Annotated in this window: 102 protein-coding genes, 3 tRNA genes, 1 pseudogene and 1 riboswitch (2 of these 107 only partly in view); of the genes and pseudogenes, 46 read left to right on the top strand and 60 right to left on the bottom strand. The window is 60.4% G+C overall.

Annotated features, from left to right (window positions below):
- From AC3YUO_RS01305 to AC3YUO_RS01280, 6 genes are all read right to left on the bottom strand, one after another.
- Nucleotides 1–186, bottom strand: partial view of a hypothetical protein gene (locus AC3YUO_RS01305; RefSeq protein ID WP_489961237.1) — the 5' portion only. It extends 87 nt beyond the left edge of the window; 186 of the gene's 273 nt are visible here — the first part of the coding sequence; it begins with the start codon at nt 184–186; its stop codon lies off the left edge, out of view.
- Nucleotides 183–1,370: a hypothetical protein gene (locus AC3YUO_RS01300; RefSeq protein ID WP_489961236.1), complete on the bottom strand. Its 1,188-nt coding sequence runs from the start codon at nt 1,368–1,370 to the stop codon at nt 183–185. The genes AC3YUO_RS01305 and AC3YUO_RS01300 overlap by 4 nt, the downstream gene beginning before the upstream one ends.
- 210 nt (nt 1,371–1,580) lie before the next feature.
- Entirely contained in the window at nt 1,581–2,756 is a 1,176-nt protein-coding gene (locus AC3YUO_RS01295) for a hypothetical protein (protein ID WP_489961235.1), read from the bottom strand.
- A 19-nt stretch (nt 2,757–2,775) separates the two neighbouring features.
- Nucleotides 2,776–3,597 carry a hypothetical protein gene (locus AC3YUO_RS01290; RefSeq protein WP_489961234.1) on the bottom strand — a complete coding sequence of 274 codons (822 nt, stop codon included), beginning with the start codon at nt 3,595–3,597 and terminating at the stop codon, nt 2,776–2,778.
- Between the two features lie 588 nt (nt 3,598–4,185).
- Nucleotides 4,186–5,286, bottom strand: coding sequence for a toprim domain-containing protein (locus tag AC3YUO_RS01285; RefSeq protein ID WP_489961233.1), 1,101 nt, complete (start codon nt 5,284–5,286; stop codon nt 4,186–4,188).
- Between the two features lie 236 nt (nt 5,287–5,522).
- Nucleotides 5,523–5,879 (bottom strand): helix-turn-helix domain-containing protein, encoded by a 357-nt coding sequence (locus AC3YUO_RS01280; protein WP_489961232.1) that lies wholly within the window; start codon nt 5,877–5,879, stop codon nt 5,523–5,525.
- Between the two features lie 146 nt (nt 5,880–6,025).
- Here AC3YUO_RS01280 and AC3YUO_RS01275 point away from each other — a divergent pair, with 146 nt between their 5' ends.
- Entirely contained in the window at nt 6,026–7,375 is a 1,350-nt protein-coding gene (locus AC3YUO_RS01275; protein ID WP_489961231.1) for an S-layer homology domain-containing protein, read from the top strand.
- 197 nt (nt 7,376–7,572) lie between these two features.
- On the opposite strand, the gene AC3YUO_RS01270 is transcribed toward AC3YUO_RS01275, so the two are convergent.
- On the bottom strand, nt 7,573–8,658 hold the full coding sequence (locus tag AC3YUO_RS01270) for an RNA-guided endonuclease InsQ/TnpB family protein (protein ID WP_489961230.1): 1,086 nt from the start codon (nt 8,656–8,658) through the stop codon (nt 7,573–7,575).
- Between the two features lie 326 nt (nt 8,659–8,984).
- Here AC3YUO_RS01270 and AC3YUO_RS01265 point away from each other — a divergent pair, with 326 nt between their 5' ends.
- Nucleotides 8,985–9,926 carry a hypothetical protein gene (locus AC3YUO_RS01265; protein WP_489961229.1) on the top strand — a complete coding sequence of 314 codons (942 nt, stop codon included), beginning with the start codon at nt 8,985–8,987 and terminating at the stop codon, nt 9,924–9,926.
- 127 nt (nt 9,927–10,053) lie between these two features.
- Here AC3YUO_RS01265 and AC3YUO_RS01260 read toward each other — a convergent pair.
- Nucleotides 10,054–10,167 (bottom strand): annotated as a pseudogene (locus tag AC3YUO_RS01260) (sporulation transcriptional regulator SpoIIID); the annotation flags it as partial.
- A 123-nt stretch (nt 10,168–10,290) separates the two neighbouring features.
- On the opposite strand from AC3YUO_RS01260, the gene AC3YUO_RS01255 reads away from it, so the two are divergent.
- A complete protein-coding gene (locus AC3YUO_RS01255; protein ID WP_489961228.1) occupies nt 10,291–10,920 on the top strand; it encodes a sugar O-acetyltransferase in 630 nt (209 codons plus the stop codon).
- 52 nt (nt 10,921–10,972) lie between these two features.
- On the opposite strand, the gene AC3YUO_RS01250 is transcribed toward AC3YUO_RS01255, so the two are convergent.
- Nucleotides 10,973–11,782, bottom strand: a complete 810-nt coding sequence (locus AC3YUO_RS01250; protein WP_489961227.1) for an HAD-IIB family hydrolase — start codon at nt 11,780–11,782, stop codon at nt 10,973–10,975.
- A gap of 33 nt (nt 11,783–11,815) precedes the next feature.
- Nucleotides 11,816–12,427, bottom strand: a complete 612-nt coding sequence (locus AC3YUO_RS01245) for an energy-coupled thiamine transporter ThiT (protein ID WP_489961226.1) — start codon at nt 12,425–12,427, stop codon at nt 11,816–11,818.
- A gap of 77 nt (nt 12,428–12,504) precedes the next feature.
- Nucleotides 12,505–12,624, bottom strand: a riboswitch (TPP riboswitch).
- A gap of 278 nt (nt 12,625–12,902) precedes the next feature.
- On the opposite strand from AC3YUO_RS01245, the gene AC3YUO_RS01240 reads away from it, so the two are divergent.
- Complete coding sequence (locus AC3YUO_RS01240; RefSeq protein ID WP_489961489.1) at nt 12,903–14,222, top strand: MATE family efflux transporter; 1,320 nt, start codon at nt 12,903–12,905, stop codon at nt 14,220–14,222.
- A 52-nt stretch (nt 14,223–14,274) separates the two neighbouring features.
- Here the strand turns inward: AC3YUO_RS01240 and ilvD are convergent, their stop codons facing one another.
- Complete coding sequence (gene ilvD / locus AC3YUO_RS01235; RefSeq protein WP_489961225.1) at nt 14,275–15,936, bottom strand: dihydroxy-acid dehydratase; 1,662 nt, start codon at nt 15,934–15,936, stop codon at nt 14,275–14,277.
- A 152-nt stretch (nt 15,937–16,088) separates the two neighbouring features.
- On the opposite strand from ilvD, the gene AC3YUO_RS01230 reads away from it, so the two are divergent.
- Nucleotides 16,089–16,760 carry a FadR/GntR family transcriptional regulator gene (locus tag AC3YUO_RS01230; protein WP_489961224.1) on the top strand — a complete coding sequence of 224 codons (672 nt, stop codon included), beginning with the start codon at nt 16,089–16,091 and terminating at the stop codon, nt 16,758–16,760.
- A gap of 76 nt (nt 16,761–16,836) precedes the next feature.
- Here AC3YUO_RS01230 and AC3YUO_RS01225 read toward each other — a convergent pair whose 3' ends face one another.
- From AC3YUO_RS01225 to AC3YUO_RS01170, 12 genes are all read right to left on the bottom strand, one after another.
- Nucleotides 16,837–17,205 (bottom strand): response regulator, encoded by a 369-nt coding sequence (locus AC3YUO_RS01225; RefSeq protein WP_489961223.1) that lies wholly within the window; start codon nt 17,203–17,205, stop codon nt 16,837–16,839.
- A 93-nt stretch (nt 17,206–17,298) separates the two neighbouring features.
- The gene (locus AC3YUO_RS01220) at nt 17,299–17,778 is read right to left on the bottom strand and encodes a hypothetical protein (protein WP_489961222.1); all 480 of its coding nucleotides are present in this window, start codon (nt 17,776–17,778) and stop codon (nt 17,299–17,301) included.
- A 26-nt stretch (nt 17,779–17,804) separates the two neighbouring features.
- Entirely contained in the window at nt 17,805–19,208 is a 1,404-nt protein-coding gene (locus tag AC3YUO_RS01215; RefSeq protein WP_489961221.1) for a flagellar assembly protein A, read from the bottom strand.
- Nucleotides 19,209–20,134: 926 nt separating this feature from the next.
- Nucleotides 20,135–20,210, bottom strand: a tRNA-Val gene (locus AC3YUO_RS01210).
- Between the two features lie 25 nt (nt 20,211–20,235).
- Nucleotides 20,236–20,310: transfer RNA gene (locus AC3YUO_RS01205), tRNA-Glu, on the bottom strand.
- A gap of 44 nt (nt 20,311–20,354) precedes the next feature.
- Nucleotides 20,355–20,431, bottom strand: a tRNA-Met gene (locus AC3YUO_RS01200).
- A gap of 107 nt (nt 20,432–20,538) precedes the next feature.
- The gene (locus AC3YUO_RS01195) at nt 20,539–20,769 is read right to left on the bottom strand and encodes a phage-shock protein (protein WP_489961220.1); all 231 of its coding nucleotides are present in this window, start codon (nt 20,767–20,769) and stop codon (nt 20,539–20,541) included.
- Nucleotides 20,770–20,895: 126 nt separating this feature from the next.
- A complete protein-coding gene (locus AC3YUO_RS01190; RefSeq protein ID WP_489961219.1) occupies nt 20,896–21,582 on the bottom strand; it encodes a hydrolase in 687 nt (228 codons plus the stop codon).
- 72 nt (nt 21,583–21,654) lie between these two features.
- Nucleotides 21,655–25,335 carry a phosphoribosylformylglycinamidine synthase gene (locus tag AC3YUO_RS01185; RefSeq protein WP_489961218.1) on the bottom strand — a complete coding sequence of 1,227 codons (3,681 nt, stop codon included), beginning with the start codon at nt 25,333–25,335 and terminating at the stop codon, nt 21,655–21,657.
- Nucleotides 25,336–25,409: 74 nt separating this feature from the next.
- On the bottom strand, nt 25,410–26,918 hold the full coding sequence (locus AC3YUO_RS01180) for an ABC transporter substrate-binding protein (RefSeq protein WP_489961217.1): 1,509 nt from the start codon (nt 26,916–26,918) through the stop codon (nt 25,410–25,412).
- Nucleotides 26,919–26,928: 10 nt separating this feature from the next.
- A complete protein-coding gene (gene pgeF, locus AC3YUO_RS01175; protein ID WP_489961216.1) occupies nt 26,929–27,747 on the bottom strand; it encodes a peptidoglycan editing factor PgeF in 819 nt (272 codons plus the stop codon).
- 131 nt (nt 27,748–27,878) lie between these two features.
- The gene (locus AC3YUO_RS01170) at nt 27,879–28,100 is read right to left on the bottom strand and encodes a hypothetical protein (protein ID WP_489961215.1); all 222 of its coding nucleotides are present in this window, start codon (nt 28,098–28,100) and stop codon (nt 27,879–27,881) included.
- A gap of 129 nt (nt 28,101–28,229) precedes the next feature.
- Here AC3YUO_RS01170 and AC3YUO_RS01165 point away from each other — a divergent pair, with 129 nt between their 5' ends.
- Both AC3YUO_RS01165 and AC3YUO_RS01160 read left to right on the top strand, forming a co-directional pair.
- Nucleotides 28,230–29,066, top strand: coding sequence for a DUF2238 domain-containing protein (locus tag AC3YUO_RS01165; RefSeq protein WP_489961214.1), 837 nt, complete (start codon nt 28,230–28,232; stop codon nt 29,064–29,066).
- A 54-nt stretch (nt 29,067–29,120) separates the two neighbouring features.
- The gene (locus AC3YUO_RS01160) at nt 29,121–29,297 is read left to right on the top strand and encodes a DUF1540 domain-containing protein (protein ID WP_489961213.1); all 177 of its coding nucleotides are present in this window, start codon (nt 29,121–29,123) and stop codon (nt 29,295–29,297) included.
- Between the two features lie 77 nt (nt 29,298–29,374).
- Here AC3YUO_RS01160 and AC3YUO_RS01155 read toward each other — a convergent pair whose 3' ends face one another.
- The 4 genes from AC3YUO_RS01155 to AC3YUO_RS01140 all read right to left on the bottom strand — a co-directional run bounded on the left by AC3YUO_RS01155 (nt 29,375) and on the right by AC3YUO_RS01140 (nt 33,993).
- The gene (locus tag AC3YUO_RS01155; protein WP_489961212.1) at nt 29,375–29,962 is read right to left on the bottom strand and encodes an Rnf-Nqr domain containing protein; all 588 of its coding nucleotides are present in this window, start codon (nt 29,960–29,962) and stop codon (nt 29,375–29,377) included.
- Between the two features lie 33 nt (nt 29,963–29,995).
- The gene (locus AC3YUO_RS01150; RefSeq protein ID WP_489961211.1) at nt 29,996–31,648 is read right to left on the bottom strand and encodes an RnfABCDGE type electron transport complex subunit D; all 1,653 of its coding nucleotides are present in this window, start codon (nt 31,646–31,648) and stop codon (nt 29,996–29,998) included.
- Entirely contained in the window at nt 31,648–32,967 is a 1,320-nt protein-coding gene (rsxC, locus tag AC3YUO_RS01145; RefSeq protein ID WP_489961210.1) for an electron transport complex subunit RsxC, read from the bottom strand. Before rsxC ends, AC3YUO_RS01150 begins: the two co-directional genes overlap by 1 nt.
- 219 nt (nt 32,968–33,186) lie before the next feature.
- Nucleotides 33,187–33,993, bottom strand: a complete 807-nt coding sequence (locus tag AC3YUO_RS01140) for a hypothetical protein (protein ID WP_489961209.1) — start codon at nt 33,991–33,993, stop codon at nt 33,187–33,189.
- Nucleotides 33,994–34,120: 127 nt separating this feature from the next.
- On the opposite strand from AC3YUO_RS01140, the gene AC3YUO_RS01135 reads away from it, so the two are divergent.
- The 5 genes from AC3YUO_RS01135 (at nt 34,121) to AC3YUO_RS01115 (ending at nt 37,986) form a co-directional block, all read left to right on the top strand.
- Nucleotides 34,121–34,627 (top strand): YqeG family HAD IIIA-type phosphatase, encoded by a 507-nt coding sequence (locus AC3YUO_RS01135; protein ID WP_489961208.1) that lies wholly within the window; start codon nt 34,121–34,123, stop codon nt 34,625–34,627.
- Nucleotides 34,624–35,487, top strand: a complete 864-nt coding sequence (locus AC3YUO_RS01130; RefSeq protein ID WP_489961207.1) for a TIM barrel protein — start codon at nt 34,624–34,626, stop codon at nt 35,485–35,487. Before AC3YUO_RS01135 ends, AC3YUO_RS01130 begins: the two co-directional genes overlap by 4 nt.
- Nucleotides 35,488–35,752: 265 nt before the next feature.
- Nucleotides 35,753–36,817: a M24 family metallopeptidase gene (locus AC3YUO_RS01125; RefSeq protein WP_489961206.1), complete on the top strand. Its 1,065-nt coding sequence runs from the start codon at nt 35,753–35,755 to the stop codon at nt 36,815–36,817.
- A gap of 138 nt (nt 36,818–36,955) precedes the next feature.
- Nucleotides 36,956–37,519 (top strand): elongation factor P, encoded by a 564-nt coding sequence (gene efp / locus AC3YUO_RS01120; RefSeq protein WP_489961488.1) that lies wholly within the window; start codon nt 36,956–36,958, stop codon nt 37,517–37,519.
- Between the two features lie 50 nt (nt 37,520–37,569).
- Entirely contained in the window at nt 37,570–37,986 is a 417-nt protein-coding gene (locus AC3YUO_RS01115; protein ID WP_489961205.1) for a CD1247 N-terminal domain-containing protein, read from the top strand.
- Between the two features lie 89 nt (nt 37,987–38,075).
- Here the strand turns inward: AC3YUO_RS01115 and AC3YUO_RS01110 are convergent, their stop codons facing one another.
- The 12 genes from AC3YUO_RS01110 to AC3YUO_RS01055 form a co-directional block, all read right to left on the bottom strand.
- Nucleotides 38,076–38,657, bottom strand: coding sequence for an ATP-binding cassette domain-containing protein (locus tag AC3YUO_RS01110; RefSeq protein ID WP_489961204.1), 582 nt, complete (start codon nt 38,655–38,657; stop codon nt 38,076–38,078).
- Nucleotides 38,650–39,435 (bottom strand): ABC transporter permease, encoded by a 786-nt coding sequence (locus tag AC3YUO_RS01105; RefSeq protein WP_489961203.1) that lies wholly within the window; start codon nt 39,433–39,435, stop codon nt 38,650–38,652. The genes AC3YUO_RS01110 and AC3YUO_RS01105 overlap by 8 nt, the downstream gene beginning before the upstream one ends.
- Complete coding sequence (locus AC3YUO_RS01100; RefSeq protein WP_489961202.1) at nt 39,422–40,477, bottom strand: ABC transporter substrate-binding protein; 1,056 nt, start codon at nt 40,475–40,477, stop codon at nt 39,422–39,424. The genes AC3YUO_RS01105 and AC3YUO_RS01100 overlap by 14 nt, the downstream gene beginning before the upstream one ends.
- Before the next feature lie 29 nt (nt 40,478–40,506).
- Nucleotides 40,507–41,154, bottom strand: a complete 648-nt coding sequence (locus tag AC3YUO_RS01095) for a Crp/Fnr family transcriptional regulator (protein WP_489961201.1) — start codon at nt 41,152–41,154, stop codon at nt 40,507–40,509.
- 135 nt (nt 41,155–41,289) lie between these two features.
- Nucleotides 41,290–41,847 carry a Fe-S-containing hydro-lyase gene (locus AC3YUO_RS01090; protein ID WP_489961200.1) on the bottom strand — a complete coding sequence of 186 codons (558 nt, stop codon included), beginning with the start codon at nt 41,845–41,847 and terminating at the stop codon, nt 41,290–41,292.
- Nucleotides 41,848–41,860: 13 nt separating this feature from the next.
- On the bottom strand, nt 41,861–42,700 hold the full coding sequence (locus AC3YUO_RS01085) for a fumarate hydratase (protein WP_489961199.1): 840 nt from the start codon (nt 42,698–42,700) through the stop codon (nt 41,861–41,863).
- A gap of 225 nt (nt 42,701–42,925) precedes the next feature.
- A complete protein-coding gene (locus AC3YUO_RS01080; protein ID WP_489961198.1) occupies nt 42,926–43,459 on the bottom strand; it encodes a hypothetical protein in 534 nt (177 codons plus the stop codon).
- 8 nt (nt 43,460–43,467) lie between these two features.
- Complete coding sequence (locus AC3YUO_RS01075; protein ID WP_489961197.1) at nt 43,468–45,084, bottom strand: sodium/proline symporter; 1,617 nt, start codon at nt 45,082–45,084, stop codon at nt 43,468–43,470.
- A gap of 195 nt (nt 45,085–45,279) precedes the next feature.
- Nucleotides 45,280–46,269 (bottom strand): zinc-dependent alcohol dehydrogenase, encoded by a 990-nt coding sequence (locus AC3YUO_RS01070; RefSeq protein WP_489961196.1) that lies wholly within the window; start codon nt 46,267–46,269, stop codon nt 45,280–45,282.
- A 38-nt stretch (nt 46,270–46,307) separates the two neighbouring features.
- The gene (locus tag AC3YUO_RS01065; RefSeq protein ID WP_489961195.1) at nt 46,308–47,084 is read right to left on the bottom strand and encodes an SDR family NAD(P)-dependent oxidoreductase; all 777 of its coding nucleotides are present in this window, start codon (nt 47,082–47,084) and stop codon (nt 46,308–46,310) included.
- A 2-nt stretch (nt 47,085–47,086) separates the two neighbouring features.
- Nucleotides 47,087–48,352 carry a histidinol dehydrogenase gene (gene hisD / locus AC3YUO_RS01060; protein WP_489961194.1) on the bottom strand — a complete coding sequence of 422 codons (1,266 nt, stop codon included), beginning with the start codon at nt 48,350–48,352 and terminating at the stop codon, nt 47,087–47,089.
- A 359-nt stretch (nt 48,353–48,711) separates the two neighbouring features.
- Complete coding sequence (locus AC3YUO_RS01055) at nt 48,712–49,578, bottom strand: MerR family transcriptional regulator (protein ID WP_489961193.1); 867 nt, start codon at nt 49,576–49,578, stop codon at nt 48,712–48,714.
- A 379-nt stretch (nt 49,579–49,957) separates the two neighbouring features.
- Between AC3YUO_RS01055 and AC3YUO_RS01050 the strand changes: the two genes are divergently transcribed.
- The 6 genes from AC3YUO_RS01050 (at nt 49,958) to AC3YUO_RS01025 (ending at nt 54,930) form a co-directional block, all read left to right on the top strand.
- A complete protein-coding gene (locus tag AC3YUO_RS01050; RefSeq protein ID WP_489961192.1) occupies nt 49,958–50,689 on the top strand; it encodes a DUF554 domain-containing protein in 732 nt (243 codons plus the stop codon).
- Nucleotides 50,690–50,816: 127 nt separating this feature from the next.
- Nucleotides 50,817–51,338 (top strand): RNA polymerase sigma factor, encoded by a 522-nt coding sequence (locus AC3YUO_RS01045; RefSeq protein WP_489961191.1) that lies wholly within the window; start codon nt 50,817–50,819, stop codon nt 51,336–51,338.
- The gene (locus AC3YUO_RS01040) at nt 51,335–52,963 is read left to right on the top strand and encodes a hypothetical protein (RefSeq protein ID WP_489961190.1); all 1,629 of its coding nucleotides are present in this window, start codon (nt 51,335–51,337) and stop codon (nt 52,961–52,963) included. The genes AC3YUO_RS01045 and AC3YUO_RS01040 overlap by 4 nt, the downstream gene beginning before the upstream one ends.
- Nucleotides 52,964–53,067: 104 nt before the next feature.
- Nucleotides 53,068–53,844, top strand: a complete 777-nt coding sequence (locus AC3YUO_RS01035) for a TatD family hydrolase (RefSeq protein ID WP_489961189.1) — start codon at nt 53,068–53,070, stop codon at nt 53,842–53,844.
- A gap of 5 nt (nt 53,845–53,849) precedes the next feature.
- On the top strand, nt 53,850–54,470 hold the full coding sequence (locus AC3YUO_RS01030) for a TatD family nuclease-associated radical SAM protein (protein WP_489961188.1): 621 nt from the start codon (nt 53,850–53,852) through the stop codon (nt 54,468–54,470).
- 298 nt (nt 54,471–54,768) lie between these two features.
- Nucleotides 54,769–54,930 (top strand): hypothetical protein, encoded by a 162-nt coding sequence (locus AC3YUO_RS01025; protein ID WP_489961187.1) that lies wholly within the window; start codon nt 54,769–54,771, stop codon nt 54,928–54,930.
- 54 nt (nt 54,931–54,984) lie between these two features.
- Here AC3YUO_RS01025 and AC3YUO_RS01020 read toward each other — a convergent pair whose 3' ends face one another.
- From AC3YUO_RS01020 to mnmA, 8 genes are all read right to left on the bottom strand, one after another.
- The gene (locus tag AC3YUO_RS01020) at nt 54,985–56,322 is read right to left on the bottom strand and encodes a butyryl-CoA:acetate CoA-transferase (RefSeq protein WP_489961186.1); all 1,338 of its coding nucleotides are present in this window, start codon (nt 56,320–56,322) and stop codon (nt 54,985–54,987) included.
- 66 nt (nt 56,323–56,388) lie between these two features.
- On the bottom strand, nt 56,389–58,299 hold the full coding sequence (locus AC3YUO_RS01015; protein ID WP_489961185.1) for a DEAD/DEAH box helicase: 1,911 nt from the start codon (nt 58,297–58,299) through the stop codon (nt 56,389–56,391).
- A gap of 73 nt (nt 58,300–58,372) precedes the next feature.
- The gene (locus AC3YUO_RS01010) at nt 58,373–58,888 is read right to left on the bottom strand and encodes a shikimate kinase (protein ID WP_489961184.1); all 516 of its coding nucleotides are present in this window, start codon (nt 58,886–58,888) and stop codon (nt 58,373–58,375) included.
- 127 nt (nt 58,889–59,015) lie between these two features.
- The gene (locus AC3YUO_RS01005; RefSeq protein ID WP_489961183.1) at nt 59,016–59,342 is read right to left on the bottom strand and encodes an MGMT family protein; all 327 of its coding nucleotides are present in this window, start codon (nt 59,340–59,342) and stop codon (nt 59,016–59,018) included.
- A gap of 58 nt (nt 59,343–59,400) precedes the next feature.
- Nucleotides 59,401–61,371 carry a methionine--tRNA ligase gene (gene metG / locus AC3YUO_RS01000; RefSeq protein WP_489961182.1) on the bottom strand — a complete coding sequence of 657 codons (1,971 nt, stop codon included), beginning with the start codon at nt 61,369–61,371 and terminating at the stop codon, nt 59,401–59,403.
- 4 nt (nt 61,372–61,375) lie between these two features.
- On the bottom strand, nt 61,376–62,272 hold the full coding sequence (locus tag AC3YUO_RS00995; protein ID WP_489961181.1) for a hypothetical protein: 897 nt from the start codon (nt 62,270–62,272) through the stop codon (nt 61,376–61,378).
- Between the two features lie 72 nt (nt 62,273–62,344).
- On the bottom strand, nt 62,345–62,653 hold the full coding sequence (locus AC3YUO_RS00990) for a hypothetical protein (protein ID WP_489961180.1): 309 nt from the start codon (nt 62,651–62,653) through the stop codon (nt 62,345–62,347).
- Nucleotides 62,650–63,705 carry a tRNA 2-thiouridine(34) synthase MnmA gene (gene mnmA, locus AC3YUO_RS00985; RefSeq protein ID WP_489961179.1) on the bottom strand — a complete coding sequence of 352 codons (1,056 nt, stop codon included), beginning with the start codon at nt 63,703–63,705 and terminating at the stop codon, nt 62,650–62,652. Before mnmA ends, AC3YUO_RS00990 begins: the two co-directional genes overlap by 4 nt.
- A 304-nt stretch (nt 63,706–64,009) precedes the next feature.
- On the opposite strand from mnmA, the gene nrdD reads away from it, so the two are divergent.
- Together nrdD and nrdG are read left to right on the top strand one after the other, a co-directional pair.
- On the top strand, nt 64,010–66,136 hold the full coding sequence (gene nrdD / locus AC3YUO_RS00980; RefSeq protein ID WP_489961487.1) for an anaerobic ribonucleoside-triphosphate reductase: 2,127 nt from the start codon (nt 64,010–64,012) through the stop codon (nt 66,134–66,136).
- A gap of 79 nt (nt 66,137–66,215) precedes the next feature.
- Nucleotides 66,216–66,734, top strand: coding sequence for an anaerobic ribonucleoside-triphosphate reductase activating protein (gene nrdG, locus AC3YUO_RS00975; protein WP_489961178.1), 519 nt, complete (start codon nt 66,216–66,218; stop codon nt 66,732–66,734).
- 56 nt (nt 66,735–66,790) lie between these two features.
- Here nrdG and prmA read toward each other — a convergent pair whose 3' ends face one another.
- The 4 genes from prmA to AC3YUO_RS00955 all read right to left on the bottom strand — a co-directional run bounded on the left by prmA (nt 66,791) and on the right by AC3YUO_RS00955 (nt 70,226).
- Entirely contained in the window at nt 66,791–67,738 is a 948-nt protein-coding gene (gene prmA / locus AC3YUO_RS00970; protein ID WP_489961177.1) for a 50S ribosomal protein L11 methyltransferase, read from the bottom strand.
- A gap of 32 nt (nt 67,739–67,770) precedes the next feature.
- Nucleotides 67,771–68,643 (bottom strand): DegV family protein, encoded by an 873-nt coding sequence (locus tag AC3YUO_RS00965; protein WP_489961176.1) that lies wholly within the window; start codon nt 68,641–68,643, stop codon nt 67,771–67,773.
- Nucleotides 68,644–68,716: 73 nt separating this feature from the next.
- Nucleotides 68,717–69,250: a DUF1836 domain-containing protein gene (locus tag AC3YUO_RS00960; protein WP_489961175.1), complete on the bottom strand. Its 534-nt coding sequence runs from the start codon at nt 69,248–69,250 to the stop codon at nt 68,717–68,719.
- 67 nt (nt 69,251–69,317) lie between these two features.
- On the bottom strand, nt 69,318–70,226 hold the full coding sequence (locus tag AC3YUO_RS00955) for a putative ABC transporter permease (protein ID WP_489961174.1): 909 nt from the start codon (nt 70,224–70,226) through the stop codon (nt 69,318–69,320).
- Between the two features lie 211 nt (nt 70,227–70,437).
- Between AC3YUO_RS00955 and AC3YUO_RS00950 the strand changes: the two genes are divergently transcribed.
- From AC3YUO_RS00950 to nagB, 4 genes are all read left to right on the top strand, one after another.
- Entirely contained in the window at nt 70,438–73,083 is a 2,646-nt protein-coding gene (locus AC3YUO_RS00950; protein ID WP_489961173.1) for an NYN domain-containing protein, read from the top strand.
- Nucleotides 73,080–73,985 (top strand): DNA adenine methylase, encoded by a 906-nt coding sequence (locus AC3YUO_RS00945; RefSeq protein ID WP_489961172.1) that lies wholly within the window; start codon nt 73,080–73,082, stop codon nt 73,983–73,985. Before AC3YUO_RS00950 ends, AC3YUO_RS00945 begins: the two co-directional genes overlap by 4 nt.
- Nucleotides 73,986–74,284: 299 nt before the next feature.
- Nucleotides 74,285–75,400 (top strand): N-acetylglucosamine-6-phosphate deacetylase, encoded by a 1,116-nt coding sequence (gene nagA / locus AC3YUO_RS00940; protein WP_489961171.1) that lies wholly within the window; start codon nt 74,285–74,287, stop codon nt 75,398–75,400.
- A 50-nt stretch (nt 75,401–75,450) separates the two neighbouring features.
- The gene (gene nagB / locus AC3YUO_RS00935) at nt 75,451–76,170 is read left to right on the top strand and encodes a glucosamine-6-phosphate deaminase (RefSeq protein ID WP_118644214.1); all 720 of its coding nucleotides are present in this window, start codon (nt 75,451–75,453) and stop codon (nt 76,168–76,170) included.
- A gap of 127 nt (nt 76,171–76,297) precedes the next feature.
- Here nagB and AC3YUO_RS00930 read toward each other — a convergent pair whose 3' ends face one another.
- The 3 genes from AC3YUO_RS00930 to AC3YUO_RS00920 all read right to left on the bottom strand — a co-directional run bounded on the left by AC3YUO_RS00930 (nt 76,298) and on the right by AC3YUO_RS00920 (nt 79,289).
- Nucleotides 76,298–76,648 carry a cupin domain-containing protein gene (locus tag AC3YUO_RS00930; RefSeq protein WP_489961170.1) on the bottom strand — a complete coding sequence of 117 codons (351 nt, stop codon included), beginning with the start codon at nt 76,646–76,648 and terminating at the stop codon, nt 76,298–76,300.
- Between the two features lie 34 nt (nt 76,649–76,682).
- The gene (gene lsrK, locus AC3YUO_RS00925) at nt 76,683–78,245 is read right to left on the bottom strand and encodes an autoinducer-2 kinase (RefSeq protein WP_489961169.1); all 1,563 of its coding nucleotides are present in this window, start codon (nt 78,243–78,245) and stop codon (nt 76,683–76,685) included.
- 117 nt (nt 78,246–78,362) lie between these two features.
- Entirely contained in the window at nt 78,363–79,289 is a 927-nt protein-coding gene (locus tag AC3YUO_RS00920; protein WP_489961168.1) for a sugar-binding transcriptional regulator, read from the bottom strand.
- A 416-nt stretch (nt 79,290–79,705) separates the two neighbouring features.
- Here AC3YUO_RS00920 and AC3YUO_RS00915 point away from each other — a divergent pair, with 416 nt between their 5' ends.
- The 7 genes from AC3YUO_RS00915 to AC3YUO_RS00885 all read left to right on the top strand — a co-directional run bounded on the left by AC3YUO_RS00915 (nt 79,706) and on the right by AC3YUO_RS00885 (nt 87,554).
- Entirely contained in the window at nt 79,706–81,220 is a 1,515-nt protein-coding gene (locus AC3YUO_RS00915; protein ID WP_489961485.1) for a sugar ABC transporter ATP-binding protein, read from the top strand.
- Nucleotides 81,217–82,230, top strand: coding sequence for an ABC transporter permease (locus AC3YUO_RS00910; RefSeq protein ID WP_489961167.1), 1,014 nt, complete (start codon nt 81,217–81,219; stop codon nt 82,228–82,230). The genes AC3YUO_RS00915 and AC3YUO_RS00910 overlap by 4 nt, the downstream gene beginning before the upstream one ends.
- Complete coding sequence (locus AC3YUO_RS00905; protein WP_489961166.1) at nt 82,227–83,279, top strand: ABC transporter permease; 1,053 nt, start codon at nt 82,227–82,229, stop codon at nt 83,277–83,279. The genes AC3YUO_RS00910 and AC3YUO_RS00905 overlap by 4 nt, the downstream gene beginning before the upstream one ends.
- 56 nt (nt 83,280–83,335) lie before the next feature.
- On the top strand, nt 83,336–84,481 hold the full coding sequence (locus AC3YUO_RS00900; RefSeq protein WP_489961165.1) for a substrate-binding domain-containing protein: 1,146 nt from the start codon (nt 83,336–83,338) through the stop codon (nt 84,479–84,481).
- Nucleotides 84,482–84,663: 182 nt separating this feature from the next.
- Entirely contained in the window at nt 84,664–85,545 is an 882-nt protein-coding gene (gene lsrF, locus AC3YUO_RS00895; RefSeq protein WP_489961164.1) for a 3-hydroxy-5-phosphonooxypentane-2,4-dione thiolase, read from the top strand.
- Nucleotides 85,546–85,619: 74 nt separating this feature from the next.
- A complete protein-coding gene (locus AC3YUO_RS00890) occupies nt 85,620–86,546 on the top strand; it encodes an AEC family transporter (RefSeq protein ID WP_489961163.1) in 927 nt (308 codons plus the stop codon).
- Nucleotides 86,547–86,573: 27 nt separating this feature from the next.
- On the top strand, nt 86,574–87,554 hold the full coding sequence (locus AC3YUO_RS00885; protein ID WP_489961162.1) for a hypothetical protein: 981 nt from the start codon (nt 86,574–86,576) through the stop codon (nt 87,552–87,554).
- Nucleotides 87,555–87,631: 77 nt separating this feature from the next.
- On the opposite strand, the gene AC3YUO_RS00880 is transcribed toward AC3YUO_RS00885, so the two are convergent.
- Nucleotides 87,632–90,271 carry an Eco57I restriction-modification methylase domain-containing protein gene (locus AC3YUO_RS00880; RefSeq protein WP_489961161.1) on the bottom strand — a complete coding sequence of 880 codons (2,640 nt, stop codon included), beginning with the start codon at nt 90,269–90,271 and terminating at the stop codon, nt 87,632–87,634.
- 116 nt (nt 90,272–90,387) lie between these two features.
- Between AC3YUO_RS00880 and AC3YUO_RS00875 the strand changes: the two genes are divergently transcribed.
- Nucleotides 90,388–91,545 carry a hypothetical protein gene (locus AC3YUO_RS00875; RefSeq protein WP_489961160.1) on the top strand — a complete coding sequence of 386 codons (1,158 nt, stop codon included), beginning with the start codon at nt 90,388–90,390 and terminating at the stop codon, nt 91,543–91,545.
- A gap of 139 nt (nt 91,546–91,684) precedes the next feature.
- On the opposite strand, the gene murC is transcribed toward AC3YUO_RS00875, so the two are convergent.
- On the bottom strand, nt 91,685–93,058 hold the full coding sequence (gene murC / locus AC3YUO_RS00870) for a UDP-N-acetylmuramate--L-alanine ligase (protein ID WP_489961159.1): 1,374 nt from the start codon (nt 93,056–93,058) through the stop codon (nt 91,685–91,687).
- A gap of 165 nt (nt 93,059–93,223) precedes the next feature.
- Nucleotides 93,224–93,871, bottom strand: a complete 648-nt coding sequence (locus AC3YUO_RS00865; protein ID WP_489961158.1) for a hypothetical protein — start codon at nt 93,869–93,871, stop codon at nt 93,224–93,226.
- A 397-nt stretch (nt 93,872–94,268) separates the two neighbouring features.
- Here AC3YUO_RS00865 and AC3YUO_RS00860 point away from each other — a divergent pair, with 397 nt between their 5' ends.
- The 5 genes from AC3YUO_RS00860 to AC3YUO_RS00840 all read left to right on the top strand — a co-directional run bounded on the left by AC3YUO_RS00860 (nt 94,269) and on the right by AC3YUO_RS00840 (nt 103,146).
- Complete coding sequence (locus AC3YUO_RS00860; RefSeq protein WP_489961157.1) at nt 94,269–96,821, top strand: ATP-dependent helicase; 2,553 nt, start codon at nt 94,269–94,271, stop codon at nt 96,819–96,821.
- A 332-nt stretch (nt 96,822–97,153) separates the two neighbouring features.
- Nucleotides 97,154–98,881, top strand: coding sequence for an HlyD family efflux transporter periplasmic adaptor subunit (locus AC3YUO_RS00855; RefSeq protein WP_489961156.1), 1,728 nt, complete (start codon nt 97,154–97,156; stop codon nt 98,879–98,881).
- 11 nt (nt 98,882–98,892) lie between these two features.
- Nucleotides 98,893–99,591, top strand: a complete 699-nt coding sequence (locus tag AC3YUO_RS00850; protein WP_489961155.1) for an ABC transporter ATP-binding protein — start codon at nt 98,893–98,895, stop codon at nt 99,589–99,591.
- The gene (locus AC3YUO_RS00845) at nt 99,588–100,823 is read left to right on the top strand and encodes an ABC transporter permease (RefSeq protein WP_489961154.1); all 1,236 of its coding nucleotides are present in this window, start codon (nt 99,588–99,590) and stop codon (nt 100,821–100,823) included. Before AC3YUO_RS00850 ends, AC3YUO_RS00845 begins: the two co-directional genes overlap by 4 nt.
- 22 nt (nt 100,824–100,845) lie before the next feature.
- Nucleotides 100,846–103,146: an S-layer homology domain-containing protein gene (locus AC3YUO_RS00840; protein WP_489961153.1), complete on the top strand. Its 2,301-nt coding sequence runs from the start codon at nt 100,846–100,848 to the stop codon at nt 103,144–103,146.
- Nucleotides 103,147–103,252: 106 nt separating this feature from the next.
- Here AC3YUO_RS00840 and AC3YUO_RS00835 read toward each other — a convergent pair whose 3' ends face one another.
- On the bottom strand, nt 103,253–103,918 hold the full coding sequence (locus AC3YUO_RS00835) for an HAD family hydrolase (RefSeq protein ID WP_489961152.1): 666 nt from the start codon (nt 103,916–103,918) through the stop codon (nt 103,253–103,255).
- Nucleotide 103,919: 1 nt separating this feature from the next.
- Complete coding sequence (locus AC3YUO_RS00830) at nt 103,920–104,516, bottom strand: DNA-3-methyladenine glycosylase (protein ID WP_489961151.1); 597 nt, start codon at nt 104,514–104,516, stop codon at nt 103,920–103,922.
- Between the two features lie 93 nt (nt 104,517–104,609).
- On the opposite strand from AC3YUO_RS00830, the gene AC3YUO_RS00825 reads away from it, so the two are divergent.
- From AC3YUO_RS00825 to AC3YUO_RS00810, 4 genes are all read left to right on the top strand, one after another.
- Nucleotides 104,610–105,521: a DMT family transporter gene (locus tag AC3YUO_RS00825; RefSeq protein ID WP_489961150.1), complete on the top strand. Its 912-nt coding sequence runs from the start codon at nt 104,610–104,612 to the stop codon at nt 105,519–105,521.
- Between the two features lie 138 nt (nt 105,522–105,659).
- Nucleotides 105,660–105,965, top strand: a complete 306-nt coding sequence (locus AC3YUO_RS00820; RefSeq protein ID WP_118640725.1) for a DUF2089 family protein — start codon at nt 105,660–105,662, stop codon at nt 105,963–105,965.
- A gap of 18 nt (nt 105,966–105,983) precedes the next feature.
- Nucleotides 105,984–106,424 carry a hypothetical protein gene (locus tag AC3YUO_RS00815; RefSeq protein WP_489961149.1) on the top strand — a complete coding sequence of 147 codons (441 nt, stop codon included), beginning with the start codon at nt 105,984–105,986 and terminating at the stop codon, nt 106,422–106,424.
- Nucleotides 106,425–106,442: 18 nt separating this feature from the next.
- Nucleotides 106,443–106,748 carry a hypothetical protein gene (locus AC3YUO_RS00810; protein WP_489961148.1) on the top strand — a complete coding sequence of 102 codons (306 nt, stop codon included), beginning with the start codon at nt 106,443–106,445 and terminating at the stop codon, nt 106,746–106,748.
- Nucleotides 106,749–106,990: 242 nt separating this feature from the next.
- Here the strand turns inward: AC3YUO_RS00810 and AC3YUO_RS00805 are convergent, their stop codons facing one another.
- A complete protein-coding gene (locus AC3YUO_RS00805) occupies nt 106,991–107,488 on the bottom strand; it encodes a hypothetical protein (protein ID WP_489961147.1) in 498 nt (165 codons plus the stop codon).
- 215 nt (nt 107,489–107,703) lie between these two features.
- On the opposite strand from AC3YUO_RS00805, the gene smc reads away from it, so the two are divergent.
- The 5 genes from smc to rph all read left to right on the top strand — a co-directional run.
- Nucleotides 107,704–111,285: a chromosome segregation protein SMC gene (gene smc, locus AC3YUO_RS00800; protein WP_489961146.1), complete on the top strand. Its 3,582-nt coding sequence runs from the start codon at nt 107,704–107,706 to the stop codon at nt 111,283–111,285.
- A gap of 531 nt (nt 111,286–111,816) precedes the next feature.
- Complete coding sequence (locus tag AC3YUO_RS00795) at nt 111,817–112,116, top strand: zinc ribbon domain-containing protein (protein WP_489961145.1); 300 nt, start codon at nt 111,817–111,819, stop codon at nt 112,114–112,116.
- Nucleotides 112,117–112,129: 13 nt separating this feature from the next.
- Nucleotides 112,130–112,441, top strand: a complete 312-nt coding sequence (locus AC3YUO_RS00790; protein ID WP_489961144.1) for a hypothetical protein — start codon at nt 112,130–112,132, stop codon at nt 112,439–112,441.
- Nucleotides 112,442–112,459: 18 nt separating this feature from the next.
- Nucleotides 112,460–113,329: a signal recognition particle-docking protein FtsY gene (ftsY, locus tag AC3YUO_RS00785; RefSeq protein WP_489961143.1), complete on the top strand. Its 870-nt coding sequence runs from the start codon at nt 112,460–112,462 to the stop codon at nt 113,327–113,329.
- A 168-nt stretch (nt 113,330–113,497) separates the two neighbouring features.
- Nucleotides 113,498–114,143: the 5' portion of a ribonuclease PH gene (gene rph, locus AC3YUO_RS00780; RefSeq protein WP_489961142.1), read on the top strand. 77 nt of this gene lie beyond the right edge of the window; only the first 646 of its 723 coding nucleotides appear in the window; its start codon is at nt 113,498–113,500; the stop codon falls past the right edge of the window.

Below are 114,143 nucleotides of genomic sequence, written 5' to 3'. Positions count from 1 at the left end.
GTCATCTTCAAAGAGAAGCGTAAGTTTTCCATCATCCATCAGGTAGAACTCGGCATGAACCATCTTTCTTTTCTTGCTGGCGGTGTAGAGGGCCAACACATGGTATTCTTGGCTCTGGTGCTTGACTAAGTAGATATGTTTCTGGGCTTGCTGCATAGACAGGAAATCGCAAGTGGTATGATTCATAAAACCACCTCTTTAGTCTTTTTTATGCTGGCCAGTGTTTCATCTTGAGATGCTGGATTCTCATAAAACACAGACTTTATATTGATTTTCAGGTCAAGAGGTACTTTTCTGTTACGCATCATCCAAATAACATTGTCATATACGATACCCCGGTTTTCTGCCAGTGTATAAACCGTGATGTGGGGGGCATAGTTTAGGGCCCTTGTCAACGAGAGCGCAATCTCCATCCGCCTCACTAAGGTATCTCTTGTCAGTCCATTGATACAGTCGTCAAATACATGGATGACAAGGTCATCATCAGGCGGGAGAACACTCATGCCAACGCCATTACGCGCCAAAAGGTCATTGGACACAACTTTGGTTTGGCCGTTGATGAGAGAGATTGTGCATCTTTTTTCACAGCTTTCCAAAAAAGACTCTATTTTTTCAAGACGCTTGGTCAACTTCGGAAATTGCTTTGCCTTCATTTTGGTATTTTTGCTGCCAAGGCTGTTTCTTTGAGCAATGAGCCTCATTTTCTGGCGGATTAAATCGTCATAACTCATCATAGCTCCCAACAACGAGAGTTTGGCTTCTCTAAGAATCATCATCCTGTGTTCATCAGTGAAGGGGATGTCACCAGATTCAAAAGCCTCGGCCACCGCCGTAATAAGCGCGTCCTGTTTGACCACAGACCTGGGAAGCACATCAATGGTGGCGGTATCAGCAGCATTGACACAGTGCTGAAAAGCCTCTGGGTCAATGCTATTATCCCTCATGTAGGCATCCCTGTTTGATTTCGGAAGAGCATTCCAGGCGGCCACATAGACCTTAGCCGCCGCACTCACAATAGCGGAGGCACACAGTTCCCCCTTCATCAAATTGGTGCAGAGAGAGGAATCAATGATTTCCATGGTGCGATGAGGGTAGTGTTCCTTTTTGTAATCCAAATAGCCTTGGCTTTTTGCAGTAAGGCCATAGAATGTGCCCAGGCTCGTACTCTTTTCCACCAGATACTTTCCGTCCACCATGCGTTCAAGTAGTCTGGGTACCTGATTATCACAAACAAACGGTTTGAGAATAGTGCGGACACTTCTCTCATGAAGTGGGAAGTTCAAAATCCACATCGTTGAGCACAGCATTTGCTCCGGTGCTTCAACATTAAAAGGAAAAATTACTTCATTTTTATGGTACATCTTTTTCATTTGGAACAACTCCTTTAATTTTGTAGGAGTATCGCGATACACAAGCCGCCTTGTGGGAGCCACTCCGCAAGGCCTCATGTCCGGCTTGCACACATAGCATTCCACATAAATGGGGCAAATGTCAATAGAATGCCGTAATATCAATATTGCGAATTATATGTAAAAATGGAGCAAATCCATTGCGGCCCAACAGATTTGCTCCAACAGAAATTATTTAGATTTGAGGCTGGATATGGTGTCGTACTTGGTTGCCGGGTTTTTGGTGGAGACAGTTTTGATATCAATTTCGGGGTCATCCGGCAGCTTCTTGTTTCGCAGTATCCAAGCAATGTTTTTCTGCATGACGGTCTTGTTTTCTTCCAAGGTATGGACGGTGATACGGTGCTCGCAGCCAATCGTTTCGGCCAGGGAGAGGGCGATATCAATGCGGGAGAGCAGGGTATCTCTTCTAAGTCCGTTGACGCAGTCGTTGAACACATGGAAGGACAGCTGGGCGTTGGAGAGCGTAAGCACAATGCCGTTGTACTCCAAAATTTGAGGGGAGATGACTTTTCCGTGGCTGTTACTACCGTTGTAGGGGTAAATGGCACAGTGAGGGCTGATTCCTTCCAGGAATTGCTGGGCTATATTTAGCTGGGCAGTCAGCTCCTGGTGGCGTTTGGCCTTTTCTTCTGTATTTATCAGGCCAAGGGCCTTTCTCTGCGCGGAAAACCGCATTTTTGCGTGGTTCGCAATATCGTAACGGTTAATCGTTTCCAGGAAGGGCCACCGCTCCCAGTCATAAATCAGGTTTTTCTGGTCGTCTGTAAACGGCATTTCGCCAGCCTGGAATGCCTTGGCGATTGCTGCGGTCAGTTTGTCCTGGTCAAGAATTGACCGGGGCAGAACATCAATGGTAGAGGTGTCTGCGGCGTCCAGGCAGCACCGAAAGCCATCCGGGTCAAAGTTCTTCTCCTGGATATAGACACTTCGTTGGAGACTTGTCCAGGAGCCCCAGGCCTCCATATAGACCGTAACGGCAACCCTGACGATGGCTTCGGCGCACAGCTCTCCCTTCATCAGATTGGTGCAAAGGGTTCGGTCTGGAATTTCGGTGGTTCGGTGGGGGCAGTGTTCTTTGTTGTAGTCCAGATACCGTTTGCTTTTTGCTGCCAGGCCATAGAAAGCGCCCAGGCCGGTATCCTTCTTCACCAGATACTTTCCATCTACCATGCGTTCAAGTAGTTTGGGTACCAATTCATCACAGACAAAGGGTTTAAGGATGATACGGACACTTCTCTGGTGAAGGGGAAAGTCCCAAATCCACATGAGCTTCAAAAGCATTTGCTCCGGCTCAGTGATATCTGCCGGAAAAATATTTCTATACTTAAAAATCTTATAATTCATTAGAAAAACCTCCTGAAAATCAAATTTTTGCTGGGATATAAATGATAGGGCTGTTTTCGGTACAGTAGCTCCAATTTTCCTTGGCCTGGATATCATCCCGGCCATAGTTGTCAGTGACGATTTCAATAAACAGTGTCACAACAGGTTGGGCAGAAGAAACCAGCTGCTCCATGCGTTGAATACTCCTCTGATACAGCTCTTGTTGAAAGCGAGAGCGCGGCTGTTCCCATTCCTCCCGCTGGCGCTGGAGAAAATCACACAGCTGGTCACGGGTCAATGTAACGGCCAAATCGGGGGTAGAGCAGCGGTTTTGAAGATTGGCTGATTGAGCCAGCTTCTGTCTGGCCTGTTCCCTTTGCTCCAACAGAAAAGCACGCTGGGATTGGTTCTGGGCGGCGTCCAATGCGGCCTGGGCCTTGTAAAACGCCTGCTGATTCAGGTGAAGCAGGTGGCTGGCTCTTGCATGATAGGGGCTATGCGCATTGAGCTGTTCCAGGCGATGTTCCCATTGCAGTTCGCAACCGCTTTTTAACTGGGCCTGTGCTGGTAGTTGGCTCAGTACACGATTCACCCCGCTGGCGTGTTCAGAAGCATGACTTCCAGAAAACTTGTGGTCTGGGTCTATCTGCTGCCGGTAGGCCTGCTTGAACTGTTCGGTGATTTGATACAGTCCCTTTTCTCCGGCTGGATAAGGTTTCAGCAGGCCGGCAGTCTTGTAACGAGATAGCAGTGTCTTATTGCTGTACTTGATGAAATCGTCCCGATGGATGACGCCCTCACCATAGGCGAGAATATGAAGTATCTTCATTTCGGTGGGGTTTTTGGTATTGAATTTCCGCATACAACATAAACCTCCTTACTTTTTGGTTTTGTTGTATGTTAGGCGATACCCTCCATCTTTATCATCAGAAATGGTTCTACCCCCTGCAAATTAGCCCCCGTCCCCCGTCCCCGGCGGTCTGCCAAGGATGGAAGGGCGTGTCTTTGAAAAAGACTGTTTTCGAGCCTGCGAGAGAACAAGCCCGGTATTTTGCATGGCGTAGCCAAAATATCCAGCCGAAGCCCCGCCCGGTTTTCATTCGGAATGAAAGCCGGGGAACGGACATCCATCCCTTTGGGATGATGGGCGCGGGGTCACCGTCCAGAGAACAGACATAGCCCTTTGGGGGCTGTCTGTGAACGGCGTTGTCGGTGAGCAGACCGCCAAACCCCCGTCCTTCGTCCCTCGTTTGCTTGTTCTGGCGGGGTCTGCCGTAAGAGGCGGCAACCCCGTTCAGAACAAGCCTTTTTCTGCCCTGCACCCAAATCAGCATGACCATGCAAAGGGTTTGCAGGCAGAAAAAACGGCGTGTCTCCCCATTGGGACACGCCGTTGGGTGCGTCCGCAGACGCACAATGTTTTCCCGCCGGGGCGGAGCTGGGGGCGCGATCAGGCAGAAGCCTGACCGCGCCAGCTGCTGAGCAGCAGTTCGTTATAGTCTTTGCAGTATTCCTTGGTTTCCAAGCTGGCCGGTTTCAGGAACAGGAGGCGCAAGTCCTCCACCGTACAGCGGCCAGAGAGCTGCTGCTGGATGGACTTTGCGCCCTCCATGCCCTTGGTGTCGTTGTCCAGGCACAGATTGACCTTCTGAATGGAGGGGTAGCGTTCCAAAACCTTTTTGACAAATCCTTGGTTCCCGGCTCCGTTCAGAGAGATGTAACAGCAGTTGGGGTCATGTTCATCAAGCTGGATACGGTGCTCCTGTTTCAATGACAGGAAGGACATTAGGTCGATTGGGCTTTCAAAGATATATAGCTCCCGGTAGGAGCGGCTTTCCAATGCGTCCTTCCTGGCATAGAAGAAACCTTCGTTGTGTTCTTTTACATAGTTGGGACAGAATTTCTTGTCGGTGGTTCCTTTTTTGGAGATAGCCGTCACCTCCAGCTTGGCAAGTGGGTCGGCGTAAGCAACAAAGCACAGGTTATACTGCTTGTCCATCTTCAAAAAGCCTTGCTTTATGAAGTTGAGCACGATATCGGTTGAAATCCCTCTCCGGTTGGAAAGGTAGGCAATCGCTCTGGTGTAGGCATAATTCTTTTGGTCTGTGACCTGGCTTTGAAACAAATCTTCTGTGAGGATGGTATTCAAGTCCAGCGTTTCATTCTTCCCGGCGGCGCAGCGGTTGGAGTAGCTTAATGCGCTCCAGTTGACCAGCTGTGTGGCCAGAGGTTGTTTTTCTACTTTATAATAAAAATAGTTCAATCCATACAGGGCGTCGGCGTATCCGATACCCAGCACATCAACCAACACTTCGATTGGGGTGAAACTCCTTCCGGTATATGGGACATATCCCATGTTGGGGTACACAACGATGGTGTCTATGGTGTTCTCTTGGTTCAGAACAAAATTCCTGCCCCGCAGTTCCAGCAGGCTTTCATCATACCAGAGTAGGAACTGCTGTAAATCACAGCTGCAAATTTTGTTGATTCTGTCTTTACCGTAGTGCTTATATCTATGCTTTCGGTTCAAAATGTCTTTCCCGTTGGTCATAACGAATGCCCTCCTATTGACCATCTTTTTTTTGTGAGTATCTAACAGGGAAGGGAATTTTCCCTTTGAGAGGGGGAAAATTCTCCTCCCTGTGCCAAGATATCGGGTGTACGATATCTTGTTCTCATGTATAAGTTATACATTTCAGAAACGGAATATCAGGCTGGAATGTTTGACCCCCGGCAAAAATGTGTCTGAGCACAAAAAAAGCGCCCCCGGATTGGGAGCACTTGAAATTACAGGTCTGTTTGCAGTTCATCCTGCTGCGCAAGGAGAATGTCAATCATATCAACTATGGCTCGTAGTGTGGCCGGGTGGGCTTGTTTCAGCTGTGCTTTGATACGCCCGTCAAACTCGATTTCCGGGAGAACCATTCCAGAACCCAACAACAGGTAGTCCACCGGGACACGGTAGAGCATGGAGGCCCGAAGCAAAAATTCCAGGCTGGGCGCGGAGATGGCCCGTTCGATTTGTGACACATACCCATCACTGCAAGCAAAGGCCTCGGCCAGCTCAGCCTGGGTATAGCCGTGTTCTTCCCGTAACTCTTTCAGCCGTTTTCCAATCCGTGTATAATCCAAAGTACCTTTCATGGCTCCACCCCCGTATAGTATGAGCATATCGGATGGTAAGGATTTTTACAAAGCAGTAAAACTTTATATTGAAGTAATACTAAGTGAATGGTAAAATATTTGTACGGAAGTATAGCAATTCTAAACTCCTTGACAAGAAATGCTGTATGCCTGATAATGAAAAAAGAAAAAAATTGGGAGGAATGATACCAATGAAGCGAAAAATCGTATCTGCTGCTCTGGCCTGCGCGCTGGCGGCAAGCCTGTCGGTTCCCGCTCTGGCTGCTGACCTGACCTTCTCGGATGTACCTTCTAACCACTGGGCAGCACAGCCGATTATGGAAATGACCGAACAAGGGCTGTTCTCCGGCACCACCACCCCTGTTAATGGGGTAGGGACTTTTGCTCCTGACGCCACCATGACCCGAGGAGCCTTTATTACTGTTTTGACCCGTTGGCTGTTTGGGGATGAGCTGGATACCATGAGTGTTGTTCCCGGCGCTCCCTGGTGGCAGAACAATTACACCCTGGCCTTGCAGAATGGGCTGTTGAAGGACAAGGAGCTGGGAGGCGATTTGGACAAGGCCATGAACCGGCAGGAGATGGCTGTTGTACTGGCTCGTGCCGCCCAGGGCTTGGGGCTGGCTCCTGATACTCTGGTGAGTGAGAGCGCCATCCCCGATTGGTATTCCATCGGTGAGGGCTACCGTGAGGGCGTCCGCTTCTCCTACTCTATGGGCTTTATCGGCGGAACTGACAGCAACGGTACTTTCAATCCCAATGGCACCCTGACCCGCGCCCAGGCGGCAACTGTCGTTTACCGACTGTTGGAAAAAATAGAGGGGGGCGAACTTAGCTGGCGTCCTGGACGTATTGATATTACCTGCGACATGGATAGCATGGTTGTTATTCCTGGTAATAATGGCATTAGTACCATTGTGGACGCAAGAACTTGGTCTCCCTCCAATATGACCAAAACTATTGCTTGCATGGAATCTATTGCATCTCAATATATCGATATTAATGGAGATGCAGGAATTGTTGCCGTTGATGAAGAAAATGGCGAACTTAGACTTTATTTAAACCCAGCACAGGAGGGTTTTGGAACAGCTAAAATCACCGCCACCGTGAAGAATGTTGGAAGCGAGCTACAGTTTAATGATGTTATTATTGGCGGGCTTGATGAGAACGGAGCCTTTAAGGACGATTCCAGAACATTCCTTGATACTTTCTTGAGTGAGACCGTATCTACTGAGGCACGTCAGAAGATTATGGCTGCTTATGATATCTACCTTGACAATTATAAGCAGTATGTTGACAACGAGTGGTATAATGACGAGAAGAAAAGCGCGGTTATCGATGCTTGGGAAAACACCGTTATGAGCACCAACTATAAGGTGAATGACGATGTTGTTCTTAGTCTAACTTTTGATGGCTGGCACATTTCCGATATTGGTTATTACGAGGAAAATGGTTGGGCTCTTACCGACATCAGCGAGCTGAAGTCCATTTGGTAAGCAACCAAGACGAACCCCCCGGCTGACGATCAGCCGGGGGGTTGAAAAAAATGTGGTTCGGAGAAAAAGTGGCGGGGAGGTTCGCGAAACCTCCCCGTCTGCAATTTGATTATTGTTTTTGTGAGCCGCCCCAATCGAGGCTTTCTGCTTGCAACGGCAGACACGGCCCGCAGCTCCTGCGGTGATACTATATACTACTACCAATGAAGCCGGGTTATTCTGTTTTTGATGTTGATGGCGGCGTTATGGTCGCGTGAGACCAATTTTCCACATTTGGGGCAAGTCCAAAATCGGTCTGACAAGGTGAGGTTCCGGTTGATGTACCCACATTGGGAGCAGGTTTGAGAGGATGGGGTATAGGGGTTGAGTTTGTAGAAGTGCTTGCCCTGCGCTTTCAACTTGTAGGCCAGCATTTGCTGGAAGGTGGCATAGGCGTTGTCCAGGGTACGGATACCCAGATGGAAGGTCTGGGCAATGGCATGAATGTTCAGGGTCTCCGTGACAATGGTATCATAGCGGTCTGCCAGCCGCCGGGATTCCTTGTGAAGCCAATCCAACCGCCGGTTGCGTGTGTGCTGGTGAAGCCTTGCCAGCTTTCGGCGCAGCTTTTCATAGCTGGCACTCCCTTTTTGCTTGCGGCTCATGGCAGCGCGCATACGCTTGATTTGGGGTAGGGCTTCTTCTTGAAAATGTGGGTGGTCGGGAGAATTGCCGTCACTGTCCACATAGAACTTGGGAACGGAGAAATCCAGCCCCAGGGTCAGTTCCTGTGTGATAGGCAAAAATATGTGGTTGTTCCTTTCGGGGCAGACATAGAGGAAGGACACATAGTACTCTCCTGCCGCCGTGCGGACGATGGTAGTTTTCAACGGCTTTTGATTCGGGGCCTGACGATGTACTTTAATCTTTACGGCCCCAATACCGGGCAGGGTCAGCCGGTTTCCCTCCAGGACGGCTCCGATGGCAATATAGCTGCCTCTGGACTTGGTTTTTCGGAAACGGGGGTACTTCCCTTGGAGATAATCCGAAGCCTTGAAATCGGCTTCCAGGCGCTTCTGGATGTAAGAAAGCACGCCTGGGTCTATCTCTTTGAGAACGGGATATTGAGAAAGGTAATCGTCTGGGGGAAAGCTGATGACTTTGCCGGTGTGCTCGTATTGGTTGATTTTATCCGTCAGCATGGCGTTATACAGAAACCGGCAGGCGGAAATTGTGGTATCAATCCCACGGCGCTGAGCCTGGTTGGGATAGAGGCGGTAGCGGTATGTGATATAGCTGGGCATAAAAAACACTCTCCTTTATTGATAGATACTGTATTTTAGGAGAAAATGCAGAAAAATATGAGAATATAGTGCTTTATGAGGAATATTTCTTTGAGGTCTGCATAAGATAATAATAGGTTGAACCCCACCCCGGGGGGAAACCCGATACACTGCGCTTGAGGGTCATAAATCAAATGTATGGCAGGAAAATCGAATTAGGCAGGAACATGATACAGGCAGGAAAAGCAAACGGTAGAAACAGAACCGGCAGAAATCATAGAAAAGCGGTCTCCGATATTTCATCGGGGGCCGTTTTTGTGTTATAGTGGAAAACGAGGTGAGACCAGGTGTATCTTGATGATTTGACCCTCTTGGAATGGCAGGAGGACTTGGAATGTAAGTCTGTGCCGGAATTGGCAGACTGGATTGTGCGGCAGCGGATAAAAGCATATATTGACGGTCAACTGGACAACGGGCAGTTAGAGCGGCTCTTTCAGGAGTGGCAGTTTCTTTATGAAACGCCGCCAGAGGAGCTGCCAGAAGAACTTTCCCCTGACCTAAGCCGTATCTTTGTCCGAAATCAAAAGGTCTTGCGGGGAAAATCCGACACCCATAGAAAACGGTCTCATTACCGGAAAGCGGTACTGTTTCTGAATACCCCTATCCCCCGCTTTCAATATCGTCCCAAGGGGGATACCCATGCCATCCACATCCGTCACTGGGTCTTTAGGGAAAACCCTGCCCTTTCCATGCAGCAAATGCTGCGGCAGGTGGAACAAGATATCCAGACCTTTGACCGTATCATGGACAGGACTTATGCCAATGCTTCGGACTACCGGGGGAAGCTGCGGGAATGGATTCAGAAGCGAGAAGGACTGTGGGAAATCCCAACATACAAAGTCCCAGGGCACAGCAAAGCGGACATCCAACAGTATGAGAAAGAAATGGCCCAGAAGGGTATCTATTATGAAGAACTGGTATATGGGAGACCGTGCGCGGGCGGAATCAGAACACCGGAACAATTTGGCTTAAATCGTCCTCTGCTGCTCAGATGGATGAAGGGAGCCTGTGAGAAGAACGCCATGATTCGTCTTGCGTTCTTCCTGGGCCTCACCGAACCGGCTGCGGAACGGCTTCTGCAAAAGGAAGGGTTCTCCCTCTCGGCAAGTGTCCGGGTGGAGGATGAAATCCTTCGGAAATGCTTCCGGTTTGGCTTTCCAATCCATTACGCCAATCAGCTGTTGGTCAACCAAGGGAAAAAGCCCTTGCCTGGGGTCACCGTTTCATGAGAAGGGGAAAATTGGAAAAAAGCAAAAGCGGGCTTCTGATGTCAGAAGCCCGCTTTCCCTTGTGCCCCAATGGATTACGCGCAAAACTCAAAGCAGTAATGCCAGCTACACCGATTGGCACTACGGTGTGTACGGTGGACTTGGAGATGCCGAATTTTCGGGCGCACGCCCGGACAGTGGCGCGGTTTTCTATGATGTAAAGGGCCATTCTGCAGGCCCGGTCCTCAATGTTCCCTTTCACCCATAACACTCCCATCAAGCGGTAGTCCTATGGATGTTATATGCGCCTGGGACGGGGGATATGTCGCCCCTTGTGCCTGGGTGGGGCCGGTGGTATAATGGCGGCAAGAGGAGGGAGCGCGTTATGGATCAGAGGGAACGCATGATTGCCGGCCTGCCCTACAAGGCCTGGCTGGACGGCCTGCCCCAGCAGCGGCTGGAGGCCAAGAAGAAGCTGTATGTCTTCAACAACGCCCACCCGGAGGACCAGGAGGCCTCCATGGCCTTGCTGCGGGACCTGCTGGGCCAGGCGGGAGACAACCTGTGGGTGGAGCCTATCTTCCGCTGCGACTACGGCAGCAACATTTCTGTGGGCGACAATTTTTACGCCAATTATAACCTGACCATTCTGGACATTGCCCCGGTGACCATCGGAAACAATGTGATGATTGCACCCAACGTGTCCATCTTCACCGCCGGGCACCCCATTCACCCCCAGGCCCGGAACTCGGGCTACGAGTACGGCCGCCCCATTACCATCGGGAACAACGTGTGGATTGGGGGCGGGGCCATTCTCCTGCCCGGAGTGACCATCGGAGACAATGCGGTCATTGCCGCGGGCAGCGTGGTGGGCCGGGACGTGCCCGCCGGTGTGGTGGCTGCGGGCAACCCCTGCCGGGTGGTGCGGGAGATTACCGACGCCGACCGGGACTTCTACTGGAGAAATCTTCCCTTTGATGTGGAGGACTACCTGGACCCCAACACCACCCTGTAAGCACAGAAAACAAAACGCGCTTCGGAGCAAGCTCTCCGAAGCGCGTTTTTTCTTATTTGTACCGCTTGTCCAGAATCTCCACAATGTCGCCCATGACGCCCTCGTCACAGGAACACAGGATCTGAGCGCCCCAGTCCCGGACCTCCTGAGCGCAGTTGGAGGGGGCGAAGGGAATGGCAGACAGCTCCAGCATGGGGATGTCGTTCTGGTTGTCCCCCACGCAGTAGATGTGGGCGCGGTCAATGCCCAGCTGTTGGGCCAGCAGGGCGGTCATGCCGCCCTTGGTGCTCCCCTTGGCGGTGATCTCCAGGTAGTACCGGTTGGAGAAGATGGCCTCGTACCGGTCCCCCCAGTCGGTCAGCATCCGCTCCTGCACCTGGCGCAGCAGGGGGTGCTCCTGCTGGAGAATGGCCTTGGTCCAGGGCAGGGGCATCTCCTCCACCGGACAGATGGCGTAGTCGGTGCCCACCTTTTTCATGTGGGCGTCGGTGATGGGGTTGGGATTCCAGACGTAAATGTCCTCGCCGTGGTAGCTCTCCATGCCCAGGGAGGGGAAGGCATCAAAGAGGGCGGCAAAGTCCCGGGCGGAGCTCTCCGGCAGGAAGGTCTGTTCCAGCATCACGTCCCGCTCAAAGTCGTACAGGGCCGAGCCGTTGGACAGCACCACCGGAGCATTGACCGGGGCGAGATGGACGTAGGGGGCGAAGGTGCGGTGAGCCCGTCCGGTGGCCACGGTGAAGCGGCCGCCCTGGCTCACGAAGTAATGAAGAGCCTCCAGGTTGCGGGGCGGAATCCGGCGGTTGGCGCCGTACAGGGTGTCGTCAAAGTCGCTGACCAGCAAGACACCGTCAAATTTTCCCATAGAAGCTCCTTTTCTCCCCTCCGTGGGGAGGGGTCAAATCAAATCCTTGCCCTGGTAGTACCGCTCCAGGGGGCCATAGCTGAGGGAGGCCACCAGACCGGTGATAATAATTTCAGGGATCATGTAGCTTGCGTTGTAGGCGATGGACCAGATGGGGGCAGCCCAGCCCAGTTCATTGGGCCACAGCACCTCCCAAACCACCACGCCGGAGATATAGTGGCAGCCCAGGCGCACCAGGAAGGTGACCACAATGCCCAGCACCAGTTCCAGCCGGGGATGGCCCAGCCGTCCCTTGAACAGGGCAGCAAAGCCGATGACCGAGAAGGCGAACACGTAGTCAAAGAGAATAATCAGCACCGCCGTTCCCACACTGTCGGCGTACTGCACGTTCTGGATGCCCAGAATCATCTGGAGCACTCCGTAGACGAAGGCGGCGAAGACGTCCCACCGGCAGCCGTAGCGCCAGGAGAGAATCACCAGGGGCAGCATGGAGCACACGGTGATGCCGCCGCCCAGGGCCCAGGGGCTGGAGAAGGGGAACAGAGAGAGCACCACAGCGATGGCCAGCATCACGGCGCTCTCCACCATCCGGTGTACCCGGAGATGGGCCTGGATGGATGCGGATTGGGTTACTTGATTTGCCATAGACGTTTCCTCCTAAAATTGATGTACCGCAGCACATCCAAACGGGTGCGGTGCGGTACAACGGACGAAACGAAGGCATAAAAAACTCGTCCACTTCCTACGCCGGCATTACCCGGATCAGGTTTAAGGGACCGGAGACGGCATGGTCGTCTCTGCATCTCAGCCGGGAACAGCTCCCAGCGCCCCTGTGTTCGATTGTCTGCGGTGCAACTATTGTATGTATTTCCCCGGTATTTGTCAAGTACGAGGGCAAAAAGACTCCGGCCGGGGAGCAAATGCCTGCCCGGCCGGGAGTGAGAGGTTCAAATGATCCGTCCTTGAGGTTTTGGGTGACGGCGCCGGAGCGGCAGCCTCTTGCCCGGGCCGGGGTTTGGTGCTATACTATTTGAATATTCTCAACGAGGAGTGAATCACCGTGGCACAGTCCTCTCATAAGGATGAACAGGCCCTGGCCAATGCACCCATTGGCCCGCTGATGCTCAAGCTGGCGCTGCCTGCCGTGGCGGCCCAGGTCATCAACATGCTCTACAACATTGTGGACAGGATCTACATCGGCCACATCCCTGTGGTGGGCCAGACCGCCCTCACCGGAGTGGGCGTCACCTTCCCCATCATCATGCTCATCTCCGCCTTTGCCGCCTTTGCCGGGCAGGGCGGCGCGCCCCTGGCCTCCATCCGGCTGGGTGCCGGAGATCGGGAGGGGGCGGAGCGGATTCTGGGCAACTCTCTGACCATGCTGCTGTGTGCGGCGGTGGTGCTCACCATTTCCTTCAGCATCTTCAAAGAGCCCCTGCTCATGGCCTTCGGCGCCTCGGAGGACACCATCGGCTACGGCCTGGACTACATCGGCATCTACCTGCTGGGTACCCTGTTTGTCCAGCTGGCGCTGGGCCTCAACACCTTCATCAGCGCCCAGGGCAAGGCCACCGTGGCCATGCTCAGCGTGCTCATCGGAGCGGTTTTGAACATCGTGCTGGACCCCGTCTTCATCTTCCTCTTTGGCCTGGGGGTGCGGGGAGCCGCCATCGCCACGGTGTTTTCCCAGGCGGTAAGCGCCGCATGGGTCTTCTTTTTCCTGTGCTCCCGCCGCTCCGGCCTGCGCATCCGTAAGGAGAACCTGCGCCTGCGGGCGGAGACGGCAGGCAAAATCGCGGGGTTGGGTGTGGCGCCCTTTATCATGCAGTCCACTGAGAGTCTGGTGACCGTGGTGCTTAACACCGGCCTTCAGACCTTCGGCAACGACCTCTATGTGGGCTCCATGACCATCCTTCAGTCGGTCATGCAGATGATTACCATGCCCACCCAGGGCATCACCCAGGGCGTACAGCCCATTATGAGCTACAACTACGGAGCGGGCAACTACCGCCGGGTGCGGGACACCTTCAAGCGCCTGCTGACCGTCACCCTGACGGTGACCATCTCCGCCTTCCTCATCGTCTCCTTTTTCCCCGAGACCCTGGCCCGGCTCTTCAACAACAATACGGAGCTGGTGGAGCTGGTGGGGAAGGTCATGCCCATCTTCTTTGGCGGTATCTGGGCCTTCGGCGCCCAGATGGCCTGTCAGACCACCTTCATGGCTCTGGGCCAGGCCCGCACCAGCCTGTTTCTGGCTCTGCTGCGGAAGGTCATCCTGCTGGTGCCTCTGGCCATCATTCTGCCCCGGGTGACGGGCAGCGTCATGGGCATCTACGCCGCCGAACCCATCGCTGATTTCCTGGCCTCGGCCACCACCCTCACCCTGTTCCTCTCCCGGCGGAAGAAGCTGCTGCCTGCGCCGCCCAAGGAGAAATCCTGAGCTCAACGCAAGAAAAACCCGCCTGCCGCATTTGCGGCAGGCGGGTTTTTTGTTAATCCAGCACAGCGCCCCGGTCAGCGGAGGACACCAGCTTGGCATACCGGGCCAGATAGCCCGTCTTGATCTTGGGCTCGGGACAGACCCACTTGGCCTTCCGGGCAGCCAGCTCCTCGTCCGACACCTTCAGGGTGATGGAGTGGTTGGGGATATCGATGGCGATGGTGTCGCCCTCCTCCACCAGGCCGATGGGGCCGCCGGAGGCCGCCTCGGGGGAGACGTGGCCGATGGAGGCGCCGCGGGTGGCGCCGGAGAAGCGGCCGTCGGTGATGAGGGCCACTTCCTTGTCCAGGCCCATGCCCGCAATGGCGGAGGTGGGGTTGAGCATCTCCCGCATGCCGGGGCCGCCCTTGGGGCCCTCATAGCGGATGACCACCACGTCACCGGCCACAATCTTGCCGGCGTAGATGGCCTCGATGGCCTCCTCCTCGGAGTTGAAGACCCGGGCGGGACCCTCGTGGACCATCATCTCGGGGGCTACGGCGGACTGCTTCACCACGCAGCCGTCGGGGGCCAGGTTGCCCTTGAGAACGGCAATACCGCCGGTCTTGGAGTAGGGATTCTCAATGGGGCGGATGATCTCGGGGTTGCGGTTGACCACGCCCGCCAGGTTCTCCGCGATGGTCTTTCCGGTGCAGGTCATGAGGCTGGTGTCCAGCAGACCGGCCTTGCTGAGCTCTGCCATGACGGCGTACACGCCGCCGGCCCGCTCCAGGTCCTCCATGTAGGTGTCGCCCGCAGGGGCCAGGTGGCACAGGTTGGGGGTCTTGTCGGAAATCTCGTTTGCCATGTCGAAGGAGAGCTCAATGCCGCACTCGTGGGCGATGGCGGGCAGGTGGAGCATGGTGTTGGTGGAGCAGCCCAGAGCCATGTCGATGGTCTCGGCGTTGTGGAAGGCCGCCTCGGTCATGATGTCCCGGGGGCGGATGTTCTGCTCCACCAGCTTCATAATCTGCATGCCGGCGTGCTTGGCCAGACGCAGACGGGCGGAGTAGACGGCGGGAATGGTGCCGTTGCCCCGGAGGGCCATGCCGATGGCCTCGGTGAGGCAGTTCATGGAGTTGGCGGTATACATGCCGGAGCAGGAGCCGCAGGTGGGGCAGGCGTTCTGCTCGTACTCCTCCACGCCCTCCTCGTCCAGCTTGCCGGCGTAGTAGGCGCCCACCGCCTCGAACATGTGGGAGAGGCAGGTGCGCCGGCCGCTGTTCAGGGTGCCCGCCAGCATGGGGCCGCCGGAGACGAAGATGGTGGGGATGTTCACCCGGGCGGCGGCCATGAGAAGGCCGGGGACGTTCTTGTCGCAGTTGGGGATCATCACAAGGCCGTCGAACTGGTGGGCCATGGCCATGGCTTCGGTGGAGTCGGCAATGAGGTCCCGGGTGACCAGGGAGTACTTCATGCCCACATGGCCCATGGCAATGCCGTCACACACGGCGATGGCGGGGAACTCCACCGGAGTGCCGCCGGCGGCCCGGATGCCGGCCTTCACTGCCTCGGCAATCTTGTCCAGGTTCATGTGGCCGGGAACAATTTCGTTATAGGAGCACACCACGCCGATGAGGGGCCGCTCCAGCTCCTCCTTGGTGTAGCCAAGGGCGTAGAGCAAAGAGCGGTTGGGGGCGGCGGGGATGCCTTTTTTCACAACATCACTGCGCATGGGAAGAACCTCCTCACAAAAATCTAAAATAAGTTGTCTGATTTCTCTTGCATTGTCTGACTACATAGTATAGGATAGAGAAAAGGATGTCAAGGGCCGCTGGGGCCCTTTTCCGAAAAAATCCGCCGGAAGGCGGGGAGAAGGGGTGCCCCATGGACAGGACCAACCTGAGAGAACAGACCGCCCGGCGGCTTTACAGCAAGATTACCGTGGAGGACTCCATGGCGCCGGGGGACAAGCTGCCCAACGAGGTGGAGCTGGCCCGGCAGCTGGGCGTGAGCCGGGCCACGCTGCGGGAGGCCATCCGGGACCTCATTGTCCAGGGAGTGCTGGAGGTGCACCGGGGACGGGGCACCTTTGTGGCCCGGGGAGCGAAGGAGGACGGGCTGGGCTTTGGAAGGCTGGAGCGGGTCAAGGGGCGGCTGCGGGACCTCTTTGAGCTGCGGGCCATCTTCGAGCCCCAGGCAGCCCGGCTGGCCTGCCGACGGGCAGGGCCGGAGGAGCTGGCGGATATTCTGGACAAGGGAGCTGCGGTGGAGCGGTGCATCCGGGAGGGACGGGACCGCACCCGGGCGGACCGGGCCTTCCACGCCGCCATTGTCCGGGCCACTCACAACGAGTTTATGATGCGCCTGCTGCCCACCATCAGCCAGGGGGTGGAGGAGGCCATCTCCACCGGAGAACACGCGGAGGCCCTGGCTCAGGCCACCCTGCAAGACCACGCCCTGCTCATGGACTTTTTCCGCCGACGGGACGAGGCCGGAGCGGAGCACGCCATGGCCATCCATATGCTCCACGCCATGGAGGAGATGGGGCTTGAGTGAAAGCTGCGCAGGAAAACAGAGACACGGGGGACGCACTATGGGTGCGTCCCCCGTGTTTGTTTGGGCCGGATATGGGTTATTCTTCGGAACAGGAGTCCTGAACAGCCTGCAGAATCTGATCGTGGTCAAAGGGCTTGTAGACAAAGCCTCTGGCGCCGATGCGCTGTGCCTCATTGATGGTGTCGTCGTAGGCCAGGGAGGAGACCATCAGTACCCGGGCGTCGGGGTGGGTCTGCAGAAGCAGACGGGCGGCGTCCAGGCCGTCCATACCGGGCATTACAATGTCCATAGTAACCAAATCGGGGTGGACCTTGTCATAGGTATCCAGAGCTTCCTCGCCGCTCTGGCAGCAGGCGATGACCTCGTAATCGGTTCCGGACAGAATTTCCTGCAGCTGCAGCTGTGCGATTCTGGAATCATCCACAATCATGACTTTCTTCGACATATGGCGTCGCTCCTTTTCACTCATTTGAATTTGGATGACCGGAGGGAAATTATTCCGGCGGGATGGGAAACGCGGAAAGCCCGCGGAGAACGCTTACAAAGGCGGGGGATTGTCCGGGGGGAGAAGCCCCATATAAATCAGGTGCGCTCCCTCGTTGTCGCCGCTGGTGTAGTGCAGGACGCACTGGCGCTCCGGGTCCGATTCCGGCAGATAGAGGCCGGTCCGGAAGAGGGGACTCTGGAACCGGGAGGGGATGTGGGCAGCCTGGAAGATTCCGGCGGCAATCCGGCCGCAGATGATATTGAAGTACTCCGTGGCCACATCCTCGATGTCCCGGGGCGTGACGGCATCCCGGTGCATGATGCTTCTGGCCAGCCGGGTCAGCAGCGCCGTGTCCGCGCACAGCAGCAGTGCGGCGGGACGGCTGCCCTCCAGCACTGTGTGAACGGTGCAGATGTCGTTGGAAAGCGTCGTGTTTTCCTCCTGAAGCTGGATCCCGGCAAAGCGGCTGGTAATGTCCTGGATGGAGTGATTCAATATGGATTGGAGCTCGTGCTTTACACATGCGTTCAAAGCAGAGATCCCCCTTTCGGCTGGATTCAAAGCAGGCCCACCAGCCCGTTTACCAGGCCGATGGTGCACGCGTGCTGAAGTCGGGTAACGCGGAACGAATCGTGGCCGATGGTCACGGTGGTGCCGGGGTACGCTGTGTCGCAGAGCAGGCGGCGGGGATCCGGGTCGGAGCGGGGGAGCAGTTGTCCCTCCAGATCCTTGTCCAGCTTTTCCAGCTTCATTTTCGCGATGCACTGGTTTAGGCGAAGCTTGGACAAAGCGGGATCACCGGCACCTTCCTGGGGTTGATGGCTCAGTTTATCCAGTGTGCGGGTTAGGGTTTCCAGCTCGGACAGGATCTGGACCCGTTCCGCCTCCTCGCAGGGCTGTCCACCCAGAAAAATAAGGGTGGGCCGTTCCGCCTTGGAGCCCACGGTGGAAGCGGATACCTCGCGGGCGGCATGGAGAGTGCCGCCGATGATCGCCCCGCGGCCCGTGCGGACCCGGACCGAGCCATTGCTGAATATCTGGCAGTTGATGATGCAGTCGGCGTATACGTTCTCCTGCGCATATACGTTGCAGTGCTCCAGGTATTTGGCGTATACGCTTTTCTGGGCATGGAGCACCGCCTGATCCTGGCCCTGTACGCCGCTGGAGACGATAATGTGTTCCCCGGCTTCAATGGAGCAGGCCTCCACCACACCGTCGATTTGGACGTTTCCAATGGCACAGATGGAGACGCCGCAGCACAGGTCGCCGTGGACGTGGACATCGCCCAAAAATTTTATGGTTTTTCCCTCGCAGAGCTCCTCTTCGGACAGCTCCAGAACCGGCTTGACCTGAAAGCTGCGGCCGGAAAAGGCCACATGGCCCGACCGGGCGGCGGCCAGAAATCGTCCGTCCTCAGAGAGGCGAGTGTTGCGTCCCTGGGGAACCGGAGCGGCACCGCCCTGGGGAGCGGGGAGAGTTGCACCGGTCACGGTGCAGCCGGGAGTGCCGGGCATGGGCGGGACAATTTCACAGATTACCTCGCCTTCTGCAATGTTCTGAACCAGGTTGAGCGTCACATAGTCGGACTGCCCCAGCTCGTCCACCGGCACATCCTCCTTTGGCGTGCGGGACACCCGGTCGATGATGCGGCCATCCTCTCCCGGAACGGGGCAGGTGCCGCAGGCGATGGGAAAAAGCTGAAAGTAACGCTGAGGAAGGGAGGGCAGCTGGCGCAGCAAATTCCAATTAATGCCGCTGGTGATGCCGTGGTCGGCCAGCACCCGGCAGAGCTGCGGAAAGGTCAATTCCCTGCCTCCAGCCATGGGGGGAAAGAGGAGCAACCACGCAATCATCTGATCGCCGGATAAAAGAACCAAAGGGGCCTCCTCCAACTGGGCCATGGGGCCATCCGGTCCCTCCGGATAGAGCAGCTCCAGCCGGGTATGGGCGGCGTGATTCAAAACGATGCGAAGCCGTTTCAGCTCCCGATCGGGCGCTGAAAGGGGAAGCGGTGTGTCGGAGGCGGCGTCATAGCGGGGGGTCAGACAGATGGGGGAAGCCGGTGCATCTGTTCCCGACCAAAGTGCCTGCAGTCGGCAGAGAGGGTGATCGGGGGAAAAGACCAGCTGGAGAGTGGAATTCTCCCGGAAAGAGGCTTTCTCCCCATCGGTAGGGGGAGCGTTCTCCGGAGAACCCCGTGAAATATGATTTTCCCAGAACTGCACCTGCCGTTCGCCTCCTTTTGTCTTGACTTTGGGGCCTCCTGGTCAGTAGTCGTTTTTTCCGGTAAACCGGGATGGAGAAACAACGGCATTGAAGGTCGGCACCTTTGGCCTATGTGCTTGTGTCAGAACTTTGGGAAAGAGCATTTGTTATTTATATCGTCCAAAATCAGGAAAGATTAAGGCCCGCAGCTGATCTATTTATGAAATCTGCAAGAGATGGCGAGATGACGGGCGCAAAACAAAAGGACATCCATTCGGATGTCCTTTTGTTTTAATGGAGATGACAGAACTCGAATCTGTGGCCTGACCCGTTGGAGGGAGGAACCCGCCGAAACAATATACACAGGATGGAAGAGAATGAAATACCGGCCTTCTGGCCGGCGGCGCAGGTGCGCCGTAAATTCGGAGCGCAGCGGAGAATTGCGGAGGGGCGGCTTTGCCGACCCCGAGCATTTCAATCACCGAAGGGTGGAGCCGCTCTTTGGGCGGCGGAACCCAAAACAAAAAGGACATCCATTCGGATGTCCTTTTTGTTTTGGTGGAGACAACAGAACTCGAGTCTGTGACCTGACCCGTTGGAGGCGGTCGTTCGCCGAGACATGAGACAGATAGAGAGAAGCAAGTAAAAAGAAAAAAGCCACGTCATTGACGTGGCTTTTTTCTGGTGGAGACAACAGAACTCGAATCTGTGACCTTCCGCGTGTGAGGCGGACGCTCTACCAGCTGAGCTATGCCTCCATATTGGAGAAATCGGCGAAGATGGTGGTGACCCGGACGGGACTCGAACCCGTGTTGCCGCCGTGAAAGGGCGGAGTCTTAACCGCTTGACCACCGGGCCGTTTCTTTTTATGAAATCGGATCGACGACCCGCTCATTAGTAAGTGGTAGCGGCAACTGGATTCGAACCAGTGACACCGCGGGTATGAACCGCGTGCTCTAGCCAACTGAGCTATGCCGCCGTTTTTGCCCGTCTCGAACAGGGCAAGAGTTAGTATAGCGGATTTCTCTCCAGTTGTCAACAAGAAATTTTCCTTTTTTTCAATTTTTTTGCGAGGGCCCCAAAAGCTCAGCGAAAGGCCATGGAGAGCAGCAGCGCGATGGCCGCGGGAATCAGGCTGGACAGCTGGAAGGGGCGGTCCAGAAGGGCGCGGAACAGCAGTACCACGGCGGCAACCCGCAGCAGCCAGGGCAGCACGGCCATGATAACAAGGAAGGGGATACTCAGCAGCATCATGCCCAGAACCAGAACCGGCAGGGCAATGAGGCAGAGAATGGAGAGGGTAAGCAGAGAGAGCATGGAAAATAACCTCCGATCAGGATGGTACCAGTGTACCAGACAATTCTTAAAACCCACGGGGAGAAAGATTAAAATTCCATGAAAGAAAGGAGGGACCGCAGCATCTGCGGTCCCTCCCGATTGGGGTTATGTAGCGGAATTGTTCTTGGGGTCAAACCGGGAGCGGTAATCCCGCATCATTTTGGCAAACAGGGCGCCGTTGGTGGGGGGCGTGTAGGTGATGGCGTTGGCTCCCGCGTCAATGGTGCGCTGGATGTCCTCGTCGGTGGGACCGCCCGTGGCGATGATGGGTACGTTGGGAAAATCCTTCCGGATGGCGGAGACAATTTCCGGCGTTTTGGCCGCGCCGGACACGTTGAGAATATCCGCGCCTGAGGCGATACGGCGGCTGATGTCCATCTCCAGGGAGACAATGGTGGCGATGACGGGGATGTCCACCACCTGTTTAATCTGGAAAATAGTTTCATCGCCGATGGGGGCGTTGACCACCACGCCGTAGGCACCCTGATGCTCGGCGTAGGCCGCCAGCCGCACCGAGCGGGCACCGTTGGTGGTGCCGCCGCCCACTCCGGCAAAGACGGGGACGTCGGCCACGCTGATAATGGCCTGGGTGATGGCGGGCTGGGGGGTGAAGGGATATACGGCAATAATGGCGTCGGCGTTCACATTTTTAATAATGGCCACATCGGTGGAAAAGACCAGGGAGCGGATTTTCCGTCCAAAGATGCGAATGCCTGAACACTGGTTAATGACGCGGGGGATGTCCAGCAGATGGCTGCGAAGCGTCCCACGGTATTCCGGAATGTTATCCATCTGTCTGCTCCTTTTTGGCGGGGGCGTCCGCAGGGACGCCGAGGGGGAAAGGGACGGTCCCGGCGGGAGGGGTTAACGGAAGTACAGCGCGCCCGACTCGAACAGGGGCTGGTGCTTCTCACCGGGGATGTTGACGCCCACATAGGGACCGCGGCGCTCGGAGTGACCCATCTTGCCGAAGACCCGGCCGTCGGGGGAGAAGATACCCTCGATGGCTTCCATGGAGCCGTTGGGGTTGACGTCGATGTCCATGGAGGGCTTGCCCTCCAGATCCACGTACTGAGTGGCCACCTGGCCATTGGCGATGAGGTCCGCCACAACCTGGGCGGGAGCGACGAAGCGGCCCTCGCCGTGGGAGATGGGGATGGCATGGAGGTCACCCACGTTGGAGTTCAGCATCCAGGGGGACTGGACGGAGGCCACCCGGGTGGTGACATACCGGCTCTGGTGGCGGCCGATGAGGTTGTAGGTCAGGGTGGGGCAGTCGCCGTCCATGGGACGGATCTCGCCGTAGGGCACCAGACCCAGCTTGATGAGAGCCTGGAAGCCGTTGCAGATGCCCAGCATCAGGCCGTCCCGGTTCTTCAGCAGGTCCATGATGGCGTCGCTGAGGGCGGGGGAGCGGAGGAAGGAGGCAATGAACTTGCCGGAGCCCTCAGGCTCGTCGCCGCCGGAGAAGCCGCCGGGCAGCACCACCATCTGGGCGGAGCGGATGGCCTTCTCCAGGGCCTGGGCGGCCTGGGACAGGAAGTCGGTGGTCAGGTTGCGCACCACGATGATCTCCGGCTCAATGCCCGCCCGGAGGCAGGCCTTGGCGGTGTCGTACTCGCAGTTAGTGCCGGGGAAGACGGGCAGAACCGCCTTGGGACGGGCCACCTTGTTCTTGCACACAGCGATGGAGCGTTTGTCCCAGGAGATGGGCTCCACGGAGTCGGAGCCGCCGGCCCGGGTGGGATAGACCTTCTCCAGAACGCCGTCGTTGAGCTTCTGGAGCTCTTCAATGGAGACAGCCTCGCCGGGGAGGGCCACATAGGGGGCCTTGGTGGTCTCACCGATGCGGACGGCGCAGGGGTCGTTCACTTCCTCAGTGAGCTCGGCCACAATGGCGCCGGGCATGGAGACGTACCAGTCCACGTCCTCCATACCGGCCTGGAAGCCGATGGAGTTGCCGAAGGACATGTTCATCACGGCCTCGGCCAAACCGTTTTCCACCGCCCAGGCGGCCTTCACCTTGCCAGCCTGACACAGGGCGTGGAAGGCGGACCAGGCGCTCTTGGTATCCTGGGAGCGGAACAGGTAGACCGGGTGCTCCCCGGCCTTGAACTCGGGGGAGAGGACCTCGCCCGCCTTCAGGGGGGCGATGGCAAAGGAGATGAGGGTGGGGGGCACATCCTTGTCCAGGAAGGAGCCAGACATGGAGTCCTTGCCGCCGATGGCGGCGGCACCCAGCTCCAGCTGGGCGTCCAGACCGCCCAGCAGGGCGGCAAAGGGCTTGCCCCAGCGCTGGGGCTCGTCCCGCAGCTTCTCAAAGAACTCCTGGAAGGTGAGGTAGGCCTTCTGGTAGTCGGCGCCGGCGGCCACAATCTTGGCCATGGAGACGTACACCGACTCGTGGGCGCCGGTGTAGGGGTCCACGCTCATGCGCTCCGGGTCAAAGCCCCAGGACATAACGCTGGCCTGGTCGGTCTCCTGGCCGGGCTCCACGGGGAAGAGGGCGGCCATGGCCTGGGCGGGAGTGCGCTGGGCCGCGCCGCCGAAGGGCATCAGCACGCTGGCGGCACCGATGGAGCCGTCAAAACGCTCGGTAAGGCCACGGCGGGAGGCGCACTTCAGGCTGGCGGCCATCTCCTTCAGGGAGGAGGCAGAGGCCTTATTCAGAGCGGAGCGGTCGGTGTCCGCCACCGCTACGCGGGCGTGCTTCACCGCGCCGTTGGTGTTCAGGAAGGCACGGGACAAATCGGCAATCTTCTGTCCCTTCCAGTGCATGACCATGCGGGGGCTCTCGGTGACCACGGCCACCCGGTAGGCCTCCAGGTTTTCCGCCTCGGCGGCAGCAATAAACTTGTCCGCATCCTCGGGGGCGACCACTACGGCCATGCGCTCCTGGCTCTCGGAGATGGCCAACTCCGTGCCGTCCAGGCCGTCGTACTTCTTGCGCACGGCGTCCAGCTCAATCTCCAGGCCGTCGGCCAGCTCGCCGATGGCCACGCTGACGCCGCCGGCACCGAAGTCGTTGCAGCGCTTGATGAGGCGGGTGACCTCGCCGTTGCGGAACAGCCGCTGGATCTTCCGCTCCTCGGGGGCGTTGCCCTTCTGGACTTCGGAGGCCATGGTGGTGAGGGACTTCATGTTGTGGCTCTTGGAGGAGCCGGTGGCGCCGCCAATGCCGTCACGGCCGGTGCGGCCGCCCAGCAGGATAACCACGTCTCCGGGGGCGGGCACCTCACGGCGCACATGGTCGGCAGGAGCCGCACCCACGACCGCGCCGCACTCCAGGCGCTTGGCGATGTAGCCCTCGTGGTAGACCTCGGCCACATGGCCGGTGGCCAGACCGATCTGGTTGCCGTAGGAGGAGTAGCCCGCCGCGGCGGTCTGGGCCAGCTTCCGCTGGGGCAGCTTGCCCGGGGTGGTCTCAGCGAAGGGTACACGGGGGTCGCCGCCGCCGGTGACGCGCATGGCCTGGTGGACATACACGCGTCCGGAGAGGGGGTCGCGGATACAGCCGCCGATACAGGTGGCCGCGCCGCCGAAGGGCTCGATCTCCGTGGGGTGGTTGTGGGTCTCGTTCTTGAACATCAGGAGCCAGTCCTGCTCCTTGCCGTCCACTGTGGCGGGGACGTGGATGGAGCAGGCGTTGATCTCCTCGCTCTCGTCCAGCTCGGGCAGCAGGCCCCGCTTTTTCAGCACCTTGGTGCCCAGGGTGGCGATGTCCATGAGGGTCTGGGGCCGCGCGGCGGCCTTCTCCTCCCCATAGACCTCCACCCGGCCGTCCAGATAGCGCTGGTAGGCGGCCTTCACCGCCTCGTCAGAGAGCTCCACGGAGTCAATGTGGGTGGAGAAGGTGGTGTGGCGGCAGTGGTCGGACCAGTAGGTGTCCACCACCCGCACCTCAGTGATGGTGGGGTCACGCTTCTCCTCGTCCCGGAAGTAGGCCTGGAGGAACTTCAGGTCATCCAGGTCCATGGCCAGGCCAAGGGAGGACAGCAGCTCCTGGAGGCCCGCCTCGTCCAGGGTGGTGAAGCCGGCCACGGTGTCCACGTGGTCGGGGATGGCGTGGGTGCGTACCAGGGTGTCAGGCTTGTCCATGGAGGCCTCCCGGCTCTCCACCGGGTTAATGAGGTAGTCCCGGATCTTGCTGAGTTCCTCCCCGGTAAGGGTGCCCTTCAGGATGTATACCTTGGCATAGGCGATGAGGGGGCGGTCCACTCCGGCCATGAGCTGGATGCACTGGGCGCAGGAGTCGGCCCGCTGATCAAACTGGCCCGGCAGGGCCTCCACCGCCAGGACGGTGTGAGCACCCTGAGGGGCGGGGAAGGTCTCGTCATAGACCGTGTCCACCTGGGGCTCGGAGAAGACGATGGACTTGGCCTGCTCGTAGACGGCGGGGTCAATCTGGTCGGCGTCGTACCGGTTGAGGATGGTGACTCCCTCCAGTCCGGCGATGCCCAGCTGCTCCTTCAAAGAGCTGCACAGTCCCTGGGCCTCCACATCGTAGCCCGGCTTTTTCATGGAATAACAGCGAAATACACTCATTTCCTTTTTCCTCCGCTTCCTTTGCGTCTTGTTTCACAGCGCGGCAGCACCGCGCGGGGATAGCCTGTTTCTCTCTATGAAATTGTCCAGTTCTCCAACTGGTAGAACACATTTCCTCGGACCGGCGACAGTCCGGACAGCCGCCCCCACTGGGTGAGCACCGAGCCATTTTTAAAGCAGATGGGGGCGATGGGCATCTGCTGGCAGAGGTAGTTGTATAAGGTATAGGCCGCGCCCTCACGGGTGCTGTCCGAGGCCTGCCCAAAGGCGGTGAGCAGGGCGGAAATCTGGCTGTCCTGCCAGCGGCCGTAGTTCAGCGTGCCGTCGGGGGCGAGCAGGACGGTGAGGTCGAAATCAGCGGTGAGCACCACCTCGCCCAGGTAGAGATCAAAGTCACCCGACTGCAAGGCGGCGGTATACTCTTCAAAGGGCAGGGATTTCAGGGTGATGGGCACCCCGGCCGCATCCAGCTGGTAGACGATGCGCTGGGCGGCGGAGAGCTTGGCGGTGTTTTCGTTGTTCACCAGCAGCACCAGGTCCCGGCGGGGGACATCCAGCGACTCCAGCTGGGCCACCAGCTGCTCCGGATTGTAGCTCACCGATTGGGCCAGCTCTTCATTGTAGAGAGGGCTGCTTGGGTGAACCGGAAGGGCGGCGGCCACGGCGTGGCGGGCGTAATCGGTCTGGGCGATGGAGTCCCGGTCAATGGCCAGAGACAGGGCCCGGCGGGCCTGGGGATCGGCGCACAGCCCGGTCTGGGTGTTGAAGCCCAGGTAGAGCAGCGTGGTGGTGGCGTAGTCCCAGGTCTCATAGCTGCCGGAGTAGCCCAGGGCGTTGGTGCCCATGAGATCCACATCCACCAGTCCCACGTCTCCGGAGGAGAAGGCGGAGAGCAAATCGTCAGCCTTGCGCATCTCCCGCAGAGGGAGTTCCTGGGCGGGCAGCGTCTTGTTCTGCCACCAGCCGGAGCGGGCGGTGAGGGAGAGCCCCTCTTCCGTTTCCGTCAATACGTAAGGGCCGGTACCCGCCGGACGCTGGGAATTGCCCAGAGCGATGGGAATGTCCAGCAAAGCGGGCAGGGCGCGGTTGGGGCGGGAGAGGACTATAGTCACCGAGCCCTCATCACCGGTGATGGACACCACCGAGGCGAGGCGCTGGGCATAGCGGGAACCCTCCTGCCGGGCCAGATTCAGCGCGTCGGCCACCACCGTTCCGGTGAGGGGCGTGCCGTCGGAGAAGGTGACGTTGGATTGCAGGAGGAAGGTCCAGGTGAGGCCGTCCTCGCTGACGGAGTAGCTCTGGCACAGCACAGCCTGGGGCTGAAACTGCTCGTCCAGCTGGAAGAGCGGCTCATAAAGCAGAGGGGCCAGGGTGAGGTTGGCCCGGTTTTCCGCCAGCACCGGGTGCAGGGTATAGTCGGGGTAGACAGCCAGAGCGAAGGGAACCGTCTCGCCGGAGGCGTTCTCCCCCTGGGCGGAGGAGCTGCTTCCATCCTGGGAGGAGGCGGGGTCGCTCTGGGGGGAGCAGCCCGGCAGCAGCAGGGCCGCACACAGCAGAAGAGACAACAGCGGTCGTAATTTCATAGTGCTTCCTTTATTCGGTTCGCAGTTCAATCATGGCGGCCATACTGCCTCTGGCCTGACCCAGCCGCCGGTGGGACCAGAAGAGGTCGGGGCGGCAGGCGGTGCACAGGGAGCAGACGGCAATGTGATCAGGGGAAAGGCCGGCCTCCTGCAGCCAGCGGGCGTTGGCCCCCTTCAGATCCACGCGGAATTTTTCACCGCCGGGAAGGGGGCGGATGAAGGGCTCCGCCGCGCTCCCCAGACCGGCCCGCAGGCCTTCGGGGACGTCGGCGTGGGTTTCAAAGCAGCAGGGAGAGATGCCCGGGCCGATGGCGGCCAGAAGGTTTTCCGGAGCGCAGCCGTACTGCTCCACCATGGTGCGGACGGTCTCATAGGCGATTCCGGCGGCGGTCCCGCGCCAGCCGGCGTGGGCGGCCCCCACCACCCGGCGCACCGGGTCAAAAAAGAGGACCGGGATGCAGTCGGCGGAGAAGACCGTGAGGCACACTCCGGGGACATCGGTGACCAGGGCGTCGGCGGGGAAGGTCCCGGGCTGGGACAGGGGGACGGCCTCCTCGGGGGAGGCAATGACGCGCACCGCCTTGCCGTGGACCTGGTGGTTTTTCACCACGGTCTCCGGGGTGGAGCCCACCGCCGCGCAGAAGCGGCGGAAGTTTTCCTCCACCCGCTCCGGCGCATCGCCCCGGTTGGCTCCCAGATTGAGGCTGTCAAAGGGGGCGGGAGAGATGCCGCCCTGCCGGGAGGAGAAGCCGTGGGCCGCGCCCGCCCAGGCAGGATGGTCACAGAAAAAGAACGGGACCCCATGGTGTGTAATTTGAATGATTTCCATGGCGGTCCCTCCGGCGCATAAAATGATATTCTATTTTATCCCAAAATTACGGTTCTGGCAACCCGTCACAAGGGAGAAATACGCCCGGGTTTTCCCGGGCTCCGGGCGGCGCAGTGCCGAAGCACCCGGCCTTACAGCCGCTGCAGCTCCCGAATGGTGTCCTCAATGGTCTTTTTGGGCAGATAGACGGCCGCCATCTCCGCCAGCTGCTTCAGGGTCAGGGACCGGGCCGCCTTCACCATGGGGTGGTTCATAAATTTACCGAAGCGGCGCTGAAAGACCGCGCGGGACTTGGGATTGTCCAGCAGCTCCCCCACGGTAATGGTCTGATTGCGCAAATCCAAGGAAATCACCTCCTGCCACAGTGTATGCCCGGGCAGGGAGAACTTGACAGGGTGTTTCCTTGACTTTCCCGGAAGAAGTGGGCTATACTGGTACAACATTATTATAAATAGAAATGAACGAGAGGAGGGGCTGTGCCGATGGCAAAGAAGAAGCCACGCAATTTTCTGGCCCGGGCCGATCAGGCCCTGCGAAAAAAGCATACGGTGGCTGCCGTCTACATCTTTCTGCGCTTTGCAGTGATTCTGGTCATGGTGGCCCAATTTTTCAACGGAAACTTTGAAAACGTGTTTTTGTGTCTGCTGACCCTGGTGCTTCTGCTGCTGCCCACCATGGTGGAGCGGTCGCTGCAGATTGACCTGCCCAATACCCTGGAAATTATCATCATGCTTTTTATTTTTGCGGCGGAGATTCTGGGGGAAATCCGGGCCTTTTACACCACATACCCCGGCTGGGACACCATGCTCCATACGTTGAACGGCTTTTTGTGCGCCGCCATCGGCTTTTCCCTGGTGGATATGCTCAACCGCAACGAGCGCTTTTCCCTGTCCCTGTCCCCCACCTTCATGGCCATTGTGGCTTTCTGCTTCTCCATGACCATCGGTGTGCTGTGGGAGTTTTTTGAGTGCACCATGGACCAGCTCTTTCTGCTGGATATGCAGAAGGACGCCGTCATCAACACCATTTCCTCCGTGATGCTGGACCCCACCGGCGGCAATACGCCGGTTATCATCCGGGACATCACCGATGTCATTGTGGTCTCCGGCGGGGAGGAAATTTCCCTGGGGCTGGGCGGCTATCTGGATGTGGGGATTCTGGACACCATGAAGGATCTGGCGGTGAACTTTGTGGGCGCCGTGGTCTTCTCCTTCATCGGCTTCTTCTATGTGAAGAGCCGGGGTAAGGGTCGCTTTGCCCGCCGGTTCATCCCTCAGGTTCTGGACAGCGAACAAGAAAAAAATTCCACGGAGGAATAAACCCGCCGCTCCGGGCCATACTAAAGCCATCCCGAGTGAGGAGGTTATTTTGGTATGGAAAACAAGTCCTGCAACACCAATATTCAGTGTACCGTAAACAGCTGCGCCTATCATAACGGGCCCAGCAACTGCTGCTCTCTCCAGTCCATCAAGGTGGGCTGTTGCGGCGCCAACCCCACCAAGTGTGAGGGCACCGAGTGTGCGTCCTTCAAGCTGGGCGGCATGCAGTAAGCGATACACCGGACAACGTAAAAAAACAGGGAGAATCCACGGAGGATTCTCCCTGTTTTTTCATTTCAGAAGGGGGCTTATCCCAGATGCAGGCCGTAGAAGCCCACTAGGGACAGTGCCATGAGTCCGGCGGTGAGGAAGAGAATGGGGGTACCCCGGAAGCTCTTGGGGCAGCCGTCGAAGTTGACCTCCCCCCGGAGACTGGCGAAGCTGGCCAGCGCCAGAGTGGCGCCCAGTCCGCCGAAGAAGGCAAACAGCAGGGCCTGTCCCAGACCGTAGCTGCGCTGAGCGATGATGAGGGCGGAGCCCAGGGCGGCGCAGTTGGTGGAGACAGCCGAGAGGTTGCCGTCAATGCGGCGGGACAGCTCCGGCAGGCAAACCTTTAAAAACCGGCGCAGCCCGGCCACCAGGGCGGTGATGAGCAGGGTGAGGAACAAAAGCCGGAAGTGCTGCCAGCCGAAGCGGCTGAGCACCAAAAAGTCGGCCAGCCAGGAGATGAGGGCGGCCAGAACCATCACCACCGTCAGGCAGTAGCCTGAGCGCAGGGCGTCGATGGGGTTGCGGAAGGAGTGTACCCTTGTCCCGATGCCCAGACAGGAGACCAGAACAAAGTTTTCCGACAGCAGCGCGGCCAGAGCCACGCCGGCCAAATCCAGTATAGCCATCAGCGGGACCTCCTTTCCAGGGCAGAGGCGGAGTTATACTTCACTGTCCACATACTCCACCTCTCCTTCCGTATCCAGATTGGCCACAATGGCCAGCGCCCGGTTGACGCCGTCGGTAATGGCCTGGGATGTGGCGGTGGCGCCGCTGACCGCGTCCACCGAGTTGCTGCCGGAGGTGCGGATGGTGCCGGACTTTCCGATGTACCGGCTCAGCGACTCCGGGGTCATGGCGTTGGTGCCCACGCTCTGGGTCTCCTTGTGGTCGGTGACGGCCACGCCGGTGACCTGACCGTTCAGGTCCACGCCCACCTGCATGGTAATGACGCCGCCGAAGCCCTGGGCCTGGACCTCCACGCAGTAGCCCAGCAGCTCATTGCTGCTGCTGTATCCGGCGGTAATGGACAGAGCGCCGTTGGCCCGGTAGGGGGTCTCCGAGCTGAAGGCCGCCTGCGGCATCACCTGGGCGAGCAGCTGCTGCTGGTGCTGATTTTCCGCCCGGACGGTGTCCAGGTCGGTGAAGCGGTGGACGCCGTAGATGGCAAGACCGGTGGCCAGTACCACCGTGGCCAGGCAGCCCCAGGACTTGGCGTGGGCCCGGATCTGATCCAGGTGTCCCTCGCCGGGGGCCTTGCCCGCCTCATGGAGGCGGAACTGGAACTGGGGCTTGACGAATTTGATTTCCGCCGCGCTGCTGCGCAGGTGCTCCAGGTGCTCTTTGAAAGAGGTGAAAGGGGTGACTCCGAAGCGCCGGGGCATTCCGGCGCGGTCCAGCAGCCACACGCAGCAGTTCATGGTGAGGATGGCCCAGCCCACACCCTCGGGGTAGGAGCTGCAGCTGCGCAGCAGAACAGTAAACAGTCCGCAGCCCACACCGAAGAGGATCTGGCCTCTGGGCGTGACGGGAGAGGTGGTGGGGTCGGTGGCCATGAAGATGGCGCCCAGCAGAAGCCCGCCGCTGAGCAGCTGGGCACACATCCATACCAGACGTCCCTGGTCTCCGCCGGGGAACAGCAGGGCCAGCACCGCCACCGTGCCCAGATAGGACAGAGGGATGCGGGGAGAGATGACCCGGCGCAGCACCAGATAGCAGCCGCCCAGCAGAAGCATGAAGGAGGATACCTCACCCAGACAGCCGCCCTGCTGGCCCAACAGCAGTTGACTCAGCGTCTGGGGGGGCAGGGTTCCGTCGTGGAGGTAGGACATGGGGGTGGCGGCAGACACCGCGTCTGTGCCCCACAGGGGCAGGGACTGGAGGGGCTGGGGCCAGGTGGTCATGAGAATGGGGAAGGTGGCCAGCAGCATCCGTCCGCCCAGGGCGGGGTTCATAAAGTTTTTGCCCAGACCGCCGTAAAACTGCTTGATGAGGACAATGGAGAAGGCGGCCCCCAGGATGGGCACCCAGTAGGGGGCGGAGGGGGGCAGACACATGGCCAGCAGCAGTCCGGTGACGCAGGCAGACAGGTCCCGGACGGTATTTTCCAGGTGCATAAAGCGGCGGTAGCCGTACTCAAAGAGCACGCAGGCCCCCACCGACAGGGCGGTGAGCACCAGCACCCGGACGCCGAAGAAGAAGACGGCCATACCCAGGGCGGGGATCAGGGATATGATGACCTCCCGCATCATGGAGGCCGTGGTGGAGGGCTGCCCCACCTGAGGGGGCAGCCGATAGGAACGGATGCGATCCATCAGTCCTCCCCTCCTTTCTCCAAAAACTCGCCCGCCTGGCGGACCAGTTCAATGAGGGGAATGCTGGCCGGGCAGATGTAGGAACAGCAGCCGCACTGGATGCAGTCCTGGGGATGAAGACCGGGCAGCTTGTGGGTCTGGTTTTCCCGCAGGGCCCGGCCGATGAAGACGGGAGCCAGATGCATGGGGCAGCTGGCCACGCACTTGCCGCATCGGATGCAGGTGGTCTCGGGGGTGGGGGCCCGGCGCTCCCACTGGGCCAGGCACACCAGACCATTGGTGTTCTTGACCACCGGGGCCTCCAGGTCCTTCTGGGGGGTACCCATCATGGGACCGCCGGTGAGAATGAGCTCGGGAACCTCCCGCAGGCCGCCGGTGGACTCCAGCAGACAGCGCAGGGGGGTGCCGATGGGCACCCACAGGTTCCGGGGCCGGGCCACCGCGCCGCCGGTGACGGTGACGGCCCGATGGGTGAGGGGCTGGCCGTGAAACAGGGCGTCCTGAATGGCAAAGACGGTGGCCACATTGAGCACCAGACAGTTGACATCCAGCGCCGTTCCGCCGGCCGGGACCTCCCGCCCGGTGACCGTCTGGACAATCTGCTTCTCCGCGCCCAGGGGATAGCGGGTGCCCACGGTACACAGCTCCGTCTTGGCTCCCTGCTTGCGCAGGCGGCGCTCCACCGCCTCCACAGCATTCAGCTTGTCCCCCTCGGTGACCACCACGGCCCGCTTGGCCCCCAGGCACCGGGCGATGACCCGGGTGCCCAGAAGGATGTGGTCGCTGCGCTCCAGCAGCAGCCGGTGGTCAGCGGTGATGTAGGGCTCGCACTCGGCGGCATTGACAATGAGGGTGTCAATCTTGCGGGCCGCCTGGGCCAGCTTCCGGTGGGTGGGGTAGGCTCCGCCGCCCATTCCGGCGATACCGGCCCAGCGGGTGCGCTCCACCAGCTGCTCCAGCGTGACCTCCTCCGGGGCCAGAGGCTGGGGACAGCCCTCAAAGGGAGTGTCCTCCCCGTCGTTTTCCAGAACCACCGCCAGGGCGGTGCCGCCCCAGGGGTGGGGCCGCTCCTCTACGGCGGTCACCCGGCCCGAAACGCTGGCGTGGACGCACACGCCGCCATCCACCCCCCGGGTCAGGGGCTGGCCCACCTGCACCCGGTCACCAGGGCCCACCAGGGGCTCGGCCTGGCCGTGGAGACTCATGAGCACGGGGATGACCACCTGCTCCGGAGCCTTGTCCAGGGGAGCGATGGGCTTGCGCCGGGTGCTCTCTTTATGTCCGGCGGGGTGGACCCCGCCAAAAAAGGAATGTTTCATTGACTGACCTCCAGGCACGGCGCTCCCACATGGGGAGACGACAAAATCCGTGCCAAGTATGCATGTTCATACAAAGTACATCATAATGCAAATCCGCCGTTTCTGTCCAGAGTATTTCTGAAAAGTTCACAGATTGCTCAAAGAAAATTTTTGGCCGAAAGAGCCAAAAATCCCCCGCCGCATGGGTGCGGCAGGGGATTTTTCAGGGAAAATTCAGCTTTAACACAGGCGGCGGGTAGGAAGTGTTTGCCGGGACAGGCCCAGGGCCTGGGTGTACTCCTTAATTTGTTCCCAGGGGGCCAGAAAGACGTGGATGCCAAGGCGGCGGGCGGTGTCCACCTTCCGACACAGGGTCTCCCCGTCGTCGAAGAGGACGAAGTGGGCTCCGCCGTCGGGATTGGTGTAGGTGAAGTACCGGGCGCACAGCTCGTTGGAGAAGAAAACGGAGGGATGGAGGCGCTCCATCAGGCGGCTCAGAGCCTCCCGGCTCAGGGGGGTGCCGCTGCCAGAAGGGGAGGGGAGAAAGAAGTCCTCCGCCGCCGGCTCCAGGGCCAGGGCGATCCGGTCTCGGCCGAAGCGCTCCTGGGCCTCCTCCAGGCGCAGGGTCAGGGAGCCGCCGGACAGAGCGGAGGAGATCATCACCCTGGCCCGGGGGGCACAGCGGCCGTAGCTCTCCGGCACATACAGGTTCCAGCTCCGGCGGGCGAAGCTCTCGTCCAGCTGGGCGGCAATTCCCTCCAGGGGAGGCAGGCGTACATCGAAGTCCAGCACCGCCCCGGAAAAGCCGCGGGCCAGACACTCCCGCACCACCTCCTGGCAGAAGGGTTCCCCGGCGCCGAAGCCGTCAAAGCCCGAGGCGTCCAGCACCATCACGCCCCCCTGGGGCGGTACGCTCCCCTCCGAGCGGAACAGGTGGGGCCCCCGGCCGATGCGGTAGGCCAGGTGGGCGGGCAGTACGCTGAAGCCCTGGAGCTGGCCCAGCTGCCGGGGCAGAATGGGTATGAGAAAGGTGTCTTGATTGGCCATACAGGCTCCCCCTTGTCCAAAATTGGCGAATGTGATATACTGATCAGACGCCGGAACGCGGGGCGGCGTCCACACAATCCACTGTATGCCGTCTTCGCCGGTATTTAGAACAAAGGAGGACACCAACGTGCCCTTTTCACCCATTCCCCGGGGGGTGTACCCCTCGGTGACCAGTCTGCGCCCCAAGGACCTGGCCGACCGGGGGATCCGTCTGGTGCTGGCCGACCTGGACAACACCCTGGTCCCCTACAAGGTGACCCAGCCCCCCCAGGCCATTGTGGACTGGAAGGAGGAGCTGGAGGCGGCTGGCATCCAGCTGTTTCTGCTCTCCAACAGCCGTAAGCCCGGCCGGGCCCAGAACTTCGCCGAGAAGCTGGGCATCCCCTACCAGGGCCACTCGGGCAAGCCCCGGAAGGCGGGCTACCTGCGGGCCATGGAGCGCATGGGCTGTACCCCCAAGGAGACCGTCATGGTGGGAGACCAGATCTTCACCGATACCCTGGGCGCCAACAACGCGGGGGTGACGCCCCTGCTGGTGGAGCCCATCCGTCTGGCGGGCAACCCCGGACGGTATATCCGCTACGCCATTGAGACCCCCTTCCGCCTGCTGGGGAAGGGCAGGCCCTTCCTGTGAGCGCCCGGTTCGGCCCCGCGGGCAACTCGGACAGCTTCTCCAAGGTCTACAAGTCCTCCGCCGACGCCCCCGGCTGGATTGCCGGGCTGGGCCTGGACTGCTACGAGTACCAGTGCGGCAAGGGCGTCCATGTGGGGGAGGAGACCGCACGGAAGGTGGGGGAGAAGGCCCGGGAGGCGGGCATCGCTCTCTCCCTCCACGCCCCCTACTTTATTAACCTGGCCAATCCCGACCCCGAGGCGCTGCAAAAGACCATCGGCTACATCACCGCCGCCTGCCGGGTGTCCCAGTGGATGGGCGCGGAGCGGGTGGTCATCCACTCCGGGGCCCTCATGAAGCGAACCCGGCGGGAGGCCCAGGACATCGCCCTTCGGTCCCTTCGCGAGGTGGTGGCCGCCTGTGACGACCAGGGCTTTGGCGACATCATCCTGTGCCCCGAGACCATGGGGAAAATCAACCAGCTGGGGGATCTGGACGAGGTGCTGGAGCTGTGCACCGTGGATGAGCGCCTTCTTCCCTGCATCGACTTCGGCCACCTGTATGCCCGCTCTCTTGGGGCGGACGACGGGGCGGAGGCTTTTGGGCGGATGCTCAGCCGGGTGGAGGAGGTGCTGGGCCGGGAGCGGGCCAGCCGCTTCCACAGCCACTTCTCCCACATCGAATTTACCCCCAAGGGGGGCGAAAAGTGCCACCGCACCTTCGCCGACGACGGGGGCTACGGCCCGGACTGGACTCCTCTGGCCGCCCAGGTGGCCGCGCGGGGCTGGAGTCCTACCTTTATCTGTGAAAGCGCGGGTACCCAGGCGGAGGATGCGCTGGAGATGAAGCGAATCTACCGGGAATACGCAGAGGAAACCTGACCGGGCGCTTTTGCAGGGGGCCCCATCGGGAGATGGGGCGGCGCCTTTGCGCCGTAAATTTGCCGCTGCGCGGCAAATTGCGCAGGGCGAATTCACTTCGCCCGAGCATTTAAAGGCAGAGGGGCCCCCACCGCCCCGTGGGGCGATGGGGAGAAGCGCGGGTACTCAGGCGGAGGATGCGCTGGAGATGAAGCGGATTTATGAGGGCTTCCGATAAGCATCCGGACATTGTTTCATGTTACAAGTGAATAAGGAGCGACAAACGATGAATCATTTGACTCAGATTGCGTCCAAGCTGCCGGAGTACGGCCTGGACGCCATGCTGATTACCAGCGATGCCGGAGAGCGGTACGCGCTGGGCTTCCACGGAGAGGGCCTGCTGCTGGTCACCCGGGAAGGTGCCCACTACACCACCGACGGGCGGTACATTGAGGCGGCCCAGGAGCAGATTACCGGGGCCCAGGTGTCTCTGGTGACCACGGGCAGCGGCCACCTGGCCCAGGCCCGGGCCTATCTGGAGGAGCACGGGCTCCATAACGTAGGCTTTGAGAGCGGCGTGATGACGGTGGATCAGCACCGCCGCTATGCCCAGGAGCTGCCCTGCATTCTCACCCCCGCCCAGCCCCTGCTGGACGATCTGCGCGCCAGCAAGGACGAGGAGGAGCTGGCCGCCATGCGCCGGGCACAGCAGATTACCGATGAGGCATTCAAGGCCATTCTCAGCTTCATCCGGCCCGGCATGACCGAGCGGGAGATTGCCGCCCGCCTGGTCTACGAGCTGCTGCGCCGGGGAGGTGAGAAAGTGTCCTTTGACCCCATCGTGGCCGCCGGCGCCAACGGTTCCCGGCCCCACGCCGTGCCCGGGGACCAGGTGGTGGACACGGGCATGTTCATCACCATGGACTTCGGCTGCAAGGTGGACGGGTACTGCTCGGATATGACCCGCACTGTGGCCCTGGGCCAGCCCACCGAGGAGATGGAGCTGGTGTACGCCACCGTGCTGGCCGCCCAGAAGGCGGGCATCAACGCCGCCCGGGCGGGAGTTACCGGCCGGGAGGTGGATGGAGCCGCCCGCCAGGTCATGGCCGAGGCGGGGTACGGGGAGTACTTCTGCCACAGCTTCGGCCACTCCCTGGGCCTGGACATCCACGAGTCCCCCAACGCCAGCCCCACGGAGGACCGTCCTCTGCCGGCCGGCGCGGTTATTTCCGCCGAGCCGGGCATCTATCTGCCCGGGCGGTTTGGCGTACGGATTGAGGACGTACTCATCCTGCGGGAGGGCGGCTGCGAGGACATCACCCGTTCCCCCAAGGATTTAATTGTGCTCTAAGCCAAAGACAGGTTATTTTTGGGTAAATTTCGCCTGCCAACTTCACCAATTCCCAGGAACCCCCTTGTCAAAGCAGGGAAAATGGGGTAAAATAAATCAGCTTATCTAGAATACAGATGGAGGATGATCCCAATGGCAATGATTTCCGCCAGTGATTTCCGCAACGGCGTGACCTTTGAGATGGACGGCAAGGTCATGCAGGTGGTTGAGTTTCAGCACGTTAAGCCCGGCAAGGGTGCCGCCTTTGTCCGCACCAAGATGAAGAACATCATCACCGGCGGCGTGACTGAGACCTCCTTTAACCCCACTGCCAAGTTTGAGCAGGCCTTCGTGGACCGCAAGGACATGGAGTACAGCTACAACGACGGCGACCTCTACTACTTCATGGACATGGAGACCTATGACATGCTGCCCATCGGCAAGGACCTGCTGGGCGATGCCTTCAAGTTCGTGAAGGAGAATATGACCTGCAAGGTCATGTCCTACAAGGGCAGCGTCTTCGGCGTGGAGCCCCCCAACTTCGTGGAGCTGGAGGTCACCGAGACCGATCCTGGCTTCAAGGGCGACACCGCTACCAACGTGACCAAGCCCGCCACCCTGGAGACCGGCGCCGAGATCAAGGTCCCCCTGTTCATCAACCCCGGCGACAAGATCAAGATTGACACCCGTACCGGTGAGTATCTGGAGCGCTGCAAGGGCTAATCGGGACCAACCCAAATGAGAGAGGCAAAGCCTCGGAAAGGGAAACTGCTATGACTATTTCCGAAAAAGTCGCTTATCTGAAGGGCCTGGCCGAGGGCCTGAATCTGGACACCGAGAAGTCCAAGGAAGGCAAGCTCATCTCCGTGATGATCGGCATCCTGGAGGAGGTCGGCCTGTCCATTGAGGACCTGGAGGAGAACGCCCAGGCTTTGGGTGAGGAGATCGACGTGCTGTCCGACGATCTGGCCGATGTGGAGTCCGTAGTCTTCGAGGATGAGGACGAGGATGACGACGAGAGCGAGGACTACGACGACGACTGGTTCGAGGTGGAGTGCCCCACCTGCGAGGAGCCTCTGATCATCGACGACAAGGCCCTGGCCGAAGGCTTTATCCAGTGCCCCAACTGCGAGACCAAGTACTCTCTGGATCTCAGCGACGACACCGTTGAGGCGGATGACGAGGAGTAAGCTTCGTTTCGCTGAACAAACGAAAAAAACAGGATGTCCCGTACGGGACATCCTGTTTTTTTATTCTGAATTCCGTTGGTCGCGCCCTCTTACAGGCGATGAAGGGGCGGACCGTCCAGGGAAATTACCCGGTCAGCCAGTTCCAGCACGGACGCCTGGTGGCTGGTGAGCACCACCGGGATGCCAAGGCTGCGGATGCGTGTCAAAATGCGCCGTGTCCGCTCCGGATCCACTCCGGCAAAGGGCTCGTCCAGCAGGTAGACGGACCCGCCCAGAGCCAGGCAGCGAGCAAGGGCCAGGCGGCGGCCCATGCCGCCGGACAGGGCGGCGGGGAGGGTGTCGACCTCGTCCTCCAGCTCCACCAGCTCCAGCCAACGTACCGCCTCATCCTGCCGCTCCCGGGGCAATACATCGGTGATGTGCTGTCCCACGGTGCGCCAGGGCAGCAGGCGGTTTTCCTGAAAGAGAATGGCCCCTGTCCCGGGAGAAATGCCCGAAATGGTCCCACTCTGAGGGCGCTCCAGCCCGGCCAGCAGCCGCAGCAGGGTGGTTTTTCCGCAGCCCGAAGGGCCTTGGAGGGCTGTAATTCCCTGGGCGGGCAGCGTGAGGGAGAAGTCGGAAAGCACGGTCCGGTCCCCGTAGGAGAAGTCCAGGTGGGAGAGCTCAATCATCCCCGCCGCCTCCTTTCCATCGTCCCAGCACCAGCCGCAGCAGCCGCTCCAGAACCAGGGAGAGGGCCACCACCACCGCCGTCCAGGCGAAGAGGGAGGGGATCTCCAGATACAGCTTGGTGTTGTAAATCTGAGTGCCGATTCCCGGCCGGGGCCAGCAGATGGCCTCGGCGGCCACGCCGGATTTCCAGGCCAGTCCCGTGGAGGTGATAACGGCGGAGAGGAAATAGGGGCGCAGGGAGGGCAGATAGATGAGACGCAGAGTTTTCCAGCGGGAGAAGCGGTAGGCCCGGGCCAGCTCCAGAAGCTGGGGGTCGGCAGCCTGAATGCCCCGCACCAGATTTTCCCACACCACCGGCAGTACCATCAGGGCGGAGATGACGGCGGGGACGGTATTTCGTCCCGTCCACAGCAAGACCAGCAGAATGAAAGAGGCCACCGGCGTGGCCCGGACGATGCGGATGGCCGGGGCCAGCAGGCGGTGGAGCCACACCCAGGAGCAGGTAGCTCCCGCCAGCAGAGCGCCCAAAAGGATTCCAGCGGCCAGTCCGGCGGCCACCCGCAGCAGGGTGGCCCCCACCGTGGCCCAGAACGCCTCCGTGGGTAGCAGCTCCAGCAGGGCGGCCAGGACGGAGGCGGGATAGGGGAGGAGCAGCTCATTGCCCCGGCCGTCCACGGCCCGCTCCACTAAAAAGGCCCCAAGCTGCCAAGCCCCCAGCCAAAAGGCCGGGGGCAGCAGATAAGCCAGGATAGATTTTTTGGACTTAGTCGGCTCCATAGTAGAAGGAGTCATAGGGCATGGCGTTGCCCACCGAGGCGGGGTCGGCCTGAACCAGCACCTGGTAGTAGGTCTCCAGGGCCTGCTTCATTTCGCTGCCCGCCAGGTAGGTGAGATTGCACTGGGGAATGGCGGCGGCCGCCACCTTTTCGTTGGCAGTGATGCCGAACTGGGCCACCATCTGGGCGGCAGAGTCCAGATTGGCCTCGTCATTCATGTAGGTGATGGACTCCTGATAGGCCTTCAGGAAGGCCTCCACCTCTTCCGGATGTTCCGCCACGTACTCGGTGCGAGCTACCAGGCAACCCTGGGGCAGGGAGCCCTGCTCCAGCTTATCCCAGGCGCTGGACAGGGAGATGGCCTGGCGCACGCCGGAGTCCTGGAGCATCAGGGCGGTGGCGGCGGGGACGGGGAGCATGCAGATGGCCTCCTCCGAGGAGGTCATCTTGGCACTGACCTCCTGGGCGGTCATCCACTGGATGTCCACCGAGGCGGGGTCCACGCCGTTTTCCGTAAGCAGGTAGTTGAGCACATACTCCGGGTTGGCGCCCTGGCCGGTGGCGTACACCGTCTTGCCCGCCAGGTCGGTCATGGCGTGGACGCTGTCACCTTTCTCCAGAATATAGAGCACGCCCAGGGTGTTGACGCACAGTACCTGGATGGCACCGTCGGTCTTGGCGTAGAGGCTGGCGGCCACATTGGTGGCCATGGCGGCGATGTCCGCGTCCTTGTTAATGAGGGCGTTGGAGACTACCTGATTGTCCGCCTCCACAGTGGAATTGAGCAGGAAGCCCAGAGAGGTGTCGGGGTTCTCGGCAGTGACGTCATAGGTGGCCATCATCTGGGCCGCGCCCACGCCGGTGGGGCCGCTGAGCACCATGAAATTGAGGGTGGGCAGGTCCGGGGTCTCCTGGGAAGAGGAGACGGAGGAACCGGCGGCGGAACTGGAGTCGGAGCCGGAAGAGGTGCTCTTGGGCCCGCAGCCGGCCAGCAGGGACAGCGCCAGCGCGGCGCACAGCAGAAGGGAAAGCGGTTTCTTCATAACATTCGTCCTTTCCAAATTGTTTGCGGTCAGAGTACCCCTTCCAGGGCAGCCAGGTTGGGGATCTCAATGGATGGGCCATGGCGGATGATAAGACCGGCGTCCTCCAGGGCCTGAAAGGCCCGGTACAGGGAGGCGCGGCTCACACCCAGACGCCCCGCCAGCTCTGTGGCGGGACAGACCAGAACCTGCCCCCGCTGATTGGTCAGCAGATAGCGGGCCAGCTTGCCCTCCACCCCGTGCTGGGAGAGGGACTGAAGCCGGGTGGATAGGAACCGGATGCGGCCGGTGAGGTAGCGCAGGTAGTTGTTCCGTACCAGAGCGTCCTCGGCCAGCAGATCATCCACCACCTGCTGACTAAGCAGTAGACAGCAGCTGGGCCGTCGGGCAGTGATGGTGGTGGCAAACTCCGGGGCGTCGCTGTATAGGGCGGCGGCCCCGAAGAGGTCCCCGGGTTGCAGACGGCTCACCGACAGGGTGCCCTTGGTGACCTGGAGCTCACCGGACAGCAGTACTCCCAGGGAGCGGAGGAAGTGGTCGGGGCAATAGACCGTTTCGCCGGCGGGATACGCCACCCGGCTTCCTGCCCCGGCGGCCTGACGGAGCCGATCCAGGGAGACGCCCCGCAGCAGCGGACAGCTTCCCAGAACCTCCAGCTCCCGGCTGGTCAGCGCCATAGCCTCACCCCCTAAATTGTCTCATTTAAGACAGATACATGATAGCATGGAGGAAGAAAAAGGTCAAGACGAAACAAAAAACTCCGCCTGTCCCAGGGAACAGGCGGAGCAGAATGCCAATATGCTTTCGGGAAATCAACCCAGGCTGGCCAGGTAGGCGGCGGGGCCGCTCTCGTAGAGGTCGCCCCCCTGGGGGTCCAGAATGACGGTGAGGGGGAAGTCCTTGACCTCCAGCCGCCGCACCGCTTCGCAGCCCAGATCCTCCCAGCAGATGATTTCAAGGGACTGCACGCTCCCGGCCATCAGGGCACCGGCGCCCCCCAGGGCGGCCAGATAGACGGCCCCGTTGCGTACCACCGCGTCCTTGACGGCCTGGTTCCGGGCGCCTTTGCCGATCATGATGGCCTGGCCCAAGTCCAGAAGGCGGGGGGAGTAGGGGTCCATCCGACCGCTGGTGGTAGGACCGGCGGAGCCGATGACCTCACCGGGGCGCTCCGGGGTGGGGCCCACGTAATAGACGGCGGAGCCCTCCACGGGGAAGGGGAGGGGCTGACCGGCGTCCAGCAGCTCCATCATGCGCTTGTGGGCTGCGTCCCGGGCGGTGTAGACCACACCGGACAGCAGCACCGTGTCCCCCGCACGCAGGGGGGCCAAATCCTCCCGGGTGACGGGAGTGGTCAGTTTGTACTGCATGGCAATGACCTCCTTACAGCTCCGCCGTGGCCCGGCGGGTGACGTGGCAGCTGACATTGACGGCCACGGGCAGCCCGGCCACGTGGGTGGGGGCGGCCTCGATGGCCAGACCCAGGCAGGTGGTCCGGCCGCCAAAGCCCTGAGGGCCGATGCCCAGGGCGTTGATCTCGTCCAGCAGCTCCTGCTCCAGCTGGGCGTAGAAGGGGTCGGGGTTGGGCTGGTCAATGGGACGCAGCAGGGCGTGCTTGGCCAGCGCGGCCACCTTGTCGAAGGAGCCGCCCACGCCTACTCCCAATACGATGGGGGGACAGGGGTTGGAGCCCGCCTTCTGTACGGTCTCCACCACGAAGCGCTTCACACCCTCTACCCCGTCGGCGGGACGGAGCATGGCCAGACGGCTCATGTTTTCACTGCCGCAGCCCTTGGGAGCCACGGTGATGGTGCAGCGGTCGCCGGGAACCAGATGGAGGGTAATGAAGGCGGGGGTGTTGTCCCCGGTGTTTACCCGGCGGAGGGGGTCGCCCACAATAGACTTGCGCAGATAGCCCTCGCCGTAGCCCCGGCGGACGCCCTCGTGAATGGCGTCCTCAAAATTGCCGTCAATGTGGACATCCTGGCCCAGCTCCACAAAAACACAGGCCATCCCGGTGTCCTGGCAGATGGGCAGGGCCCGTTCCTCTGCCACCTCCAAGTTGTCCCACAGCAGGTCCAGGGTCTTTTTAGCTAGCGGCCAAGGCTCCTCCTGACGGCTGCGGTCCAGGGCGGCGGCAATATCCTTGGGCAGATGGGTGTTGGCTTCCATGCACAGCCGAGCCACCGCATCGGTGATGGCCCCGGCGGAAATAGTTCTCACAATGGGGTTCCCCCTTTGTCTGAAATCAGTCGCGCCCGGGTTTCGTCCCGGGGCAGGGCCGCCGAAGTGGCCCGTTGGTAAAGCTTATTGTAACATGGACCGCAATGGGATTCAATGTGCTTTCCGAAAAAGAGGGGAGAAGGGAACATGGGCATAAAAATCCGGGCAGCTCCCCAAACGGAGCTGCCCGGAACCGTGGGCCGAGGGAACACGGAGGGAGAACGGTTAATCGGCGGAGGGGGCGGAGCGAATCTGGATGCTTTCCAGGTCGCCGGAGAGGGAGTCCAGCACCTTATATTTGGCCTCGCCCAGCTCCTTGTTATAAAAACGCATGACGTACATGGGCTTATACAGCTGTTCCACCACATACTCCTCCAGGACCGGCGGAGCGCTGAGACTTTTGAACTTGCGCAGAATGCCCAGCTTGTTGTACTCCCAGGAGGCCTTCAGCGCCTCATCCTGGGTGAGGCGGGGGGCCAGCACCTGGCTGTCTTCCACCTCCATCTCCTGGGAGGCGGGCAGCATACGCAGCTTGCCCGGAGTCATGGTGGACTCCTCAAAGCCGGCGTAGTAGCCGGCGTACCGGGTGATTTTGCGGGTCACAGGCAGTGCAACCCGGAACTGAAAGACCCAGCACAGGCTGTATACGGTGTTTACATGGGAGAATTCGATGTAGGAAAGCTTTTTGGACTTCGCCATGCGCTGGAGAAAGTGCTCCGGCTGAAAGCGCACGCCGGTGATCACCTTGATGGTTTTCATGGCCGGATTCAGGCGGGAGAGACCGCGTCGGCGGGGGCGATGACGGCCTGGAACTGCTCCTGGGTCATCTGCACGCCGGAGGCCACAGACTCGCCGCCCTCCACGTCCTCAAACTTTCTGGCGTAGTCCACCAGGTCGTCAACCTCCTTGGGAGGCTGCTTAGTGAGCAGACTTACAATGATGTAAGCGGCCACGGCCAGCACCAGGGCGGCAAAGAAGGTGTGGATCTGGGTGCGCTCCTGGAGCAGGTAGTACCAGCCAAAGCCCACCACGGAGCCCACGATCAAAGCGGCGTAGGCGCCCTCCTTGGTGCCCCGCTTCCAGTACAGGCCGCCCACAATCAGGGGGATAAAGGCGGGGGACAGCACGGACCAGGCGATCCAGGTGACTTCGTAGATGCCCACCTGGAACATGGGCAGGAAGCACAGCACAGCGGAAATCAGGCCCAGCAGGTAGGTGGCCAGCTTGGTGACGTTCATAACCTGCTTCTCCGTGGCGTTCTTGTTGATGTAGCCGTGGTAGAGGTCGCTGCCAGCGGAGGAGACGACCACCAGCAGCAGGGCGCTGGCGGTGGACATGATGGCGGAGAAGGCGCAGGCCAGCAGCAGTCCGGCCAGGATGGGGGGCAGCTTGGTCAGGGCCAGCATGGGCATGATATATTCCGCGCTGCCGCCGGGGAGCATGGAGACGTCGGGGTAGATTACGCGGCCTACCATACCCAGGATATACACGCCGAAGGAAAGGAAGAAGCCGAAGATGCCGCCGATGAGAGGAACCAGGCGGATGGACTTCTCGTCCTTGATGGCCACGGTCTTAATGACCAGGTGCGGCTGGCCCATGTAGCCCACGAAGTAGACCAGAGCGGTGCCGGCAATCATCAGGGGAGCGCCCTTGAGGACGAAATCCTCGCCCCACATGGTGGGCAGGCCGGCATTGATGGCGTAGAGGCCCTCGTTCATGCCGGTGAAGCCGCCCACGCTGATAAGGGCCACGGGAATGAGAATGGCCAGGCCGATGACCATAAGGATGGACTGAACGAAGTCAGTGTAGGCCACGGCCAGATAGCCGCCGGCGCCGGTGTAAATAAGGATAACGATACAGCCCACCAGCAGGGATACCTCAAAGCTCCAGCCGGTGATGCAGGAGAGCAGAATGCCCAGAGCCAGGTACTCCACGATGAGGCTGATGACCATGGCCACCAGCAGGATGATGACGGCCAGCAGCTTGACGCCCCGGCTGTAATAGCGGTGACCGAAGAAATCGGGGATGGTCAGGGAGCGGGTACGCTCCGTGTAGCGGCGCATTCTCCGGGCGATGATGCCGAAGTTCAGCAGGGGGCCGAACACGTCGCCGGGGGCCGCCCACAGGGAGGAAGCGCCGGATTCCCAGCCATACTGGGGACCGGCAATATACATGCCGCCGCCCACGGAGCTGGAGCCGTGGGCCAGAGCTGTAATCCAGGGGCCCATTTCACGACCGCCGACAAACCAGTCCTCGGCGTTTTTTACTTTTCGGGCGGCCCACAGGCCGATGAGGAGCATAGCGGCCATATAGAGGATCAAAACGATGGGGACTATGGTAGGGATATCCATGCCAATGGCAGCTTCCAGGTCATTAATACTCATGGATTTGCCTCCTTGTTTACAGATTCTTGGGTGTGCCTGCCCAAGCAGGCGGAGCTTACAGCCTCCACTTGCCCAGATAGAAGGTGATGGTGGCGATGGCGGCGATTACAATGGTTCCTAGAATAAACAGACCTGTATCCACCGGAAATCCCCAAAACAAGGTTGTCATACCAATCTTCTCTCCTTTCTTAACCGTCAGGGCTGAAACAACACTTTTGCAACGCTCTTGTCCTGCGAATTTAAAAGCGCAAAGGCTTCGGCGCACTGGGTCAAATCGAATACCCGGGAGATGAGCGGTCCCACATCCACCCGTCCGTCGGAGATGACCTTCACGGCGTCCTCCAGATTTTCACGGGTGTAGACGTTGCAGCCCACCAGGGTAGCCTGGGCGGAGACCAGGGTGTTGATGTCAAAGATGAAGTCCTTTTCAAAAATGCTGACTACATAGAGGAACCCGTTGGCTTCCACGTGGTTGACGGCGGTCTGGAAGGTGACGGGCTGGCCTGCGGCGTCCAGCACCTTGTTGAACTTCAATCCATCGGGCAGGCTGGTATAGACCTGAGAGGCGCCCACCTGCTTGGCCAGCTCCAGCCGTACCTGGGACAGATCCACGGCGGCAATTTCTTTCACTCCGTACAGGGCCTTGGCAGCCAGAATGGTCAAAAGACCGATGGGACCTACACCGATGAGGGCCACCCGGTCGTCGGGCTGAAAGTTGGCTCGCTTGCAGATGTTCAGGGCTACCGCCAGAGGTTCGGACAGGGCGACCTTTTTCTGGTCGGCATCCTTTGGTACATGGATGAGAGTTTCCTGGTCCATGGCGATGTACTGGGCAAAGCAGCCCTGCCGCACCTCGCCGATGAAGCCCAGGGCCTCACAGGTGTTGTAGCTGCCCACCCGGCAGCTGTCGCACTTCATGCAGGGCACCATGGGGTTGGCGATGACCACGTCTCCTGGGGCAAAGCCGGAGACCTGGCTGCCCACCTCCTCAATGACGCCCACGAATTCGTGGCCCATGGTCTCGGGAATGTTCTGGATAAACATACCCTTGTTATAGATATGAAGGTCAGAGCCGCATATGCCCGCGTAGGAGACCTTGATCAGTGCCTCGTTGGGGCCGCAGGCGGGTTTCTCGATTTCCTCAAAGCGCACGTCATGGATTCCGTAGTATCTTGCTGCTTTCACCAGAGCATCTCCTTTCTTCGGACGGTTTGGGGGAGCGGTCAGCTGGCCAGCCAGCCGCCGTCTACCTTGATGGTCTCGCCGGTGACATAGTTGCTGGCGGCCGAGGCCAGGAACAGCGCGGGCCCTGCCAGATCCAGGGTGGTGCCCCACTGGTGCAGGGGGATGCGGCTTTCAATCCAGGCGCGGTGCTTGGGATCGTCGTAGAAGGGCTGGGTCATGGGAGTGATGAAGTAGCCGGGGGCCAGGCAGTTGACCTGAATGTTGAACTCGCCCAGCTCAATGGCCATGGTCTTGGTCAACTGAATGACGCCGCCCTTGGTGGAGCAGTAGACGCTGGACTCGGCCAGGCCGATGTAGCTGCCCAGTGAGCCGATGTTGATGATCTTGCCGCCGCCCTGAGCCTTCATGACCTTGGCGACCTCCTGGGCCACAAAGAAGACGCCCTTCAGGTTCACGTTCATGATGTCGTCGTACACTTGGGGGGTGACCTCCAGGAAGGGTTGGATGTTTTCGTAGCCGGCGTTGTTCACCAGCACGTCGATTCGGCCATAATCCTGTACCGCCGCGGCCACCAGGGCCTGGATGGAAGAGAGGTCGGTCACATCCACCTGGTAGGCCTTGGCGCTTCCGCCGTTATTGGTGATTTCCGTTACCGTGTGCTCCAGACGCTGGAGATTGCGCCCGGCACACAGGACGGTGGCACCTGATTCGCCGAAGGCCAGGGCGTATCCCTCTCCCAGACCGGAGCCGGCGCCGGTGACCAGAACCACCTTGCCGGATACGTCGAATAGATTCTTTCCCTGCAGAAGACTCATTCTTATCCCTCCAAACGTAGTTTGACCGAATCTCTGTGGGCCTGCAGGCCCTCCACCTGAGCCAGCTGCATGCAGTGCTTGGCCAGGTTGGCGCATCCCTCTTTGGAGACGAATTGATGGAAGGGGGTCTTGATGAAGGTTCCCACCCACACGCCGTTGGAGTAGCGGGCGGTGCGCATGGTGGGCAGGGTGTGGTTGGGGCCGGAGACAAAGTCGCCGAAGGCCACGGGGGCGTAGTGTCCCACAAACATGGAGCCGTAGTGCAGCAGCTTCTGGGCCACCTCGCGCTCGTTGTTTACCTGGACCTCCAGGTGCTCAGGCGCAATGTCGTTGGAGATGGCGATGGCCTCCTCCATGGAGTCGGCCAGGTAGATGGCCCCGTTGTCCGTCCAGGACTGCTCGGCCACGTCCCGGGTCTCCAGGGTGGGCAGCAGGCGCTGAAGCTCCTTCATGGCCTCTTCCACCACCTTCTGGCTGGTGCAGACCAGAATGGGCTTGGCGTTGGGGTCGTGCTCCGCCTGCCCCAGCAGGTCGATGGCTACATAGGTGGGGTTGGCGCTCTCGTCTGCCAGTACCAGTACCTCACTGGGACCGGCCAGACTGTCAATGCCTACATCGCCCAGAACCTGGCGCTTGGCCTCGGTGACGAAGCGGTTGCCCGGTCCCACAATCAAATCCACCTTGGCCACCGACTGGGTGCCGTAGGCGAAAGCGGCAATGGCCTGGGCGCCGCCCATGCAGTAAATCTCATCGGCACCGGCGATGTCCATGGCCACCAGCACGGCGGGGTGGATGGTACCGTACCCCTTGAACGCGGGAGAGCAGGCGGCTACCTGCTTGACACCGGCCACCTTGGCGGTAACGATGCCCATCAGTGCGGAGCTGGGGAGGGGATGGCGGCCCGCCGGCACGTAGCAGCCGCAGCGCTCCACGGGGATCATCCGGTGGCCAATCTCCAGTCCGGGGATCCGGCTCTGAATGTCCAGGTCCTTCAGGCACTTGCGCTGCTCCTCGGCAAAGAAGCGAATCTGGCTGGCGGAGAAGCGGATGGCCTCCAGGGTATCCGGGTCAACCTGCTCGTATGCGGCCTTGACCGTCTCAGGAGAGACCCGAACGCTGTCCAGCTCCACATGATCGAACTTGGCGGCATAATCCAAAAGAGCCTGATCGCCGTCTTTCCGGACGTGGTCGATGATATCCATTACCGTCTGGGTGAGCTGTGCGTCACGCTCATAGGTTTTCTTTGTAGGCTGCTTAAGTACGTTCATCCTATTGTCACTCCTTATTGAAACTTGTCGTTCATTCCCTTTAAATTAGTTTGGCAATGCGGTACTGAACTGCTTTGCTTGTCACCAAGTATAAATCTATCCATTGGGGATAGGTCAAGAGGAAATGCAGGTTAAAATTTTTAATCATTCATTTGACTGTTTCAACAACCTGCTATTTCAATGTTTGTGCAATAAACCGGAAACGGACATGCATAGAATCTGTTTATTTAATGAACTAGCGAATTAAATTAAAATAAACAAGAAAAACCAGGGGCGGGTGGTAAAACCGAACCCGGCCCCTGGGGACAGCTTTATGCTGTTTGGCTGAGCGGAAGGGGAAGAAGCCACAAACGTGGGGGTCAGGGCTTGATGGGAATAATGATTTGAATGACCCAAAGATCCTTGTTGTTGGTTACCATGGGACTGATTAACCATTCCTCTACGGACCAATTTTCCAGGCAATAGCCGTGCTCTCTGGCCCAGGTGAGAATCTTCATATAGGTGCGGTACAGCCGTTCCTTTTTGGGACTGCCAATGTGAATGGCTGAGACACCCCGAAAGGCAGGAATTTTGTCGTAATGGTGGCTGGGCTTTTTCCGGTCCAGCACAGGAACAGCAATTTTGAAGTCATGGACCTGGTGGTTGAATGTGCATGCAGTGCCGTCAAAATGGTCATAAGTCAGGTAGAGCAGGGAGCCAAAGGAGATGGCATTGACTTCCTGGGCGATGGTCTGGATTCTGGGCAGGTGTTCCACGTCGCAGCAGCCCTCGTCCTCAAAGGTAGCGGTGTAGGGCAGGGACACCACGTCCTGGGCGGGGCGGTCCACCACTTCACAGGAAAATTCCGAGTCCATCTGACGGTGGTGCAGCTTCAGAACCGACAGAGCCTCCGCCAGCTTGGCATAGACCACCGTACTCTGCTCGTACTGACGCAGGCTCTCCTCCAGATTTTCCCGGGCCAGATTCAACTGCTTCTGCAGGGAGAGCTGAATGGAGTCCACGTTTTTCCCGTAGATGACATCCTTCATTTCGGCCAGGGACATATCAATGTTTTTCAGGCCCTTGGCAGCCACAATTTCATAGATATGTTCCTGGGTATAGTAGCGGTAGTTGTTGCTGTCGGAACGGGGAACATTGCTCAGGATGCCGCGCTCTTCATAGTAGCGGAGCTGTTTGCGGCTGACGCCGCACAGCTGACAGAGCTTGTTGGTGCTGTATTGATTCATGTTCCAATCTCCTGCTCTGACTTCAGAATTTATGCCTAACTTAATTAAGTATATGCGAAGAAAATTCAGAAGTCAATCGCTCATTTTTATGAATTAAAGCAAAAAAGACCGCCTGGTGCGCATTCTTTTCACGATGTGCAGAAAGGTTCTCTGTTGCTTGCCGCCGGACCTTTGCGTAGGATGCGGAGCAGCCCATGGCACGCGGGTGCCGCTTCTGTATTTCCATGAAGAAACCATTAAGGTGTTGCTCCCGCATGTGTCAGACCTGTTTGACAGAACGAGTACACTACTAATAACCTTTCTTTGACAGAGAAAAAATTTTTTCGTATAATGAAGCCGCATTTGTCACATAGAAGCTGACTGAGGGAGGAAGGTTCAGATGGTAGGGCTAGGAACCATCGTCAATGTATCTGCCATTGTGGTGGGCGGAGGACTGGGGCTGCTGGTCCGGGGCGGCCTGGGGGAGCGTCGACAGCAGGCGGTCATCCAGGCTCTGGGGCTGTGCACCATGTTCATCGGACTGTCCGGTACGCTGCCCGGCCTTCTAGTGGTGGAGGGGAACACCCTGGCCGGGGTATCTATGAAGGAAACATTGGGGATGATTCTAGCTCTGGCCTTTGGTACGCTCATCGGGGAGTGGCTGGATCTGGAGGGCTGGCTGGAGCGGCTGGGCGTGTGGCTGAAGGCCAGGGCTGACCGGGGCGGTGGAGACAGCCGATTTGTCCAGGGCTTTGTCACCGCCTCCCTCACCGTGTGCATCGGGGCTATGGCTATCGTGGGCTCTATCCAGGATGGGCTGTCCGGCGACCCCACTACCCTCTTTACCAAATCCATTCTGGATTTCCTCATTGTTATGATCTTCGCCTCCACCTATGGAAAAGGGGCCATCTTCTCCGCTCTGCCCGTGGGAGTGCTCCAGGGGGCGGTCACCTTGTGCGCCGGGCTGCTGGCCCCGGTGTTCAGCCAGCCGGTGGTGGACAATCTGTCCGCCCTGGGTTCCATCCTCATCTTCTGTGTGGGCGTCAACCTGGCCTTCGGACCCAGATTTCGGGTGGCCAATATGCTGCCCGCCCTGGTGCTGGGGGCGGCCTACACCGCGGTGTTCTTGTAAACGTCAAAAAGCGCGCTCATGCGCGCTTTTTTTATGGAGAAGCCGTGGGATAGTGTTGTGAGGAGCGTATATATGGGTGAACAGGAAACCGGGAGGTGAGGACTTGGGTGAGGAAATGAATTGGGCCGTGGAATTCCAGAAAGACGGCGGGGCGGCCATGGACCGCCTGCTGGAGCGGTACGGACCCATGATGGCCTATGTGGTGGGGGGTATTCTCTCCGACCCCCACGAGGTGGAGGAGTGTCTGGCCCGTGTCCGGGCGAAGCTGTGGGAGAAGGCGGCCTCCTTTGACGGAGAGCGGGCAGGACTGGCCACCTGGATTACCGCCGTGTGCCGCAACGCCGCCTATGACCGGCTGCGGGCCCTGGAGCGACAGGCGAGACACAGCGGGGAGCTGTCCCCAGACGCTCCGGACCCCGCTCCGGGTCCGGAGGAGGAACTGCTGCGCCAAGAGCGGGCTCAGGCTTTGGAGAAAGCCCTGAGTACCCTGAGCCAGGCCGACCGCCGACTCTTCTACCGCAAATACTACTACCTTCAGTCCACGGCCCGTATCGCAGCCGAGCTGAGCACCACGGAGCGGGCGGTGGAGGGCAGACTCTACCGCATCCGCAAGAAGCTTCAGAAGCAGTTGGGAGGTGACGTGCTATGAAGCCCAATGAGATGGAATTTGAACGCGCCCTGATGGACGAGATGGGCCAGCTGCCCCCGCCCCCCCAGGAGGTGGAGGACTACACCCCCTGGCAGAGTGCCATGGTGAAGATTCTGTGGGGCATGGCCCTGGTAACCTTCCAGCTCCAGTTTTTCTACCTGGACTACATTCTGCCCCTGGTTGGCACCACCCTCATCTATCTGGGCGGCCGCTCCATGCGCCGGAGCGGCGGGTGGTTCAAGCTGTGCTGGGCCATGTCCGCCCTGAAGCTTTTATTCCATGTGGCCTGGACCATCCTGAGTGCCACCCCGGTGGCGGGGTGGATTCTGGCCGAGCCCCTGTGGAAGTGGGGGCTCACCTGGCTGGTCCAGGGGGCCAACCTGCTGCTCCTTTTCGCCCTGTGGCGGGGGACGCGGCAAGCCTTTTTCGCCGCTCCCAGGGCGGGGCGGCCGAAACGGGACTGGCTGGGGCTGGGCTTTTGGGTACACCTGCTGGCCATGGCGGTAGCCCTGTGGTCGGAACTGGTCCCTGCCACCGAGCCTGGTCTGATTGGTGTCACCATCACGAATGAGGGGCTCTACTACGGGCGGCCCGCCCTCTTTATCGGCCTGGAAATTGTCCTTTTGGTGTGCCTGGCCCGGCAGAGCGAGGCGCTGGCCGGTCGGGGCTACGACCTGGAGCCCGCCCCAGTGCATATTTCCGGTGGGCGCTTTGTCCTGGCGGTGTTTGCCCTGGTACTGCTGGCCCTGCCCGCCGCCCTGGTGCTGGGGAGCAAGGTACCCACCCCGGCGGGAACCGAGGTTACCGGGACGCTGACCGCGGAGCAGGAGGTCATCCGCCGCCAGCTGGTGTCCCTTGGCATGCCGGAGGAGCTGGCCCGGTGGCTGGACGGAGCGGAGCTGGAGGCGTGCGCCGGAGCCACCGCTGTGTGCACCGGGGAGTGGTATGACGGCGACGCCACCGATGACCAGGAGCCCCAGGTAGAGGGAAACTGGCTGGCGGTGGAGGCCGGGGAGGAGCAGGCGGAGCTTTCCACCTGGATGGTCTTCCTGCCGGACCAGCAGGTGCGGTATTACCACTGGTTCCGGTACGATGAGGTACCCGTCCTCCGCCTCCAGGAGCAGTTCTCCATAGACCCCTCCGGCTGGTATCCCACCGACCACTATTCTGCCCGGCTCCTGTGGGAGGAGACCGGCAAAACCTATGTGGCCGCCCCGGAGGTACAGCTGGCCGGCGGCGAGACGGCGGAGGAGCTGGAGGGCAACCTGTGGGCACAGATGTTCCCGGAGAGCGCCCAGATGGAGCTTGAGCGGTTGGGCGGCCACCTCCACTACTCCCCTTATTTCTCCTTCACCATCCCCGACGGAGCGGAAACGCTGTGGGGCTGTCTGGCCTATACGGTAGACGCCAGGGAGATGCCGGAGCCTGCCGACATCCACTTTGAGGATCCGGAGAACTGGACCTACACGGACCAGTGCATCGTATTTCTCCGCCACCAGGTGAGCTGGCTTTCCTACCCCTTTGCGGACATCGATGACATGGGTGGGCAGAAGAGTGTGACCAACTACGGTCCCATCCGATCGGGATACGGACTGTTCGACTTCAGCGAAGAGATTCACGGGTGAGAATCCTATTTCCAAGGGCGGCGCACACGCGCCGCCCTTGCTTTTTCTCGCAAAAGGGGGTATGATAGTGCGGCAAATGAAGCTGATATTACGGAGGTACCGCCGTGCTGCATGTATTTGATACCCACGCTCACTACGACTCCGGGGCCTTCAACGCTGACCGTCTGGAGGTGCTGGCCTCTCTGCCGGAGCAGGGAGTGGATCTGATTTTGAACCCGGGCTGCGAGCTGGAGAGTTCCCGGACCGCCGTGGCCCTGGCCGAGCAGTTTCCCTTTGTCTACGCCGCCGTGGGGGTCCACCCCTCCGACTGCGGGGACTGGCAGGACAGCTGGCTGGAGGAACTGCGGACCCTGGCCGCCCACCCCAAGGTAAAGGCCATCGGGGAGATTGGCCTGGACTACTACTGGAAGGAAAATCCCCCCAAGGAGCTGCAGAAGCAGGTGCTGCGCCGCCAGCTGGAGCTGGCTCAGGAGCTGGACCTGCCCGTTATCATCCACGACCGGGAGGCCCACCAGGACTGCCTGTCCATTGTCCGGGAGTATCCCCGGGTGAGAGGGGTGTACCACTGCTACTCCGGCAATCTGGAGGACGCCAAGGTGCTGGTGAAGCTGGGCTGGATGATCTCCTTCACCGGGGTGGTCACCTACAAGAACGCCCGGAAGGCCCTGGAGGTCATCGACTGGCTGCCCATGGACCGGATTATGATCGAGACGGACTCCCCCTACCTCACCCCCGAGCCCTTCCGAGGCAAGCGCAACGATTCGGGGAAGGTCCATCTGGTGGCGGAAAAGATTGCCCAGGTGAAGGGGGTGGACCCCGAGGAGGTCGCCCGCATCACCCTGGAAAACGGCAAACGTTTTTTTAATATCAAGGAGGCGTGAAGGCTATGACCATCACCTATGAATACGAGGGCGCGCTGTACGTGAACCTCACCAACAAGTGCAACTGCAACTGCGAGTTCTGCCTGCGCCACGGCAAGGCCCAGGGCTCTATTTACACCGAGGACTCCCTCTGGCTGGAGCGGGAGCCCACCCGCCAGGAGGCCCTGGACAGCTTCCTGGGCCGGGACGTGTGCTCCTACCGGGAGATCGTCTTCTGCGGCTACGGGGAGCCCACCTACCGCCTGGACGATATTCTCTGGCTGGTGGATGAGCTGAAAAAGCGCTTTGGGGACAAGCTGCCTCCCGTGCGCATCAACACAAACGGCCACGCCAACCTCATTCTGGGCCGGGACGTATGCCCGGAGCTGAAGGGCCGGATTGATACCCTGTCCATCTCCCTCAATTCGGATAATGCCGCCGACTATGCCGCCCTCTGCCACCCTGTCCAGGGAGAGGCGGCTTACCAGGCCATGCTGGACTTTGCCGGTGAGGCCAAGCACTATGTCCCCAACGTGGTCTTCACCATCGTGGACAAGGACAAGAGCCCGGAGGAGATTCAGAACTGCAAGGACATCGCCACCAATCTGGGGGTGAAGCTGCGCATCCGCAGCTTTATTGATTCGTAAAAAACGGGCGCCGGTTTCTCCGGCGCCCCAATTTATATTGGATTTGTGTTCAGGCGGTGAGCTCCAGCTCCTCCCGGGCCTCCCGCTCGTTGTCGGCGGAGAAGCAAAACCGGCCCGCCCAGTCGTACACTTCCACATGCCCCCGTACCCAAACAATGCTGTAATCCATCCTGTTTTGCTCCTTTCTGCGGCGAATGTGTCGCCGGATATTGTAAATTCGGTGTGTAACCATCCCTGATTACACCCTGATTCTACAAAAGGAACAGTCCAATAAACAGGACTTTTATAAGGAGGCGCCATGGAACCTGTCTTTTATACCGTCCAGTCCATTAACGGGGACTATGCTGACCTGGTGAGCGACCAGGGGCAGCCCTACTCCATCACCATGTTTCTTCTGCCCGAGGGAACTACGGTGGGCAGCCGGCTGAAGCTGGAAAACTTCCAGTGGGAGCTGGTATAAACAGAAAAAAGCACCCCGCGCTTACGGCGCGGGGTGCTTTTTTGTAACATAAGATTACTTGTTGCTGCGGCGCCAGATGTGCATCTTCTCCGCGTCCTGAATGAGCTGCTCCCGGAAGTCGGGGTGGGCAATGGAGATGATGGCCTCGGCGCGCTCCCAGGTGGACAGGCCCTTCAGGTTGATCATGCCGTACTCGGTGACCAGGTACTGCACGCAGGAGCGGGGGTCGGTGGCGATGGAGCCGGGGGTGAGGGTGGGCACGATGCGGCTCTTCACGGTGCCGTCCTTGCCGGTGACGGTGGAGGACATGCAGATGAAGCTCTTGCCGCCCTTGGACAGGTAGGCGCCCATGACGAAGTCCAGCTGGCCGCCGGTGCCGGAGATGTGCTTGAGACCGGCGGACTCGGCGTTGACCTGGCCGAAGAGGTCCATGTCGATGGCGTTGTTGATGGAGATGAAGTTGTCCAGCTGGGCAATGACCCGCACGTCGTTGGTGTAATCCACGGGGGCGGCCATGACATCGGGGTTGCGGTTCACGTAGTCGTAGAGCTTCTGGGTGCCGGCGGCGAAGGCGTACACCTGGCGGCCCTTGTCCAGAGCCTTGTTCTTGCCGGTGATCTTGCCCGCCATGGCCAGGTCCACAAAGCCGTCCACGTACATCTCGGTATGGACGCCCAGGTCCTTCAGGTCGGACTGGGCAATCATGGAGCCCACGGTGTTGGGCATGCCGCCGATGCCCAGCTGCAGGCAGGCACCGTTGGGGATCTGCTCCACAATGAGCTTGGCCACAGCCCGGTCCACGTCGGTGGGCTCGCCGCCGCCGCCCAGCTGGGCCACGGGGGGATTCTCACCCTCCACCACGTAGTCCACGTCCTGGATGTTGATCTCGCAGCCGTTCAGGCCGTACACCCAGGGCAGGTTCTGGTTGACCTCCACGATGATGGTCTTGGCCTTCTCCAGCATGTCGGCCAGGTGGGAGGCACCCAGAGCATAACTGAAGTTGCCGTGGCTGTCCATGGGGGTGACCTGAATCATGGCCACATCCACAGACAGGTTCTCGCGGTAGAACCGGGGGAGCTCAGAGTAGCGCATGGGGCTGAAGAAGCCCATGCCCTTGGTGATGATCTTCCGGTCGATGCCGCTGCAGTGCCAGCTGTTCCAGGTGAAGTGGTCGCCGGCGTCGTCGGCCTTGGCGATCTCGGGCATCCACATGGTGACGCCGCCCCGCACCTTCACGTCGCGGAGCTCATCCTTCCGGGCGGCCAGGGCCTTGTCCAGGGCGATGGGGTGGTTGGTGCACCAGCCATAGTCCACCCAGTCGCCGGACTGGACCACTTTGACCGCCTCCTGGGGCGTGGTCAGCTTCTGCTGATAGAGTGCCTGATAATCCATGATTGTTCAATCCTCCTGTGTGTCATATCATATCCGCAGCTGCGGGATTCGGGCAAATGGAATTGTTCAGCGGCCCATATCCAAGTAGTAGGGCTTCATGAGGCTGGGCTGCTCGGTGGAGTCCTTGGGCTGGTGGCGGTGGGCATCCAGGTCGGGCTCATGCCGGCCGGAGCGGCCACGGCGCTTCTTGCTGTCCTCCGGCCGGTTTGCGGCCTTCTTGGGGGCAGGGGGCTGCTGCTTTTGGACGGGGGCGGGCTGAGCGGTGCGTTCCGCCTTGGGAGCCTGCCCCTGACTGTTTTTCTTCTTCCGACGCCGTCCGCTGTGTTCGCTGCTCCGCTCCGGACGGGCGGGCGCTGCGGGGGAGGCGTGCACCGGACGGCGGGGGGCCAGCAGGCGGGCGGTGGCGTCCATGATGACGTCGCTGTCCAGGGGGGTGGGACGGTAGAAGTCGGTGCGGGGCATAGCGTCCCCGGTGTCCATCAGGTGGCCGGAGCGCACCAGCTTGGGGCGCTCAGAGCGGGCCCCGGTGTTATGCCGGGCCGGTTCGCTGGGACGGGCCGGGGCGGCCTCGTGAGACTGGGTGGTCTCCGGGAACTGTGCCGCAGCCTCCTGAACCTGGCCGCTCTTTTTCCGGCGGCGACGGCGGCGCTTGGATTTGCTCTCCTTCTGCTCCTCCAGGGCCTGGAGAGCCTGGGCCTCCTTCTCCTGACGGGCCAGCCGCTCTTCCCGGGCGGCAGCCTTCTGCTCCTCGTCCCGGGTACGGCGCTTTTCCCGGGCGGCAGCCCGGGCCTCCGCGTCCTCTTCATTGATGACGCGGCCGTGTTTGTCCCGCTTGGGGGCCTCAAAGACCTCCATGGGGAAGGGGTGATCCTCCACCTTGGGGATGGAGCGGTGAATCAGCTTTTCAATGTCCCGCAGCAGAGGCTGCTCTGCAAAGTCGCAGAAGGCGATGGCCTCGCCGCCCCGGCCTGCCCGGCCGGTACGGCCGATGCGGTGGACGTAGGTCTCGGGCACCTCGGGGAGGTTGTAGTTAAAGACGTGGGACAGCTCCTCAATGTCCAGGCCCCGGGCAGCAATGTCGGTGGCCACCAGACAGCGGATGCGTCCGGACTTGAAGTCGGCCAGGGCCTGCTGCCGGGCGGTCTGGCTCTTGTTGCCATGGATGGCGGCGGCGGAGATGCCCTCCTTTACCAGGTCTCGGGCCACCTTGTTGGCCCCGTGCTTGGTGCGGGTGAAGACCAGGGCGTTTTTCACCTGCTTCTGCTCCATGAGCCAGGCCAGCAGCCTGGTCTTGTTGGCCTTATCCACCGGGTAGACCCACTGGCGGATGGCCTCCACCGGGGAGGAGACGGGATCCACCGCTACCCGGGCGGGGTTGTGCAGCAGGGAGGAGACCAAATCGGCGATCTCCGGGGGCATGGTGGCGGAAAAGAGCATGGTCTGCTTTTTGGCGGGCAGCCACTTGAGAATTTTCCGCACGTCGTGGATGAAGCCCATGTCCAGCATGCGGTCGGCCTCATCCAGCACGAAGATCTCCAGGTCATCCAAGGAGATGAAGCCCTGGTTGTGCAGGTCCATCAGCCGGCCGGGGGTGGCCACCAGAATGTCCACGCCCCGCTTCAGAGCCTCAACCTGGGGGTTCTGACCCACGCCGCCAAAGATGACGGTGTGGCGCAGCTGGAGGTGCTTTCCGTAGGCGGAAAAATTTTCCCCGATCTGGATAGCCAGCTCACGGGTGGGGGTGAGAATGAGGGCACGGATGGGACGGCCCTTCACCGGGGCCTCGCTGAGCCGCTGAAGAATGGGGGTGGCGAAGGCACAGGTCTTGCCGGTGCCGGTCTGGGCGCAGCCCAGTACATCCCGCCCCTCCAGGGCGGGGGGAATGGCCTTCTCCTGAATGGGAGAGGGGTGCTCATAGCCCTGCTCCTCCAGGGCGGAGAGAATGGGGGCACAAAGCCCCAGTTCACGAAATGTCATGCAATACTTCCTTTACGCATTCGGGCGCCGGAGCGCCCGGCCCGCAGCATGTCCCCGCGGGCTGGGGATGGGGTCACGGGCGGGAACGGAGCTCTTCCAGGCGCTCCCGCACAATTCGGGCGGTCTGGGCCAGAGTCTGGCCGCCGCCGCAGTCGATGACCAGGTCGGCATATTTGTCGTAAAGGGGGGCGCGGTAGGCCAGAATATCGGCCAGAGTCTCACCGGGCTGCATGGCGATGCCCCGGGTGGACAGGTTCTGAATCCGCTGGGACAGCTCCTCCAGGGGAACCTTCAGGTAGACCACCGGGCCCAGGGACTTGAGGTGAAGAGCGGCCTTTTCCCGGCAGATGGCGCTGCCGCCCGGCGCAATGACGTTTCCGGTGCAGGACACGGAGCAGACCGCCTCCTCCTCAGCGTCCAGAAAGGCCTCCACCCCTCTGGCGTCCAGGATTTCCTGGAGCAGCGCTCCCTCCCGCTGCTGGATCACCAGATCCACGTCCAGAAAGCCGTAGCCCAGGGCCTTGGCCAGAAGAACGCCCACGGTACTTTTCCCGGAGCCGGGCATGCCGATTAACACGATATTTTCCAATGCTGGTTCCCAACCTTTACAGACAAATTCAACCTACATCATATCATACCTCTGGAAAAAAAGAAAGGGGAGGCGGGGCGAAATGGGGAAGAGAAGCAAAGAATCCGGACGGGAACTCCCGTCCGGATTATGGTTCGGTATCCATATCAGCCTCGGGCCCATACCACATGCACCGGGCCAAATCCACCGTGCCGTCGGGACGGAAGGGGACGCCCTCCTGCTCCAGCAGCAGGCGGTGGCTGTCCCGGCCGGTGGGGGAAAAGGCGTCGCACAGTCCGCCCAGGCGGTTCACCACCCTGTGGCAGGGCAGCCCCTCCGGGGCAGCGTGCATGGCGCAGCCCACAATGCGGCTCAGGCGGGGATTGCCTGCCAGACGGGCCAGCTGTCCGTAGGTGGTGACCCGGCCGGGGGGAATCTGGGCCGTTAGGGCGTAAATTCGTGCAAAGGTGTCCATGAGAGGCCTCCTTATAAAAGACAACGGAGGACAGGCCGGGGCCCGTCCTCCGAAATAATCAGCACATTTTGGCCCCGGCGGGGATCTTGTCATCCAGAATCAGCAGGTTGAGGCGCTCCTCGCCGTGCTCGGTGTGGACGGCGGAGATGAGCATGCCGTTGGACTCCTGACCCATCATCTTGCGGGGGGGCAGGTTGACAATGGCCATGAGGGTCTTGCCCACCAGCTCCTCGGGCTTATACCAGGCGGCGATGCCGGAGAGAATCTGCCGGTCCGTGCCGGTGCCGTCGTCCAGAGTGAACTTCAGCAGCTTGTTGGACTTCTTCACATTCTCGCAGGCCTTCACCTTGACAGCCCGGAAGTCGCTCTTGCAGAAGGTGTCAAACTCCACCTTCTCGGTGAGCTGGGGCTCCAGCTCCACCGCGGGCAGGGCGGCCTTCTTGGCCTGGGCGGCGATCTCCTCCAGAGCGGTCAGCTCCTTCTCCATGTCGATGCGGGGGAACAGGTTCTCGCCCCGGGTGACGGTGACGTCAGCGGGCAGAGAGCCCCACACGCCTGCGCTCTCCCAGGTGGAGCAGGCTTCGCAGGCGCCGATCTGCTTCAAAACCTCGGCGGCGGAGTCGGGGATGAAGGGGGTGAGGAGGATGCCGGCCACGCGCAGCACCTCCAGCAGGTTATACATCACCCGGGCCAGGCGGGCACCGTTTGCCTCCATATCCTTGGCCAGCACCCAGGGGGCGTTCTCGTCAATATACTTGTTGGCCCGGTCAATGACCTTGAAGATTTCGCTCAGAGCGTTCTGGAAGGCGAACTTCTCCATCTGCTCCTCGTAGCGATTGCGCAGGGTGGAGGCCAGCTCCACCAGCTCCTTGTCCTTCTCGGCGTCCTCCACCTGCTCCGTGGGCAGGGTGCCGCCGAAGTACTTGCCCACCATGGACACGGTGCGGCTGAGTAGATTGCCCAGGTCGTTGGCCAAGTCCACGTTGATGGTGTTGATGAGGGCCTCGTTGGAGAAGTTGCCGTCGGAGCCGAAGGGGAAGGTGCGCAGCAGGAAGAAGCGCAGGGCGTCCACGCCGAAGCGCTGTGCCAGCAGATAGGGATCCACCACGTTGCCTTTGCTCTTGGACATCTTGCCGCCGTCCAGCAGCAGCCAGCCGTGGCCGAAGACCTTCTTGGGCAGGGGCATACCCATGCTCATGAGCATGGCGGGCCAGATGATGGAGTGGAAGCGGACGATCTCCTTGCCCACGAAGTGAACGTCGGCGGGCCAGAACTTCTCGTAATCGTCGTACTTGTCGTTGAGGAAGCCCAGGGCGGTGGTGTAGTTGAAGAGGGCGTCCACCCACACATAGACCACGTGGCCGGGGTCAAAGTCCACGGGCACGCCCCAGGTAAAGCTGGTGCGGGAGACGCACAGGTCCTCCAGGCCGGGCTTGATGAAGTTGTTCACCATCTCGTTAACCCGGGAGCGGGGCTCCAGGAAGTCGGTGTCCTCCAGCAGGTGCTGGATGCGGTCGGCGTACTTGGAGAGACGGAAGAAGTAGGCCTCCTCCTCCGCGTCCTGCACCTCGCGTCCGCAGTCGGGGCACTTGCCGTCCACCAGCTGGCTCTCGGTCCAGAAGGACTCGCAGGGCTTGCAGTACTTGCCCACATACTTGCCCTTGTAGATGTCCCCGTTCTCGTACATCTTCTTGAAAATCTTCTGGATGGAGGCCACATGGTAGTCGTCGGTGGTGCGGATGAAGCGGTCGTTGGAGATGTTCATCAGCTTCCACAGATCCTTGACGCCCTGGGGACCCTCCACGATGCGGTCCACGAACTCCTTGGGGGAGACACCGGCCTCCTTGGCCTTGTCCTCGATCTTCTGGCCGTGCTCATCGGTGCCGGTGAGAAACAGCACGTCATAGCCGCAAAGGCGCTTATAGCGGGCCATGGCGTCGGTGGCCACGGTGCAGTAGGTGTGGCCAATGTGCAGCTTGTCGCTGGGGTAGTAAATGGGGGTGGTGATATAAAAACGTTTGCGTTCCATAATATTATAACTCCTCCGTACAATCTTGATCGGGAATATCCTCCTCGTTGTCCTCTTCCTCAGCCCCAAGGGGCATTCGCCCGGTCAGCAGGCGGCGGGGCCAGGGAGGGCCGAACAGATTACGGGCCAGCGCGCAGGCGCCCGACAGGGCGGAGAGGAGGAAGGCGGCGGTCAGCACCGCGAAGAAGGGGGGCAGGCCGTCCAGAAGGGAGGTGAGCCCCAGCACTGTGCCCGCCAGGGCGAAGAACAGGGCCCGGCGGGGATGGGGCCGTCCATGGAAAAAGGCGGCGGCCTCATAATGGGCAAGCATCAGCAGGGCGGCGGCAGCCAGAGAGAAGCCGTAGCCCATGAGAATGGGGTCGGTGCTGTGATTGAGGTGGGTGGCAAACAGCCACACCAGTCCGGCGCAGGCGGGAAACAGGACCATCAGGGAGCAGGAGGGGGCGGGGTGTCCCCGATAGGCGCCCTTGCCCACCTGCAGGCAGGAAAGTCCCGCAGGGAAGCACAGCAGGGCGCACAGCAGCAAGGCGGCGGGATAGGTGAGCAGATGGCCCTTGGGGTCCACCCGCCACAGGGTCAGCTCATCCAGGCCGTACAGCAGCCCCAGTACGCCCGCGCCGAAAAACAGGAACGCGGCGGCGGCCATTCCCGCCATATAGAGGGGGGCGGGGCAGCGGAAGGCGGCGAGAAAGTCTGAGGGATGGCCTCCCTTTCCGATCAGTACAGCCAGCGCTGCAATCAGAGCCGCAGCCAGAAGCAGCAGGGCATAGGTGGCAGGGGCACCGTGGGAGAAAAGCTGGGTCTCGGCGTCGTAGGCCGAGCTGAGCTGCCACTGCCGCAGGGCCAGACACGCCGCGCCTCCGCCGACGGCCAGCCCAGGCAAAAGAATATCCTTACGCATCGTATGAAGAATCTCCTTATCAAAAGGAAGTCGTACCCATCATGATATACCAGGGCGGTAAAAAAATCAACTTTATTTCAGATGAGGCGGGCGGGGCGTGGGATCGCCGGAGGGGCCGTTGCCGAACTGAATCCACAGGGCCACAAACAGGAAAATGATGCCCAGCAGCGTACATATATTGGAGATTGTCTCGGAAATGAGCTGGGAGTTGTAAAGCAGCTGGGTGGCGGCCAGGAAGACCAGGTTGAGCAGCAGCAGGTTCCGGGCGGCGGGCTTGAAGCGCTTGCCTGCCTGCTGCTTCTCGTCGGCCAGCGTGGCCCCCTGGGAGCGGGTGCGGGCGCTGGGAGCGGTCTGAGAGCGGCGCTTTTTCTTCTTGCTCATAGGGATTCTCCTTTCTCAATGGCGGCGCCGCCCACCACGGTATCGCCGTCGTAAAAGACTACGGCCTGGCCGGGGGTGATGGCCCGCTGAGGCTGGTCAAAGACCACCCGGACCTGGTCCGGGCCGGTCTGCTCCACGGTACAGGGCTGCTCGACCATGCGGTAGCGCACCTTGGCCCGCAGGTGCAGGGGGGCGCTGGGTGTATCGCAGGCAATCCAGTTGACCTGCCGGGCGGTGAGGGCCCGGGCGAAGAGGCTGTTGTTGTCTGAGAGGACCACCGTGTTGTCCGCCGGACGGACCTCCTTCACGTAAAGGCGGCCCTGGTTGGAGGATACCCCCAGTCCCCGGCGCTGGCCCACGGTGTAGCCGATAATGCCGGTGTGCTCCCCCAGAACCTGGCCCGCTTCGTTGACAAAGGGGCCCGCGGGATAGTCCCGGCCGGTGTACCGACGGATAAAGGCGGCATAGTCCCCATCGGGGATGAAGCAGATGTCCTGGCTCTCCCCCTTCTGGGCGCAGGTGAGCCCGTGCTCCTGGGCCAGGGCCCGTACCTCCTCCTTGGTAAGCCCGCCCAGGGGGAATAAGCTGTGGGACAGCTGCTCTTGGGTGAGGGAGTAGAGGACGTAGCTCTGGTCCTTCTCCGGATGGAGGGCCTTTTTCAGCAGAACGCGGCCGGAGCCCCGGTCCTCCTCCAGACGGACATAGTGGCCGGTGGCCAGCTTGTCGCAGCCCAGCTCCCGGGCCTTGTCCAGCAGCGCGCCGAATTTCAGCTTCCGGTTGCACACCACACAGGGGTTGGGGGTGCGGCCGGCCTCATAGGCCTGGACAAAGGCGTCCATGACTTCCTGGCGGAAGGTCTGGGACAGGTCCAGCACATGGTGGGGAATGCCCAGCTGGCAGGCAGCCTGGGCGGCCTCCTCCCCACAGCCCTCGCCGCCGGGAAACAGAACCATGGTGATGCCGGCCAGATGATAACCCTGGTCCTTCAGCAGCCATACAGCGGCGGAGCTGTCCACTCCTCCGCTCATGGCCACGGCAGCGCTTGGATGCATGGCAGTGTCCTCCTTGGGAGAAAATTCAACCAAAAGTATATCATACTTTACTCCCTGGGGCAACTGAATGCGCGGCGCAAGGGAGAAAACAGAGAGGGGAACAGGTGTATCCTGAGAAATACAGAGGGTATTGCACATCTTGTACAATCTTTTGGAAAATGAAAAAATAAGGCACAATATCTGGTGACAAACCAAATGACCTATGCTATAATCTGCAACTGGACACTGTCCGGCACAGAGGGCCGGTTTACGAAAACAGAGAGATTTGAATGAGTTACTGAAGAAAAAGGAGTGCACCATGAGCATGAAAGTGGTCAAGCGAGACGGGACCATTGTAGATTACGACCGAAGCAAGATTATAACCGCCATCGAGAAGGCTAACGCCGAGGTTTCCCCCGAGGAACAGCTGAGCCGGGATCGGATTGACGCCATTGTTGACCGCATTGAGGGCATGAAGCGGCAGCGGATGCTGGTGGAGGACATCCAGGACCTGGTGGAGCAGGGGCTGGTGGCCGAGAATAAGTTCCACCTGGCCAAGACCTATATTATTTACCGCTACAACCGGGCCCTGGTGCGCAAGGCCAACACCACCGACGAGTCCATCCTCTCCCTGCTGCGCAACGAGAACAAGGAGCTGGCCGAGGAGAACTCCAACAAGAACACCATGATCGCCGCCACCCAGCGGGACTACATTGCCGGCGAGGTGAGCCGGGACCTGACCCGGCGCATTCTGCTGCCCGAGTACATCTCCAAGGCCCACGACGAGGGTGCCATCCACTTCCATGACGCCGACTACTTTGTTCAGCCCATCTTCAACTGCTGCCTCATCAACATTGGGGACATGCTGGACAACGGAACCGTGATGAACGGCAAGCTCATTGAGTCGCCCAAGAGCTTCCAGGTGGCCTGCACCGTCACCACCCAGATCATCGCCTGCGTGGCCTCCAACCAGTACGGCGGCCAGAGCGTGGACATGAGCCATCTTGGAAAGTATCTCCGCCGCAGCAAGGAGAAATTCAAGAAGCACATCGCCTATGAGTGCGCCGGCCAGGTGGACGAGGCCACTCTGGACCGGCTGGTGAACGACCGGCTGAAGGACGAGCTGAAGAGCGGCGTGCAGACTATCCAGTACCAGATCAACACCCTCATGACCACCAACGGCCAGTCCCCCTTCGTTACCCTGTTCCTCAACCTCCGGGAGGACGACCCCTACCTGGAGGAGAACGCCATGATCGTGGAGGAGGTGCTGCGCCAGCGTCTGGAGGGCATCAAGAACGAGAAGGGCGTGTATATCACCCCCGCCTTCCCCAAGCTGGTGTACGTGCTGGACGAGCACAACTGCCTGAAGGGCGGCAAATACGACTACATTACCGAGCTGGCCGTCAAGTGCTCCGCCAAGCGCATGTACCCCGACTACATTTCCGCCAAGAAGATGCGGGAAAATTATGAGGGCAACGTGTTCTCGCCCATGGGCTGCCGCTCCTTCCTGGCTCCCTGGAAGGACGAGAACGGCAATTACAAGTTTGAGGGCCGCTTCAACCAGGGCGTGGTCTCTCTGAACCTGCCCCAGATCGGCATTCTGGCCCGGGGCGACCAGGAGAAGTTCTGGTCCCTGCTGGAGGAGCGCCTGCAGCTGTGCTTTGAGGCCATTATGTGCCGCCACAACGCCCTGAAGAACGTGAAGTCCGACTCCTCTCCCATCCACTGGCAGTACGGCGCCATCGCCCGCCTGCCCAAGGGCGCCCCCATTGAGCCCCTGCTCTACGGTGGCTACTCCTCCATCTCCCTGGGTTACATCGGCCTCTATGAGGTCACCAAGCTGATGACCGGTGTCAGCCACACCCAGCCCGGCGGCACCGAGTTTGCCCTGAAGGTGATGAACCGGCTGCGCAAGGCCTGCGATGACTGGAAGGCCCAGACCAACATCGGCTTCGCCCTCTACGGCACCCCCGCCGAGAGCCTGTGCTACCGCTTCGCCCGCATCGACAAGGAACGTTTCGGCACTATCCCCGATGTAACCGACAAGGGCTATTATACCAACAGCTATCACGTGGACGTGCGGGAGCACATTGACGCCTTTGAGAAGTTCACCTTTGAGTCCCAGTTCCAGAAGATTTCCACCGGCGGCTGCATCTCCTATGTGGAGATTCCCAACATGCGCCACAACCTGGAGGCTCTGAAGGAGGTTGTCCGCTTCATCTACGACAACATCCAGTACGCCGAGTTCAACACCAAGAGCGACTACTGCCAGGTGTGCGGCTTCGACGGAGAGATTATCATCAACGACGACAACCAGTGGGAGTGCCCCGCCTGCCACAACAAGGACCATTCCAAGATGAATGTCACCCGCCGTACCTGCGGCTATCTGGGTGAGAACTACTGGAACGTGGGCAAGACCAAGGAGATTAAGTCCCGGGTGCTCCACCTGTAAAAAAGAATGAAGCGTTGAGCGTGGAGCGGGAAGAACGCTCCACGCTTCTCGCCCTCTTCTGAAAACCGGAGGTTTTTCCATGAACTACGCCGACATTCGCCCCATCGATGTGGCCAACGGACCGGGGATCCGGGTGAGCCTGTTTGTCTCCGGCTGTACCCACGCCTGTCCGGGCTGCTTCAATCCTGAAGCCTGGGACTTTGGCTACGGACAGCCCTTTACCAAGGATGAGGAGGACGCCATCCTGACCCATCTGGCCAAGCCCTATGTAAAGGGCCTCTCCCTGCTGGGGGGTGAGCCCTTCCACCCGTCCAACCAGGCGGCGGTGCTGGAGCTGGTGAAGCGGGTGCGGGAGGCGTATCCCGGGAAGGACATCTGGTGCTACACCGGCTACTTCTACGAGGATCTGCTCTCCGGAAAGGTGGGGGAGCACAGCCGGGAACTGCTGGAGCAGCTGGACGTGCTGGTGGACGGCCCCTTTGTGCTGGAGCAGAAGGAGCTGTCCCTCCGCTTCCGCGGCTCGGCCAACCAGCGCCTCATCGATGTTCCCGCCTCCCGGGAGGCCGGAACTGTGGTGTGGTGGAACGACGAAACGTAATAAAAGGCCCCGGTATTCCAGTTCGGAATACCGGGGCCTTTTATTACGCATTAAAATCAGCCGTTCAGGCGGGCCTCCAGGGCCACCCAGCCGTTTTTCTCCCGCTTCCGGGTGACGGTCAGGCCGCTGCGGGCCAGGGCGGCTTCCACCTCGTGGGCCCGGGTGTCAATGATGCCCGAGCACAGGAATACTCCGTCCTCCGCCAGCAGCTGGGGGACCCGGGCGGACAGGGGAATAATGACGTCGGCCACAATGTTGGCCAGCACCATCTGATAGCGCTCCTGGCCCAGCTCGGCGGCCAGAGCAGAATCGGAGATGACGTCCCCCGCCCGCACGGTGTACCGGTCCCGGCCGATGCCGTTGAGGGCGGCATTTTCATAGGCCACGTCCACCGCCTTGGGGTCGATGTCCACCCCGATGGCGTGGCTGGCGCCCAGACACAGGGCGGCAATGGAGAGAATGCCGCTGCCGCAGCCCAGGTCCAGCACCGGACGGCCGGGGACGGTGTGCTCCTCCACCCCTTCCAGACAGAGCTGGGTGGAGGCGTGGGAGCCGGTGCCGAAGGTAAGGCCGGGGTTCAGATACAGGGGGCAGCGGCCCTCGGGGACGGGCTCGTCGCGCTCCCACTGGGGAACCACATAGAGCCGCTGACCGATGGCCAGGGGCTTATAATATTTCTGCCAGCTGTACGCCCAGTCGTTGTCGGCCAGGGAGGTGACGGTGTACTCCCAGCCCAGACCCCTGGTGTAGGTCTCCAGCTTTGCCCGGCCGTCCTCGTCGTCGGTGACGTAGAACTTGACCCGGGTGACCCCCTTCATGCGGTCCAGCAGCTCCTGGTCCACATAGTCCCAGTACTGCCGGTTCTGTTCCAGAAAATTGAGAAAATCCCCCTCGTCCTCAATGACCAGGGCGTCCATACCGGCGGCGGTGAGCTTGGCGCACACCTCGTCCAGCTTCTCCGGGGTGGTGTTCACCGCCACCTCCAGCCACTTTATCTCATCCATGGGAGTGTCTCCTTTGTGGTGAAATGAGGTCCTCAGCGCTCGGTGCCCACATAGAACAGGGCCAGAGTGCCGGGGCCGGAGTGGGCGCCGATGACGGGGCCCACGTAGTTGATATAGACCTGCTGTACGCCCATGCGGTCCTTGACCATCTGGGCCACCATCTCCGCGTCCGCCAGGCAGTCGCCGTGGCTGATGAAGACGATCTGATCCTTGGGATCGATGGCGGTAATTTCCATCTTGTCCACCAGGGCCTTCAGAGAGGCGGCGCGGCCTCGGGCCTTGGCGATGTTGATGAGGTGGCCCTCGTCATCCACGTGGAGGACGGGCTTAATCTGCAGCATGGAGCCCAGTACGGCGGTGGTGGCGGAGATGCGGCCGCCCCGCTTGAGGAAGTGGAGGTCATCCACAGTGAACTGGTGGCACAGGTTGAGCTTGTGGGCCTCCACCCAGTCCCGGACCTCCTCGATGGATTTGCCTTTCTCCCGCTCCTTGGCGGCCAGATAGACCAGCAGGCCCTGACCCAGGGAGGCGCACAGGGTGTCTACGGTGTAGAGCTTCCGGTCGGGGTACTTCTCGCTCAGCTCCTCCACGGCGATGCGGGAGGAGTTGTAGGTGGCAGACAGGCCAGAGGAGAAGGCCAGCACCAGCACATCCTTGCCGGCCTGGAGCAGGGGCTCCAGAGCCTCGGTGTACTGGGCCACGTTCACCGCCGAGGTGGTGGCCAGCTCGCCCTTGCGCAGCATGCTGTAAAAGACGGCGGGATCCATCTCGTGGTTGTCGGGGTAGTTGTGGTAGGTGACGCCCTGAATGGTAAAGCTGAGGGGCAGCACCTGGATATCCAGCTGGGCGACCATATCGGCCCCCAGGTCAGCGGAAGAGTCAGTAAGAATTACAAAATCGGACATGGAACACACACTCCTTGTCATAGCAATATGGTTGAAACCGGAGGGCCGGTTTCAGAAATAGAGGCGAACCTCTTTATTTCTTGGCTTTTTTGCCTGTTTCCGGGGAATCGGGCTGAAGAATGTCCAGAATCCGGGCGCAGGCCAGTTGATTGGCATAGCTGCGCAGGGCCAGATCCAGAGCCAGCCGGGCCAGGTCCTCCGAAGTGGCATTCTCGTCAATGGATTGGGCGGTTTCCGACAAAGCCCGATCCAAGGCGGAGCAGAAGTAGGCATAAAGCTCCTGAGAACTTTTGCCCCGGGCTTCTCCGGCGGCGATGAGAGCGCCGGTATCCCGTACAGACAGGACCTTTTTCAACGCGCACACGGCAGTGAGGTAGCCCAGATGGACCGGACCGTACCGCTTGCCGTCGGCCCGGGGGACCAGGCCGTCCTTGATATAGTTATTTACCATGGCGGAGGTCAAAGCCTCTCCGTCATCAAAATGGATCAACTGCCGGGGCATGTAAGAGATGACCTGATCCATATAAAGGGCCAGGTCGGGCAGTTCCTCCCACGGAGCGGGACGCTCCTGCTCCATCCGGCGCTTTAAATCCAACAGTTCCTCCATGAACAAAAATCTCCTTGCTTGTAATAATCAACATTATATCACATAATGGCTGAAATGGCAATGTGGACTAGGACTTTCGCCCGTCACGCAGCTGCTCCATCTGACGGCGCAGCGCCTCCAAAGCCTGTTTGTGGTCCAGCGAGCGCATTTTGGGGAAGGCGGAGAGCAGGCGGCGCTGGCCGAAGATCCGCTGATCCATGACCTCGCTCAGGCGGCGGCGCAGCTCTTCCAGAGACTCCTGGCGCTCGGCCCGGCGCAGGGCCTGATCCATCTGGTGTTCCTCCCAGTGGTCGGTGAGATCTTCCTTCAAATCGGCCAGATTTTCCTTGAGATCCTCGCCGCGCTCCGCCAGCTCGTCCCGCAGATCGGCGCCCTTCTCGGCCGCGTCCAGCACCCGGTCCGCCAGGTTCTCACCAAACTCGTTGGAGGCGGACTTGATTTTGGCGGCCAGTTCGTCGATCTGGCCCAGATTGCGGTTGATTTTGGCGATGGTACGCACTGTGGCCACCAGGTCCACCGCCATGATGAGGCTGAAGATAACCAGCAGGGCGATGCCCACCGGCTTGGGGATGAGGTGGATCACCAGCAGCACCGTGGGGTGAATGATCTTGACCACAAACAGGCAGGCCAGGCCCCAGGCGATGGAGAAGCGCAGGCAGATGTAGCCCCCCAGATTGAAGGGTTCGTTGGAGTAGTCCCACCAACGCTGGTGGAAGAGCTTCTCCAGGGCAAAGCCCGTCACCCACTCCAGAGCGGAGGTGAGCAGCACGGAGCCCACAAAGAGCAGCAGAAGGTTATGCCGCAGGGGCTCCAGACAGGCCAGAACAATGACCACGCCAAAGCCGTAGATAGGACAGACCGGGCCATTGAGAAACCCGCGGTTGACAAATTTTCCGCTGACCAGAGCGGCGAAGCTTACCTCTGTGCACCAACCCAGAAAGGCATAGGCAAAGAAAATCCATAGGACCAGATACATAGGGCATAAGTCTCCTGAAAAAAGAATTTTATGGTACAGTATACCTCTTTTTGGAAAAAAAGTCCACACCGGTCTGTGGGGAAGAGGAGCAGGGCGGCGACGGGGCGGGCTTCCGCGGATAAGGATTGAAGAACGGGAAAAAACCTGTCATAATAGGAGAGACTTTGGATCCGCGGAGGAACGCGGAGCGGGACGAGAGTGGTTATTGAGCATGAGACGAATTTGTATCGGAGTCATGGCCCATGTGGACGCGGGGAAAACCACCCTGGCCGAGGGCCTTTTATATGTGGGAGGCGCCCTGCGCCGGCTGGGCCGGGTGGACCACGGGGACGCCTTTCTGGACACGGACGCCGTGGAGCGGGAGCGGGGCATCACCGTCTTTGCCAAGCAGGCGGTGCTGCCCCTTGGGGATGTGGAACTGACGCTGCTGGACACCCCGGGCCACGTGGATTTCTCTTCGGAGATGGAGCGCACCCTCCAGGTGCTGGACGGGGCCCTGCTGGTGGTCAGCGGCACCGACGGGGTGCAGAGCCACACCCGCACCCTCTGGCGGCTGCTGCAGCGCTACCAGGTGCCCACCTTTGTGTTTGTGAACAAGATGGACCTGGCGGGGGCGGACAAGATCCGGGTGCTGGAGGAGCTGGGCAAGCTGGATGGGGGCTTTGTGGACTTCACGGCCCCGGACTCGGAGCGGGATGAAGCCGCCGCCATGTGCAGCGAGGAGGCTCTGGAGGAGTTCCTGGAGACGGGAGCGGTGTCCGAGGGCACCCTGGCCCGGCTGACGGGAGAGCGGAAGCTGTTCCCCTGCTGGTTTGGCTCGGCGCTGAAGCTGGAGGGGGTGGAGGAACTCCTGTCCGGCCTGGAGACCGGCCTGCCTGAGAAGAAGTATCCCCGGGACTTCGGGGCAAGGGTCTTTAAAATCTCCCGGGACAGCCAGGGGGCGCGGCTCACCTGGCTGAAGGTCACCGGCGGCGCGCTGCGGCCCAAGGAACTCATCGGGGGCGGAGCAGGAGAGGAGCGCTGGGAGGAAAAGGTGGACCAGCTGCGCCTCTACTCCGGGGAGAAGTTCCGGACCCTGGAGGAGGCCCCGGCGGGGACGGTGTGTGCCGTCACCGGCCTGAGCCGCACCTACCCCGGCCAGGGTCTGGGGGCGGAGGAAGACGGTGCCCGGCCGGTGCTGGAGCCGGTGCTGTCCTATCAGCTCATCCTCCCCCAGGGCACCGACCCCCACACCGTTCTGCCCAAGCTGCGCCAGCTGGAGGAGGAGGACCCCATGCTCCGGGTGGTGTGGAATGAGCGGTGGAAGGAGATTCACCTGCAGCTCATGGGCCAGGTGCAGCTGGAGGTGCTGCGGCGGCAGCTTTCCGACCGCTTCGGCCTGGAGGCCGACTTCGGCACCGGGGGCATTGTGTACCGGGAGACCATCGCCGGGCCGGTGGAGGGCGTGGGCCACTTTGAGCCCCTGCGCCACTACGCCGAGGTCCACCTGCTGCTGGAGCCGGGAGAGCGGGGCAGCGGGGTGCGGGTGGCCTCCGCCTGTCCCACGGACCAGCTGGATTTGAACTGGCAGCGGCTGGTGCTCACCCACCTGCTGGAGCGGGAACACCCCGGGGTGCTCACCGGCTCCCCCCTCACCGACGTGAAAATTACCCTGGTGGCCGGGCGGGCCCATGTGAAGCACACCGAGGGGGGCGACTTCCGCCAGGCCACCTACCGGGCGGTGCGCCAGGGCCTCATGCAGGCGGAGACCCTTCTGCTGGAGCCCGTCTACGACTTCACCCTGGAGGTGCCCGTGGACTGTGTGGGCCGGGCCATGACCGATCTGCAGAACATGGGCGGAACCGTGGAGCCGCCGGAGAGCGGGGAAGAGCTGGTCGCTCTCACCGGGCAGGCCCCGGTGGCCGGCCTGCGGGATTATGGACAGCAGGTGGCCGCCTATACCCGGGGCCGGGGACGGCTTGGGTGCACCGCGGGGGGCTATGCGCCCTGCCACAACCAGGAGGAGGTGGCCGCGGAACTGGGCTACGACCCGGAGCGGGACACGGACAACCCCGCCGATTCGGTGTTCTGCGACCACGGCGCAGGCGTTGTGGTGAAGTGGAACGAGGTGCGGGAGCATATGCACGTGGACAGCGGGCTGCGCCTGGGGGAGGAGCCGGAAGCGGAAGAGCCCTCCGCTCCCGCCGGGGGAGAACGGGCCTACCGGGGCGGGTCCCTGGAGCAGGACAAGGAGCTCCAGGCCATCTTTGAGCGCACCTACGGCAAGGTGGAGCGCCAGGCCTTCCAGCCCCAGAAGAAACCTGCCCGCACCAGTCTGGACGAGGGCAAGTACCACATCCGGGACCAGAAGACGGGGCCGGAGTACCTGCTGGTGGACGGCTATAACATCATCTTCGCCTGGGAGGAGCTGGAGGCGGTGGCCCGGCAGGATGTGGCCGCCGCCCGGGCCATGCTGTCGGACATTTTGTCCAATTATCAGGGCTACCGCAAGTGCGTAGTCATTCTGGTGTTTGACGCCTACAAGGTGAAGGGAAACCCGGGCTCGGTGGAGAAGGTAAACAACATCTATGTGGTGTATACCAAGGAGGCGGAGACGGCCGACGCCTACATTGAAAAGGCCACCTACGACCTCCAAAAGGAGCACCGGGTGCGGGTGGCCACCTCGGACGGGCTGGAACAGCTCATCATCCTGGGCCACGGGGCGCTGCGTCTGTCCGCCCGGGCCTTCAAGGCGGAGGTGGAGCAGGCCCAGGGAGAAATTTCCGACCTCATCCGGCGGCACAACCGGAGCGGCGGCCGGGAGCAGAACCAGCTGCGCAGCACCGCCCAGGTCAAAAAACGGGAGGAAACACCGTGACAAAGCAATTGCAAGAAGGACAGGCCCGCCCCTTTCTGAAGTGGGCGGGCGGAAAGAGCCAGCTGCTGCCAGAGATCCGCAGGGTTTATCCGGAGGGGCTGGGAACCACCATCACCCGGTACGCCGAGCCCTTTCTGGGGGGCGGCGCGGTGCTGCTGGATATTTTGAGCACCTACCGTCTGGAGGCGGTCTACGCCAGCGACACCAACGGGGAGCTAATCAATGCCTACTGCTGTGTCCGGGACCGGCTGGAGGAGCTGTTGGAGCGGCTGCACCGGCTGGAGGAGGACTATCTGTCCCTGGATTCCCAGGCCCGGAAGGATTTTTACTATCGAATCCGGGCACAATTTAATGAGGGAGAGAGAGGGAACAAGGAGGATGCGGAGCGGGCGGCCCTGCTGCTGTTTTTGAACCGCACCTGCTTCAATGGGCTCTACCGGGTGAATGCCCGGGGAGAATTCAATGTACCGGCGGGGGCCTACAAAAATCCCACCATCTGCGACGAGGACAACCTGCGCCGGGTGTCCGGTCTGCTGCAGGGGGTGGAGCTGGTGTGCGCCCCCTACACCCAGGTGGAGGAGTTTGCCGATGAGCGGACCTTCCTCTACGCCGATCCCCCCTACCGCCCCCTGAACCAGACCTCCAGCTTCACGGCCTACACCAAAAATTCCTTTGGAGACCAGGAGCAGCGGGAGCTGGCTGTCTTCCTCAAGAAGTTGGCACAGCGGGGGGTAAAGGTGGCGGCCAGCAACTCCGACCCCCATAACACCGATCCTCAGGATAATTTCTTTGACGAGCTGTACGCGGGGTGTACCCTGCGGCGTATCGCCGCCTCCCGGATGATTAACTCGGATGCGGCTGCCCGGGGCAAGGTGAGCGAGCTGCTCATTACCACCTACTGAGCTGCGCCCTTCGGCCGGACAGGCCGTAGGGCGGCCTTTTCCGCCTGGGGTTTTTGTGCGTGACAAGCGGATGGTTTTATGGTAAAATAAAGGTGCGGAATTTGTGCCAGTCTGATATAAAAATGGATAAAATTCCATAAATTTACACCAAGAACCTGGCGCTTTGCGGGGAAACACAAAATCCTGCATATTCCTGCGAAAATCCTGTATATCCGGCTCTGGAGCCGGGAGAAGAAATGACTGAAAAAGGGCTGCGGCCAATCCACCGCCGCCCCTTTTTTTCGGAGGTGCAAACGATTATGCGAATTACAAATGCCCTTTTATTTGTGGACGGAGCCTTCCGGCCCGGCTCTCTGGCCTTTGAGAACGGCGTCATCACGGACATTGGTCCGGCGGATGCCCCGGGGGATCTGGACGCGGGGGGACAGTACCTGGTGCCCGGCTTTGTGGATGTTCACACCCACGGTGCCCGGAACCACGACTTTTCCGACGGCAATCCCGAGGGATTGCCCGTCATGGCCCGGCATTACGTCCAGCACGGAGTGACCTCCTTCCTGGCCACCACCATGACCCTGCCCGAGGAGGAACTCACCCGGGCCATGCACACCATCCGGGACTTTGTCCGGCCACAGGACGGCGCCAAGTGTGCCGGCATCCATCTGGAGGGACCCTTCCTGTCCTACGCTAAGCGGGGCGCTCAGGCGGCGGATAACCTGCACAAGCCCGATATGGCCATGTTCCGCCGGCTCAATGAGGCCAGCGGAGGACAGGTGCGCCTCATCACCGTGGCTCCCGAGGAGGACGGCTGCCTGCCCTTTATTGAGGAGGTGTCCAAGGAGTGCACCGTCTCCCTGGGCCACACCACCGCCGGGTACGACCTGGCCATGGAGGCCTTCCGGGCGGGCGCCAACCACGCCACCCACCTCTATAACGGCATGCCGCCCCTGAACCACCGGGAGCCCGGAGTGATTGGGGCTGCGCTGGACGCTGGTGCTGCGGTGGAGCTCATCTGCGACGGCATGCACATCCACCCCTCGGTGATTCGGGCCACCCACCGCATGTTTGGGGAGCAGCTGGTGCTGATCAGCGACTCCATGCGCTGTGCCGATATGCCTGACGGCGACTATGAGCTGGGCGGACAGCCGGTTGAGCTGCACAGCGGCCGGGCTACCTTGAAGGGGACGGACACCCTGGCCGGCTCTTCCACCAACATGCTCACTGAGGTGAAGAACGTGGTCTCCTACGGGCTGTCCCTGGAGGACGCCATCACCGCTGCCACCCTGGCTCCCGCCCGCTCGGTGGGGCTGGAGGGTGAGATTGGCTCCCTGGCGGTGGGCAAGCGGGCGGATTTCCTGCTGCTGTCCAAGGACCTGGAGCTGAAAGCCGTCTATGTAGAGGGCGAACAAGCGTGCTGACTGCTCCAAAAGAGCGGATCATACGATATAAATATGGAGGAATGACTGCCATGAGAATTATCCGAACCAAGGACTACGACGCCATGAGCGCCGCCGCCGCCCGGCTGATTGCCGCCCAGATCACCCTGAAGCCCAACTGCGTGCTGGGCCTGGCCACCGGCTCTTCTCCGGTAGGAGCCTATCAGAACCTCATCGCCTGGAACAAGGCGGGCGAGCTGGACTTCTCCCAGGTGCGCTCGGTGAACCTGGACGAGTACGCCGGCCTCACCCCCGACCACGACCAGAGCTACGCCTACTTTATGCGCCATAACCTCTTTGACCACGTGAACATTGACCAGAAGAACACCAATGTGCCCTCCGGTGTCAACGGCGACGGGGAGTGTGAGCGCTACGACAAGCTCATCGCCGACTTCGGCGGCATCGACCTGCAGCTGCTGGGCCTGGGCGTCAACGGCCACATCGGCTTCAACGAGCCCGACGACCACTTCTCTCTGGGCACCCACAAGGTGACCCTGACCGAGAGCACCCGGGAAGCCAACAAGCGCTTCTTCACCTCCATTGACGAGGTGCCCACCCACGCCTATACCATGGGTGTGCGGGACATTCTCCAGGCCCGCCGGGTGGTGATGGTGGCCTCCGGTGCCAACAAGGCCCAGGCCATCAAGGACGCCTTCTTCGGCCCCGTGACCCCCCAGGTGCCCGCCTCCATCCTCCAGTACCACCCCGACTTCATCCTGGTGGCGGATGAGGAGGCCCTGTCTCTCATCTGATCGAGAGCAGGCAGCAAATCCCAAACAGAGCAAAACACCGGGCTCCATTCCGTCGGAATGGAGCCCGGTGTTTTGTCGTTCTTTGAAATTGTGGACCGAAAGGACCGGCCTGAGAGACAGCCCGCAATCAATAGACGGGATTTTCTACCTCTACCTTGTCCACAGCCTGATAGGGAGCCAGAGTGGAGACCATCTTCACGGGAACGTCGTAAGCGTTGCGGCAGTAGTGGACCTCGCCGGGCTCGATGTGGATGAGGTCGCCCTTGCTCAGGGTGTGCACGGTGCCATCCACCACGATGTCAATCTTGCCCTCCAGGATGAAGAAGTTCTCCTCCATCACGTTGTGATAGTGGGCGCGGAAGTCCTGGCCGGGCATGAACTGCACCAGGGCGAAGTTCATGCGGGGGCCCTTCATCAGGTACTTGGGACCGCTGTCGCCGAAGCGGTACTCCTTCTCATTTTCGTTGATTACAAACATAAATCTCTCTCCATTCTATACTGGGACTGTCGGCTTACAGGCCGGGGGCAATCCACATATTTTTGGTCAGCTTGCGGTCGCAGAGCTCCAGCTGAGCGGCGTAAACCTGGCGCCAAACCTGATACATGTCCTCGTAGACAGCATAATTGTCGGGGTTGGGAACGTAAGTATGATCAAAGCGCACGGTGCGCTGAGCACCCTCGGCGATGCTGGGATAGATGCCCACGCCGTAGCCGGCCAGAATGGCGGCGCCAAGAGCGGTGGCCTCCTTCACCACGGGAGTGCGCACATTCTTGCCGGTGACGTCGGCCAGAATCTGGCACCACAGGGGGCTCTTGGAGGCGCCTCCGGCGAAGATGAGCTCCTCGGGCTCGTTGCCGGTGGCCTCCTTCACCAGGGCGATGTGGCCCTTGACGATGAGGGCGGTGTTTTCCAGGATGGCGCGGTAGAAGGTGTAGCGGTTGAACTTCTCGGGCTCCAGCTCGAAATTGGTGAAGGTGGGGGAGGCGTGCTTCCAGTTGATGAAGTTCATCACGTCGCTGAAGCAGCACATCATGCCGTAGGAGCCGGCGGGAATCTTCTCCGCCTCACGGTTCATCAGGTCGTAGGGATCCACCCCTTCGGCGGCACCCTGCTGCTTCTCCAGCTGGCAGAAGCCGTCCCGGAACCAGCGCATCACCAGACCGGGCTTGAAGGCCAGAGCCTCATACTGCCACACGCCGGGGACGGCGTGGCAGTTGACACGGACCCGGCCCTGGGGGTCGGTCTTACCGCTGTCGGTGTTGAACTCATACTGCCAGAAGCTGCCGCCGAACACGGCCGCCTGGCCGGGGTCACAGGCGCCCACGCCGATGGTGCCCAGCTGGCAGTCGCCGCCGCCCACCACCACGGGGGTGCCCTCGGCGAGGCCGGTCTGGGAAGCGCCCTGGGCGCTCACCTTGCCGGCAATCTGGCCGCACTCCAGCACTGCGGGGAAGATGTCCTCCCGCAGGCCGCAGCGTCGGGCGATGGAGGGGTCCCAGGTACGGCTCTGCAGGTCCATGAGGCCGGTGGTGGAGCCGTTGCTGGGCTCCACAGCCAGCACGCCGGTGAGCTTATAGATCAACCAGTCGTTGAACATGCCAACGGCGGCGGTCTTCTCGTAGATTTCGGGCATCTTGTTCTTGACCCACAGGATACGGGGGATGGCGTTGAGGGCGTAGCTCTGGCCGGACTGGGCATAGAGCTCCTTCTCCAGCTCCGGATCGCTCTGGATCAGCTGAGCTACCTCATCGTTGCTGCGGGCGTCCACGTTGGCGCAGGCCCAGATCTCCGTACCCTCCTTATCATAGAGGAGGATACCCTCCCGCATGCAGGTGGTGGAGACGGCGGCCACGTCGGAGGGAGCGATGCCGGTCTGCTCCAGCACGCCCCGGACACAGCCGCTGGCCAGCTTCCAGTTGTATTCCCAGTCGAAATCCATGCTGCCGGGGAAGCGGGGATCCTCCTTGTGAGTCCACTCCTCCTGCACGCAGCCGATCTGGTTGCCGTCCAGATCGAACAGGACAGCGCGAACGCTGCCGGTTCCGGCGTCAATTGCCATCAGGTATTTGGACATAAGAACCATCAACTCCTTAAAATATTAAAATTCAGAACGATATAAATCCCTTAAGTGGATACGGAACGGGAAAGACGCAAAGACGGACCCTGATCCGGGCGGGACAGGGCCCAGGGGTTATTCGTGGGCGAGCAGAGCCTCGGCCGTGGCCTCATCGGTGATGAGGGTGTCCAGGTACTGCCCCTTCAGCACGGCATGGATGGCTTCGATCTTATCCTCGCCTCCGGCCACACCGATGACGTTGTTCATCTGGCGCAGCTCCTGGAGGGGAGTGCTCAGAAGCCGCTGCTCCACGCTGCTCTGGATGGGATTTCCGTCCTTGTCGATGAAGTGGCTGAGGATGTCGCCCACAGCCCCCTGCATCTCCAGCAGCAGGAAGTCGGCTTTGGTGAGGATGCCGTTTTGAATAATGGTGGCGTTGGCGCCCATACTGCCGATGCCTACCACCGTCATCTTGGCCACCCGGCTCATCTGCTGAATGCGCTGGACCGATTCCTCCTGGAACATGACCTGGACCAGCTCGGGGCTGCCCAGAATCAGGGGGGAGGGGATGAGGTGCAGGCGGGCATTGAAGACGCTGGACTGGGTGTTGGGCAGATAGTAGCTCACACCGCCGGTAAGGGACACGGCGTTGATGGGGTGTTCCGTGGAACGGGCCAGATGGTTGAGGATCCGGCTGGGGGTGTCGCCGTAGCCCATATTTATAAAGGTATTGTCGGTCAGACGATCCGCGATATACATGGCGGCTGCCTGGGCCAGGCTCTCGTTGAGCTCGGAGGCGTCGCTGCCCACCGGGATGACAAAGGCGTCATTGAGGGAAAAGTGGGTAATCAGAGACTTCTCCACCTGCATGCGGCGGTTGTTGTCCTGCCGGATGCGGAAGCTGACAATACCGTTCTGCCGGGCCTTCTCCAGAAGTCGGATGACCCGGATGCGGCTGATGCCCAGGAGCTCAGAGATTTTCTGCTGGGTATAGTTTTCGATGTAATAATACCACGCTGTTTTTACCATTAAAATCTCTTCGTAATTGAAGTCTCCGTTCATGATTTCAGCTCCTGCACATTAAGAGAAATTAAAAGGGGAAAAGAGCGGGAATGGAAAGAACAAAAGTTTTAAGTTGAATCAAATGTTTTCCTAATTGAGTATAGCATTGAGCCCTATCAGATGTCAATGCGATTTTATAAATGTTATGAAAAGACCATAAAATTGTATGTTATAGACAAATAATTGCAATTCTATATGTGCAAATGAAACAATTATTTGTATTTTATGCCCGAGAATCCTGAAAGAAAGCTGATAAAATGCTGCAAATCGACGAAAAAAACCGGCTGGAGACGGCTTGTTGTTTGACATTTCCTGTTGACAAAGCGAAAAAAATCCATTATTCTAAGCCCATAACAAAATATACGAAGTAGTAACTTTTGTGATTGCGTACAGTGGGAGGTATCGGCTTGGAAAACATGACTGCTCCGTCCGGCAAGGAAAAGCTCCTGTCGGTTCGTAATGTCTACAAGTCATTTGGCCTGAACGCCGTCCTGAAAGGTATCAGCCTGGACCTGGCTCCGGGAGAGGTACTGGCCTTAATCGGAGGCAACGGCGCAGGTAAAAGTACCCTGATGAAGATCATCATGGGCATTTACAGCCATGACAGCGGCGAGATTTTTGTAGACGGTCAGGAAATGACGGTGGGGAAGCCCGCCGAGGCTTTGGCACACGGTGTTTACATGGTGCCTCAGGAGCCCCTGCTGTTCCCCAATATGACGGTAGAGGAGAACATCCTCATTGGCTTCAACCGTCCCCGGGCAGAACTGCACCGGGAACTGGTGGAGCGGATGGACTACCTGGGCTGGCACATCGCTCTGGAGCGGAAGGCCAGCAGCCTGTCCATCGCTGAGCAGCAGCTGGTGGAGATTCTCCGCGGCCTGCTGCGTCACGCCAAGGTGCTGATTCTGGATGAGCCCACCAGCGCCCTTACCTTTAAAGAAGTGGAAAGCCTCTTTAAATGTGTGGAGGACCTGAAGAGCCAGGGCATCGGCATTATCTACATCACTCACCGCCTCAACGAGGTCTTTGAGATTGCCACCACAGTGGCCATCATGCGCGACGGTGTCATCACCCTGGACGGTCCGGTGAGCAACTTCACCCGGGACGACCTGGTGTGCGGCCTTTTGCCCACCGACTCCTGCCAGCGCAAGACCCAGGTGACCAGCAAGGTGGACTACTCCAAGCCCCCTGTCTTCGAGCTGCGCAACTTCAGCGGCTACGGCTTTACCGACATCTCCCTGAAGGTTTATCCCGGTGAGATTCTGGGCCTGGCCGGCGTGGTAGGCGCGGGCCGTACCGAGATGGCCATGACCATTTTCGGCCGGGACAAGGTGCTGGGCGGCAATGTAATTCTGGACGGCAAGGACATCACCGGTCTGAAGACCGCGGACGTCATCAAGGCTGGCCTGAACTACGTGCCCGAGGACCGTCACGCCGACGGCCTGTTCAAGATCAGCGACGTGGCCTGCAATACCACCAGCGCTCTGCTGGGCACTGCTCAGATGGGTCACTTCTTCCTCAACCGCAAGGAGGAGAAGAAGGTCACCCAGCAGTATGTGGATGACTTCCGCATCAAGGTCACCGGCCAGGATCAGCTGACCGGCAGCCTGTCCGGCGGCAACCAGCAGAAGATTGTCATCGGCCGCAGCCTGTCTACGGCTCCCAAGCTGGTCATTCTGGACGAGCCCACCCGCGGCATCGACGCGGCGGCCCGCGGCGACGTATACAGCATCATCCATCAGCTGCGTGACCAGGGCGTGTCCATCTTGCTCATCTCCTCTGATATGGAAGAAATTGTGGAGCTGAGCGACCGGGCCATGAGCATTTATCTGGGCCGGGTCAACTGTGAATTTGCCAAGGAGGATGTCAATCAGGACAACCTGACCAGCGCCGCCTTTGGTCTGATCCGGAAGGAGGAGGAAAAGGCATGAGTGCGCTGAAAAAAGTCCTGAAGGCCCGGGAGCTGAGCAGCTTTCTGTTCCTGGTAGCCCTGTTCATCATCGTCAGCATCATCAACCCCACCTTCGCCTCCTCGGAGAACATTTCCGCCTGCTTTAACTCCGCGGTTGTGTATATCCTCATCGCCATCGGTATGGCCTTTGCCATCATCGTGGGTGAGATTGATGTTTCCGTCGGTTCCATTCTGGGCATCGTGGCCACGGTTGTGGGCAGCATGCTCCGGGACGGCAGCAACTGGCTGGTTGCATTTGCAGTGGGCATCCTCATCGGCGCCGTCATCGGCCTGTTCAACGGCTGGGGCGTGGCGGTCATGGGTGTTCCCTCTCTGATCTTTACCCTGGGTACCAACGGTATCCTCCGCGGCAGCATGTATGTGTATGCCGGCGGCGCCTGGGTGGAGAACCTGCCTAAGTCCTTCAAGGATTTCTCCTCCAAGACTCTGGTGGGTGACCTCACCGTTTACTTCTGCGCCTGCTTGATTGTAGTGGCCATTATTCATGTGCTGCTTACCCGCACCCGTCGGGGCCGCTACTTCACCGCCGTGGGCGACAATGCCGGCGGCGCCACGCTGGTCGGCATCTCTGCCACCAAGACCAAGGTTCTGGCCTATGTGATCTGCGGCGTCATGTCCGCCATTGCCGGTATCCTCTTCTGCAGCCGTATCGGCTTCGTCACCTCTCTGTCCGGCAACGGCTATGAGATGAAGGCCGTGGCCGCCTGTGTGCTGGGCGGTATCAGCCTGAGCGGCGGCGTGGGCAGCGTCATCGGCGCGGCCATCGGCGCAGTCATTATGAGCTCCATCAGCTACCTGCTGGTCTTTATGGGCTTCTCGTCCAACTACGATAACGCCATCACCGGTATCATCCTCATCGCCATCGTTGTCATTGATGCACTGATGCAGAACCGCAGCGCCGTGCGCAGCCGCCACGAGCGCCTGATGGCCCGCACAGCCAACGCAATGGAAGGAGGCGATCCCCAGTGAAGAAGTTAGATTCTCATCATCACGGTAAAGTAGGCAGCCTGCTGAAAAACTGGAACACCTTCCTGGTGGTCATTCTGGTACTGGAGTTCGTCATCTTCGGCGCAGCCAATCCCAAGTTCCTGCGGATTCCCCTGCTGCTGTCCAGCGTCAACGACTTTATCGCCATCTGCCTCATCAGCTTGTTTGTCACCTTCGTCATGATCACCGGCGGCATCGATATTCAGGCCGGCTCCATCGTGGGTCTGACCTCCATCATCATCGGTGTGGCCTGGCAGGACTTCGGCTTCAACATCTGGGGAGCCGTGGTGCTGGCCATTGTGGCCGCCGCCCTGTGCGGCGCCCTGTCCGGCTTCTTCATCGCCTACTGCCGGGTTCAGGCCATGGTGGTGACCCTGGGCGGAAGCTTCCTGTATGCCGGCCTGGCCCTGCTGGTGTCCACCCTCAGCTCCACCGAGAGCTATCAGGGCATCAGCGGCTTCCCCGACAGCTTCAAGGCCCTGACCAAGTTCAAGCTCTTTGATGTGATTCCTTCCCAGCTGCTGATTTTCGCTGCTATGACCGTAATCGCCTATCTGCTGCTCCACAAGAGCAAGTACGGCCGCAAGGTCTTCCTGGTGGGCGTCAATCCCCGGGCTGCGGAATTTTCCGGCATCAATTCCCGTATGATCATCCTGTCCACCTATGTGCTCAGCGCCATCAGCGCCGCCATTGCCGGCATCGTGCTGACGTCCTATCTGGGCACCGCCAAGAGCGACCTGGGCAGCACCCTGACCATGAACATTATCACCGCCTGCGTGCTGGGCGGCACCCTGTCCACCGGCGGCAAGGGCAGCGCCATCGGTACTGCTTTGGCCTCCCTGATCATCGGTCTGCTGCGCTTCGGCCTGCCTCTCTGCTTCAAGATCAACACCCAGTATCTGGACATCCCCATCGGTGTTCTGCTGGTCGTGGTGGTCGTGGGCCGCGCCGTGGTCAACATGCCCGGCACCGCCGTATTTATGGCCAAGCTGAAAGGAAAATTCCAGCCGAAAGCCAAGGCGGCTCAATAATGTTTGGAATTAGATCGGAGCGATCCGTTCTAATATAAAAACAGGAGGTAATGAAAATGAAAAAAGCACTTGCACTGGCACTTGCGCTGGCCATGAGCCTGTCTCTGGTGGCTTGCGGAAGCAGCAACGACTCCAGCAGCCAGTCCAGCGGTTCCTCTGCCAGCGGTTCTCAGACCGATGCCAGCAGCTCCGCGGACGGCGAGGTCAAGTCCGTTGAGGGCATGACCGTCACCTTCATCCCCAAGGTTACCGGCAACGCCTTCTTCGAGGTGGCCAACAACGGCGCCCAGGAGTATGCCAAGGATTGGGGCATCACCGTTGACTATCAGGGCAGCGCCAACGCCGCCGTGGCTGACCAGGTTCAGGTCATCAACACTGCTGTGGCTTCCGGCACTGACGCTATCTGCATCTCCACCGTGGACGCCGCCGGCGTGTCCGACGCTCTGAAGTCCGCCAGCGAGGCTGGTGTTGTGGTCACCACTTGGGACTCCGACGCCAATCCTGCTGACCGTACCCTGATGGTTTCCCAGGGCACTCCTGAGGTTCTGGGCCAGATGCTGGTCGACATGGCCGTTGCCGGCCTGGAGGCCCGTGGCGTGGATCCCGAGAACGATGAGGTTACTTACTGCTGGCACTACTCCCAGGCTACCGTGACCGACCAGAACAGCTGGCAGGTCGCCGGTGAGGCTATCATCGCTGAGAAGTACCCCAACTGGACCAACGTTGCTCCTGACAACTACTACTCCAACCAGGATGCTGAGCAGGCCATCACCGTCGGCGAGGCCGTTCTGTCCGCTCACCCCGACATCGACCTGATCATCTGCAACGACTCCACCGCTCTGCCCGGCCAGCTGCAGGCTGCCGAGAACCAGGGCTACAACAAGGACACCATCACCATCACCGGCTTTGCTACCCCCAACTCCATCAAGGAGTACTGCTCCAACGGCACTCTGTATAACTGGGGCCTGTGGGATTGCGCTGTTCAGGGCGGCATGGGCTGCTACCTGGCTGCTTACCTGGCTGCCGGCAACACCGTTAAGGTTGGCGACGTGATCGACATCCCCGGCATCGGCGAGTGCGAGGTCATGCCCAACGACAGCATCTCCGAGGGTGCTGAGACTGCTGAGACCAACAACGGCGTGGTGCTGCTGCCCGAGCGCGTGGTGTTCACCGCCGAGAACATGGATCAGTACGATTTCTAATTGCAATTGCACTGAAAAAGGCGCATAATTGAAGAGGGTCACCTCTTCCGGAGCACGGCCTCACGGCCGTGCTCCGCTGCCGCAGACGCATGGGAAGCGCTTTCGTGCGCCTGCGGGAGCGGAGGGTTCCGCTTACTTTTCCAGATGTGTAATTGGATACATATTTAAAGGAGGATCTTATTATGGCAGATCTGCAGGGCCTGAAGGTCGCGAAGGATTATCATGTTAATGTTCCGTTTGCCAATCAGAACGGCTTTTATCTGAAGGGTTCCAACAGCCTGGAGTGGGGCATGAAGCGCCACCTGGCCAATATCTTCAATCCCAAGAGCGGCAACACTGTGATGTTTGCCTTTGACCACGGCTACTTTATGGGAAGCACCGCCGGTCTGGAGCGTCTGGATCTGCTGCTGCCCAAGCTGGCTCCCTATGTGGACTGCTTCATGGGTACCCGCGGCGCCATCCGCACCTGCTGCCCCCCCGAGCTGACCAACGCCATCGCGCTGCGTGTCACCTCCGGCTCCAGCATGCTGCAGGATGACCTGAGCCACGAGGTTGTGGCGGTGGACATCGAGGACTCCATCCGCATGAACGCCGACTGCATGGCCGTTCAGACCTTCATCGGTGCCGACGGCCAGATGTCCAGCCTGGACAACCTGAACCAGGTCATCAACGCCGGTATGCGTTACAGCGTTCCCACCCTGGGCGTGTGCGCCGTGGGTAAGGACATGGAGCGTACCGACCGCTTCTTCAAGCTGGCCACCCGCATCATTGCTGAGATGGGCTGCCAGATTGTCAAGACCTACAACTGCGACAAGTTTGAAGAGGTCGTGGCTGCCTGCCCCGTGCCCATCGTGGTGGCCGGCGGCAAGAAGCTGCCTGAGGCTGATGCTCTGACCCTGGCCTACGAGGTCATTCAGAAGGGCGCCCGCGGCGTCGACATGGGCCGCAACATTTTCCAGAGCGAGCATCCCGTAGAGATGGCCATGGCGGTCAACAAGGTTGTCCACGAGGGCTTCACCGACAAGGAAGCTTACGAGTTCTACCTCGACAGCATCAACGGATAACACTGGAGACAGAGGGGGCAGGCCATGGGGCCTGCCCCCATTTCCATTTTGAATGGGTAAAGGAGAGGTGCAATATGCTGCTGCGCGTCGCGGAAATGGTTGTCCCTGTGCTGATTCTTCTGGGAATCGGGTGCTGGTGCAACCGTACCCAGGTGTTTGATCTGCAGGGTCTGGCCGGAATCAAGTCGGTCATCGGAGACATTCTCCTGCCGGTGGTGCTGTTCAACGCCTTCTTTACCGCCCAGTACAGCATGACGGTGGTGCTGCTGTTCGTGGCGGTCTATGCGGGCTTCGGAATTGCCCTGGCCATCGGCTTCGGGCTGCGCTGGCTGGTGGCGCCCTATGGACGTTTCTTCCCCTTCCTGCTGGCCAGTGCCGAGGGCGGGATGCTGGGCTACGCCCTGTACGGGCTTCTCACCGGAGAGCAGAGCGGCTTTGCGGCGGTGGACCTGGGCCAGACCGTCTTTGCCTATACCGCCTTCCTGGGCGCCCTGAAGGCAGTGGACGGCGGCGCGCTGGGTCCCAAAGACATGGTGAAAATCATGGCGGGCAACCGCTGCTTTTTGGGGATGCTGCTGGGCATCCTTCTGGGTGCCACCGGCGTGGGAAATCTGGTCCTCTCCAGCCAGCTGGGGGAGCTGGTACGTCAGATTATCTCCATGATCACCGCGCCCACCAGTGCCCTGGTGCTGCTGGTGGTGGGCTATGAGCTCAATCTAAGCCGGCGGCTGCTGCGGCCGGTGGTGACCACGGTGGTGCTGCGCCTGCTGGTCATGGGCGGCCTGCTGGTGCTGGCGAGCACGGTGGTGTTCCACATCATTCCCTTCTCCAAGGACCTGATGCTGGCCCTGATGGTGCTCTATTCCCTGCCCGCCCCCTTTATTATTCCCCTGTTTGCCGACGTGGGCGAGGATGGAGAGTATATCTCCACCACCCTGTCCGCCCACACCATTTGTACCATGGCCCTGTTTGCCGCCATTGCGGCCTATGCGGTGGCCTAGCCCCAGTTTTCAAAAGGAGACCAGACCATGAAACGTTTTTTATCCCTTATGCTGTGCGGAATGATGCTGCTGTCGGTTACCTCCTGCGGTACCTCCCAGCCGGATCCGGAGACGGTGGGCTCCATTGGTGAGACTACCTTCAGTTCCAAGCTCTACCGCCTGCTGCAGCTGAATACCGCCCGGGCGAATCCGGATGCCAGCGAGAAGGAGCTGCGTCAGGCTGTGCTGGAGGAGATGGAGCACTACGCCGCCGTGGAGGCCCGCTTCCAGCAGTTGGGCGGCGAGATGGGGGAGGAGGGCCAGGCCTATGTGGACCAGTACGCCCCCACCATCTGGCAGCAGTCCCAGACTGAGATGGAGGAAAACGGAGTGGATGAGGCCACTCTGGAGGAGTATGTGGCCCATCTGTACCGGGAAGACAGTCTGCTCACCATGGTATACGGGAAGGACGGAGAGCAGCCGGTGGCTGAGGGAGAGATTCTGGACTATGCCCGGGAGAACCTCTACTACGGCGTGTGTGTCTACCTGCCTCTGACCGGGGAGGAGGACCAGAGCATCAGCAATGACGACCAGGCCAAGGAGCAGGTGCTTGCCGCTGCCCAGCGGATCCAGCAGGCTGCTTCGGACGAGGAGAGCATGCGCAACGCGGCAAGTGCGGAACTGCCTCAGGTGCTGGCTCTGACCGAGCGGACCTGGAATGAGGAAGATCTGGACAGCTATGTCTATGCCAATCTGTTTACCCCGGAGAACTGGGAGGCCAACCTGAGCGAGGGCGCCATGGAGGTCCTGCGAAATACAGACTATGGGGCCTGCTCGGTTCTGGAGAACGAGAACAGCATCACGGTGTTCCTGCGTCTGGATCCGGAGGGAGAGTACACCGCCGAGGACCTGCGCCCCTATGTGACCCGGATGATGAAGGAAGGGGAGCTGGACGAGGCGCTGGCCGCCCAGGGCGCAGAGCTAACCCATCAGTTGGATGAGGCGGCTGTGGACGCCATGTGGAAGTAAGTTCCGCGGTTACGTTAAGAGACAAAATATCCCCCGTGCCTTGGGCACGGGGGATATTTGTTTCAAAGCAGGTGTACTTACAACTTCTCCAACGAGGTCTGAATTAACCGGATGGAGTCGGCGGGGATGCCATAGAGCTGGCCGATTGCCGTGTCCAGATCCGACTGGAGCGCTGCCCGCTGTTCGGCGTCCGCTGTGGCGTGTCCGGCTTCGCAGATGGTGGCGATGCGCTGATGGAGCGCGTTGCTGGGGTCATATTTGGGGATGTTAAGCTTGTCCAGAACGTGGGCGGAGATGCTGGTGGGGTTCATGTAGCATTTCACGCAGTAGCTCACGGGGGAAGAGCTTAAGACGCCGCAGAGATAATAGGCTTCCTCCCTGCAGTCCGTGCCCACATACATGATTTTTTCGTTGGGAATATACAGCTTTTCACCAATCAGGCTGTCCTGGACGGAGGTAATGACGGCGGTAATGAAGGACTGCGCAATATACCGCCAGGCCACTTTATAGCTTGAAAATGTGTATTCGCCGATTCGCAGAATGGAATAAAAGTGCTGGGCCTGGATCTCCTTTTCCCATCCGGCAAACCCCTTGCGGGCATCCAGGTCCGCTTTAAAATGCGCCAGATAATCAAAGGTTTTGGGGGCCTCTGCTTTGAGGGTGCTCTCGTCCACCGGATACATTTTCGTCTCGGCGGTGTGGGGGCATAGGATATAGGACTTGGTGTGAACGCTCCACTGGGCGATGTCACTGCCCTGAACCAGGGGGTAGACAAAGGTGGGTTCAAGCTCAGCGGTTACGGCCTCCACCTTCCGCTTTGCCCGCTCCACAATGTTGCGGACTTTGATAGTGTCGCCGGTTCGATCCAGAATGTTCATCCAATAGACCGCATTTGCTCCGCCGGTAAAGACACCGGTTCTTGCCTTATATGGGTTGCTGCCCAGCAGCTGATCAATGACGGCAACAAGCTGCTGGGGAGAATTGACCCAGAGGGAAGTGGGGTCCTGCTTGTCCGTGGGAAATGCAATCATGTGTTCCACGTCAACAAAGGCCATAATGGAATCGGCAGTTGCGTCCGGTTCCCGTGTGGCTTTTAGAAAGTGCTTCTTCCGGGACCAGCAGTTATATGGGACCGGGAAAGTCTGTGTCTCATTTTTCCGGATCAGTACCAGCGCGCTCCGGGTGTTGACCCCCTCAAAGGGCTTCACGCTGCACAGGTCATCCACCTGCAGGACCCGGAATTCGGTGTCGTCCTTCCCCAGCTTGAAGCGGCGGAAGCCAGCTCCGTTCTGCGCGGATTTGAACATGGCCTGGCGCAGGACAAAACTGAGATAGCCCCGGTCCCGCAGAAAACGGTCGATCACCACGTATGTCACCAGAATAGAAATATCTTCCTTGGAAAAGCTCAGGTCGCGGCCCTTGGCGCTGAACAGCCCGTACTCCGGCCACAGGTGCTGGGATTTCGCCTTATATTTCGGGGGGAGATATTCCCAGTTCACCCATGGAGGGTTGCCCACCACAATGTCGGCCTTCTCTTCGTAAAACGCATAGATGCGATTCAACAGAATGTTGGCAAGAATGGCCTGGTTGGTGGAATCATAGGCCGAAATACTCTGGTACAAGGGGGCGCAAGCTTCGCTTTGCTGCAGGAGCTGCAGAAACTCACGGGCGCGGAAGGGCGGATTTTCTTGCAGAACCGCTTCACAAATGGAGCGGGGGAGCGCACAGATCAAATCGCAGTTGGTGTCAATGGTGAGGGTTTCCCCTTCAAGCACCGGCGTGTTGATGATGTCATAGTGGTAGACAGGGATGATGAAATTTTGGCAGGAGCTCAGTTGGTCGATTATAGTTGCCAGGTAGTTTGTCTTGGCCGTAAGAACGGCAAGGGCGTTGATGTCAAACCCAGCCACCATGGCCGGGTCCACCAGGCCATCCACGGATTCGGCCTGAATCATCCGCATGACCCGCGTTAAAAAAGTCCCCGCCCCGCAGGTGGGATCGATGAAACGGAGGTCCGTGATGGTTGCTCCGCTTGCTTGCAAGGCATTTTTAATGGTGCAGGTGGCCAGCCAGTCGGGCGTATAGTATTCGCCCAGAGCATGGCGGATTTCCCGTGGAATCACCGTTTCATAAATGTGCTTCAAGCTGTCGGAGCGGAAGCTTTGGAGAAAGCCTTTGATGGAAAAAATGGTGTTTTCCCCATCCAGACAGCGCCAAAGGGTGCAGCACTGGGCTTCCAGGTCCGAATCCCAGTACTTCAAAATCCAGGAAAACCAGTCGTCATAGCAATAATTGACAATGCCCAGGGAAACAAACGCGCTGCCCGACAGGATGCGTTGGATGGAGTCACCGTTCACCTCATGGGCTTGGGAGGAGGATGCGCCCTCCACCATATTAAATGTGATGAGCTTAATGAGAACGCTGTAAAAGGTTTGGATGCTCTTTAAGAGCTGAGACAAATCCACATTTTCGGGATCTTCAAATCCGTACAGGGCACAGAGCTCCGCGGAATTGATTTTCGTGTTCTGGGAAAGAAGCTCACCCAGGTTTCCGTAGGTAAAGGTGAGCTCGTTTTGCCACATGGAAAACAGAGGGTCGCTGCAGTCCTGCAGATGATCCAGCTTGTCATAAAAGCAGCGGATCAGAGCCTGCTCGGTTCGGAAGAGCCGCGACTCCTTGTCCTGGAGCTGTGCGTGTATGGAATGAAGATCGTACATAAAAAGGGCCTCCACGTGCGAAGAAAAAAGTACTGTACATGAAACGAGGACTATATTACAATAGTTTCAATTCAAATGCAAGCGGTTATTTGCGTGCTCATCGCAGGAGGATAACTATGGATAAGCTGCAGGAATTTTGGTACTGTGTGGCCCCGCAGAACGAGATTCCCCTCTATCGGGGAGAGACGCTGGATGACCAGGTTGTGGCCAGCTTACTTGCGTTTCTCAATTACTATCGCAGCCATCGGGAGGGCACCTTTTCGGAGTCGCTCCAGAAGGCCCTGTTACATAACCCGAAATTCATACGGGACATCCGGCTGCTGCTGGGGATCTCCGATAAGCGGTTTTATCTGGATATGACCTACCTTGCCCACAGCTGGCAGGCGGATGACGGAACGCGCCTGGTTGAGGAAGCACGTGAAGATTTAGTCAAGCACAGCACCGGCTGGTTTGTGGGCAGACTCTCCCGTCCGGGAAAAGAGAAGTGGGCCGAGCTGATTGCCGGATACTTTCGCGACAACGATTTGGAGCAGATTCTGAATGCCTTTCTGCCTTTGTCTGAGAACCTGATAAAAGAGATTTTTAATAATCTGATTGCTCCCAAAGAGATTCAGCAAAAGCAGGCCAAGTACCGGGGACACGGTGCAGAGCGGCTGGCGGCCCGGAGCTTCCACGATGTGGGGGCCAGAATTTATCCGGAAAAGAAGCATCTGGAGCCCATGGCCGAGCGGGACCCCAACGTCAACCTTGCCACCATGGAGCTTGTGTCCCATGAGGCGGCGGCCGCAGGAATCCACAGCTTTGATCTGATCATAAAGGATGAGGAGGGGGACATCCGCGCGCTGGTGCAGTCCCTGATTCATACCTCAGATCCCGGGCAGTATGGCGTGAACAAATCGGACGAGACCGTGGACATCAAGAAGATGATCAACCGGTACAACGAGAAGAACCCCCAGAAGCCGGTCTATTTGATTGGAAATGTGGACGGTGTGGGATTTTCGGAAAATCCCAACGGCACCATTGCGAAGATGCTTGGGGTGTTTGATTCCTTCGTACAGGTCAACACCATGTTCAAGGCGGGCCTTTACCTGCAGCAGCTGGGACTGATCTCCGGCATCCGGGCTGTTCTGCTGGACGAGGACTATTTCTCCCCGGAGGCGAAGGAGCACTTTTACCGGAACTATATGGAGCCTGCCGGTGTGAAACTGGTGGATGAGGTGCCGGAATATGCGCAAAAACGCATTCGGGCGGGCCGCGCCTGGCTGATTTATTGAGCTTGGCGGCCTGCCGCAGCCATACGGAGCGGGAAAACGAAGTGAAATTTGGCCCCCTTGCCCCTCTTATAAAGAAAAAACAGGCGGACAGCACAAAAGTGCTGTCCGCCTGTTTTTACCTTCAGTTGAGCGGCGCTTGTTATTCCTGGCCTTTCACCAGGGCCTCGCCGGCCAGATAGATGTCTCCGGCGCCCACGGTGAGGATAAGGTCGCCGGGCTGGGCCAGCTCCCGCAGGCGGGCGGTCACGTCCTCCAGGGAGGGGCAGAACTCCGCACCGGGGATCTTGGCGGCCAGGTCGGCGGAGGAGATGCCCAGGGTGTTCTGTTCCCGTGCGGCGTAAATTTCTGCCAGGATGGTGAGATCCGGCTTTTTCAGCACCTCCACGAAGTCGTCAAAGAGCTCGTGGGTGCGGGAGTAGGTGTGGGGCTGGAAGGCGCAGATGACCCGCTGATAGCCCAGCCCCATGGCGGTGGTGAGCAGCGCCTGGAGCTCGTGGGGGTGGTGGGCGTAGTCATCGTAGACCATGGCTCCATGGTATTCACCCTTCTTTTCGAAGCGGCGACCTGCTCCGTGGAAGGCCTTCAGGCCCTCGGTCACCGCCTGGGCGGGGACCTTGAGGCACAGGGCCGCGGCGGCCGCGGCCAGGGCGTTACGCACGTTGTGGATGCCGGGAACCGACAGTTCAGCATGGGTGAAGAACTGGCCGTGAGCCACGATGTCGAAGGAGGCAAAGCCGTTCTCCCAGGTGAGGTTGGCGGCGTGGACATCGCCCTCCTCCAGACCGAAGGTGATCATCCGGCGGTCCAGATCCTTGAGGGCGTCCATGGTGTTGGGGTCATCCCGGTCAGCCACCACAAAGCCGTCCTCCGGCACCAGCTCTGCAAAGCGGCGGAAGGAGTGCTTGATGTCCTCCAGATCCTTGAAGAAGTCCAGGTGGTCGGCGTCCACGTTGAGGATGACAGCCACCGTGGGGAAGAAGGAGAGGAAGGAGTTGCAGTACTCGCAGCTCTCCAGAATGATGGTGTCCCCATGGCCCACCCGGTGGCCAGCCCCCAGCACGGGCAGAACACCGCCGATCATGACGGAGGGGTCCCGCTGGGCAGCCAGGAAGATGTGGGTGCACATGGAGGTGGTGGTGGTTTTGCCGTGGGTGCCGGCCACGCACAGGGCGTTCTGGTAGTGGCGCATAATCGCGCCCCAGGCCTGGGCCCGCTCAAAGACGGGGATACCGGCGGCCAGGGCGGCGGCAATTTCCGGATTGTCATTGTGGACGGCGGCGGTGCGGATGACGCAGCCCGCGCCATCCACGCTCTGGGGCAGGTGGCCGATGGTTACGGGAATCCCCAGGGAGCGGAGATGCTGAACCGCGGCGCTCTCGTGCATATCGGAGCCGGTGACAATGACGCCCCGGCCATGGAGTACTTCGGCCAGAGGAGCCATGGAGACCCCGCCGATGCCCACCAGATGGGCCCGAACGCCGGGGCGGATGTAGGTTTGTATGGTGTCATTCATGATGCTGCACCTCAATTATAGTTTCGTGCTCTGTGTTCCATATTATAAGCGCGGCGGCCGGGAAGTGCAAGACTTCCACCAAAATATGGACGAAGGCAATGGAAACTATACCTGCCGCGCAAAAAAACGCGCACCGGAAACCGGTGCGCGTTGGAAGCGGGACACTCAGCCCACCAGCACCAGGGAGGTGATGGTGTAGCCGAACATGTTGTCGCGGGGCTGGAGGGTGGCCTGGAACTGAGCCAGGTCGGAGCCGTCTACCAGATAGGACAGGGAGCCGGTGAGGGTCAGGGTGCCGTCAGCGGCCTGCTGGGAGCTGGTGAGGTTAATTTCCGCCAGGCTGTCGTTGCCGCAGGTGACCAGGTAGCTGTCCACCTCGGCGTCGTAGACCATGCGGTCGGCCAGATCGGCGGGCAGAGCGCCCAGGTCGGAGAAGTTGGAGAAGATGGCGGAGGAGAAGTCCATGGCGGTCTCCACCGGGAGAACCAGCTGCTCATCCAGGTAGTCGGAGCGCTCGTCCATCTGTCCGTAGAGGGAGAGCATGTTATAAAGTGTCTCCCAGCCCAGCTCGGGGTTGGAGAAATCAAACTGATTGAGGTCATAGTGGACCATGGACAGAATCATGGCGTGAATGGCGGGAGTCATGGACTGAACCGCGTCAATCTGGGCCGGTACTTCGCCGGGGACAAAGGAGGAATCCTGGGATACGGTGGTCTCAGGAGAGACGGTCTCCTGGTCCTCGGCCATGGCTACGCCATGGAAGGGGACAATCAATAAGGTGGCAATCATTGCGGTCAACAGCAGCTTTTTCATACTGGGGAGACCTCCTTTCCTGATGGTACCATCAGTATAACAGTTTGGGGTGTTACCTTCTTATCGGAACCATTACGAGATGATAGCAAAATGGTTACAGAATGGTTGCAGATTCCGAACCACAAGATATAGGGGGGAGTCCTGGGAAGCGCGGAAGATGTTGAAATAGGGTTGTCCCGGCGTCTGAATTCAATGTATGCCGAAGGGGGACAGGTTATACCTGGGAGAGAAAATTTTTCCTTTCGTACCGGGCTCTTTACAAGAGTAGACGGAAAAAGAGCGGAAAGGTTCCGCTCCGGGAAGAAAAAAGTTTGGAGGCCGGTCGCGGTTGACCGGGGCGGGGGTTTGTTATACAATAAATCCGATTGCCAAAATGACCTGAGGAGAAGAGAAAACTATGCTCAATCACGACCAAGAACTTCGTTTTGCCCGGGCCCGGCGGGACGCCATCGCCCGGGACTTCACCCGGCTGAACCCGGAGCAGCAGCGGGCGGTGCTTACCACCGAGGGGCCTCTTCTGCTGCTGGCGGGGGCGGGCAGCGGTAAGACCACGGTGCTCATCAACCGCATTGCCAATCTCATGCGGTACGGCCGGGGTTCAGACAGCCCGGAGGTGCCCGGCTGGGTGACTGAAGAGGACCTAGCCTTCCTGGAGGCTTACGCCGCCTCCCGGGAGCAGCCTGCCCCGGAGGACAAGGAGCGCCAGGAGCGGCTGTGTGCCCTGGATCCTGCCGCGCCCTGGACCATCCTGGCCATTACCTTTACCAATAAGGCGGCGGGAGAGCTGAAGGAGCGGCTGGCGCGGATGCTGGGGCCGTCGGCGGAGGACGTGTGGGCCTCCACCTTCCACTCCGCCTGTGTGCGCATCCTCCGTCGGGACATTGAGCGGCTGGGTTTCTCCTCCTCCTTTACCATCTATGACACCGACGACTCCCTGCGGGTCATCAAGGACTGCATGAAGGAGCTGGAGCTGGACGACAAGCAGTTCCCGCCCCGGTCGGTGTTGGGATATATCTCCCGGGCCAAGGACGAGATGCTCCTGGGGGAGGACTACCTGGCCCGGTGTGAGAAGTCGGGGGACTTCCGTCTGACCAAAATCGCCAGAATTTATGTGGAGTACCAGCGGCGGCTGTGGGAAGCCAGCGCCCTGGACTTTGACGACATCATCCTCCACACCGTCCGCCTGTTGCAGAAATTTGATGACGTACGGGAATATTATCAGAAAAAATTCCGGTATGTACTTATCGATGAGTACCAGGACACCAACAACCTCCAGTATCTCCTGGCCTCCACCCTGGCGGGAGGCTATGAGAACTTCTGCGTGGTAGGCGACGACGACCAGTCCATCTACCGCTTCCGCGGTGCCACCATTGAGAACATCCTCTCCTTTGAAAAGCAGTACCCCAAGTGCCGCACCATCCGTCTGGAGGAAAACTACCGCTCCACCCGCCACATTCTGGAGGCCTCCAACGCGGTCATTCGCAACAACCAGGGCCGAAAGGGCAAGGAGCTGTGGACGAAAGCGGGGGAGGGGGAGAAGCTTCACCTCTACACGGCCATGAATGAGAACGACGAGGCCCGGTTTGTGGCCGACCGGATTGTGGAGGATGTGGCCCAGGGGCGGAAGTGGAAGGACCACGCCATCCTCTACCGCATGAATGCCCAGTCCAACCAGCTGGAAAATGCCTGCAAGCGCAGCGGCATCCCCTACCGCATCATCGGGGGCACCCGCTTCTTTGACCGGGCGGAGGTCAAGGACATGATCGCCTATCTGGCGGTTTTGAATAATCCGGAGGACGACTTGCGCCTTACCCGCATCATCAACAACCCGCCCCGGGGCATCGGGGCCAAGACCATCGAGACGGCCCAGGAGGTGGCCCGGCGGGAGGAGACCTCTCTCTACGCCGTCATCGACAACGCCCGCATGTACCCGGAGCTGGAGCGATCGGCGGGCAAGCTGGCCCAGTTCACCAGCCTCATGGGGGAGCTGGCCGGACTTCTGGGGGAGCTGCCCCTGGACCGGTTCTACGAGGAGCTGATCATCCGCACGGGGTACGCTACCATGCTGGAGGCCAAAAACACCGTGGAGGACCGCACCCGTCTGGAGAACGTGCGGGAGCTGCTCACCTCCATCCGTGGGTACATGGAAAACGCCGGGGACGAGCCCACCCTGGCGGGCTTTTTGGATGAGATTGCCCTCTATACCGACCTGGACAGCCACGACCCGGACCAGGACTGCGTGGTGATGATGACCATGCACGCGGCCAAGGGCCTGGAGTTCCCGGTGGTCTTCCTGGTGGGAGCCGAGGAGGGCATCTTCCCCGGCATCCGGGCCATCGGCGAGACGGAGGAGATGGAGGAGGAGCGGCGTCTGTGCTACGTGGCCATGACCCGGGCCAAGGAGAAGCTCTACCTCACCTGCGCCAGCCAGCGTATGCTCTTCGGACGCACCAGTGCCAACCGGCCCTCCCGCTTTGTGGGGGAGATCCCGGAGGAGCACCTGGAGCGCTCCGGCCGCAGCTACCTGTCCTCCGGCGAGGAGGAGAGCGGCTGGGGCGGCATGCCCAGCCGCACCTCGGGCTACACCGGCTATGGAGACGGCTTTGCCCGGAGCGGATATGGAGGCGGACGGGCTGCCCAGGGCATGACCCGCAGCCCCTATGACCAGCGGCCCCAGCCCGTCCGGCCCACGGCTGGTTCCAGCCAGACCCGGCGCACGGCCCCGGGAGCGGGACGCAGCGGCTTTGCCGCCTATGCCGCCCCGGCCACTTCTGCCGGGACCCCCTCCTTCCAGAAGGGGGACACGGTGCGGCATAAGGCCTTCGGCCGCGGCATGATTCTCTCCATCCAGAAGATGGGGGGCGACGCCCTGGCGGAGATCGCCTTTGATGAGGTGGGCACCAAGCGGCTGATGCTCAAGTCCGCCGCCGCCCACATGGAAAAGCTTTAAAGTCCCGGCCCCGGCCGCGGGAGAGAGCGGAGCGCTCTCCCGCAGCCGGGGCTTTCTTGTCGCATTCAGGCGAAGGGAGAAGACAAATTCTTTGAAAAATTGGTGAAAATTCTGCAACATTTCCCTGCCGGATTCGTCTATCTTAACAGGGGCGGCAGCGGGTCTGTCCGGGACGAGCAGATGGAAATCCTTAATGGAATCTTAAATATTTGTAATCACCCTGTAATTGTCTGAAAGCTGCCGGTCGCCTATAATGTCCCTAAGGACAGGCGTAGACTGTCCATGTTGTTTGTTAATTTTACCGGCCCGATGCGGCAAGGAGGATTTACGCTATGCCAGAAGTCACGACTCCCCAGGCACAAACTCAGACTCCCGTTCCGTCCCAGAACCAATCTCCCGCGCCGTCCAAAGGCCCCATGAAGAAAAAGGACGGTAAGAAAAAGATGGTGAAGCGGATTGTGGCGCTGGGCGTCACGGCGGCCATCTTGTTCGGCGCCGGCTTTGGTGTGTGGTACCTGGTGTTCCGGAATGACAAGACAACGGGCAAACCCTTGTCTGAGCCGGCCCAGATCGGCACCATTCAGAGCACTGTCCAGGGAAACGGATCCGCCGTGCCCAAGGAGTCGGCCTCCATTACCCTCAGTGCTGCCGGCACTGTGCAGGAGGTCTTTGTCACCGTAGGCCAGCAGGTGATGGCGGGCGATCCCCTCTACACCATCGACAGCCAGGACGCCCGGGATAAGCTGCAGAAGGCCCAGGAGAACCTGGATAAGCTGCTCAAGGACATGGCTGACCTGCAGGAGGATGCGGCCAACCTCACCGTCCGGGCCCCCTTTGCCGGCAAACTGCAGGACGTCAAGGAGTTCCAGCCCGACCAGGAAGTGAGCAAAGAGGCTCCGGTGGCCACGCTGGTCAACGACAAGAAGCTGAAGCTGTCCCTCTATTTCAGCTATGCCTATGAGAAGGACATCAAGGTGGGGCAGAGTGTCAACGTCTCCATCCCCGCGGTGATGAAGGACTACAAGGGGACCGTGGAGAAGATCAACAAGGTCAGCTACATCTCCCCTGAGGGCGCCGTCCACTTTGAGGTGGTCATCGTCTTTGACAACCCCGGTACCCTCACTGCCGATATGGACGCCTCCGCCGTACTTACCGCCGCCGACGGAACCGCTATCTACCCCTATCAGAACGGCAAGACGGAGTTTTATGAGACCCGGAACATTGTGGCCAAGGCAGGCGGCCCGGTGGTCAGCGTAGGCAATCTGCTCAACCACGCCAACGTGTCCGCGGGCGAGGCCCTGCTCACCCTGGGCTCTTCCACCATTGACGCGGACATCCGTGCCAAGCAGGAACAGATCAATACGGCCCAGCAGGAACTGGAGACTGCCCAGAAGGGCATTGAGAACTTCAATGCCGTGGCGCCCATCGACGGTGTGGTGTTCTCCTGCGCCCTGGAGCCCGGCCAGACGGTGAAGGAGGGGGAGACGGTCATCACCATCTCCAACACCACCACCATGCTGGTGGACATCCAGGTGGACAACCGCAACATCGGCTTTATCAAGGCCGGCATGACCATGGAACTCACCGATCAGGCCACCAACACCCCCTACACCGGCACGGTCACCAAGGTGGCCATGCAGGGCGAGGTGGGCAGCGGTATGACCACCTACCCCGTGCAGCTGTCGGTGGACAACTTTGACGGCAGCCTGACCAGCGGCGCCTGGCTGAGCTACAAGCTGGTTACCAGCGAGGCGGTAGACTGTATCACGGTTCCCAACCAGAGCGTCCGTCGTGTGACCGATGTGGACGGCAACATTCACACCGTTGTCTTTGTGCAGGCCGACTCCAAGCCGGAGAATGCCATCGAGATTGCTCCTTCCACCCCCCAGGAGGGCATGCCGGAGCAGCAGAATACCATGCCCACCCCGGAGGAGGGCTTCTGGCCCGTTCCGGTGACCATCGGCATCTCGGATACATACAACGTGGAAATCAAGGACGGCATTGAGGCGGGCACTCCCGTCTTCACCAACCGGGAGACCGACCAGAGCGCCGGCTGGTAAGAGGTGGCGCCATGCTCATCAGAATCAAAGATATCTATAAAATTTATAACGAGGGCAAGGAGAGCGAAGTCCGGGCCCTGGACGGGGTCTCGCTGGAGATTGACCGGGGCGAATTTGTGGCCATCGTGGGCCAGTCGGGCTCGGGCAAATCCACCATGATGAACGTGCTGGGCTGCCTGGACATCCCCACCTACGGGGAGTACTGGCTGGACGGCACCGACGTCACCGAGCTCTCCGACCGCCAGCTGGCCCGCATCCGCAACAAGGAGATCGGCTTTATCTTCCAGGGCTACAACCTCATCCAGGAGCTGGACGCTCTGGAGAATGTGACCTTGCCCCTCATCTACCAGGGACTGTCCATCTTCGAGCGGGAGGACCGGGCCATGGAGGCGCTGGAGCGGGTGGGAATGGCCGAACGGGCCCACCACCGCCCCAGCGAGATGTCCGGCGGTCAGCAGCAGCGGGTGGCCATCGCCCGGGCCATCGCCACCCACCCTCCCATCATCATGGCCGACGAGCCCACCGGCGCTCTGGACTCCAAGACGGGCCAGCACGTGCTGGAAATCCTCCGGGAGCTGAACCGGGAGGGGTCCACCATCATTCTCATTACCCACGACAACGGCATCGCCGCCCAGGCCAACCGCCGGGTGCGGCTGTCCGACGGAAAGATTGTCTCGGATGAACGGGGGGAGGAGGGGACACAGGCATGAACCTTACGCAGGCATTTAAAATGGCCTTTAAGTCCATCTATGCCAAGAAGACCCGATCCTTTCTGACCATGCTGGGCATTATCATCGGCGTGGCCTCGGTGGTGGTCATGGTCTCCGTGGTCTCCGGCCAGAACAAGCGCAACCTGGAGTACTACGAGAAGATGGGCGACAACAAAATCAGCGTCAACGCCAACTCTTATACCGGACAGGATATGGACCAGGTTCTCAACGACTTTGTGCTGGGACTGGGCGACCTGGTGGTGGGCATTACCCCCAACGTCCAGGCCTGGGGCAGCGAGATGATAGTCAAATACGGAGCCAAGAGCTACTCCACCCAGAACTACGAGCACTGGGAGGATATGATCCAGGTGCTGCTGGGCAACGACAAGTACGGCGTGTGCAACAACTACGAGCTGGGAGGCGGCCGGGAGCTGTCCTACCTGGACCTGAAGAATGAGAACAGCGTGTGCGTTCTGGGGGGCGGGCTGAAGGAAAAGCTCTTTGACTACACCGACCCCGTGGGCGAGACCATCACCGTCAACGGTATGCCCTATCTGGTGGTGGGCTGGTACAAGTCCAAGGATGTGCAGTACTCCCCGGAGGTGGACAATATCCTCCTGCTGCCCTACACCCTCAACCGCACCATCAACAAGAACCAGACCATCTCCTCCTGGAGCATCAAGGCCTCCTCCGCGGCGGCCACCACCCAGGTGATTACCAAGCTGGACGGTCTGCTCAACGGCATGTTCCCCCAGGATGAAAACGGCATGCGCCAGGGGGGCGACTTCTACGTGGGCAGCGACAACAAGTGGCAGGAGCAGATGCAGCAGGCCAGCCTCATGCAGACCCTGGTCATGGGCGGCATCGCAGCCATCTCCCTGCTGGTGGGCGGCATCGGCATCATGAACATCATGCTGGTCACCGTCACCGAGCGTACCCGTGAGATCGGTATCCGCAAGGCCATCGGCGCCGAGCGGCGGAGCATCATCGCCCAGTTCCTCATTGAGGCGGCGGTCATCTGCGGCATCGGCGGCATCATCGGTATTATCATTGGATGCGCTGGATCCCTTATCGCGGGAAAATTCCTGCTCCAGGGCATGATTTTGTGGCCAACGGAGTCCATTACCATCGGAGCTTTCCTGTTCTCGGTGGTGCTGGGCGTCCTGTTTGGCATGTACCCGGCCGTCAAGGCCTCCGGCCTGCAGCCGGTGGAAGCCCTTCGGGCGGAATAAGGAGAATAGGAGTATGAAGCATATGAGAACAAAACGAGTGTTGTCCGCACTGCTGGCCCTCGCGCTCCTGGCCGCCCTTACGGTGGTCCCCGGCAGTGCTGCCGCCACCTCCTCCTTCAGCGACATTACCGACAGCGCCACCGCCGTCAACGCGGATGTGCTGCGGCTGATGGGCGTGGTGGACGGTGTGGGCGGAAACCGCTTTAACCCCAACGGAAACCTGACCCGGGCGGAGTTCTGTACCATGGTGGTGAACTTCATGGGAAAGGGAGACGAGGTGCCTCTCCATGCCACCCGGACCATCTTTACGGACGTCACCGCCGAGCACTGGGCTCTGGGCTATGTGAACCTGGCCGCCTCCCTGACGGTGGGAACGGAGGAGAACAAGTCCTCCCTCATCACCGGTGTGGGCGACGGACGCTTTGAGCCCGACTCTAAAATCAGCCTGGCCCAGGCGGCCACCATCCTCATCCGGGTGCTGGAGTACAGCAGCCAGCAGGCGGGTGCCGTGTGGCCCCAGAGCTACATGAATCTGGCCCAGGCCATCGGCCTCACCGACGGCGTGACCGCCGGTACCTACGACAACATCACCCGGGCGCAGGCGGCCCAGCTCTTTGCCAATGCTCTGCGCTGCAAGACCGGGTCCGGCACCGTCTACTACCAGACCCTGGGCGACAAGGCCCCCAAGGAGAACGTGGTCATGCTGGCGGTGGGCGTCGCCAGCGATGACGGCACCGACAACGGTGCCATCCGTACCTCCGACGGCACCTACCTGCCCCAGGCGGAAGGGGCCCGTCCCGCTGCCCTCCAGGGCCGCCGGGGCGCCCTGGTGCTCAACGACAAGAAGGAAATTGTTACCTTCGTGCCCGACGACAGCACCTCCGTCACCATCACCCTCTCCGGCGACGCCCAGCCCACCTACGTGAAGTCGGGCGGCACCCAGTACACTATCTCCAGCTCCACCACCGTCTACACCGCGGACAAGGTGGAGGGAGATACCTATCTCAACGTCTACGGCTCTCTGAAGTCCGGCACCCAGCTCACCCTGTTCTCCGAGCGGGGCAAGGTGGTGGCCATCTATGCCAGCGGCGCTACCAGCTCCTCCACCGACGCGGTGGTGGTGATGGGCAGCCCCAGCGTGGCTACGTTCCACCAGCTCACCGGCGGCGCCACCAACTTCACCATCCAGAAGAACCGTCAGACCATCTCCATGTCCGGCATTCAGCCCTACGACGTGGTGACCTATGACGCCATGACCAACACCCTGGTGGTGTCCGATCTGCGGCTGAACTGCATCTATGAGGATGCCTCCCCCAACGCCAAGGCCCCTGAGAAGATCCGCATCCTGGGCCATGACTTTGAGGTGCTGGAGAGCGCCTGGGATGCCATCGGCCAGTTCTCCCTGGGCAGCAACGTGACGCTGCTCCTCACCGCTGACGGCAAGGTGGCCGGCATGGCCAAGCCCTCCGGGCAGGTTCGCTCCAATGCCCTGGGTATTGTGACCAGCAGTACCGCGGTCCAGATGTTCCTGCCCAACGGCGGCACCGTTGAGCTCACCGGAAGCAAGAGCGACCTGAGCAAGCTGACGGATAACCTGATCAATGTGACCTCCAGTGCCCGGGACCGCATCAACGGCAGCCGTCTCTCCTCCGGTTCCATCCCCGGTAACTTCGAAGTGGGCAGCATGAAGCTGGGCAGCTACACGGTGGCAAACGGCGTGCGCATCTTTGAGCAGGTGGGCTCCGCGGTCACCGCTGTGGACCTGACCGGTCTTGGAGGCTCCGTGGCGGCCAAGGACATTGAGGCCTATCACCTCGATTCCTCCAACCAGGTGGACTACATCGTTCTGAAAGCCGTCACTGGCGACGCCTATACCTACGGCATCCTTCGGGCCGGCGAGCAGCCCGGCGGCAGCGGCGAGATGACCTACACCAACCGCACCGTCGCCGTGGAGAACCACAGCGGAGCGGGCACCGCGCTGATTACCGGCTATGCCTTCAAGGACGGCGGCTTCGGCGGCGTGGTCAAGGGTTACGGCGAGCTGGATGGCCTGGCCAAGGCGGCCTCGGTCATCGAACTGACCGAAATCAAGAACGTCTCCTCCGGTGACATCTTTGTCAGCCAGGGCGTCACCTATGTGAATGCCGGCGGCAAGACCTACCGGGTGGCCGACGACGTGGAGTGCTACAAGCAGGCCACCAAGGAGTGGTTCAAGCAGGAGAGCGGCGCCGACCGGCTGGCCGCCTGCAAGGCCTTCTCCAACGACCTGACCATCTATGTGGATCCCATCGGCGAAAAGGTCCGCATTGTGGTGGCCAAGTAATCCCAATACGTTCCCATTCCCTTTCTTCGACAGCACAGCGGGGGCGGTCCATTTGGACCGCCCCCGCTGTGCATTTCATATGCGTTTGAATTTGGTTATTTGGTTCTCAGGAGGAAGCGGATGCAGCGCTGTCCACCGGCAGAGGTCCGGTAAAGGAGAAGGGGAACCGGCCGGGGCCGCACAGGGCGGCCATCTCCTCCCGCCGGTCCTCAAAAATCGGGTCGGTTACGCCGTAAATCTGCCAGCCGGCCTCCTTGGCGGCGGCGCAGTACACCGGGGAGTCGTCAAAGAGAACGCAGTCCTCCGGCTTTTCCCCGCAGACCGCGGCGGCCCGGCGGAAGAGCTCCGGGTCCCGCTTGTCCGCACCCAGACTGGCGGTGGTGAGCACCCGCTCCAGCAGGGGCTCCAGCCTGTGGCGGCGGAGGGCCGCCTCGCACAGGGAGGGCATGCAGGAGGTGAGCAGGGCGCAGCGGATCCCAGCCTGGTTGGCCCGCTCCAGAAAGTCCCGGGCCCCCGCCTTCAGTGGAAGGGTGTTGGCATAGGCGTCCTGAGCCATGGTGTGCCAGGTGTCCACAATCTCTTCCGGGGTGAGGGGAAGGGAGAAGTAACGGCGGGTGTACTCCGCCGCCTCGCTGAAGGCGTGGTGGGTCACATACTCGGTGTAATCCTCCGGAACGGGAGAAATGCCGTGCCGGCCCAGAAAGTCGATATCGATGTCCAGCCAGATGCCGTTGGAGTCCAGCAGCGTGCCGTCCAAGTCAAAAAAATACATGTCAGTCCTCCGTGTAAAACCGCCAGGGGAAGTCCACTGCCTCCTGGGCGTAGTCAATGCCGATGCGCTTGCCGGTACAGATGTGCTCCGGGGCGGGCCCGCCGCAGACATAGAGCGGCCCGGTGGGGTCCGTGAGGTCCAGGCCGTTCTGCTCCCGGGTCAGGAGCAGCCCGCGGCACAGCTTTCCGGGACCGTTGAGAAAGTTTTTGCGCTGATAGGCGCTCATGTGGGCCATCTTGCATCCAAAGCGGTTTTTTGCTATAATGTCCCCGTTTGACACTACCCGTACCCCACGGATGAGCACCGCGCAGGGCTCACCCTCCGGCTCGGTGACAAAGTTGAGACAGTGGTAGATGCCGTAGATAAAGTAGATGTAGGCGGTGCCCGGCGGGGCGAAGAGGGTCTCTGTGCGGGGCGTGTGCTTATAGCCGTAGGCGTGGCAGGCCTTGTCAATGGGCCCCACATAGGCCTCCGTCTCCGTGATGGCGCACACCAGCCGTTCTCCGTCCGGCAGCACACGGACAATCTGCTTGCCCAGCAGCTCCCGGGCTACCGTCAGGGTGTCCCGGTCATAAAAGGCGCGGGGAAGTATGTCCACAAAAGCCACTTCCAGTGTCCGGCCTCACAGCCGGTGTTTGCGCATTATCATATCATAGTTTGTCCCTATTTTTCAATCAGGAGTTGAATGTCCATGTCTCCCAGGACCATGCACATGCTGGCAAAGCCCATGCTCTTTGCCGCTGCCCTTATCTGGGGCACGTCCTTCTTTATCATGAAAAATGCCCTGGACGCGGTGCCAGTTTTCTTCCTGCTGGCCATCCGGTTTACCGCCGGAGCGGTGCTGCTGGCCCTGGTGTGCGCCCGGCGCTGGAAGGCCTTTACCCCCGACTACCTGTGGCGGGGGGCCATTATGGGGGGCTTTTTGTGTCTGGCTTACTCGGTGCAGACCTTTGGACTGTCCATGACCACCCCCTCCAAGAACGCCTTTCTCACGGCGGTCTACTGTGTTCTCGTCCCCTTCCTCACCTGGGCAGTGGTGAAGAAGCGCCCCGACCGGTATAACATCGCCGCCGCTCTACTGTGCGTCACCGGCGTGGGCCTGGTTTCCCTCAATGAGCAGCTGTCCATCAACACCGGTGACCTCCTTACCCTGGTGTGCGCAATCTTTTACGCCAGCCATATTGTGGCGGTGGAGAAGGTGTCGCCCGGGAAGGACATCACTCTGCTCACCGTCTTCCAGTTTGCCTTTGCGGGGCTGTTTGCCTGGATTGGGGGAGCGCTCACCGAGACCTTCCCCGCTCAGGCCCTGACCGATCCCCAGGTGTTCCTGCCCCTTCTGTACCTGTGCGTCATGGCCACCACTGTGGCCCTGCTGTTCCAGAATGTGGGCCAGGTGTGGTCCGACCCCGCCTCCGCCTCGGTTATCCTCTCCCTGGAGTCGGTGTTTGGTGTGCTGTTCTCGGTCATCTTCTACGGCGACCCGGTGACGCCCCGGCTGCTCATGGGCTTCGTCCTCATCTTTGTGGCCGTGGTGTGCTCGGAGACCAAGTTCTCCTTCCTCCGCCGCTTCTCCCGCCCCCAGCTGAGTGAGGCGGAAAAATAAGCGCTGTCCCCCTGTGCCCGCGGCCTCGGCCACGGGCCTGTTTTTTTGTTTTTATAAAAGAAAATAAAAAATAAAATTAAAGCTTGACTTTAATAATATTAAAGTTTATAATGCAGATACAAGAAAGGAGGGAGCGCGATGTCCCTGGAGGTGCTGCCCGAGTGGATGGCGGGCCTGGAAGAGGAGGATGTGGTGTTCATCAAAAAGTTCATTTTGGCCTCCGGATCTCTGAAGGAGGTAGCCGCCCAATACGGGGTGACCTATCCCACGGTGCGCCTGCGGCTGGACCGGCTGATCCAGAAGATTAAGATTGGTGAGGACACCGCCGCCGACCCCTATATCGCCACGATCAAGCGATTGGTGGTCAATGAGAAACTGGACTTTGACACCGCCAAGGTGCTCATATCCGAGTATAAGAAAACCCGGCATTCGCCGGAGCTGTAAGCGAGGAGGAGACGAGAGATGAACATGCTGCTGTCGGCTGTTGGAGTCAGCCTGATATTCGGAATTTTTATGCTGCTGGTGCCCATTGCCCTGCTGGTGGTGCTCCAGGTGTGGCTGTGCAAGAAGAGCCTGAAGCTGGGGCTGATCCTTCCCATTCTGTCCTTCCTGCTGTCCCTGCTTATGGTGCTCAGTCTGGGTACCATCCAGACCGTGTCCACTGGAGGGAGCTATCTGGTGACTGAGGACGGCACCTACATCGAGGTTCCCGCCCAGGAGGGGGGACACCACCAGGAGGAGCACCATGTGGGCCTTACCCCCGGCGCGGTGGGCGCCCTGGTGGGACTGTTTCTGGTGGGAAATATCCCCACGGTGGTTTTTGGCGGCATCTGGCTGCACTACAAGAACCGTCGGGATTTTCAGGATGACTTGAAGAAGATGAAAATAGAGGATTTGGAGTAAGAAAGGAGTCTGCTTGTTATGTCCAACGAGGCTGCAATGGTCGTGTTTGTTCTGGCTCTGGCGCTGCAGATCTGTGTCTCCGGCATGGGGCCCATCTGGGCGGGGCTGGTTATTCCCGCGCTGTACGGGAGCCTGATGGGGGTGACGGTGCTGGGCTATTATCAGGCCTTCGGCGCCTGGCCCCTCCGCATGGACGAGGTGCTGGTGCAGGGTGGCCTGCCCGTCCTGGCGCTGTTGGTGGTGTGGCTTGGGGTACAGTACTGGAAAAGCCGCTGCCATACCCGGGCCGGACACGGACCAGCCAAGGTGGAAGACCTGGAATAAAGAACAAGAGCCGCCAGAAGGGTGCACTTCCGGCGGCTTTTCTTCTGTGTGAATATCTGAAACCTGTCAGCGCTGGGGACTGCCCGACCCGGCGCCCAAATAAACCAAACCCGGCGGCCAATTTTAGAATCGGCCACCGTTTTTTTCTGTGCATCTATGTAAAAAAGGGAGAAAAAACGAAGTTTTTTCCAGAGGTTCTTTTTGATTCTTTTTCTTTCAAGAAAAAGAATCCACAACCCTCTTCACGCCACCGCCCTCACACCTCCCACCCGGCACAGGTCGGCGGGGCGGGTGAGGTCGGGACTTTTGTCCAGGGTGACCGCGCCGCACTCCTCCAGCAGTCCGGCCACGAACTGGGAGCAGAAGAAGTGGTGCCGCCGCCGAAGGGGCAGGTTGACGAAGCATCCCAGGACGCCCAGCAGGTTGTAGTGATAGCGCTCCCGCTGGCCGTACATGCAGGCGAGCCGCCGCCGGAGCCGTCGGTAGACGTCCTCGGACACCTTCAACTCATAGAGCCGGCAGGGCATTTCCGCGCCCCGTTCCGCGGCGGGAGCCTCCTCCACCAGTCCGGCGGGGAGGGCCAGATGGGGGTGCTTCCGGGCAAAGCTGTAAAAAGGGCCGTCCGGGCCGTCCAGGCCGATGGAAGCGTGGGTGTAGCTGTCCTGGGTGGCCAGGTGGATGAGCCGGGAGAACCAGGTCCCGGACCGGGTGAGAAGAATGTAGACCGTGCGCTCCGCCATGGAGGGCGCCTCCCTTCTGTTTTATGCCTCCATGGTATCAGCGCCGGCCTAAACTGCGGTAAAGGACAGATTAAAATTCCCCTAAGATTTCATTGATTTTGAGACTGCATTCTGCCGCCTCGTTGCAATCTTCTGGGGATTTTGCTATAATATATCATCTATGAGTATGTCCGCCGTTCCGCGGCGGTGACGGCCCGGTCCCGGGCGAGATTGAGGTGTGTCTGTTGTATCTGAAAGCATTGGAAATTCAGGGCTTCAAGTCCTTCCCCGACAAGACGGTGCTCACCTTTGGCGAGGACATCACCGCCATTGTGGGCCCCAACGGCTCGGGCAAGTCCAACATCTCCGACGCCATCCGCTGGGTGATGGGGGAGCAGTCTACCCGGGCCCTCCGGGGCGGCAAGATGGAGGACGTGATCTTCGGCGGCACCGCCAAGCGCAAGCAGACGGGCTACGCCGAGGTGTCCCTGGTGCTGGACAACACCTCCCACCTCTTTGACATGGAGGAGTCGGAGGTGATGGTCACCCGGCGGTACTACCGCTCGGGGGAGAGCGAGTACTACATCAACCGTCGGTCCGTCCGCCTGAAGGACGTCAACGAGCTGTTTATGGACACGGGCCTGGGCCGGGAGGGCTACTCCATCATCGGCCAGGGCAAAATTGACGAAATCCTCTCCGTCAAGTCCTCCGATCGGCGGGAGGTCTTTGAGGAGGCGGCGGGCATCTCACGCTACCGCCACCGCAAGGAGGAGGCCGAGCACAAGCTGGAGCGCACCGACGAAAACCTGGTGCGCATCAACGACAAGATTTCCGAGCTGGAGCTGCAGGTGGAGCCCCTGCGCCAGCAGAGCGAGAAGGCGAAAAAATACCTCATCCTCCGGGATGAGCTGCGGGGTTTGGAGATCTCCGTGTGGCTGGACACCCTGGAGCGCATCCGGGCAGGGAATATCAAGCTGGAGGCCGACTATCAGGAGGCTGTGCGCCAGCGGGAGGAGGCCAAGGTGGCCCAGGAGAAGGCCTACGCCGCCGCCGAGGACTATTCCGCCCAGATGCGGGAGAAGGACGTGGAGGCGGACCGGCTGCGCTTTGAGATGCAGGGCCGGCAGGCCAAAGCCAACGAGCTGGAGTCGGCCATCGCCGTTTTGAAGAGCAGCGTGGAGCACAACCTGGAGTCCGCCCGGCGCATCCAGGCGGACCTGGAGCAGCAGGAGGGCCGGGAGGGCTCCCTGGCCGCCCAGATTGAGCAGCGCCGTACCCGCCTGGAGGAGATTGAGGGCCAGCTGACCCAGGCCCGGGCCAGTCTGGAGGAGCGCAGCCGCCAGGCCCAGGAGGCCGCCCATTCGGCGGGCACCCTGGCTCAGGAGCTGGAGCAGCTGCGTAGCCGGGCGGATCTGGAGAACGCCGACGCCGCCGAGGCCAAGGCCCTGCTCTCCGCCCTGGCCGCCGCCGCCCAGGAGGTGCTGGACCGGGACGAGACGGTGCGCCGGGAGAGCGCTGAGCTGGAGGAGCGCCTGGAGCAGGCCCGGAAGGAGGCCCGTACCGCCCGCCGCCAGTACGACGACGCGGTGGAGGAGCGGGACGCAGCCAAAAACGTGATCAGCGGCTACCAGCTGCGCGCTCAGTCCCGGCAGAAGAAGGCCGAGCAGCTCCGTGAGCGGCAGGTCAAGCTGCAGATGGAGGAAAACGCCCTCACCTCCCGCATCAAGCTCCTCACCGAGATGGAGCAGATGCACGAGGGCTACTCCAAGGCGGTGAAGCTGGTGATGGGGGAGGCCCAGCGGGGCACCCTCAAGAACATCCACGGACCGGTGGCCGACCTTTTGAAGGTACCCGACCGGTACACCGTGGCCATTGAGATCGCCCTGGGCGGTGCTATGCAGAACCTGGTGGTGGACCGGGAGGAGGACGGCAAGGCCGTCATCCAGTATTTGAAGCGCCGGGAGGGCGGACGGGCCACCATTCTGCCCCTGAGCTCCATCCGTCCCGGCACCCTGCGGGAGCGGGAGCGGCTGGCAGGGGAGCCGGGCTTTGTGGGGGTTGCCGACCAGCTGGTCCGCTTTGACCCCAAGTATCAGAACGTATTTTCCAACCTTCTGGGCCGGGTGGCGGTGATGGAGAACCTGGACGCCGCCATCGCGGTGGCCCGGAAGTACGGCTATCAGTTCCGCATTGTCACCCTGGACGGCCAGGTGCTGAACCCCGGCGGATCCATGACCGGCGGCTCGGCCAGCCGGAGCGCCGGCATCCTCAGCCGGGCCAACGAGCTGGAGCGGCTGGGGGAGCAGGCCAAGGGCATCCGGGAGCAGCTCAGTCAGGCCGCCCGGGAGCTGGAGGAGGCCCAGCGGGAGGCCACCGCCTCCGCCTACGAGCTGGAGAGCGCCCAGGGACAGCTGCGGGAGTGGGAGAACGCCATTGTGAAGGCGGAGGCCCAGCTGGCCCACTGTAAGAGCGTGGTGTCCACCCTGGAGGAGCAGGAGGAGAGCCAGAAGGAGGAGCTGGAGGGGCTCAAGGCCCGCTCGGCTCAGATTGAGGCGGATACCCAGAGCGCCAGGGAGCGCATCCAGGCCCTGGAGGGCACCGCTGCCGCCCTGAAGAGCGAGGCTGAGGGCAAGGCCAAGGGCCAGAGCGACCTGCAGGAGCGCTCCGCCCGCATCGCCCAGGAGGTGGCCGAGCTCACCGCCTCCCTGGCCGCCCTGGAGGCGGAGCGGGACGCCACCCGCTCGGGCCTCACGGAACTGGAGGGGCTCAAGGAGAGCATCGCCGGGGACCGGGACCAGAGCCGGGCCCTGGTGGCGGACTACCACAGCAAAAATGAGGGCATCACCCGGGAGATCGGGGAGAAGGAGGCGGCCCTGGAGGCCCTCCGACAGGAGAACCAGACCCGGAACGAGGCCATTTCTCAGCTCAACCAGGAGAAGCTGGAGCTGGAGGGCGAGCGGGTAAAGGCCACCAAGGAGAGCCAGAGCCGCAACGAGGAGCTGCTGCGCATGGAGGGAGAGGTCTCCCGCCTGGAGCAGCGGAAGGTGTCGGCCTCCATGGAGGAGAAGCAGCTGCTGGACAAGCTGTGGGAGAACTACGAGCTGTCCCACGAGGCGGCCAAGCAGCAGCGTGTGGAGATTGAGTCGGTCCAGAAGGCCAGCCGCCGCATTGCGGAGCTGAAGCGGGCGGTGTCCGCCCTGGGCAACGTGAACGTGGGGGCCATCGAGGAGTTTGACCGGGTCAACGAGCGCTATACCTACCTCACCGACCAGCGGGATGACGTACAGCGGGCCAAGAGCGAGCTGGAGGAGATCATCGCCAACATCACCGGGGAGATGAAGACCATCTTTGCCCGGGAGTTCAAGAGCATCAACGAGGCCTTTGGCCAGACCTTCCTGGAGCTCTTCGGCGGCGGCAAGGCCACCCTGGAGCTGGAGGACCCGGAGGATATCCTGAACTGCGGCATCGAAATCAAGGTCCAGCCCCCGGGTAAGGCCCTGAAAATCATCACCCTTCTCTCCGGCGGCGAGAAGGCCTTTGTGGCCATCGCCCTCTATTTTGCCATCTTGAAGGTTCGGCCCACCCCCTTCGTGGTCATGGACGAGATTGAGGCCGCCCTGGACGACAACAACGTGGTGCGTTTTGCCCGCTATATGCGGTCCATGGCGGAGAAGACCCAGTTTATCGTCATTACCCACCGCCGGGGCACCATGGAGGAGGCCGACGTGCTCTACGGCGTCACCATGCAGGAGCAAGGTGTGAGCCGCATGCTGACCATTAACCTGAACGACGTGGAGAAGGAACTGAACATCCGGTGACGCCGGAGAGCACGTCCGGAAGCGATGGCGCCGGACGTGGCGAGCGGTGTGCCCTGGAGGAGAGGACATCCCAAACCGAAGCCCAGCGCAGCGGGTTCGGTTTGGAGAGGAGGCGCAAGGGAGCGGGCGAGGAATGCCTGACCGGGCGTTCCGAGGCAAAGCGGACTTTGCGCCGACGAAGGAGCAAGGTGTGAGCCGCATGCTGACCATCAACCTCAACGACGTGGAGAAGGAACTGAACATCCGGTGACGCCGGAGAGCACGTCCGGAAGCGATGGCGCCGGACGTGGCGAGCGGTGTGCCCCGGAGGAGGAAGTATCCCAAACCGAAGCCCAGCGCAGCGGGTTCGGTTTGGAGAGGAGGCGCAAGGGAGCGGGCGAGGAATGCCCGACCGGGCGTTCCGAGGTGAAGCGGACTTTGTGCCGACGAAGGAACAAGGTGTGAGCCGTATGCTGACCATCAACCTCAACGACGTGGAAAAGGAACTGAACATCCGGTAAAAACGGTGTGAAATGGGTTTGGAGGTACAACTTGAACGAGGAGAACAACGAAAAGAAGAGCGGCCTGTGGTCCATTGTGGGCCTGGTGGCCCTCATTGTGGTGCTGGCGGTGGGCGTGAAGCTGGTTTTCGCCGGCCTGGAAGCGGCTATCCCCCAGGATAAGACGGGAACCTCTGCCAGCCAGAGCCTGGATGCCAGCACATCCCAGAGCCAGAGCGTAGGGACGGACAGTCCCGCCCCCAGCTACTGCCCCTACTGCGGCGAGAAGCTGAACGACTCCTTCCAGTGGGGACAGTACTGCCCCTACTGCGGGGAGAGCGTAACCCCCTAAAGGAGGAAACCATATGGGCAAACCCTTAAACTGTCTGCGCTGCGGAACACCTATGGTCCTTCTCAAGCGGGAGTATCTTCAGCTGGGCAAGACCGGATGGATTCTGGGGGATCTGGACAACCTGCTCTCCGGAGGACTGGATGTGGACATCCTGACCTGTCCCGGCTGCGGAAAGCTGGAATTTTTCCGAGGGGACTGGTCAGAGTTGGAGGACCCGGAGGGCAGCGGAATTGCCATGACAGCCTGTCCCGCCTGCGGCAAGCGCTATGAGCTGGACAGTCCCAAGTGCCCCTTCTGCGGGGAGAAAAACACCAAGCTGTTTTAAAGGAAGGAATCAGACATCATGGGCTTTTTTGACAAGCTGAAAAAAATCAACATCTTTGCCAGCTTTGGCTCGGAGCTGAACGACGACTTCTACGACGAGCTGGAGGAGTCCCTCATTCTGGCGGACACTGGCATGGACACCACCCTGGAGTTGGTGGAGGAGCTGCGCCGCCGGGTGCGGGAGAAGGGCATCAAGACCCTGGAGGACGCCCGGGCCTGCATGGTGGAGGTTATCGCCGACGCCCTGAACGCGGGCAACGGGGAACTCGATCTGTCCACCACCCCCTCGGTGGTGCTGTTCATCGGAGTGAACGGGGTGGGCAAGACCACCACCATCGGCAAGATCGGTGCCCAGCTGCGGGGGGAGGGCAAGAAGGTCCTCTTCTGTGCCGCCGACACCTTCCGGGCCGCCGCCGCCGAGCAGCTCACTATCTGGGCCGACCGGGCCGGGGTGGACATCATCAAGCAGCACGAGGGGGCCGACCCCGCCGCGGTGGTCTTTGACGCCATGAGCGCCGCCAAGGCCAGAAAGAGCGACGTGGTGCTGGTGGACACCGCCGGACGGCTTCATAACAAGCAGAACCTGATGAATGAGCTGAACAAAATTTCCCGTGTCATTGACCGGGAGCTGCCCGACTGCGCCCGGGAGACCCTGCTGGTGCTGGATGCCACCACCGGCCAGAACGGCCTCATCCAGGCCAAGCAGTTCAAGGAGGCGGCGGGCATCACCGGCATCGTCCTCACCAAGCTGGACGGCACCGCTAAGGGCGGCATTGCCATCACCATCGCCAAGGAGCTGGGCGTGCCCGTGAAGTACGCCGGCGTGGGCGAGGGCATCGACGATCTGAAGCCCTTTGACGCCGCTGATTTTGCCCAGGCGCTCATTTGAGCGGGGTAAGGTGGGTGGATCGGAGGTAAAAGGCGGCAATTGGACGCGCTGCGTTAAAAAACTGCCACAAGAACGGGAAAAATTCCCCGTTTAATTTACATTCTATCCATACATTCTTTGGAAGAACTGTGATACAATATGGAAAAATTTGCGGAGAGGAAGTATTTTATGTCCCGAATTGACGGCCGTACAAACGACCAGCTCCGGCCTATGGAGATCATTCCCAACATTAACAAGTTTGCCGAGGGCTCCTGCCTCATTCGCTGCGGCAACACCCATGTGCTGTGCACCGCCAGCGTGGAGGACAAGCCCCCCCGCCACGTCCCCGAGGGGGAGGGCTGGGTCACTGCCGAGTACTCCATGCTTCCCCGGGCCAACCGGGAGCGCTCCCGCCGGGACATTTCCAAGCTGAAGCTGAACGGCCGCAGCGCCGAAATCCAGCGCCTCATCGGCCGGGCCCTGCGGTCGGTGGTGGACCGGAAAAAACTGGGTCCCTGGAACATCACCATTGACTGCGATGTGCTCCAGGGGGACGGCGGTACCCGTACCGCCTCCATCACCGGCGGCTTTGTGGCCATGATGCTGGCCTTCCGGAAGATGATGGAGGCCGGGCAGCTCAGTGAGTACCCCATCAGCGGCTATGTGGCCGCCGTGTCCGCCGGCGTGGTGGACGACGTGCCTATGCTGGATCTGTGCTATGAAGAGGACTCCTCCGCCATGGTGGATCTCAACTGCGTCATGGACGACCAGGGACGGCTCATTGAAATCCAGGGCACCGGCGAAGGCCGCCCCTTCACCCTGGAGGAGCAGCAGG

The sequence above is a fragment of the Pseudoflavonifractor sp. HNCC25GI2 genome, assembly GCF_058136395.1.
Note: the sequence above shows the minus strand (reverse complement) of the source record. Positions and strands in the feature narration are given on the sequence as shown.

Bases quoted from the DNA above. Each gene is read 5' to 3' on its own strand.
- AC3YUO_RS01300 (WP_489961236.1), bottom strand. From the start codon at position 1,370: ATGAAAAAGATGTACCATAAAAATGAAGTAATTTTTCCTTTTAATGTT.
- AC3YUO_RS01295 (WP_489961235.1), bottom strand. From the start codon at position 2,756: ATGAATTATAAGATTTTTAAGTATAGAAATATTTTTCCGGCAGATATC.
- AC3YUO_RS01290 (WP_489961234.1), bottom strand. From the start codon at position 3,597: ATGCGGAAATTCAATACCAAAAACCCCACCGAAATGAAGATACTTCAT.
- AC3YUO_RS01285 (WP_489961233.1), bottom strand. From the start codon at position 5,286: ATGACCAACGGGAAAGACATTTTGAACCGAAAGCATAGATATAAGCAC.
- AC3YUO_RS01280 (WP_489961232.1), bottom strand. From the start codon at position 5,879: ATGAAAGGTACTTTGGATTATACACGGATTGGAAAACGGCTGAAAGAG.
- AC3YUO_RS01275 (WP_489961231.1), top strand. From the start codon at position 6,026: ATGCCTGATAATGAAAAAAGAAAAAAATTGGGAGGAATGATACCAATG.
- AC3YUO_RS01270 (WP_489961230.1), bottom strand. From the start codon at position 8,658: ATGCCCAGCTATATCACATACCGCTACCGCCTCTATCCCAACCAGGCT.
- AC3YUO_RS01255 (WP_489961228.1), top strand. From the start codon at position 10,291: ATGGATCAGAGGGAACGCATGATTGCCGGCCTGCCCTACAAGGCCTGG.
- AC3YUO_RS01250 (WP_489961227.1), bottom strand. From the start codon at position 11,782: ATGGGAAAATTTGACGGTGTCTTGCTGGTCAGCGACTTTGACGACACC.
- AC3YUO_RS01245 (WP_489961226.1), bottom strand. From the start codon at position 12,427: ATGGCAAATCAAGTAACCCAATCCGCATCCATCCAGGCCCATCTCCGG.
- AC3YUO_RS01240 (WP_489961489.1), top strand. From the start codon at position 12,903: ATGCTCAAGCTGGCGCTGCCTGCCGTGGCGGCCCAGGTCATCAACATG.
- ilvD (WP_489961225.1), bottom strand. From the start codon at position 15,936: ATGCGCAGTGATGTTGTGAAAAAAGGCATCCCCGCCGCCCCCAACCGC.
- AC3YUO_RS01230 (WP_489961224.1), top strand. From the start codon at position 16,089: ATGGACAGGACCAACCTGAGAGAACAGACCGCCCGGCGGCTTTACAGC.
- AC3YUO_RS01225 (WP_489961223.1), bottom strand. From the start codon at position 17,205: ATGTCGAAGAAAGTCATGATTGTGGATGATTCCAGAATCGCACAGCTG.
- AC3YUO_RS01195 (WP_489961220.1), bottom strand. From the start codon at position 20,769: ATGCTCTCTCTGCTTACCCTCTCCATTCTCTGCCTCATTGCCCTGCCG.
- AC3YUO_RS01190 (WP_489961219.1), bottom strand. From the start codon at position 21,582: ATGGATAACATTCCGGAATACCGTGGGACGCTTCGCAGCCATCTGCTG.
- AC3YUO_RS01185 (WP_489961218.1), bottom strand. From the start codon at position 25,335: ATGAGTGTATTTCGCTGTTATTCCATGAAAAAGCCGGGCTACGATGTG.
- AC3YUO_RS01180 (WP_489961217.1), bottom strand. From the start codon at position 26,918: ATGAAATTACGACCGCTGTTGTCTCTTCTGCTGTGTGCGGCCCTGCTG.
- pgeF (WP_489961216.1), bottom strand. From the start codon at position 27,747: ATGGAAATCATTCAAATTACACACCATGGGGTCCCGTTCTTTTTCTGT.
- AC3YUO_RS01165 (WP_489961214.1), top strand. From the start codon at position 28,230: ATGGCAAAGAAGAAGCCACGCAATTTTCTGGCCCGGGCCGATCAGGCC.
- AC3YUO_RS01160 (WP_489961213.1), top strand. From the start codon at position 29,121: ATGGAAAACAAGTCCTGCAACACCAATATTCAGTGTACCGTAAACAGC.
- AC3YUO_RS01155 (WP_489961212.1), bottom strand. From the start codon at position 29,962: ATGGCTATACTGGATTTGGCCGGCGTGGCTCTGGCCGCGCTGCTGTCG.
- AC3YUO_RS01150 (WP_489961211.1), bottom strand. From the start codon at position 31,648: ATGGATCGCATCCGTTCCTATCGGCTGCCCCCTCAGGTGGGGCAGCCC.
- rsxC (WP_489961210.1), bottom strand. From the start codon at position 32,967: ATGAAACATTCCTTTTTTGGCGGGGTCCACCCCGCCGGACATAAAGAG.
- AC3YUO_RS01140 (WP_489961209.1), bottom strand. From the start codon at position 33,993: ATGGCCAATCAAGACACCTTTCTCATACCCATTCTGCCCCGGCAGCTG.
- AC3YUO_RS01125 (WP_489961206.1), top strand. From the start codon at position 35,753: ATGAATCATTTGACTCAGATTGCGTCCAAGCTGCCGGAGTACGGCCTG.
- efp (WP_489961488.1), top strand. From the start codon at position 36,956: ATGATTTCCGCCAGTGATTTCCGCAACGGCGTGACCTTTGAGATGGAC.
- AC3YUO_RS01115 (WP_489961205.1), top strand. From the start codon at position 37,570: ATGACTATTTCCGAAAAAGTCGCTTATCTGAAGGGCCTGGCCGAGGGC.
- AC3YUO_RS01110 (WP_489961204.1), bottom strand. From the start codon at position 38,657: ATGATTGAGCTCTCCCACCTGGACTTCTCCTACGGGGACCGGACCGTG.
- AC3YUO_RS01105 (WP_489961203.1), bottom strand. From the start codon at position 39,435: ATGGAGCCGACTAAGTCCAAAAAATCTATCCTGGCTTATCTGCTGCCC.
- AC3YUO_RS01100 (WP_489961202.1), bottom strand. From the start codon at position 40,477: ATGAAGAAACCGCTTTCCCTTCTGCTGTGCGCCGCGCTGGCGCTGTCC.
- AC3YUO_RS01095 (WP_489961201.1), bottom strand. From the start codon at position 41,154: ATGGCGCTGACCAGCCGGGAGCTGGAGGTTCTGGGAAGCTGTCCGCTG.
- AC3YUO_RS01090 (WP_489961200.1), bottom strand. From the start codon at position 41,847: ATGCAGTACAAACTGACCACTCCCGTCACCCGGGAGGATTTGGCCCCC.
- AC3YUO_RS01080 (WP_489961198.1), bottom strand. From the start codon at position 43,459: ATGAAAACCATCAAGGTGATCACCGGCGTGCGCTTTCAGCCGGAGCAC.
- AC3YUO_RS01075 (WP_489961197.1), bottom strand. From the start codon at position 45,084: ATGAGTATTAATGACCTGGAAGCTGCCATTGGCATGGATATCCCTACC.
- AC3YUO_RS01065 (WP_489961195.1), bottom strand. From the start codon at position 47,084: ATGAGTCTTCTGCAGGGAAAGAATCTATTCGACGTATCCGGCAAGGTG.
- hisD (WP_489961194.1), bottom strand. From the start codon at position 48,352: ATGAACGTACTTAAGCAGCCTACAAAGAAAACCTATGAGCGTGACGCA.
- AC3YUO_RS01055 (WP_489961193.1), bottom strand. From the start codon at position 49,578: ATGAATCAATACAGCACCAACAAGCTCTGTCAGCTGTGCGGCGTCAGC.
- AC3YUO_RS01050 (WP_489961192.1), top strand. From the start codon at position 49,958: ATGGTAGGGCTAGGAACCATCGTCAATGTATCTGCCATTGTGGTGGGC.
- AC3YUO_RS01040 (WP_489961190.1), top strand. From the start codon at position 51,335: ATGAAGCCCAATGAGATGGAATTTGAACGCGCCCTGATGGACGAGATG.
- AC3YUO_RS01030 (WP_489961188.1), top strand. From the start codon at position 53,850: ATGACCATCACCTATGAATACGAGGGCGCGCTGTACGTGAACCTCACC.
- AC3YUO_RS01025 (WP_489961187.1), top strand. From the start codon at position 54,769: ATGGAACCTGTCTTTTATACCGTCCAGTCCATTAACGGGGACTATGCT.
- AC3YUO_RS01020 (WP_489961186.1), bottom strand. From the start codon at position 56,322: ATGGATTATCAGGCACTCTATCAGCAGAAGCTGACCACGCCCCAGGAG.
- AC3YUO_RS01015 (WP_489961185.1), bottom strand. From the start codon at position 58,299: ATGACATTTCGTGAACTGGGGCTTTGTGCCCCCATTCTCTCCGCCCTG.
- AC3YUO_RS01005 (WP_489961183.1), bottom strand. From the start codon at position 59,342: ATGGACACCTTTGCACGAATTTACGCCCTAACGGCCCAGATTCCCCCC.
- metG (WP_489961182.1), bottom strand. From the start codon at position 61,371: ATGGAACGCAAACGTTTTTATATCACCACCCCCATTTACTACCCCAGC.
- AC3YUO_RS00995 (WP_489961181.1), bottom strand. From the start codon at position 62,272: ATGCGTAAGGATATTCTTTTGCCTGGGCTGGCCGTCGGCGGAGGCGCG.
- AC3YUO_RS00990 (WP_489961180.1), bottom strand. From the start codon at position 62,653: ATGAGCAAGAAGAAAAAGCGCCGCTCTCAGACCGCTCCCAGCGCCCGC.
- mnmA (WP_489961179.1), bottom strand. From the start codon at position 63,705: ATGCATCCAAGCGCTGCCGTGGCCATGAGCGGAGGAGTGGACAGCTCC.
- nrdD (WP_489961487.1), top strand. From the start codon at position 64,010: ATGAAAGTGGTCAAGCGAGACGGGACCATTGTAGATTACGACCGAAGC.
- nrdG (WP_489961178.1), top strand. From the start codon at position 66,216: ATGAACTACGCCGACATTCGCCCCATCGATGTGGCCAACGGACCGGGG.
- prmA (WP_489961177.1), bottom strand. From the start codon at position 67,738: ATGGATGAGATAAAGTGGCTGGAGGTGGCGGTGAACACCACCCCGGAG.
- AC3YUO_RS00965 (WP_489961176.1), bottom strand. From the start codon at position 68,643: ATGTCCGATTTTGTAATTCTTACTGACTCTTCCGCTGACCTGGGGGCC.
- AC3YUO_RS00960 (WP_489961175.1), bottom strand. From the start codon at position 69,250: ATGGAGGAACTGTTGGATTTAAAGCGCCGGATGGAGCAGGAGCGTCCC.
- AC3YUO_RS00955 (WP_489961174.1), bottom strand. From the start codon at position 70,226: ATGTATCTGGTCCTATGGATTTTCTTTGCCTATGCCTTTCTGGGTTGG.
- AC3YUO_RS00950 (WP_489961173.1), top strand. From the start codon at position 70,438: ATGAGACGAATTTGTATCGGAGTCATGGCCCATGTGGACGCGGGGAAA.
- nagA (WP_489961171.1), top strand. From the start codon at position 74,285: ATGCGAATTACAAATGCCCTTTTATTTGTGGACGGAGCCTTCCGGCCC.
- nagB (WP_118644214.1), top strand. From the start codon at position 75,451: ATGAGAATTATCCGAACCAAGGACTACGACGCCATGAGCGCCGCCGCC.
- AC3YUO_RS00930 (WP_489961170.1), bottom strand. From the start codon at position 76,648: ATGTTTGTAATCAACGAAAATGAGAAGGAGTACCGCTTCGGCGACAGC.
- lsrK (WP_489961169.1), bottom strand. From the start codon at position 78,245: ATGTCCAAATACCTGATGGCAATTGACGCCGGAACCGGCAGCGTTCGC.
- AC3YUO_RS00920 (WP_489961168.1), bottom strand. From the start codon at position 79,289: ATGAACGGAGACTTCAATTACGAAGAGATTTTAATGGTAAAAACAGCG.
- AC3YUO_RS00915 (WP_489961485.1), top strand. From the start codon at position 79,706: ATGACTGCTCCGTCCGGCAAGGAAAAGCTCCTGTCGGTTCGTAATGTC.
- AC3YUO_RS00910 (WP_489961167.1), top strand. From the start codon at position 81,217: ATGAGTGCGCTGAAAAAAGTCCTGAAGGCCCGGGAGCTGAGCAGCTTT.
- AC3YUO_RS00900 (WP_489961165.1), top strand. From the start codon at position 83,336: ATGAAAAAAGCACTTGCACTGGCACTTGCGCTGGCCATGAGCCTGTCT.
- lsrF (WP_489961164.1), top strand. From the start codon at position 84,664: ATGGCAGATCTGCAGGGCCTGAAGGTCGCGAAGGATTATCATGTTAAT.
- AC3YUO_RS00890 (WP_489961163.1), top strand. From the start codon at position 85,620: ATGCTGCTGCGCGTCGCGGAAATGGTTGTCCCTGTGCTGATTCTTCTG.
- AC3YUO_RS00885 (WP_489961162.1), top strand. From the start codon at position 86,574: ATGAAACGTTTTTTATCCCTTATGCTGTGCGGAATGATGCTGCTGTCG.
- AC3YUO_RS00880 (WP_489961161.1), bottom strand. From the start codon at position 90,271: ATGTACGATCTTCATTCCATACACGCACAGCTCCAGGACAAGGAGTCG.
- AC3YUO_RS00875 (WP_489961160.1), top strand. From the start codon at position 90,388: ATGGATAAGCTGCAGGAATTTTGGTACTGTGTGGCCCCGCAGAACGAG.
- murC (WP_489961159.1), bottom strand. From the start codon at position 93,058: ATGAATGACACCATACAAACCTACATCCGCCCCGGCGTTCGGGCCCAT.
- AC3YUO_RS00865 (WP_489961158.1), bottom strand. From the start codon at position 93,871: ATGAAAAAGCTGCTGTTGACCGCAATGATTGCCACCTTATTGATTGTC.
- AC3YUO_RS00860 (WP_489961157.1), top strand. From the start codon at position 94,269: ATGCTCAATCACGACCAAGAACTTCGTTTTGCCCGGGCCCGGCGGGAC.
- AC3YUO_RS00855 (WP_489961156.1), top strand. From the start codon at position 97,154: ATGCCAGAAGTCACGACTCCCCAGGCACAAACTCAGACTCCCGTTCCG.
- AC3YUO_RS00850 (WP_489961155.1), top strand. From the start codon at position 98,893: ATGCTCATCAGAATCAAAGATATCTATAAAATTTATAACGAGGGCAAG.
- AC3YUO_RS00845 (WP_489961154.1), top strand. From the start codon at position 99,588: ATGAACCTTACGCAGGCATTTAAAATGGCCTTTAAGTCCATCTATGCC.
- AC3YUO_RS00840 (WP_489961153.1), top strand. From the start codon at position 100,846: ATGAGAACAAAACGAGTGTTGTCCGCACTGCTGGCCCTCGCGCTCCTG.
- AC3YUO_RS00835 (WP_489961152.1), bottom strand. From the start codon at position 103,918: ATGTATTTTTTTGACTTGGACGGCACGCTGCTGGACTCCAACGGCATC.
- AC3YUO_RS00825 (WP_489961150.1), top strand. From the start codon at position 104,610: ATGTCTCCCAGGACCATGCACATGCTGGCAAAGCCCATGCTCTTTGCC.
- AC3YUO_RS00820 (WP_118640725.1), top strand. From the start codon at position 105,660: ATGTCCCTGGAGGTGCTGCCCGAGTGGATGGCGGGCCTGGAAGAGGAG.
- AC3YUO_RS00815 (WP_489961149.1), top strand. From the start codon at position 105,984: ATGAACATGCTGCTGTCGGCTGTTGGAGTCAGCCTGATATTCGGAATT.
- AC3YUO_RS00810 (WP_489961148.1), top strand. From the start codon at position 106,443: ATGTCCAACGAGGCTGCAATGGTCGTGTTTGTTCTGGCTCTGGCGCTG.
- AC3YUO_RS00805 (WP_489961147.1), bottom strand. From the start codon at position 107,488: ATGGCGGAGCGCACGGTCTACATTCTTCTCACCCGGTCCGGGACCTGG.
- AC3YUO_RS00790 (WP_489961144.1), top strand. From the start codon at position 112,130: ATGGGCAAACCCTTAAACTGTCTGCGCTGCGGAACACCTATGGTCCTT.
- ftsY (WP_489961143.1), top strand. From the start codon at position 112,460: ATGGGCTTTTTTGACAAGCTGAAAAAAATCAACATCTTTGCCAGCTTT.